The 102,125-nt window shown below is 57.0% G+C and carries 86 protein-coding genes, 2 tRNA genes, 2 pseudogenes and 2 riboswitches (1 of these 92 running past the window's edge); of the genes and pseudogenes, 36 read left to right on the top strand and 54 right to left on the bottom strand.

Annotation, left to right across the window (positions count from 1 at the left end):
- On the top strand, positions 1-2,270 hold a 2,270-nt coding region (locus tag ACTG4M_RS01675; RefSeq protein WP_439121892.1), incomplete at its 5' end, for an ABC transporter permease.
- A 120-nt stretch (positions 2,271-2,390) separates the two neighbouring features.
- Complete coding sequence (locus ACTG4M_RS01670) at positions 2,391-3,263, top strand: inositol monophosphatase family protein (protein WP_439121891.1); 873 nt, start codon at positions 2,391-2,393, stop codon at positions 3,261-3,263.
- 3 nt (positions 3,264-3,266) lie between these two features.
- Here the strand turns inward: ACTG4M_RS01670 and ACTG4M_RS01665 are convergent, their stop codons facing one another.
- The 6 genes from ACTG4M_RS01665 to ACTG4M_RS01640 all read right to left on the bottom strand — a co-directional run bounded on the left by ACTG4M_RS01665 (position 3,267) and on the right by ACTG4M_RS01640 (position 9,440).
- Positions 3,267-3,908, bottom strand: coding sequence for an NAD(P)-dependent oxidoreductase (locus tag ACTG4M_RS01665; protein ID WP_439121890.1), 642 nt, complete (start codon positions 3,906-3,908; stop codon positions 3,267-3,269).
- Positions 3,905-4,087 carry a hypothetical protein gene (locus ACTG4M_RS01660; protein ID WP_439121889.1) on the bottom strand — a complete coding sequence of 61 codons (183 nt, stop codon included), beginning with the start codon at positions 4,085-4,087 and terminating at the stop codon, positions 3,905-3,907. Before ACTG4M_RS01660 ends, ACTG4M_RS01665 begins: the two co-directional genes overlap by 4 nt.
- Before the next feature lie 119 nt (positions 4,088-4,206).
- The gene (gene gcvP / locus ACTG4M_RS01655) at positions 4,207-7,050 is read right to left on the bottom strand and encodes an aminomethyl-transferring glycine dehydrogenase (protein ID WP_439121888.1); all 2,844 of its coding nucleotides are present in this window, start codon (positions 7,048-7,050) and stop codon (positions 4,207-4,209) included.
- A 133-nt stretch (positions 7,051-7,183) separates the two neighbouring features.
- Positions 7,184-7,543 (bottom strand): glycine cleavage system protein GcvH, encoded by a 360-nt coding sequence (gene gcvH / locus ACTG4M_RS01650; RefSeq protein WP_439121887.1) that lies wholly within the window; start codon positions 7,541-7,543, stop codon positions 7,184-7,186.
- 18 nt (positions 7,544-7,561) lie between these two features.
- The gene (gene gcvT / locus ACTG4M_RS01645) at positions 7,562-8,686 is read right to left on the bottom strand and encodes a glycine cleavage system aminomethyltransferase GcvT (protein ID WP_439121886.1); all 1,125 of its coding nucleotides are present in this window, start codon (positions 8,684-8,686) and stop codon (positions 7,562-7,564) included.
- Between the two features lie 88 nt (positions 8,687-8,774).
- A riboswitch (glycine riboswitch) is annotated at positions 8,775-8,841 on the bottom strand.
- A 3-nt stretch (positions 8,842-8,844) separates the two neighbouring features.
- A riboswitch (glycine riboswitch) is annotated at positions 8,845-8,932 on the bottom strand.
- Between the two features lie 37 nt (positions 8,933-8,969).
- Complete coding sequence (locus ACTG4M_RS01640) at positions 8,970-9,440, bottom strand: RrF2 family transcriptional regulator (protein WP_439121885.1); 471 nt, start codon at positions 9,438-9,440, stop codon at positions 8,970-8,972.
- Between the two features lie 92 nt (positions 9,441-9,532).
- Between ACTG4M_RS01640 and ACTG4M_RS01635 the strand changes: the two genes are divergently transcribed.
- Both ACTG4M_RS01635 and ACTG4M_RS01630 read left to right on the top strand, forming a co-directional pair.
- The gene (locus ACTG4M_RS01635) at positions 9,533-10,096 is read left to right on the top strand and encodes a gamma-glutamylcyclotransferase family protein (protein WP_439121884.1); all 564 of its coding nucleotides are present in this window, start codon (positions 9,533-9,535) and stop codon (positions 10,094-10,096) included.
- Positions 10,096-11,343: a DUF2254 domain-containing protein gene (locus tag ACTG4M_RS01630; RefSeq protein ID WP_439121883.1), complete on the top strand. Its 1,248-nt coding sequence runs from the start codon at positions 10,096-10,098 to the stop codon at positions 11,341-11,343. The genes ACTG4M_RS01635 and ACTG4M_RS01630 overlap by 1 nt, the downstream gene beginning before the upstream one ends.
- On the opposite strand, the gene gltX is transcribed toward ACTG4M_RS01630, so the two are convergent.
- Positions 11,340-12,677 (bottom strand): glutamate--tRNA ligase, encoded by a 1,338-nt coding sequence (gltX, locus tag ACTG4M_RS01625; RefSeq protein WP_439121882.1) that lies wholly within the window; start codon positions 12,675-12,677, stop codon positions 11,340-11,342. The two genes, ACTG4M_RS01630 and gltX, sit on opposite strands and share 4 nt — an antisense overlap.
- 168 nt (positions 12,678-12,845) lie before the next feature.
- Between gltX and ACTG4M_RS01620 the strand changes: the two genes are divergently transcribed.
- Positions 12,846-13,772 (top strand): MBL fold metallo-hydrolase, encoded by a 927-nt coding sequence (locus ACTG4M_RS01620; RefSeq protein WP_439121881.1) that lies wholly within the window; start codon positions 12,846-12,848, stop codon positions 13,770-13,772.
- Between the two features lie 42 nt (positions 13,773-13,814).
- Complete coding sequence (locus ACTG4M_RS01615) at positions 13,815-14,207, top strand: metallopeptidase family protein (RefSeq protein ID WP_439121880.1); 393 nt, start codon at positions 13,815-13,817, stop codon at positions 14,205-14,207.
- Between the two features lie 48 nt (positions 14,208-14,255).
- On the opposite strand, the gene ACTG4M_RS01610 is transcribed toward ACTG4M_RS01615, so the two are convergent.
- A complete protein-coding gene (locus ACTG4M_RS01610; RefSeq protein WP_439121879.1) occupies positions 14,256-15,650 on the bottom strand; it encodes an MORN repeat-containing protein in 1,395 nt (464 codons plus the stop codon).
- 155 nt (positions 15,651-15,805) lie between these two features.
- Between ACTG4M_RS01610 and ACTG4M_RS01605 the strand changes: the two genes are divergently transcribed.
- Entirely contained in the window at positions 15,806-17,467 is a 1,662-nt protein-coding gene (locus ACTG4M_RS01605) for an NAD+ synthase (protein ID WP_439121878.1), read from the top strand.
- Between the two features lie 16 nt (positions 17,468-17,483).
- On the opposite strand, the pseudogene hppD reads toward ACTG4M_RS01605, so the two are convergent.
- Positions 17,484-18,579: pseudogene (hppD, locus tag ACTG4M_RS01600) on the bottom strand (4-hydroxyphenylpyruvate dioxygenase).
- Positions 18,580-18,705: 126 nt separating this feature from the next.
- On the opposite strand from hppD, the gene ACTG4M_RS01595 reads away from it, so the two are divergent.
- Positions 18,706-19,173, top strand: a complete 468-nt coding sequence (locus tag ACTG4M_RS01595) for an Lrp/AsnC family transcriptional regulator (RefSeq protein ID WP_439121877.1) — start codon at positions 18,706-18,708, stop codon at positions 19,171-19,173.
- Here the strand turns inward: ACTG4M_RS01595 and ACTG4M_RS01590 are convergent, their stop codons facing one another.
- Both ACTG4M_RS01590 and ACTG4M_RS01585 read right to left on the bottom strand, forming a co-directional pair.
- Positions 19,174-19,992: a trypsin-like serine peptidase gene (locus ACTG4M_RS01590; protein WP_439121876.1), complete on the bottom strand. Its 819-nt coding sequence runs from the start codon at positions 19,990-19,992 to the stop codon at positions 19,174-19,176.
- An 87-nt stretch (positions 19,993-20,079) separates the two neighbouring features.
- Positions 20,080-20,841 carry an NAD kinase gene (locus ACTG4M_RS01585; RefSeq protein WP_439121875.1) on the bottom strand — a complete coding sequence of 254 codons (762 nt, stop codon included), beginning with the start codon at positions 20,839-20,841 and terminating at the stop codon, positions 20,080-20,082.
- A gap of 171 nt (positions 20,842-21,012) precedes the next feature.
- Between ACTG4M_RS01585 and glyA the strand changes: the two genes are divergently transcribed.
- Together glyA and ACTG4M_RS01575 are read left to right on the top strand one after the other, a co-directional pair.
- On the top strand, positions 21,013-22,308 hold the full coding sequence (glyA, locus tag ACTG4M_RS01580) for a serine hydroxymethyltransferase (protein WP_439121874.1): 1,296 nt from the start codon (positions 21,013-21,015) through the stop codon (positions 22,306-22,308).
- 318 nt (positions 22,309-22,626) lie between these two features.
- Positions 22,627-24,189, top strand: coding sequence for a 2-isopropylmalate synthase (locus ACTG4M_RS01575; RefSeq protein ID WP_439121873.1), 1,563 nt, complete (start codon positions 22,627-22,629; stop codon positions 24,187-24,189).
- A 69-nt stretch (positions 24,190-24,258) separates the two neighbouring features.
- On the opposite strand, the gene ACTG4M_RS01570 is transcribed toward ACTG4M_RS01575, so the two are convergent.
- Positions 24,259-26,706 (bottom strand): ligase-associated DNA damage response DEXH box helicase, encoded by a 2,448-nt coding sequence (locus tag ACTG4M_RS01570; RefSeq protein WP_439121872.1) that lies wholly within the window; start codon positions 26,704-26,706, stop codon positions 24,259-24,261.
- Between the two features lie 104 nt (positions 26,707-26,810).
- On the opposite strand from ACTG4M_RS01570, the gene ACTG4M_RS01565 reads away from it, so the two are divergent.
- Positions 26,811-27,998, top strand: a complete 1,188-nt coding sequence (locus ACTG4M_RS01565) for an MFS transporter (protein WP_439121871.1) — start codon at positions 26,811-26,813, stop codon at positions 27,996-27,998.
- Positions 27,999-28,027: 29 nt separating this feature from the next.
- On the opposite strand, the gene ACTG4M_RS01560 is transcribed toward ACTG4M_RS01565, so the two are convergent.
- On the bottom strand, positions 28,028-28,618 hold the full coding sequence (locus ACTG4M_RS01560; protein ID WP_439121870.1) for a riboflavin synthase: 591 nt from the start codon (positions 28,616-28,618) through the stop codon (positions 28,028-28,030).
- A gap of 107 nt (positions 28,619-28,725) precedes the next feature.
- Between ACTG4M_RS01560 and ACTG4M_RS01555 the strand changes: the two genes are divergently transcribed.
- The 3 genes from ACTG4M_RS01555 to ACTG4M_RS01545 all read left to right on the top strand — a co-directional run bounded on the left by ACTG4M_RS01555 (position 28,726) and on the right by ACTG4M_RS01545 (position 33,314).
- Complete coding sequence (locus ACTG4M_RS01555) at positions 28,726-30,033, top strand: capsule biosynthesis protein (protein ID WP_439121869.1); 1,308 nt, start codon at positions 28,726-28,728, stop codon at positions 30,031-30,033.
- Positions 30,034-30,175: 142 nt separating this feature from the next.
- Entirely contained in the window at positions 30,176-31,282 is a 1,107-nt protein-coding gene (locus tag ACTG4M_RS01550; RefSeq protein ID WP_439121896.1) for a polysaccharide biosynthesis/export family protein, read from the top strand.
- Positions 31,283-31,289: 7 nt separating this feature from the next.
- On the top strand, positions 31,290-33,314 hold the full coding sequence (locus ACTG4M_RS01545; protein WP_439121868.1) for a capsular polysaccharide biosynthesis protein: 2,025 nt from the start codon (positions 31,290-31,292) through the stop codon (positions 33,312-33,314).
- Here ACTG4M_RS01545 and ribD read toward each other — a convergent pair.
- From ribD to ACTG4M_RS01525, 4 genes are all read right to left on the bottom strand, one after another.
- Positions 33,290-34,402, bottom strand: a complete 1,113-nt coding sequence (ribD, locus tag ACTG4M_RS01540; RefSeq protein WP_439121867.1) for a bifunctional diaminohydroxyphosphoribosylaminopyrimidine deaminase/5-amino-6-(5-phosphoribosylamino)uracil reductase RibD — start codon at positions 34,400-34,402, stop codon at positions 33,290-33,292. The genes ACTG4M_RS01545 and ribD overlap by 25 nt on opposite strands.
- Positions 34,403-34,411: 9 nt before the next feature.
- Positions 34,412-34,891: a transcriptional regulator NrdR gene (gene nrdR / locus ACTG4M_RS01535; RefSeq protein ID WP_439121866.1), complete on the bottom strand. Its 480-nt coding sequence runs from the start codon at positions 34,889-34,891 to the stop codon at positions 34,412-34,414.
- A gap of 211 nt (positions 34,892-35,102) precedes the next feature.
- On the bottom strand, positions 35,103-35,810 hold the full coding sequence (locus ACTG4M_RS01530) for a DUF1353 domain-containing protein (protein WP_439121865.1): 708 nt from the start codon (positions 35,808-35,810) through the stop codon (positions 35,103-35,105).
- 74 nt (positions 35,811-35,884) lie between these two features.
- Positions 35,885-36,289: a secondary thiamine-phosphate synthase enzyme YjbQ gene (locus ACTG4M_RS01525; RefSeq protein ID WP_439121864.1), complete on the bottom strand. Its 405-nt coding sequence runs from the start codon at positions 36,287-36,289 to the stop codon at positions 35,885-35,887.
- Between the two features lie 96 nt (positions 36,290-36,385).
- Between ACTG4M_RS01525 and yghX the strand changes: the two genes are divergently transcribed.
- The 3 genes from yghX to ACTG4M_RS01510 all read left to right on the top strand — a co-directional run bounded on the left by yghX (position 36,386) and on the right by ACTG4M_RS01510 (position 38,259).
- Complete coding sequence (gene yghX, locus ACTG4M_RS01520; protein ID WP_439121863.1) at positions 36,386-37,291, top strand: YghX family hydrolase; 906 nt, start codon at positions 36,386-36,388, stop codon at positions 37,289-37,291.
- A gap of 84 nt (positions 37,292-37,375) precedes the next feature.
- Positions 37,376-38,050, top strand: a complete 675-nt coding sequence (locus ACTG4M_RS01515; RefSeq protein ID WP_439121862.1) for an SDR family oxidoreductase — start codon at positions 37,376-37,378, stop codon at positions 38,048-38,050.
- Positions 38,051-38,061: 11 nt separating this feature from the next.
- Complete coding sequence (locus ACTG4M_RS01510; protein ID WP_439121861.1) at positions 38,062-38,259, top strand: hypothetical protein; 198 nt, start codon at positions 38,062-38,064, stop codon at positions 38,257-38,259.
- 39 nt (positions 38,260-38,298) lie between these two features.
- On the opposite strand, the gene ACTG4M_RS01505 is transcribed toward ACTG4M_RS01510, so the two are convergent.
- From ACTG4M_RS01505 to ACTG4M_RS01480, 6 genes are all read right to left on the bottom strand, one after another.
- Entirely contained in the window at positions 38,299-38,466 is a 168-nt protein-coding gene (locus tag ACTG4M_RS01505) for a hypothetical protein (protein ID WP_439121860.1), read from the bottom strand.
- A 123-nt stretch (positions 38,467-38,589) separates the two neighbouring features.
- Positions 38,590-38,865 carry an HlyU family transcriptional regulator gene (locus ACTG4M_RS01500; protein WP_439121859.1) on the bottom strand — a complete coding sequence of 92 codons (276 nt, stop codon included), beginning with the start codon at positions 38,863-38,865 and terminating at the stop codon, positions 38,590-38,592.
- A gap of 3 nt (positions 38,866-38,868) precedes the next feature.
- Complete coding sequence (gene rpoD, locus ACTG4M_RS01495; RefSeq protein ID WP_439121858.1) at positions 38,869-40,854, bottom strand: RNA polymerase sigma factor RpoD; 1,986 nt, start codon at positions 40,852-40,854, stop codon at positions 38,869-38,871.
- 112 nt (positions 40,855-40,966) lie between these two features.
- Positions 40,967-42,913, bottom strand: a complete 1,947-nt coding sequence (gene dnaG / locus ACTG4M_RS01490) for a DNA primase (RefSeq protein ID WP_439121857.1) — start codon at positions 42,911-42,913, stop codon at positions 40,967-40,969.
- A gap of 76 nt (positions 42,914-42,989) precedes the next feature.
- Positions 42,990-43,292 carry a hypothetical protein gene (locus tag ACTG4M_RS01485; RefSeq protein ID WP_439121856.1) on the bottom strand — a complete coding sequence of 101 codons (303 nt, stop codon included), beginning with the start codon at positions 43,290-43,292 and terminating at the stop codon, positions 42,990-42,992.
- A 71-nt stretch (positions 43,293-43,363) separates the two neighbouring features.
- Positions 43,364-44,800, bottom strand: coding sequence for a Glu/Leu/Phe/Val family dehydrogenase (locus tag ACTG4M_RS01480; RefSeq protein WP_439121855.1), 1,437 nt, complete (start codon positions 44,798-44,800; stop codon positions 43,364-43,366).
- A gap of 369 nt (positions 44,801-45,169) precedes the next feature.
- Between ACTG4M_RS01480 and ACTG4M_RS01475 the strand changes: the two genes are divergently transcribed.
- Genes ACTG4M_RS01475 through ACTG4M_RS01465 form a run of 3 tightly spaced genes read left to right on the top strand, consistent with a single transcriptional unit; the run spans position 45,170 to position 48,056 of the window.
- On the top strand, positions 45,170-46,768 hold the full coding sequence (locus ACTG4M_RS01475; RefSeq protein WP_439121854.1) for a pilus assembly protein TadG-related protein: 1,599 nt from the start codon (positions 45,170-45,172) through the stop codon (positions 46,766-46,768).
- Complete coding sequence (locus tag ACTG4M_RS01470; protein ID WP_439121853.1) at positions 46,765-47,304, top strand: TadE/TadG family type IV pilus assembly protein; 540 nt, start codon at positions 46,765-46,767, stop codon at positions 47,302-47,304. The genes ACTG4M_RS01475 and ACTG4M_RS01470 overlap by 4 nt, the downstream gene beginning before the upstream one ends.
- Positions 47,304-48,056 carry a TadE/TadG family type IV pilus assembly protein gene (locus tag ACTG4M_RS01465; RefSeq protein ID WP_439121852.1) on the top strand — a complete coding sequence of 251 codons (753 nt, stop codon included), beginning with the start codon at positions 47,304-47,306 and terminating at the stop codon, positions 48,054-48,056. The genes ACTG4M_RS01470 and ACTG4M_RS01465 overlap by 1 nt, the downstream gene beginning before the upstream one ends.
- Before the next feature lie 3 nt (positions 48,057-48,059).
- Here the strand turns inward: ACTG4M_RS01465 and ACTG4M_RS01460 are convergent, their stop codons facing one another.
- From ACTG4M_RS01460 to ACTG4M_RS01430, 7 genes are all read right to left on the bottom strand, one after another.
- Entirely contained in the window at positions 48,060-48,536 is a 477-nt protein-coding gene (locus ACTG4M_RS01460; protein WP_439121851.1) for a hypothetical protein, read from the bottom strand.
- A 46-nt stretch (positions 48,537-48,582) separates the two neighbouring features.
- On the bottom strand, positions 48,583-49,533 hold the full coding sequence (locus ACTG4M_RS01455) for an NAD(P)-dependent oxidoreductase (protein WP_439121850.1): 951 nt from the start codon (positions 49,531-49,533) through the stop codon (positions 48,583-48,585).
- 98 nt (positions 49,534-49,631) lie between these two features.
- The gene (locus ACTG4M_RS01450; protein ID WP_439121849.1) at positions 49,632-51,431 is read right to left on the bottom strand and encodes an ABC transporter transmembrane domain-containing protein; all 1,800 of its coding nucleotides are present in this window, start codon (positions 51,429-51,431) and stop codon (positions 49,632-49,634) included.
- 135 nt (positions 51,432-51,566) lie between these two features.
- Positions 51,567-51,640: transfer RNA gene (locus ACTG4M_RS01445), tRNA-Gly, on the bottom strand.
- A gap of 138 nt (positions 51,641-51,778) precedes the next feature.
- Positions 51,779-52,516: a maleate cis-trans isomerase family protein gene (locus tag ACTG4M_RS01440; RefSeq protein WP_439121848.1), complete on the bottom strand. Its 738-nt coding sequence runs from the start codon at positions 52,514-52,516 to the stop codon at positions 51,779-51,781.
- Entirely contained in the window at positions 52,516-53,676 is a 1,161-nt protein-coding gene (locus ACTG4M_RS01435) for a M24 family metallopeptidase (RefSeq protein WP_439121847.1), read from the bottom strand. Before ACTG4M_RS01435 ends, ACTG4M_RS01440 begins: the two co-directional genes overlap by 1 nt.
- The gene (locus ACTG4M_RS01430) at positions 53,673-54,716 is read right to left on the bottom strand and encodes a pyridoxal-phosphate dependent enzyme (protein WP_439121846.1); all 1,044 of its coding nucleotides are present in this window, start codon (positions 54,714-54,716) and stop codon (positions 53,673-53,675) included. Before ACTG4M_RS01430 ends, ACTG4M_RS01435 begins: the two co-directional genes overlap by 4 nt.
- Positions 54,717-54,853: 137 nt before the next feature.
- Between ACTG4M_RS01430 and ACTG4M_RS01425 the strand changes: the two genes are divergently transcribed.
- Positions 54,854-56,506, top strand: coding sequence for a thiamine pyrophosphate-dependent enzyme (locus tag ACTG4M_RS01425; RefSeq protein ID WP_439121845.1), 1,653 nt, complete (start codon positions 54,854-54,856; stop codon positions 56,504-56,506).
- 8 nt (positions 56,507-56,514) lie between these two features.
- On the opposite strand, the gene ACTG4M_RS01420 is transcribed toward ACTG4M_RS01425, so the two are convergent.
- From ACTG4M_RS01420 to ACTG4M_RS01400, 5 genes are all read right to left on the bottom strand, one after another.
- Complete coding sequence (locus ACTG4M_RS01420; RefSeq protein WP_439121844.1) at positions 56,515-57,726, bottom strand: APC family permease; 1,212 nt, start codon at positions 57,724-57,726, stop codon at positions 56,515-56,517.
- A 115-nt stretch (positions 57,727-57,841) separates the two neighbouring features.
- A complete protein-coding gene (locus ACTG4M_RS01415) occupies positions 57,842-58,432 on the bottom strand; it encodes an ABC-type transport auxiliary lipoprotein family protein (RefSeq protein WP_439121843.1) in 591 nt (196 codons plus the stop codon).
- Between the two features lie 32 nt (positions 58,433-58,464).
- Positions 58,465-60,204: an MlaD family protein gene (locus tag ACTG4M_RS01410; RefSeq protein ID WP_439121842.1), complete on the bottom strand. Its 1,740-nt coding sequence runs from the start codon at positions 60,202-60,204 to the stop codon at positions 58,465-58,467.
- A gap of 1 nt (position 60,205) precedes the next feature.
- A complete protein-coding gene (locus ACTG4M_RS01405) occupies positions 60,206-61,000 on the bottom strand; it encodes an ABC transporter ATP-binding protein (RefSeq protein ID WP_439121841.1) in 795 nt (264 codons plus the stop codon).
- Complete coding sequence (locus ACTG4M_RS01400) at positions 60,997-62,118, bottom strand: ABC transporter permease (RefSeq protein WP_439121840.1); 1,122 nt, start codon at positions 62,116-62,118, stop codon at positions 60,997-60,999. Before ACTG4M_RS01400 ends, ACTG4M_RS01405 begins: the two co-directional genes overlap by 4 nt.
- Positions 62,119-62,444: 326 nt before the next feature.
- Here ACTG4M_RS01400 and ACTG4M_RS01395 point away from each other — a divergent pair, with 326 nt between their 5' ends.
- Together ACTG4M_RS01395 and ACTG4M_RS01390 are read left to right on the top strand one after the other, a co-directional pair.
- Positions 62,445-63,281 (top strand): FAS1-like dehydratase domain-containing protein, encoded by an 837-nt coding sequence (locus ACTG4M_RS01395; RefSeq protein ID WP_439121839.1) that lies wholly within the window; start codon positions 62,445-62,447, stop codon positions 63,279-63,281.
- Positions 63,278-64,516: a CoA transferase gene (locus ACTG4M_RS01390; RefSeq protein ID WP_439121838.1), complete on the top strand. Its 1,239-nt coding sequence runs from the start codon at positions 63,278-63,280 to the stop codon at positions 64,514-64,516. The genes ACTG4M_RS01395 and ACTG4M_RS01390 overlap by 4 nt, the downstream gene beginning before the upstream one ends.
- Positions 64,517-64,525: 9 nt before the next feature.
- Here ACTG4M_RS01390 and ACTG4M_RS01385 read toward each other — a convergent pair whose 3' ends face one another.
- From ACTG4M_RS01385 to ACTG4M_RS01370, 4 genes are all read right to left on the bottom strand, one after another.
- Entirely contained in the window at positions 64,526-65,305 is a 780-nt protein-coding gene (locus tag ACTG4M_RS01385) for an alpha/beta fold hydrolase (protein WP_439121837.1), read from the bottom strand.
- On the bottom strand, positions 65,302-66,843 hold the full coding sequence (locus ACTG4M_RS01380) for an ABC transporter permease subunit (RefSeq protein ID WP_439121836.1): 1,542 nt from the start codon (positions 66,841-66,843) through the stop codon (positions 65,302-65,304). The genes ACTG4M_RS01385 and ACTG4M_RS01380 overlap by 4 nt, the downstream gene beginning before the upstream one ends.
- On the bottom strand, positions 66,840-67,895 hold the full coding sequence (locus ACTG4M_RS01375) for a quaternary amine ABC transporter ATP-binding protein (protein WP_439121835.1): 1,056 nt from the start codon (positions 67,893-67,895) through the stop codon (positions 66,840-66,842). The genes ACTG4M_RS01380 and ACTG4M_RS01375 overlap by 4 nt, the downstream gene beginning before the upstream one ends.
- A gap of 75 nt (positions 67,896-67,970) precedes the next feature.
- Positions 67,971-68,933 carry an ABC transporter substrate-binding protein gene (locus ACTG4M_RS01370; protein WP_439121834.1) on the bottom strand — a complete coding sequence of 321 codons (963 nt, stop codon included), beginning with the start codon at positions 68,931-68,933 and terminating at the stop codon, positions 67,971-67,973.
- 267 nt (positions 68,934-69,200) lie between these two features.
- On the opposite strand from ACTG4M_RS01370, the gene ACTG4M_RS01365 reads away from it, so the two are divergent.
- Positions 69,201-70,085, top strand: a complete 885-nt coding sequence (locus tag ACTG4M_RS01365; protein ID WP_439121833.1) for a LysR family transcriptional regulator — start codon at positions 69,201-69,203, stop codon at positions 70,083-70,085.
- A 132-nt stretch (positions 70,086-70,217) separates the two neighbouring features.
- On the opposite strand, the gene ACTG4M_RS01360 is transcribed toward ACTG4M_RS01365, so the two are convergent.
- The 4 genes from ACTG4M_RS01360 to ACTG4M_RS01345 are packed head-to-tail and all read right to left on the bottom strand — an operon-like array spanning position 70,218 to position 74,701.
- Positions 70,218-71,822: an N-acyl-D-amino-acid deacylase family protein gene (locus ACTG4M_RS01360; RefSeq protein WP_439121832.1), complete on the bottom strand. Its 1,605-nt coding sequence runs from the start codon at positions 71,820-71,822 to the stop codon at positions 70,218-70,220.
- Between the two features lie 4 nt (positions 71,823-71,826).
- Complete coding sequence (locus ACTG4M_RS01355; RefSeq protein WP_439121831.1) at positions 71,827-73,122, bottom strand: TRAP transporter large permease; 1,296 nt, start codon at positions 73,120-73,122, stop codon at positions 71,827-71,829.
- Positions 73,119-73,652, bottom strand: coding sequence for a TRAP transporter small permease (locus tag ACTG4M_RS01350; RefSeq protein WP_439121830.1), 534 nt, complete (start codon positions 73,650-73,652; stop codon positions 73,119-73,121). Before ACTG4M_RS01350 ends, ACTG4M_RS01355 begins: the two co-directional genes overlap by 4 nt.
- Before the next feature lie 56 nt (positions 73,653-73,708).
- Complete coding sequence (locus ACTG4M_RS01345) at positions 73,709-74,701, bottom strand: TRAP transporter substrate-binding protein (protein ID WP_439121829.1); 993 nt, start codon at positions 74,699-74,701, stop codon at positions 73,709-73,711.
- Between the two features lie 205 nt (positions 74,702-74,906).
- Here ACTG4M_RS01345 and ACTG4M_RS01340 point away from each other — a divergent pair, with 205 nt between their 5' ends.
- The 3 genes from ACTG4M_RS01340 (at position 74,907) to ACTG4M_RS01330 (ending at position 78,525) form a co-directional block, all read left to right on the top strand.
- On the top strand, positions 74,907-76,532 hold the full coding sequence (locus ACTG4M_RS01340; protein WP_439121828.1) for an amidohydrolase: 1,626 nt from the start codon (positions 74,907-74,909) through the stop codon (positions 76,530-76,532).
- A complete protein-coding gene (locus ACTG4M_RS01335) occupies positions 76,529-77,413 on the top strand; it encodes a CobW family GTP-binding protein (RefSeq protein ID WP_439121827.1) in 885 nt (294 codons plus the stop codon). The genes ACTG4M_RS01340 and ACTG4M_RS01335 overlap by 4 nt, the downstream gene beginning before the upstream one ends.
- A 194-nt stretch (positions 77,414-77,607) precedes the next feature.
- Entirely contained in the window at positions 77,608-78,525 is a 918-nt protein-coding gene (locus ACTG4M_RS01330) for a DMT family transporter (protein WP_439121826.1), read from the top strand.
- 332 nt (positions 78,526-78,857) lie between these two features.
- Here ACTG4M_RS01330 and ACTG4M_RS01325 read toward each other — a convergent pair whose 3' ends face one another.
- On the bottom strand, positions 78,858-79,658 hold the full coding sequence (locus ACTG4M_RS01325) for a DUF6455 family protein (RefSeq protein WP_439121825.1): 801 nt from the start codon (positions 79,656-79,658) through the stop codon (positions 78,858-78,860).
- Between the two features lie 204 nt (positions 79,659-79,862).
- Positions 79,863-80,012: pseudogene (locus ACTG4M_RS01320) on the bottom strand (IS5/IS1182 family transposase); the annotation flags it as partial.
- Positions 80,013-80,245: 233 nt separating this feature from the next.
- Between ACTG4M_RS01320 and ACTG4M_RS01315 the strand changes: the two are divergent.
- Entirely contained in the window at positions 80,246-82,648 is a 2,403-nt protein-coding gene (locus ACTG4M_RS01315) for a DUF4214 domain-containing protein (protein WP_439121824.1), read from the top strand.
- Positions 82,649-82,893: 245 nt separating this feature from the next.
- Here the strand turns inward: ACTG4M_RS01315 and ACTG4M_RS01310 are convergent, their stop codons facing one another.
- The 6 genes from ACTG4M_RS01310 to ACTG4M_RS01285 form a co-directional block, all read right to left on the bottom strand.
- The gene (locus tag ACTG4M_RS01310; RefSeq protein WP_439121823.1) at positions 82,894-86,733 is read right to left on the bottom strand and encodes a DUF4214 domain-containing protein; all 3,840 of its coding nucleotides are present in this window, start codon (positions 86,731-86,733) and stop codon (positions 82,894-82,896) included.
- Positions 86,734-86,944: 211 nt separating this feature from the next.
- Positions 86,945-88,723 (bottom strand): type I secretion system permease/ATPase, encoded by a 1,779-nt coding sequence (locus ACTG4M_RS01305; protein ID WP_439121822.1) that lies wholly within the window; start codon positions 88,721-88,723, stop codon positions 86,945-86,947.
- 806 nt (positions 88,724-89,529) lie between these two features.
- Positions 89,530-89,606: transfer RNA gene (locus tag ACTG4M_RS01300), tRNA-Arg, on the bottom strand.
- Between the two features lie 79 nt (positions 89,607-89,685).
- On the bottom strand, positions 89,686-91,068 hold the full coding sequence (locus ACTG4M_RS01295; RefSeq protein ID WP_439121821.1) for a sensor histidine kinase: 1,383 nt from the start codon (positions 91,066-91,068) through the stop codon (positions 89,686-89,688).
- A 24-nt stretch (positions 91,069-91,092) separates the two neighbouring features.
- Positions 91,093-92,511 (bottom strand): dihydrolipoyl dehydrogenase family protein, encoded by a 1,419-nt coding sequence (locus tag ACTG4M_RS01290; RefSeq protein WP_439121820.1) that lies wholly within the window; start codon positions 92,509-92,511, stop codon positions 91,093-91,095.
- A gap of 2 nt (positions 92,512-92,513) precedes the next feature.
- On the bottom strand, positions 92,514-93,248 hold the full coding sequence (locus tag ACTG4M_RS01285; RefSeq protein ID WP_439121895.1) for a TVP38/TMEM64 family protein: 735 nt from the start codon (positions 93,246-93,248) through the stop codon (positions 92,514-92,516).
- 509 nt (positions 93,249-93,757) lie between these two features.
- Here ACTG4M_RS01285 and rpmH point away from each other — a divergent pair.
- The 5 genes from rpmH (at position 93,758) to ACTG4M_RS01260 (ending at position 96,336) form a co-directional block, all read left to right on the top strand.
- Entirely contained in the window at positions 93,758-93,892 is a 135-nt protein-coding gene (gene rpmH, locus ACTG4M_RS01280) for a 50S ribosomal protein L34 (RefSeq protein ID WP_072775959.1), read from the top strand.
- Positions 93,893-93,921: 29 nt separating this feature from the next.
- Positions 93,922-94,326, top strand: a complete 405-nt coding sequence (rnpA, locus tag ACTG4M_RS01275; RefSeq protein ID WP_439121819.1) for a ribonuclease P protein component — start codon at positions 93,922-93,924, stop codon at positions 94,324-94,326.
- Complete coding sequence (gene yidD, locus ACTG4M_RS01270; RefSeq protein WP_439121818.1) at positions 94,323-94,541, top strand: membrane protein insertion efficiency factor YidD; 219 nt, start codon at positions 94,323-94,325, stop codon at positions 94,539-94,541. Before rnpA ends, yidD begins: the two co-directional genes overlap by 4 nt.
- Positions 94,542-94,789: 248 nt before the next feature.
- Positions 94,790-95,860, top strand: coding sequence for a M35 family metallo-endopeptidase (locus ACTG4M_RS01265; protein ID WP_439121817.1), 1,071 nt, complete (start codon positions 94,790-94,792; stop codon positions 95,858-95,860).
- Positions 95,861-95,982: 122 nt separating this feature from the next.
- Positions 95,983-96,336 carry a hypothetical protein gene (locus ACTG4M_RS01260; protein WP_439121816.1) on the top strand — a complete coding sequence of 118 codons (354 nt, stop codon included), beginning with the start codon at positions 95,983-95,985 and terminating at the stop codon, positions 96,334-96,336.
- A gap of 69 nt (positions 96,337-96,405) precedes the next feature.
- On the opposite strand, the gene argF is transcribed toward ACTG4M_RS01260, so the two are convergent.
- From argF to truA, 3 genes are all read right to left on the bottom strand, one after another.
- Positions 96,406-97,332 carry an ornithine carbamoyltransferase gene (gene argF / locus ACTG4M_RS01255; RefSeq protein ID WP_439121815.1) on the bottom strand — a complete coding sequence of 309 codons (927 nt, stop codon included), beginning with the start codon at positions 97,330-97,332 and terminating at the stop codon, positions 96,406-96,408.
- Between the two features lie 10 nt (positions 97,333-97,342).
- Positions 97,343-98,524, bottom strand: coding sequence for an aspartate aminotransferase family protein (locus tag ACTG4M_RS01250; RefSeq protein WP_439121814.1), 1,182 nt, complete (start codon positions 98,522-98,524; stop codon positions 97,343-97,345).
- 297 nt (positions 98,525-98,821) lie between these two features.
- Positions 98,822-99,592: a tRNA pseudouridine(38-40) synthase TruA gene (gene truA / locus ACTG4M_RS01245; RefSeq protein WP_439121813.1), complete on the bottom strand. Its 771-nt coding sequence runs from the start codon at positions 99,590-99,592 to the stop codon at positions 98,822-98,824.
- 111 nt (positions 99,593-99,703) lie between these two features.
- Between truA and ACTG4M_RS01240 the strand changes: the two genes are divergently transcribed.
- The 3 genes in view from ACTG4M_RS01240 to ACTG4M_RS01230 are tightly spaced (each overlapping or abutting the next) and all read left to right on the top strand, a layout consistent with a single transcriptional unit that may run on beyond the window.
- Entirely contained in the window at positions 99,704-101,119 is a 1,416-nt protein-coding gene (locus tag ACTG4M_RS01240) for a YcjX family protein (protein ID WP_439121812.1), read from the top strand.
- Positions 101,116-101,556 carry a GNAT family N-acetyltransferase gene (locus tag ACTG4M_RS01235; RefSeq protein ID WP_439121811.1) on the top strand — a complete coding sequence of 147 codons (441 nt, stop codon included), beginning with the start codon at positions 101,116-101,118 and terminating at the stop codon, positions 101,554-101,556. The genes ACTG4M_RS01240 and ACTG4M_RS01235 overlap by 4 nt, the downstream gene beginning before the upstream one ends.
- A protein-coding gene (locus tag ACTG4M_RS01230) for a YcjF family protein (RefSeq protein WP_439121810.1) crosses the window boundary here: on the top strand, positions 101,553-102,125 show its 5' portion. It continues 435 nt past the right edge of the window; the window shows 573 of its 1,008 coding nt (coding positions 1-573); it begins with the start codon at positions 101,553-101,555; the stop codon falls past the right edge of the window. The genes ACTG4M_RS01235 and ACTG4M_RS01230 overlap by 4 nt, the downstream gene beginning before the upstream one ends.

Here is a 102,125-nt window from a genome sequence, read left to right as displayed (position 1 = left end):
AAATCACCGATTTTCGGTCAATGGTCATTCGTGATCCCGAAGGTGATGCAGAACGCGCGCTGACGCAGGTCAAATCGGTCGATGCAGCCTATCCCTTGACGGGCGAAGTTTTGCTTGAACCGGACATGCCGCTTGCTGATGCCCTTGCCGGAACAGACACACAACCCGGTGCCGTTATGGCACCACTGCTCGCTGATCGTTTGGGCCTGACGCCGGGCGATAGTTTCCGTCTTGGAACGCAAGATTTCACCCTCTCTGCGATCCTGATGAAAGAACCCGACAGCTCTGCGTCTGGATTCTCACTTGGACCACGCACGCTGGTCACAACAGACGCGTTGCGTGCGGCCGGGTTGCTGCAACCCGGAACCTTGTACGAAACCGAGTACCGCCTGTTACTTCCGCCGGACAGCAATCTTGATGCCTTGGAAACCGCGACCGAAGCGGCGTTTCCCAGCAGCGGACTGCGCTGGCGCGATTCACGCAATGGCGCACCGGGTGTGGCCCGCTTTGTCGAACGGCTGGGCGCATTCTTAATCCTTGTAGGGCTGTCCGGCCTTGCCGTTGGTGGCATTGGTGTTTCCGCTGCCGTGCGCGCGTATCTGGCCAGTAAGACCAGCGTTATAGCCACGCTGCGCACGCTCGGCGCCACCCGCGCAACGATTTTCCAGACATACTTTCTTCAGATCGGCGCGCTTAGCCTGCTGGGCATCGCCATCGGCCTTGTGCTTGGAGCCCTGGTGCCAATCCTCTTTGGTCCCATGATCAGTGCGTCGCTGCCCGTTCCCGCGATCTTTACGATCCACCCAGCCCCACTGATCGAAGCCGCGCTCTACGGCATACTAACGGCACTCGTGTTCACGCTGTGGCCGCTTGCCCGCACCGAGGATATTCGCCCCGCTATGCTATTTCGTGACGCGCTGGACGGCGGCAAGGTGCTTCCTGCATGGCGCTACGTTATTGCCACGCTGCTCTTGCTCGGTGTGCTGGTCGGCGTTGCGTCCTTCTTCTCCGGCAGCCCCTTCCTGACCCTTTGGACAGCCGGGGGCCTGATCGGCGCCTTGATCGTTCTGGTGCTCGCCGCGATCGCGATCCGTTGGCTGGCCAAGCGCTCGACCAAAGCAACGCGGGGTCATCCAGTTTGGCGTTGGGCACTGGCCGCCATCGGCGGGCCGCGTGATGCGGCAGCACCCGTAGTTTTGTCTTTGGGCCTGGGCTTGTCTGTGCTGGCGGCCGTTGGTCAGATCGATGGCAACCTGCGCACGGCCATTGACCGCGATCTACCCGAGGTGGCGCCGGCATATTTCTTTGTCGATATTCAACCCGATCAGATGCCGCAATACACCGAAATGCTCGAAAACGACCCGGCTGTCGCCCGGATTGACACAGCGCCAATGCTGCGCGGTGTCCTAACCGAAATCAACGGTCGCCCAGCGCGCGAAGTGGCCGGCGATCACTGGGTTGTCACTGGCGATCGGGGTTTGACCTACGCCGCGCAACCAGACGCCAACACGCGCGTCGTTGCCGGTGAATGGTGGGATGCCGATCATGATGGTCCGCCCGAGGTAAGTTTTGCCATAGAAGAGGCCGAGGAAATGGGCCTCAATCTGGGCGATGACCTAACCGTCAACATCCTTGGACGCGACATCAGCGCGACAATCACCAGCTTCCGCGATGTCGACTTTTCGACCGCCGGGATGGGCTTCGTGATGACCCTTACGCCCAATGCCCTCCAAGGCGCGCCGCATACCTTTATTTCAACAGTTTATGCACCTGCCGAAGACGAAGCCCGCATCCTGCGTGAACTCGCCACCGCGTTTCCAAACATCACGGCAATCAGCGTTCGGGACGCCATCGACCGGGTCAGCGTCCTGCTTGAAGGCATCGGTGCTGCCGTCCGCTGGGGGGCTGCTGCTACCTTGCTGACCGGGTTTCTAGTCCTGATCGGCGCTGCTGCGGCTGGCGAAGGCGCCCGCACTTACGAAGCTGCTGTTCTCAAGACCTTGGGCGCAAGCCGTGCGCGTATCTTACAAAGCTTCGCTCTGCGCTCTGCGCTGCTGGGTGCCGGAGCTGGCATCGTCGCACTGGCTGCTGGCATCCTAGGCAGTTGGGCGGTGATGACGTTCATCATGGACACCAGCTTTGCAGTGGTTTGGCCCTCCGCCCTTGGCATTGTCGTCGGTGGCATCATGGCAACGCTTGTGGCTGGGTTGGTTTTTGCATGGAGACCACTGGCTGCGCGACCCGCTCAAGTATTGCGCGCGCGCGAATAAACCACGTCCAATCGACTGGAACACGCACAATCGGCGTCATGAAGGGCAATATACCATCTTGCCCTGACGCCATTCCCTTGGCATGCCCCAGACACCAGCCACAACAAATCGAGTCGCCCGATGTCCGATAGCCTGCCAATGACGATCCCGGCCCCGTTGACCCAATCCCAGCGCACCCAGATCATCAACCTTGTCCGTCGGGCCGCGCGCGCCGAAATCCTGCCACGGTTCCGGACATTGGGTGTCGGCGACATCGACCAGAAATCAGGCCCTATGGATGTCGTCACCGCAGCCGATAAAGAAGCGGAAAAGATGATTGTTCGCGGACTGCTTTCAATGTTTCCCAACGCATTGATGGTGGGCGAAGAAAGCGTGACTGACGAGAAGGTCGCGCAATTGGCTGATGCTGAAATGGGCTTCACGATTGATCCGGTCGATGGCACCTGGAATTTTGCCCACGGGCTGGCGACCTTCGGCGTGATCCTGTCGATGACCCGCTTTGGCGTGCCAGTGTTCGGGCTGATTTATGATCCAATCACCGATGAAGTGTTGATCGCTGACGAAGCAAGCCCGGCTAAAGTGATGGCCCCACGGCGCCCAGCACGGTCGGTATCCGTCACCAAAGGTGGCCCAGTCGAAGACCTGAGCGGCTTTGCTTCCGTCTATAACATCCCAGAGGTGCATCGCGCGGCGATGGCTGGCCTCATGTCACGGTTTCAACGTCTGTATATGCTGCGCTGTGCGGCACATGAATTCCGCATGGTGGCGATGGGTCACGTCGATTTCATGCTGTGCTCCAACCTGACCCCATGGGACCACGCCGCCGGAGCCTTGATTGTGCAACGCGCAGGTGGGCACGTTGCGTGTTTAGACGGGTCGGAATACCGCGCCCAGATGCGCAGTGGGTATCTGCTATGCGCACCGGATGCCGCAACTTGGGGCCGCGTGCGTGATGCGATGTCATTCCTGCTTCAGGATGACACCAAGGAATAACCGCTACCGCGCCAAAACAACATCAGTGCGCACATCCAAATCCTGCTCAACCGCGTCGATCAGATAATGCGCTACACTCGCACGGGCGATCAAACCGTTGCGCCATGTACTCGGCTCACGCAATACGCGATAATCCTCAGTGCGCGGGCCTTTGGTCAAAATGACAGGGCGCACGATGGTCCAGTCCAAGGGGCTTTCAACAATCAAAGCTTCCTGCCGGTCCTTGTCTGCATAAGGCTTGCCCAAAATGGCACGATGTCCGGTCTTCTCGAACCAACTCATGGCCGATTTGCTGCGACCCGCACCAAAACCCGTCACGACGACAAGTCTCGATACTTCGGCTTTCGCCATTTCGTCCAAAAGTACTGCTGTGGTCTCTGAAAACAGCGTTTCCTCTTCCCACAACATCGCCAGCCGCTCTGTGATGCCCAATGCATACACGACAGCCTGAACGCCCTTGAGCGCCTCGGCAATGTCTTCAGCCTTCTTGGCATCTCCGGTAAACGGCTCGACAAGATCCGTTGCGCCGAGGCTGTCCGCTCCGCGAGCAAAGGCCCTTACAGACAAACCCCGCCGCACCGCTTCGTCCAGTGCGCAACGCCCAATCCCTGACGTTGCGCCCATGATCAAGATCGGCGCGCTCAATTCTGCATATCCTCAAAATGCGCCGTATAACGTCGGTGCTGCGCCCGATCATGTTTAAGCGCCAGGTTGCCTCGGTACTCAGCCACAGTGACGACTGGGATGGCTTGTTGTTCGGTGATCAAGGTTTTGGCCCCAAGACCATGGAACCAGCGTTTAAGTCTGCGAGATACATGTTTCATACCCAAGGAACGTAGCGCAGTGCGTTTGGTTGCACAGGGCCAAGTGATTTCATGGATATCCAACTGAAAGCGCGGGCCGAACCAAGACGCCCGGCCCAAACAGTGTCATCGCAATTCGGCTATTCCGCCGCTTCGGCATAGTCCTCCATTGGCGGGCAAGTGCAAACCAGATGCCGGTCGCCATAGGCGTTGTCGACCCGGTTGACCGGTGGCCAGTACTTATCCACCCGGAACGCCCCCGGAGGAAAGCAACCCTGTTCGCGGCTGTACGGCCGATCCCATTCCTTCACGAGGTCCTCCATCGTGTGCGGCGCAAGCTTAAGCGGGTTCATCTCGCGATCCATCGTCCCGTCCTCAACCGCGCGGATCTCGGCCCGGATCGCAAGCATCGCATCACAGAACCGGTCAAGCTCGGCCTTGGTCTCGGATTCGGTCGGCTCCACCATGAGCGTACCCGCTACTGGCCAGCTCATTGTCGGTGCATGGAAGCCAGCATCCATCAGCCGCTTCGCGATGTCTTCAACCGTGACACCGGCCGATTTCTCGAACGGACGCACATCAAGGATACACTCATGCGCGACACGCCCTTGCTCACCGCGGTACAGCACGTCAAACGCCCCTTCGAGCCGCGTCGCAATGTAGTTCGCGTTCAGGATCGCCACGCGCGTCGCTTGCGTCAGACCCTCTCCGCCCATCATCAGGCAATACGCCCATGAGATCGGCAGCAATGACGGCGACCCGAACGGAGCCGCGCTGACCGCGCCCTGACCCGCCAACGGATCACCCGGCAAATGGGGCACCAGATGCGCCTTGACCCCGATCGGCCCCATGCCAGGGCCACCGCCGCCATGCGGAATGCAGAATGTCTTGTGCAGGTTGAGGTGGCTTACATCACCACCCAGATCACCCGGTCGCGATAGCCCCACCATCGCGTTCATGTTCGCTCCGTCGATGTAAACCTGCCCACCATGTTCATGTGTGATGGCGCAGACATCCTTTACCGTGCCTTCGAACACACCATGTGTAGACGGATAGGTGATCATAGTACCAGCAAGGTTCTCGGAATGCTGTTCCGCCTTGGTGCGAAAATCATCCAAGTCAATGGAGCCGTTCTCATCACACTTGACCGGCACGACTTTCCACCCGACCATCTGCGCCGAGGCCGGATTTGTTCCATGCGCGTTGACCGGGATCAGGCAGATGTTCCGATGCCCCTGGCCGTTCGCCCTGTGATAGCCGGCAATCGACAACAGCCCCGCATATTCCCCTTGCGCGCCCGAGTTTGGCTGCATGGAAATTGCATCATACCCGGTAATCGTACACAGCTTCGCGTTTAAGTCGTCAATAAGCGCATGATACCCACGCACCTGATCATCGGGCACGTAGGGGTGAATATCAGCAAACTCACGCCAACTCACCGGCATCATCTCGGCAGCTGAATTGAGCTTCATCGTACAAGAACCCAACGGGATCATCGCCCGGTCCAGCGCCAGATCGCGGTCTGCCAGACGGCGCATGTAACGCATCATCTCGGTCTCGGCACGGTTCATGTGGAACACGTCATGCTGGAGGTATTCAGAACTGCGCAGCAATGCGTCTGGCAAATGGTAATCTGCCGTCAAATCGTCATCCGCCTTCACCAAGCCGAACGCCCGCCACACCGCCTCAATTGTGGCAGGGCGCGATTTCTCGTCCAATGTGATCCCGATCTTTGTTTTGCCCACGGCCCGCAGGTTCAACCCTTCGCGAACTGCTGCCTGCAAGACACCGCGCTGCAACAGCCCCACGTCGACAGTGATTGTGTCAAAATACGCCTCTGGTTCGACCTTAAACCCTGCCTTTTCCAGCCCCTTTGCCATCCGCACAGTCTTGCGATGAATGCGCTGCGCTATCGCACGCAATCCCTTGGGTCCGTGGAACACGGCATAAAACCCGGCCATCACCGCCAAGAGCGCCTGCGCAGTGCACACGTTCGACGTCGCCTTTTCGCGGCGAATGTGCTGTTCGCGGGTTTGGAGTGAAAGGCGGTAGGCCTTGTTGCCGTGACTGTCGATGGAAATGCCGACGATCCGTCCCGGCATTGCGCGCTTATAGGCATCTTTAGTCGCCATATATGCCGCGTGCGGGCCACCATACCCCAAGGGAATGCCAAAGCGCTGCGTCGAACCAACCGCGATATCCGCCCCCATCGCGCCCGGTTCCTTCAGCAAGCAAAGCGCCATCGGATCCGCCGACATCACGGCAATCGCCTTTGCCGCATGTAGCCGCGCGATGTCGTCAGTGAAATCACGCAAGTGCCCGTAGGTGCCCGGATATTGAAAGATCGCGCCAAACACCGCTTCGGGATCCATATCCGCAACATCGCCAACGATCACCTCAATCCCCAAAGGTGCGGCGCGGGTTTTCATCACTGAAATATTCTGCGGGTGGCAGTTCTCATCGACAAAAAATACCTTGGCTTTCGACTTGGCAACACGTTGCGCCATTGTCATCGCCTCGGCGCAAGCGGTCGCCTCGTCAAGCAATGACGCGTTGGCGATCTCAAGCCCGGTCAGGTCACTGACCATGGTCTGGTAATTCAAAAGTGCTTCCAGTCGCCCTTGGCTAATCTCGGGCTGATAGGGCGTATACGCCGTATACCATGCCGGGTTCTCAAAGATATTCCTCTGGATGGCAGGCGGCGTGACCGTGCCGTGGTATCCCATCCCAATGAGAGAGGTCAGGACCTCGTTCTGCGAGGCGGTCTCGCGCATGTGATACAGCAATTCCCGCTCCGACAGCGCCTTGCCAAAATCCAAAGGCGTTTCCTGCCGGATGCTCTCAGGCACGGTTTGTGCGATCAGATCATCAAGCTTTGACACTCCAACCTTCGCCAGCATTTCAGCCATTTCCACAGGGGATGGGCCAATGTGACGCCGGTTGGCAAAATCATATGGCAGATAGTCGATGGCATCATAACCCATGTCGCTCTCCTTGAGTGTCAGAACGGCGCTCCGTCCTCTGCTTCTTCTTTTTCCAAATATGCCCAAACGACCGCAGCCAAACTGCCGTCCGGTCGGGATGATACGAAGGGCGGATCAACCGCCCCTCTCACGATCAGCCGATGTATTTCTTGTAAGCGGCCTCATCCATCATGTCGTCCAGCGCCGACATGTCTTCTATCTTCATCTTGAAGAACCACGCATCGCCTTCAGGGTCTTCGTTGACCTTGCCCGGCTCATCGACCAGCGCTTCGTTCACTTCGGTGAGTTCGCCATCCAGCGGGGCCAGAATGTCAGATGCGGCTTTGACGGATTCGATCACCACGATTTCGTCATCCTTGCTGACGGTCGTGCCTTCGTCAGGCAGTTCGATAAACACCACATCGCCCAACTGCTCAGCCGCGTGTGCTGTGATCCCCACGACCACTTCGTCGCCTTCGACGCGCAGCCATTCATGTTCTTCAGTGAATTTCATAAGGTCCTCTTGGTGTGATTATCGTTTGAAGCCTGCCGCGACGAAGGGCAGCGATGCAACAGTAACAGGGAGCCGTTTACCCCGGACTTCGCCAAAAAGCGTTGTGCCAGTTTTGGACATTGCAGTTTCGACATACCCCATCGCCACCGGCCCGCCGACAGTTGGGCCAAATCCTCCGGATGTGACGGTTCCAATTGGCGCGTCAGCGTCAGCACTTATGAAAAGTAGCGTGCCTTCACGCATTGGCGCACGGCCCTCGGGCAAGAGGCCCACGCGCTTGCGGCTCGCACCCTCTGCCATTTCTCTCAGAATATGGTCGGCACCGGGGAAGCCACCCGCGCGATCGCCTTCGGCGCGGCGCACCTTTTGGATGCCCCAAGTCAGCCCGCCTTCGACAGGCGATGTGGTGGCATCGATGTCATGACCGTAAAGACAAAGCCCCGCCTCAAGCCGAAGCGAATCCCGTGCGCCCAGCCCGATGGCTTCGACATCCTCGTGTGACAGCAATGCCTTGGCGAGGTCTTGAGCCGCGGCCACTGGCACGGATATCTCATATCCGTCCTCACCGGTGTATCCAGACCGTGACACCCAACACTCGGCGCCGGCAATGGGCAAAGTGACCACATCCATAAACCGCATTTCGGCGACCATCGGATGGTGTTCCGCCAACACGGCCTCGGCCTTGGGCCCTTGCAGTGCCAGCAGCGCACGGTTCTCGAGAAGCTTGACCGTCACGCCCGGCTCCAGCGCCGCGCGCATGCGGGCCACGTCGGCGTCTTTGCAAGCAGCATTGACGACGACAAACAGGTGATCGCCACGATTGGCAAACATCAGGTCGTCTTCGATCCCACCGCCATCATTTGTAAAAAAGCCATAGCGCTGACGCCCGTCGCCCAGGCCCAGCACGTCCTGCGGGATTAAACGTTCCAGCCCGCGTTTTGCGATCTCGGGGTCATCCGCACGCAGGATGACCTGTCCCATATGACTGACATCAAACAGTCCTGCTGCGGCCCGGCTATGCTGATGCTCCTTCATCACACCAAGGCTGTATTGCACCGGCATCTCATAGCCCGCGAACGGCACCATCTTGGCACCCAGCGCGACATGCAGATCGTATAGCGGTGTGCGTTTCAATTCGCTCACGCGGCATCCCTTCACGTTCGACCGGATGCATGTGACGCGACAACCGGCATATTCTAAACCGCGCTGTCGCGCGATCGTCCTATGCCCCCTCTGTCCTTTCGCCTGAGATCGTTATCCCTTCGGCGTTCCGGGTCAGGCCCGAAATCTCTCCAGAGTCTATGTCCACGACGGTCCTTCGGCCTGAGAGTTTCCGGGGGCGGTTGCTCCTTCGGCACCGGTCAAGACCGGTTCTCCCATCGTGGATGTGTACAGTGGTAGACCGAATCCCGTTCGGTCTCAAGGGTCAAACCGCGAGGGCTGCCTCGCGCGCAGCACAGGCGCGCTCCGGGTTCAGAATGTCCAGAAGATCGGCATTTGTGCACACCAGTGCATCCAGCGTGATCGGGTCTAGCGATTGATAGAACGCCTCAACCGCGTCGGTCAGGGCGGTGCGAAGACGACACGCCTCGGTCAATGGGCAGGTGTTATCAACATCCGCAAAGCATTCGGCCAATGGCACAGGCGCCTCAAGCACGCGAAACACATCGCCGATATTTATGTCTTCGGCAGGACGCCCCAGAGACAGTCCCCCATTTCGCCCACGCTGCGTATGCAGGAACCCAAGCTGGGCCAGCTGGTTGATCACTTGAGCAAGGTGATTTTCGGACGCATTACAGCGCTGAGCGATTTCCGCCTTAGTCACAAGTCGCCCCGTATTGGCGGCGCAGAACATGAGGACACGCATCGCTATGTTGGTTCGTTTGGTGACACGCAAAGCAGGTATCCTTTTACATCGGTTGGCCAAGCCTACCCATTCGTGCAAAGTTGTCTTTGATATACATCAACCGTTCAAGAGCAGATAGCCTCGTGAAACACCCGCATTTTTTTGGTTACGGATCGCTGGTTAACCGCAACACCCACGATTTCACGCCAATCCACACGTCGCAAATCACTGGCTGGCGGCGTATCTGGCAACGTGCCCCAAACCGGCAAGTCGCGTACCTGTCGGTCATTGCGGACCCGGATGCACTGATTGACGGGGTCATTGCACCAGTCCTCAACGACGATTGGGTGGCGCTGGATGCGCGTGAATTTTCGTATGCGCGGCTGGCGGTAACAGATGCGGTGACTCATGGCGCAACAGATGTGCGGGATATCTCAATCTACGCCATTCCGCCCGGTCAATCTGCCCTGCCGGACACCGAGCACCCGATCCTACTGAGCTATGTAGACGCTGTCTTGCAAGGCTACCTCCACGAATTTGGCGAGGCTGGCGCGCAACATTTCATGCATACCACCGAAGGCTGGTGCACCCCGGTTCGCAATGACCGTGCCGCACCGATATATCCCCGCGCGCAAACTCTAACAGCGTCTGAACGTAGCTTTGTCGATGACATGCTGCTAAGCGTCCGCGCCAAGGTGTTTGCCTGATGCGGGAACGGATCTGGCTTTGGTTCAAACGCTTGTGGCGGCGTCCAGGCTTTAGGATCTCGGCCTTCGGCAGCGTGGCCTTGCTGGTCGCGCTGATTGCGCCGCTGCTGGATCGATCCATTCCGGACGCCCTGGTTGACCGCTTTTCGCGAGAAGCAGTGTTGCCGATCCTGAACATCCTCGCGTCCTCGATGCTGGCGGTCACAACGTTCTCATTGGGTATCATGGTACAAGCGTTTCGCTCTGCTGCCGGGCAAGCCACGCCGCGGGTGTACCGGCTGTTGATGCAGGACATGACTACACTCAACGTGATGTCTGTGTTTGTTGGGGCATTCCTGTTTTCTCTGGCGTCGATCGTGATGTTTCGCGCTGGGTTTTATGGCGATTCCGCTGCGGTAATCGTGTTTGCGATGACAATGGTTTGCATCGTCCTCATCGTCATCGCCATCCTGCGCTGGATTGCACATTTAAGCCAATTGGGTAGTTTGCATCATACGTTGACGATGGTCGAAAAGGCCGCCAAGCCGCCTCTCGACCGGCTGGCCAAAACCCCTAATCTGGGCGCACGCGCGGCCAGCGACGCCCCTCGCGCGCCAAAAGATTCCACGCCGATCCTGTCACCTAAATCGGGCTTTGTGCAATTCATCAGCTTGGCCGAATTGAACGAACAGCTCGACAGCAAAGATGCAACACTTTGGGTTTACACGCCTCCGGGCAGTTGGGTTTTGAAGGACACACCCGTGGCCTATCTCGATGGAGATTGCGATCCAGATACGCTGATCGATAACTTTACATTGGGCGATGAACGCACCGTCGAACAAGACGCGCGCTTTGGGCTTGTGATCTTGTCCGAGGTAGCATCGCGAGCATTGTCGCCAGGGGTCAACGACCCCGGCACGGCGATTGACGTGATCCACCGGATCGAACGGATCTTGTGGGATTTAGGACAAGGCATGTCTGTCGAAGATCGCAACACTGAAACCCAATATGATCGCGTGATTGTGGGCACCGTTTCCGCCAGCGACCTGATGCATGACGGATTTGCCAGCTTAATGCAGGACGGTGGCGGCCGGTTTGATGTCATGGCTCAGATGCTCAAGGCCGCAAATCGTCTCAGCAAAAGCGACTGGTCAGATCTGGCCAAGGCCGCTGAAGAGACCCGCGATACGACACTGGGCTTGATCGAACGCCGGATCGAAGATCCGGATGCGGTCAAAGCCCTGCACCAAAAGGCGAAAGAGACTTAGGCCTTCGCCAGTTTCCGCGCCGGGATCGTCTGCAACAAAGGCAACAGATCTGCCATCTCCGGTCCGCGCTCTTGTCCGGTCAGCGCTTTCCGCAGCGGCATGAACAGCCCTTTGCCTTTGCGACCTGTGGCTTCTTTCACGGCACTGGTCCAGTTGCTCCATGCGTCAGACCCGAGCGGCCCTTCGGGCAGCAGCGCCATTGCTTCGGCGATGAACTCTGCATCCTCGTCCGCAACCGTTGGTTCGGCCCCTTTGGAGCACAAATCCCACCACGCCGCGATATCGTGGCGGGTGGTGATGTTTTCTCGTGCAACGGTCCAGAACGCCTCGGCCTTGTCCTCGGGCACGCCCAAGGCGTTCAGATCAGGTTTTATCGTCGTGTAATCCATGGCGTGCAGTTTGCGCGCGGTCAGAGGGAACAGGTCGTTGAAGTCGAACTTGGTCGGCGCTGACCCAAACTGGTTAAGGTCGAATCCCTCTGCGATCTCATCCAGTGTCATGCGCAATTCCACCGGCTGCGAAGATCCAAGCCGCGCCATCAGGCTTAACAACGCCTCAGGTTCGATCCCTTGCTCGCGCAGATCGCGCAGCGCCAGCGTGCCCAGACGCTTAGACAGCGATTCACCCTGCGGCCCAGTCAAAAGCGAGTGGTGTGCAAAGGACGGCACAGAGCCACCCAGCGCGCGAATGATCTGGATCTGCGTCGCAGTGTTGGTCACATGGTCCGATCCGCGCACGACATGGGTCACACCCATTTCAGTGTCATCTACAACAGATGCCAGCGTGTAAAGGATCTGACCGTCTGCACGGATCAACACAGGGTCACTGACACTGGCTGCATCAATGGAAATATCGCCCAATATACCATCTGGCCATTCGATCCGTTCCTGGTCCAGCTTGAAACGCCAAACGCCGTCGCCTCGCTCGGCGCGCAGGGCCTCCTTTTCGGCATCTGACAACGCCAAAGCGGCACGGTCATAGACCGGCGGCTTGCCCATGTTCAGTTGTTTCTTGCGCTTGAGGTCCAACTCGGTCGGCGTCTCGAACGCCTCATAGAACCGCCCCATCGCGCGCAGTTCCTCGGCAGCGTTGTGGTAGCGATCCAACCGTTCGGATTGCCGTTCAACGCGATCCCATGTCAGACCCAACCATTCCAGATCCCGCTTGATCGCGTCGACGTATTCTTCCTTCGACCGCTCGGGATCGGTGTCGTCGATCCGCAAGATGAATGTGCCACCCGATTTGCGGGCGATCAGATGGTTGAACAAAGCGGTGCGCAGATTGCCAACGTGGATGTAACCGGTGGGCGACGGCGCAAAACGGGTGGTTGTCATGGGATGCATCTCCTGTTGCTGCGCGCTTTCCCATACCGGGATGGTTTTGTCCAGAAAGCCGCGCACCAACCCCGTGCGTCACTGCACAGTCACGAAGGCGTGAAAGATAAAGCTTCCGGTCTTTTTTCCGCTACCTTCTGCCGCAGTCCTAACAGGGGAGAGACCACAATGTCCGATTTTTCAATGTCACGCCGCGCAATGCTTGCCGGTGCCGCTGCGATGCCGATGGCTGCAGGTTTAGGCGCAACCAAGGCAAGCGCTGCCGGCCACATGCAGGGCGCGCAGGTTCCGCGTGTAAACCGGTTTGGTATCGGCGACTTCGAAGTCACAACGATGCTCGTTGGTAGTCGCACAGTCGAAGATCCGCAGGGCATCTTTGGCATGAATGTCGATGCCGACACCTTTGCCGAAGTATCAAACGAGGCGCACATTCCCGTCGATAAGGCGCAGTTCTTCTTCACGCCAACATTGGTGAACACCGGCTCCGAGCTGATCTTGTTCGACACCGGTCTCAATGGTGCCGCCACATCTCAGGCGGTTGAGATGGCAGGCTATTCGGCAGATGCCGTGACCCATGTCGTACTGACCCACATGCATGGTGACCATATTGGTGGCCTGATGACCGACGGGGCAGAAACATTCTCGAACGCCGCCTATATCACCGGCCAAGTGGAGTTCGATCATTGGTCGGCAGCAGGGAACGAAGGCTTCGACAACAATGTCGCGCCATTGGCGGAAAAGATGTCGTTCCTCGGTGATGGTGGCAGCGTCACCTCAGGCATCACCGCGATGGCCGCGTTTGGGCACACGCCGGGTCACATGACTTACATGCTCGACAGCAATGATCAGCAGTTTCTGATCTTTGCCGATCTTGCCAACCACTATGTCTGGTCGCTGGCGCACCCGGATTGGGAAGTGCGGTTTGATATGGACAAGGCCGCCGCCGCAGCGTCGCGCCGCAATGTGCTGGGAATGCTGGCTGCCGACGACGTCCCGTTCATCGGCTATCACATGCCGTTCCCCGGTGTCGGATATGTCGAAACACGCGGTGACGGCTTTCACTACGTCCCGCACAGCTATCAGCTGATGCTCTGATCATCGCTTGACGCGGTCACACGACACGGTGCTGATACGCACATGACCGAACAAGACGATATCGACGACATTACACGCTACGCCGAGGCAGCTCTGAACAGGCTGCCTTTGCAGTTCAGAGAGCTGTGTCAGCACGTTTTGCTTCAGGTCACCGACTGGCCCCCCAATGATGTGTTGGCCGACCTTGAGATAGATGATCCGCTGGAATTGACCGGGCTATATGACGGCATACCGCTGACTGAGAAATCGGCAGGCGACCCATCACCGTTTCCCGATCAGGTTTGGCTTTATGCCGAACCGATCCTCGCTGAGTGGCGCGACCGGAAATCAGTGACGCTTCAAGACTTGGTAACGCATATCGTCGTCCACGAAATCGCACATCACTTTGGCTGGAGCGATCGTGAGATTGCTACGGTAGACCGCTGGTGGGAATAACCGGGGCAAAGTTTGCAAACCCTTGCCCCTAATTTGCAAACCGCGCCTTTATCCGTCCGTCAGCGCACCATTGACCCATTCGCCCGTGGCCTCTTCGCCTGACGCATAGCGCATGGTGCCAGCACCCTGACGTTTGCCGTCAAGGAACATCCCCTCGTAGACATCGCCATTGGCATAGGTTGCAACACCCTCACCGCTGATTTCACCGTTCTGCCATTCGCCTACGTATTTGAAACCGTCAGCCATCGTGATCTCACCCTGACCGCTGCGCTGTCCGTCTGCGAACTGACCGACATAAACAGTCCCATCCGTATAGGTCGCCGTGCCTTGCCCAGCGCGTTTGCCGTCCAGCCATTCGCCTTCGTACTTGTAGCCATCAGGGTATGTCATCACGCCGTAGCCGTGATTGCGGGCGTTCTTGAACTCACCCTCGTAGATCAGCCCATTGGCATAGACTGCACGTCCTTTGCCGTCGATCACCCCGTCGACCCATGCCCCTTCGTAAGTCGAGCCATCGGGATAGGTGATTTTGCCCTCACCGTTTGCCAAATCACCACGGAACTGGCCCTCGTAAACAGACCCGTCCGGATACGTGACCTTGCCGGAGCCTTCGATCTGCCCTGCAACCCATGCGCCCTCGTAGCGATAGCCGTCCGTGCCAATAAACGTACCCTGCCCGTGGCGCAGATCATCTTTGAAGTCGCCCTCGTAGATATCGCCATTGGCATAAAGCACCTTGCCCTGCCCGGCACGACGACCGGCGACAAGTTCGCCTTCGTAGACGTCGCCATTGCTTTGGGTCAGTGTACCGACCCCGTCAATCTGGCCGTCTTTCCACATGCCGTCATAGATCAGGCCGTCGGGCATCGTCAGCTTACCCTGCCCCTCGCGGTCGCCATCGGCCACGCGGCCTTCGTAGATGGACCCATCGGGATAAGTGATAGTGCCGTTGCCTTCCTTGACACCGTTGACCCAATCGCCTTCGTAGACATAGCCGCCGGGGCTTTGCATGGTGCCCCGCCCATGGTGCAGCGCATTGCGGAACGACCCTTCGTAGCGCACGCCATTGGCATAAAGCGCGACGCCCTGACCGGTGATCTTGCCGTCCAGCCACGATCCTTCGTAAGTGGAGCCATCAGCAAAGACGATCTTGCCGATCCCTTCGGGCTTGCCCTTCACAAACTGGCCTTCATACACCGACCCATTTGGAAAGCGCGCAACGCCATCGCCGCGGATTTCGCCATCGACCCATTCGCCGGTATATTCGTATCCGTTTGGCAATCGGTATGTCCCGGTGCCGTGCTGCAATCCGTTCAGGAACGTGCCTTCATAAACACCGCCATCGTCATATTGCTTGGTCTGAACGTCCCCGTCCTGCGCCTGTGCTTCGAAAGCTATGCTTAAGACGGCTGCGCCCAAAATGCCTGTAATGCCCGGTTTCATCTGTCTGCTATCCCACTCATGTCCGTTGCCATGACCCTGTTCCCGAAACCTAAGCGAGCCAGCGAGGTCAGACAACGCCTTATCCGACAAGATGCTTTCCCTCGCGCGGCGTTCTGCTATGTCACCGGCGATATCGGGAAAAGAAGGACCGCCCCATGTCGGACCGGTTTCGCATCACTCTGGCACAGCTGAACCCCATCGTGGGTGACCTTGTAGGCAATGCCGCCAAGGCACGCGCCGCGTGGGAAGAGGGCAAAGCGGCAGGTGCTGACCTTGTGGCGTTGCCCGAGATGTTCATCACTGGTTATCAGGCGCAAGATCTGATCGTGAAACCTGCCTTTGTAGCAGCCGTACAAGACGAACTGGCTTCCTTGGCCGAGGCCTGCGCAGATGGCCCTGCCCTGTCGATTGGCGGGCCGTGTGTTGGAGAAGACCTCAAACTGCACAACAGCTATTTCGTTCTGCAAGGCGGCAAGATCGCGTCTGTGGTGCACAAGTATTTCCTGCCGAATTTCAACGTTTTCGACGAAGTCCGCCTATTCTCGCGCGATATGATGCAGGGACCAGTGGCCATAAATGGCGTGCGCATCGGCATGCCCATTTGCGAGGATGCGTGGTATCCAGATGTGGTCGAGGCGCTTGAGGAAAGCGGCGCTGAGTTCATTCTTGTTCCCAACGGATCACCCTATTTTCGTGACAAGTTCGAGACCCGACTGAACCATATGGTCTCCCGCGTTGTAGAAAGCGGGTTGTCGCTGATTTACCTCAACATGGTCGGCGGTCAGGACGATCAGGTCTTTGACGGCGGGTCTTTTGTGCTGAACCCCGGCGGCATTCCAGCTGTGCAGTTGCCCGCCTTCGACGAAGTTATCAGCCAGGTCGACATGGAACGCACAGATGCGGGCTGGCGCGCAGCCAATGGCGATTTCACCCAGCACCCCGACGCGATGGAACAAGACTACCGCGTTATGGTTACGGCCTTGCGCGATTACATGGTCAAAACCGGTTTCAAGAAGGTGCTTCTGGGTCTCTCGGGCGGCATTGATAGCGCGATCGTCGCCACCATCGCGGTCGATGCGTTGGGCGCTGACAACGTGCGCTGCGTGATGCTTCCATCGGAATACACCTCGCAAGGGTCGCTTGATGATGCCAAGGCAGTGGCGGAAAACCTTGGCTGTCGGTACGATTTTTTACCAATTGGTAAAACCCGCGATGCAGTGACCGAAACGCTCGCTGCATTGTTCGAAGGAACCGAGGAAGGGCTGACCGAGGAAAACGTCCAGTCCCGCATCCGGGGCCTGTTGCTGATGGCGCTTTCGAATAAATTCGGAGAGATGCTTTTGACCACCGGCAACAAGTCCGAAGTCGCGGTGGGATATGCGACGATCTACGGCGACATGGCGGGCGGCTACAATCCGATCAAGGATATGTACAAAACCCGCATCTTCGACTGCTGCCGTTGGCGGAACGCGAACCACCAAAATTGGATGATGGGGCCAGAGGGCGCTGTAATCCCAGAGGCGATCATCACCAAACCGCCTTCGGCCGAATTGCGCGAGGATCAGAAAGACAGCGACTCGCTGCCCGACTATCCGGTGCTGGACGGCATCTTGAACATCCTTGTGGACGAAGATGGCGCTATCGCGGATTGCGTCGCCGCTGGATATGATCGCGACGATGCAAAACGGATCGAGCATCTGCTTTACATCAGTGAATACAAACGCTTTCAGTCTGCGCCAGGCGCCCGCCTGTCAAAGCGCGCGTTTTGGCTGGATCGGCGCTATCCCATCGTGAACCGCTGGCGCGACCCGAGCTAGGGACGCGCCGTGCAAGTCAGCTTGCCTTGAGTACACCGCGTTCGATTTGGTCGGCTTCAATTGATTCGAAAAGCGCTTTGAAGTTACCCTCACCAAACCCATCATCCCCCTTGCGTTGGATGAATTCGAAAAAGATCGGCCCGATCACAGTTTTTGAGAATATCTGAAGCAGGATGCGCGTTTCGCCGCCGCCGACGACACCTTCCCCATCGATCAGGATGCCGTGTTTCTTCATCCGGTCGATTGGCTCATCGTGACCGACGACGCGCTCCTTGCTCAGATCGTAATAGGCGTCCGGCGGTGCGGGCATGAATTTCAAACCACGCGACGCGATCTCGTCCACGGACTCGTAAATGTTCTTTGCGCCAACTGCGATGTGTTGAATGCCTTCGCCCTTGTAACGCTTGAGGTATTCGACGATCTGCCCAGTCTCGCCCCGGTCTTCGTTTATCGGGATTCGGATGCGCCCACAGGGCGAGGTCAAAGCGCGGCTTAACAGGCCAGTGAATTTGCCTTCGATGTCGAAAAAGCGAATTTCCTTGAAGCCAAAAATCTTACCGTAGAAATCGAACCACATGTCCATGTTGCCCTTGTGGACATTGTGCGTCAGGTGGTCGAGGTAGTGGAATCCGACACCTTCGGGATTGGCAGTCGCAACCCAATTGAATTCGGCGTTGTTAAGGGTTCTGGCCATAATACTGGTCGATGAAATAGATCAGCGATCCACCGATGCCGACAATCGCAGGCACATCCATCGCCTTGTCGTTGCCATCATAGGGCGTGGCACCAAGCATGACCGCGCGGTCATAGGCGTGTTTTGCATCGACCACGCGCCAGCCCATCGACGGGGCGCAGGGGCCGTGTTCGTCTACAAAGCGCATGGCGTGACTGCCAGGTTCGTTGTTCAGAACGTATGTGATATCGCCCTGTTGCCACAGCTCGATCTGCTTGGTTTTGTGCTTGGCGGTGCGGGTGTAGCCCATCTTGGTAAACAGTTCGCGCAGCGCATCCGGATCGGGGTGGGCAAACTCGACGAATTCGAACCCATCGGTTCCGGCGGGATTCTCGTTAGAGATCGTGGCTTTTGGTGCATCGTGTGGAAACGGACCCATAATATCCTCCTTGTTTGTCCAAAGGATAAGGTGGAACCGCTGCGGAGTGTGACTGATTACCGGTATACATCGCGCCAAATGTGCGCAAAATTTGCATCACTTAATTAAATCATACATGATTCACGCATGAATACACTGGACCCAAAAGATCTGAAGCTGCTTGCGCGATTGCAAAAGGACGGCCAGACCCCAGCGCAGGAACTGGCTGACCATCTGGGTATGTCCGCCTCTCAGATCAGCCGTCGCCGTCAGAGGCTCGAGTCTGAAGGCTACATCATCGGCACGCCCTGCCGGTTGAACCCCGCGCGGCTGAACCTGAACGTGCAGGCCTTCATCCAGGTCGAGACACGGGCACAGAGCAACGGCACGCACCAGTCGATCAAGCGGCTGGTCTCGACCACACCTGAGATTGTCGCGGCATGGACGCTGACCGGCGAGGCCGATTACATCTTTCGGGTCTATTGCACCGATCTGGCTGCTCTTAATCGGCTGGTGCAGGACGTGCTATTGCCGCACGACTCAATTGGACGGGTGCACAGCCAGATCGTGATGGATCAGGTCAAAGACGACACGGCCCTGCCCCTTCCAAGGTGATCAATCGACTTTCACGAACCGGGCTCCACCGGTTGACGAGCGATGCCCAACCGTTACGCGCTTGGCCCCAGCGCTGACAGGTGCGCGCGCCGCATCGTTACGCATGTCACGCATCATTGCAGAGACTGTTTGCGGCAGTGACATGCCAATCGCTTCTTTGTCGGCACCCGGCGCCGTCGACATCATCGACACCACCGACACGATGCGCAAAAGCCCCTGATCGTTTACGAAGACAGGCGCACCAGAGGATCCGTAGGTCACATCGCAGTCAAAGGTCATCACCCCACCGAGGTAGGTTTCCTTGTGCCGGCAACCGGACTCGCGTTGCAACGATGTGTTGCGACCACGTCCGTAGGACACGAGGATCACTGGCCCAGACGCCATCGCTCGGTCGTGGACTTTGAAAGGTTCCGCCTCAGTGCTGAAGATCGGACTATTGAGCCGCAACAGCGCAAGATCATTGCGGACCTGATCGGTCAAAGAGGCTTCAACAGCGCCAATATAGCCATCGGCCAGAACGATCTTTTCAATCTTGCGGGTGGCGGCTGTAAAATCATGGGTCAAACCCGCATGGAACCGCATTCGCGCGACGGGCAATACGGATTGCTTGCTGGCATCGACAACACAATGCGCAGCCGTCAACACCAGATCGCGCGCAATCAATGTACCAGTGCAGGTGCCGCTTGATGTGTCCAGCCGGCCTACACCCTCCCAACCCAGAACCTCACCGCGATGGTCCAGCCGGTCCCGTTCTTGCGAAGCTGCTACACTTGGGCTCAGCATCAGTGCCGCGAAAAGAAATATCTTAAAGAAGCGCATCCAAACCTGCCCTCTGCCATCAACTGCGAAGGCAGAATAATCGGTCGAAATGGCACAAGATGGGCAGTTTTGCGACGACACCGCGCCTTAGACGAACTGTTCGCGGATCAGCCTTTCCTCGAGCCCGTGCCCCGGATCAAAGAGTACTCGGTGGGCTATGGAGGGCTCGGACCGTATGTCGACCCGCACCACGTCACGCACCGCGCGCGCATCAGCTTCGGCCATCACCGGACGTTTGTCGGGGTCGAGCACTTCAAACGTGACTTCGGCGGTTTTGGGCAAAAGCGCGCCACGCCATCGGCGAGGCCGAAACGCAGCCATAGCGGTCAGCGCCAGAACATCCGACCCAATGGGAAGAATGGGTCCGTGAGCCGAATAGTTGTAGGCAGTGGACCCGGCAGGCGTGGCGACCAGCGCCCCGTCGCAGACCAGTTCGGACATCCGGACCTTTCCATCGACGCTGATCCGAAGACGGGCCGCTTGCGGGCCCGCCCGGAGGAGCGACACTTCGTTGATTGCCAACGCGCGCTGCGTCGTGCCGTCTTTGGTGATGGCGGTCATCGACAGCGGGTTGATCACCTCTTCCTGTGCCTGCTTGAGGCGCGTTTCGAGGTCATGCTCCGAGTATTCGTTCATCAAGAACCCGACAGTGCCACGATTCATACCGTATACGGGCGCGGCCAGATTCTGTGTACGGTGCAACGTCGCCAGCATGAACCCGTCACCGCCCAAAGCCACGATGACATCGGCGCCGTCTTCGTTGTGATCGCCATAACGACGGGACAGACCAGCCTTGGCAGATTGGGCAATCGGCGCTGAACTGGCGGCAAAAGCGATGCGCAATGACATGAGAATTGTGTTCCTATCGGGGTCGTGCCGTTCTGAAACAAGCACAAACACGTGGCCCACACCAGCCATGGCGCAGCTTTGTCGCGTGTGGTCGCTTTCCAACCTTTGCCTTTTGCCACATTTCAGATACGTAGTCGCCAACTCAAAACCCGCTTCCAGGAGGCTCTGCCCATGAACGCCCCGCACCGCGAAACCGGCTTTTTCACCAAGTCGCTGGCTGACAGCGACCCGGACCTGTTTCAGTCGATCACCGACGAGCTGGGTCGCCAGCGCGACGAGATCGAACTCATCGCATCGGAAAACATCGTCAGCCGCGCCGTGATGGAGGCGCAAGGGTCGGTGATGACGAATAAATACGCAGAAGGGTATCCGGGCCGTCGCTATTACGGTGGATGTCAGTTCGTCGACGTGGCAGAAAACCTTGCCATTGAACGTGCGTGCGAACTTTTCGGCTGCGGCTTTGCGAATGTTCAGCCCAACTCTGGTTCTCAGGCGAACCAAGGCGTGTTCACCGCTCTGCTCAAGCCCGGTGACACGATCCTTGGCATGAGTCTTGATGCAGGTGGTCACCTCACCCACGGCGCGGCGCCGAACCAGTCGGGCAAGTGGTTCAACGCCATCCAGTACGGCGTGCGCAAAGAAGACAACCTGCTCGACTACGATCAGGTTCAGGCGCTTGCCACCGAACACCAGCCCAAGTTGATCATTGCCGGTGGTTCAGCCATTCCGCGTCAGATCGACTTTGCGAAGATGCGCGAGATCGCGGACTCCGTCGGCGCCTACCTGCATGTGGATATGGCACACTTTGCTGGTCTGGTGGCGGCAGGCGAGCACCCATCACCATTCCCGCATGCGCATGTTGCGACCACGACAACGCACAAAACGCTGCGTGGGCCCCGTGGAGGGATGATCCTGACGAATGACGAAGCGTTGGCCAAAAAGTTCAACTCGGCCATCTTCCCTGGCATTCAGGGTGGACCGCTGATGCATGTGATCGCGGCCAAGGCCGTCGCCTTTGGCGAAGCGTTGCGTCCGGACTTCAAAACCTATCAACAGAATGTCATCCGCAACGCACAGGCTTTGTCTGACCAGCTGATCAAGGGTGGGTTGGATACGGTGACACACGGCACAGACACGCATGTGGTTCTGGTCGACCTGCGGCCCAAGGGCGTGAAAGGCAACGCGACCGAAAAGGCGCTTGGTCGTGCGCATATCACCTGCAACAAGAACGGTGTGCCGTTTGATCCGGAAAAGCCGATGGTGACATCTGGGATTCGACTTGGCACACCCGCGGGCACAACACGCGGCTTTGATGAAGCCGAATTCCGCCAAATTGCCGATTGGATCATCGAAGTGACTGATGGTCTGGCTGCCAATGGTGAGGATGGAAATTCTGCGGTTGAAGAAAAAGTCCGTACTGAGGTCGCCGAGATGTGCGGTCGTTTCCCGATCTATCCCGACCTCTAGAATTTTATGGGATGGCCCAAGATTCTTCGTACGAAGAATCTCAGAGCCGCCAGTTAAGATTCCGACAACAAAAATGCGCGTCCAAGCACAGGGCGCGCATTTTTTTGTCTGACGGGTTTTCTTTCACAATTTGCTGCGTATAGTCCACCGCATGACACACGTGGCCCATATCGCAGAACTGACGCGCACTCGCGCGCCCCTTGCGCTTGCCACCCGTCTTCTCCTAATCCGCCTCTGAGCGCGGCCCACCCGGCGCGACCGCTCAGAGGATGACCGTTTCGCGCCGACGGATTTGGACAAGACAGAAAGATCAGAACAATGACGACGACAGATAAAGACCGAGTGGTCATCTTTGACACCACCTTGCGCGATGGTGAACAGTCCCCCGGCGCAACCATGACGCATGACGAAAAGCTCGAGATTGCCGAGCTGTTGGATGACATGGGTGTCGATATCATCGAGGCTGGGTTTCCAATCGCCTCAGAAGGTGATTTCCGTGCAGTGAGCGAGATCGCGCAACGCAGCAAGGATGCAGTGATCTGTGGTCTGGCCCGTGCGCAATTGCCGGATATCGACCGCTGCTGGGAGGCGGTTAAGCACGCGCAGAAGCCGCGTATTCACACGTTCATTGGCACGTCGCCCCTGCACCGTGCCATTCCAAACCTCACGATGGACGAAATGGCGGAACGGATCGAACAAACCGTAACCCACGCACGCAACCTGTGTGACAATGTGCAGTGGTCCCCGATGGACGCCACCCGCACCGAATGGGATTACCTTTGCCGCGTGGTCGAGATCGCCATCAAGGCGGGCGCCACAACGATCAACATCCCCGATACTGTTGGCTATACTGCACCCGTTGAGTCCGCCGATCTGATCCGGCGATTGATCGAAACAGTGCCTGGTGCAGACAAGGTGATCTTCGCCACGCATTGCCACAACGATCTTGGGATGGCGACTGCGAACGCTTTGGCCGCTGTCGAAGGCGGGGCGCGTCAGATCGAATGCACGATCAACGGCCTTGGCGAACGCGCGGGCAACACCGCGTTGGAAGAGGTCGTCATGGCGCTCAAGGTGCGTAACGACATCATGCCGTTCCACACCGGGATAGACACCAAGAAGATCATGCACATCTCGCGCCGCGTCGCGACGGTGTCTGGTTTCCCGGTGCAGTTCAACAAAGCAATCGTCGGCAAGAATGCTTTTGCGCACGAGTCGGGCATCCACCAGGACGGCATGCTCAAGAACGCTGAAACCTTCGAAATCATGCGCCCCGAGGACGTGGGTTTGGCGGGTACCTCTTTGCCTTTGGGCAAACACTCGGGCCGTGCCGCGTTGCGCGCAAAGCTGGGGGAATTGGGTGTCGAGGTTGGGGATAACCAGCTCAAGGACATCTTTGTTCGCTTCAAAGACCTGGCAGACCGCAAGAAAGAGGTGTTCGACGACGACATCCTCGCGCTGGTCACGGCGACAACTGAAGGTGACGACGCGCTGCAACTGGTAAACCTCAAGGTGCTTTGTGGCACTGGAGGCCCTGCCGAAGCGACTTTGGAAATGGAAATCAACGGCGAAGACAAATCCGCTGTCAGTGAAGGTGACGGCCCCGTAGATGCCACGTTTAAAGCCATCCGCATGTTGCACCCGAACAAGGCCCGGTTGCAGCTGTACCAGGTACATGCCGTGACCGAGGGCACCGATGCGCAAGCCACTGTGAGCGTGCGATTGGAAGAGGACGGCATGATTTCCACCGGCCAGTCAGCCGATACCGACACGGTTGTGGCGTCGGCCAAGGCGTATGTCCACGCGCTCAACCGACTCATCGTGCGGCGCGGGAAATCAGGCAAAGACGTCAAGGAAATCTCATACCGGGATGTAACTTAACAGGCGTGTGAGACAGACTCCCGGCCTACGTTTCCGCTGCGTGGGCCGGGAGCCTTTCCGTCACCAACCTCAATACGGAACGCGCCATTTCGGTTTGCTGGGCTCCGCCTCGACTTGGGCTAGTCCGCTGGTTTCCATCAAGCGCGCAACCTCTTCTTCCAGCAGCCTCTCGTCGGCCAACCCGCGAACCGGCACGCGACCCGGTTCCAGAAACAGAGGCGCCGCCAAGGGCGTCACCCGATCAAGGCGCAGCAGATCAATGCGGTCGCCAACGCGTTCGGCCATTTCACGGATGCGGCTGAAATCGACCAATCCGCGCATCGCCTCTTCGTGGGTGATTTGCATCAGCAGATGGTCAGGATCGTATTTGAGAAGCGTATCATAGAGAATATCCGACGACATGGTGGCCTGACGCCCAGACTTGCGCTGCCCGCCAAGATTGCGTTCGATCAGACCCGCGATGGTGGCCGACGCGCGGAAGGTGCGTTTCATAACTGCGTTGCCGGCAAGCCAACCTTCGAGGCCAGCTTCGAGCGCGGCCAGATCAAACAGCGGCGCAGGGTCTATGACCGCATCCAAACCCCAGATCAGAACAGCATAATCGGTGGCGACAAAGCCCATCGGGGCGAGCCCTTCCTCTTCCATTCGTTTGGTCAAGAGCAGTCCGAGCGTCTGCATCGCATTGCGCCCGGCAAAGCCATAAGCCACCAGTTGCTCGCGTCCGTCATGCGGGAAGCTTTCGATCAACAGCCGACCAGGTTCGGGCAAGCGGCTGACCCGGCGTTGCATCTGCAACCAGTCACGAGTGTGGCGCGGCAGGGCGGGCCAATCGTCCTGCTGAAACATGCGTACGATGCGATTGGACAGCTGGGTTGAGGTTGCAAATTTGGTACCCATGAAGGTCGCGATCTTGGGCTTGCGGCCTGGGTCTCGTGTGACCTCGACCATTAGCTCGCGCAGCCCTTCGTAGCGTACGATCTGTCCGCCGATCAGGAAGGTGTCGCCACGACTCAGAGTGGCCGCAAAGCCTTCCTCGATTTCGCCCAAAGGTGCGCCGCCCCTGCCCCGCCATTTGACCTTGAGCGTGTCGGTGTCTTGAATGGTGCCGATGTTCTGACGGATGCGCGCGGCAGACCGTGGGTCGCGCAGTTGCCAGCGGCCATCGGGCAATTGCTTGAGCCGTTGCCATTGATCATAGGCGCGCAAGGCGTATCCGCCGGTGGCGCAAAAGTTCAGGCAAGCATCAAAACCCTCGCGGCAGAGTTCCGCATAGGCCCCGGCTGCGGTCATCTCGACATAAAGCGCAGTGGCATCGAACGGGCCGGAACAGGCGGCAATCAGAATATGCTGGCAGAGCACGTCACGGGGGCCGCGTCCGCGCCATTCACCGTCAAGATCGTGGGCTTTAACTGCGTCCAAAGCGGCCACACACTCGACGACCTCGAACCGGTTGGCGGGCACCAAGAGCGCTTTGGACGGGGCATTGTAGCGGTGATTGGCGCGGCCGATCCGTTGCACAAGACGTTTGACGTTCTTGGGCGCACCAATCTGGATCACGAGATCCACATCGCCCCAGTCGATACCAAGGTCCAGCGATCCGGTGCAGACAATCGCCCGCAGGTCACCACGCACCATCGCCGCTTCGACTTTTTCGCGCTGACCGCGATCAAGGCTGCCATGATGTATGCCGATGGGCAAAGCATCTTCGTTGGCGAGCCAAAGATTGTGAAAAAAGAGCTCGGCCTGCGCGCGGGTGTTGTGAAAAATAAGCGTGGTCTTGTGTTTCTTGACCTGCTCCAGCACCGCCGGGATGGCATATTTCGCGCCGCCCCCGGACCAAGGCGGAGCTTCGTCCGTGACTAGCATGGAGATGTCCGGCTCTGGCCCCGGATCGGCCAATAACACTTCGCATGGGTCGGGGTGATGCGCGAGAAGTCGCGCGATGGCAGCCGGATCTTCAACCGTGGCCGACAGGCCCACGCGGCGCAGGTCAGGGCACATGGTTTGCAATCGTGCCAATGCGAGCATCAACTGATCACCGCGTTTGGACTCCGCCAAGGCGTGGATCTCGTCGACCACGACGCGCTGCACCCCTTTGAACATCCGCGGCGCGTCTTCGTAGCTGGTCAGCAAGGCCAGCGATTCTGGCGTTGTCAGCAAGATATGCGGCGGGTCGGCGCGTTGACGTTTCTTGATATGAGCTGACGTGTCTCCAGTGCGATCCTCTACCCGGATGGCCAACCCGGCCTCATTGATCGGCGTGCGCAAGTTGCGTTTGATGTCGGCGGCCAATGCCTTGAGCGGGCTGACATAGAGCGTGTGCACACCGTCACGCGGATGGTCAGCAAGTTCCGCAAGCGTTGGCAAAAACCCAGCCAGCGTCTTACCACCTCCAGTTGGCGCGATCAGCAGAAGGCACGGGTCTGCCGCGCGGTCCAGCATCTGTTGCTGATGCGGGTGGATCGTCCATCCCCGTGTATCGAACCAGGACTGAAGGGCTGTGGGCAAAGCGGTCATGCCCTCTACATATGCCGTGCCGGGACAAAGAAAAACGAACAACCTACATTGCAGGTCAGGCGCGTTTAACAGAATGTCTGCGCAGGTCCGAAAGGGTTGGTTCCATGCGCACGCCTCATCCGCTTTTGTTGACCCTGACCCTTTATCTTGCGGGGTTGGGGGCTGCTGGTCAGTTTGCAAAACTCGCAGTGAGTTTCGTTACCCTGACGCAGGTGTATTCCGGTCAAAGCGAGACTATTCTTGGGCTTGCTGTCAGCCTGATTAGCCTTGTCGGCTTGGTCCTTGGACTTGTGGCTGGAATCGTGGTGTCGCGTATCGGAGCACGTCGCGCTTTGGTTGCGGCACTGGCTTTGGGTGCGGTCATGTCTTTGTGGCAGGCCATGTTGCCGTCGCTTCCCGTATTCATGTTGAGCCGCGTGTTGGAGGGTGCTTCCCACCTTTTGATCGTAGTTGCGGCCCCGACACTGATCGCCGAGGCGACACCGGATCGATATCGCCCTGCAGCTTTGACATTATGGAGCACGTTTTTCGGGGTCGCGTTTGCCCTGACCGCCGTGATCGCGCCATGGGTGATTGCGCAAGGCGGATTGTCGCTTTTGATCGGTGCGCATGGTGTCTGGATGGCCGTGGCTTGCGTTGCGATCCTGTTGGTCTTGCCCCAGTCAATCATCACCACCGTCCCGTCCGGTGTGCAGGTGTCTGTTTGGCACCGTCATATCACAGCCTACGCAACACCCGGCATCGCGACGCCAGCGCTGGCTTGGCTGTGTTATACGCTGACATTTGTATCCGTCCTTACGGCATTGCCGCTGCTCACAGAAGGCGACGCCCCGACATGGTTGACCGCCATCGCGCCGCTGGTATCGATCGCCGTCGCGTTGACCGTCGGGGTTGCGATCCTGTCGCGTCGTCCGGCGCAACCAGTGGTGACGCTGGGCTTTGTTCTGTGTGCGGTTGTTACGATTCTGACCTTGGTGGTCGGGTTCACGACACTCAGCGTGTTGCTCTTGTTTGCTGCGATGGCGCTTGTTCAAAGCGCGGGTTTCGCCGTGGTGCCACAGATCAATGCCGATGCGCCGACACGGGCTTTGGCAAACGGTGCGCTGGCACAGATGGGAAACCTTGGCAATCTTAGCGGCACACCGCTTTTGATTGCGGTTTATCAGGGTGCGCCAGTGTTGGGCCCATTTCTGTTTTTGATCATGGCCTATGGCGTGGGTATTCTGGTCACTTGGCTGATCGGGCGGCGTGCGGTTGCTGCAATGGACGAGCGGCGGGTTTCGGGTGTCTGAAACAGAATGCGTGTTGACGCGTTCTGCGCCTAGCCCTGCATTTCGGCCAGTCGGGCGACGTAGCGCGCGAGCGTATCGATTTCGAGATTGACCTTATCGCCCACCTTGGACACGCCCCAAGTTGTGACCTCTTGCGTGTGCGGAATGATATTTACACCGAACCGAGTGTCTTCGACCTCGTTGACAGTCAGTGATGTACCATCCAAGGCCACCGACCCTTTTGGTGCTATGAAACGGGCCAAGCCGCGCGGAACGTCGAACACATAGCGTACACTGTCGCCTTCGGGGCGCATCTCGACTATTTCGGCAAGACCATCGACATGGCCCGACACGATATGCCCGCCAAGTTCATCCCCAACCTTGAGCGCACGTTCAAGGTTGATCTGTTGTCCCTCGACCCAAGCGCCGATGTTGGTTTTATCCAGGGTTTCCGCGCTGATTTCGACCTCAAACCAGTCGGGACCAAGCTGAACCACGGTTAGGCAGACACCACTGCAGGCAATGGATGCGCCGATTTCAATCCCTTGTGTATCGTACCGGGTGCCGATCCGGGCACGCAAATCTCCGCTGTGATGCAAGCTGCGGATGTCGCCTATGTCGGTTACGATACCGGTGAACATAATGGTGCCCTTATTGTCTCAGTTCACAGGACCGCCTGTGGATTTCTTTTCTCAGACGTCCGTCCCTTGTGATAACATCTGCACATTCCGAGGGATACTGCGCCGACATGACAAACACAACGGGCAAGCAAGAGCCACAGCGGCAGCGCGTTTTCCTGTTTCTGCAAGGGCCGCACGGCCCATTTTTCAGCGAGTTGGCTGACCGGATCAAGGAAACCGGAGCTGATTGCTGGCGCGTCGCGTTCAATGCCGGGGATGTATCTCGGTGGCGCGACGACACGACTTTACTGGCGTTCCGCGACCCAGTGTCGGACTGGCCGCAAAAAGCCAATGAGTGGATCAGCCAAACCAAGGCGACAGATCTCGTGCTGTACGGAGATGTGCGACGGCACCATGCCGAGGCGATTGCCGCTGCCCGCGCTACTGGGTTGACCATCCATGTGTTCGAAGAAGGGTATCTGCGGCCCTACTGGGCCACATACGAACGCGACGGGGCAAACGGCAATTCAAAGCTCATGCACATCACGCTCGACCAGATGGAACAGGCCCTTTCGCGGACTGCAGATGTACCCGCATTGCCACCGGACCGCTGGGGCGATTTGCGTATGCACATGATCCACGGCGCACTTTATCATTGGCATGTGCTGTTCCGAAATCAGTCCTTTCCGAACTATCGACCACATCGCGACCAAACCGTTGCCGAGGAATTCCGGCTTCAGGTTCTGCGATTGCTGCGCCGCCCGCGTCACATGGTTGAGCGCTGGATCACAACACGGCGTATCCGCAAAGGCGGTCGGCCGTACCATGTCGCGCTCCTTCAATTGGAACACGACGCCAGCTTTCAGGCGTTTTCCGACTTTGCATCGCAAACCGATTTTGTGGACCTGGTGATCGACGGATTTGCCAAAGGCGCGCCTGCGCATCATCGACTGGTGTTCAAGGCGCATCCTCTCGAAGATGGGCGCGCACCACTTGAAAGCACCATCCGCACCAGTGCAGCCAAACATGGCGTGTCGGACCGAGTGTATTTCGTGCGTGGCGGTAAGCTGGCCTATCTTCTGCAGGCTGCGCGATCAGCTGTGACTGTAAATTCAACATCGGCGCATCAGGCACTGTGGCGTGGGCTGCCGGTGCGTAGTTTCGGGATCAGCGTATATGACAAGCCAGGACTGGTGTCGCATCAGCCCTTGGATGCGTTCTTTGCCGACCCAATGCCACCTGATCCCGGAGCATATGCGATCTACCGGCAGTTTTTGCTTGAAACCAGCCAAATTCCCGGCGGGTTTTATTCAGCGAAGGGCCGGGCACAGTTGTTCCGACAGGTGGTTGATCGCATGCTGTCGCCCAACGCGCCTTATGATCTGCGGTTGAAGACCCGAGAGACCGAGGCGCAACAGTTGCAGGTTGTTCGCTGAGAACCACCAGTCCTAGTACTGGCCAAACTGACCAGATTCCGGTAGTTTAACAAAAAAATATAAACCGAGGCAGTCTATAACTGGTCGAGGAGACCGAGCAGTGTTCAGTACGAAATTCCGGTGGGCGCATCCCATCGCAGTGATGCTGTCGGCATCCTTACTTGCGTCTTGCGGCCTTCCCGGCGTCGGTCCGACGAAGAACCAAATTTACGCGGGCTCTGTTCAACGCGAGGGTGATGCCTTTGTCGTTGCGATCAATGATCGCGTGACCCGCACCACGGCCGTGGTTCCGGCGCTTGGCTTTTCCGATAAGCTGAAAAACGCGGGCGTTCAAAGCGCGGATATTATCCGACCCGGCGATATCTTGGGTCTGACAATCTGGGAAAACGTGGATGATGGTTTGCTCGCGGGCGAAGCGTCGAACGCGACGGCGCTGGAAAGCGTGCAGGTTGACGGGTCTGGATTTATCTTTGTGCCCTACGCTGGCCGGATCAAGGCGGCTGGCAATACACCCGAGGCAATCCGTAGGATAATCACACAAAAACTGGAAGATCAGACACCTGACCCTCAGGTTGAGGTGCGCCGCACCGCTGGCGATGGCGCGACTGTGTCGATCCTTGGCTCGGCTGGGGCGCAAGGTGTGTACCCGATCACGCGCCCGACCCGAACGCTGGCTTCAATGCTGGCAAGCGCTGGGGGTGTAGGCGAAGCAGCCGAAATCGCACAGATCACCCTGACCCGGGGCAATCACAGTGAAACGATCTGGTTCGAGGATCTTTACGACCATCCAGAGCTAGATATCGCATTGCGCGACGGGGACCGTATTCTGATCGAAGCAGATCAGCGATCCTTCACCGCATTGGGGGCCGCGGGAACACAGACCCGTATGACCTTTGAGACGCAGACCCTGTCGCTTGTCGAAGCGTTAGCACAGCTTGGCGGGTTGGCCCCGACCACTGCTGATCCTACGGGCGTTTTTGTCTTCCGCAATGAACCTGGCGACATTGCCAACGCTGTTCTTGGCCGGAGCGATTTGGTTGGCGCACAGCGGCTGATCTACGTGATGGATTTGACCGAACCCAATGGCCTGTTCATGGCCCGCGATTTCCTGATCCGCGACAGAGACACGATCTATGTCACCGAAGCGCCGATCGTTCAGTGGAACCGTACGATTGCGTCGATCACCGGCACACTGGGCGGTGCGCAAAGCCTAACAAGCGTGGCGACAGGCGGAACCACGACCGAGTAGACGGGTGATGCAACCTAACCCTATCCATCACAGCGCCGGGGAGTTTCCTCCCCGGCGTTTGTGTGTCTACAACACCGGCTTTCTGACGCAGGGGCGGATAAAGCGTATCCTGCAACTGTCAGGCTGGCAGGTCGCGATTGGCCGCCCATCCGGTGACGATTGGGTCGGTGTTTGGGGCGATGCGCCCAGTGCCGAACGGGGGCTTGCGGTTGCTGAAGGTCGGGAGGCGCCAGTTTTGCGCGTAGAGGATGCATTTTTGCGATCCCTGAAGCCCGGTCGTGTCGACAAGGAACCGCCGCTTGGACTGCTGCTGGACCGAACAGGAATACACTTTGATGCGTCGCGCCCATCTGATCTTGAGACGTTGCTGATCGAAGATCCGCTGGACGACACTGCGTTGCTCAATACCGCTCGCGACCTGATGCAGCGGGTCTGCGATGCTCGACTTTCCAAATACAGCGCTTTTGATCCCAAGCTTGACCTTCCCGAACCGGGATACGTTCTGGTCATCGATCAGGTGGAAGGCGACGCATCTGTTCTGGCATCTGTGCCCGGAACGGATATGGCACGCGCCAGGTTCGCTGAAATGCTGTATTACGCGCAGACAGAACATCCTGGTCAGCGCATCCTGATCCGGTCACATCCCGAAACCCTTGCTGGCAAGCGGACTGGGCATTTCAGCACAGAGCAGGCGCAGGGACGAATCTCCTTTGTCGATGGGGACCACGCCCCGATGGACCTGCTTAACGGTGCAATTGCGGTGTACACCCTGTCGTCCCAGATGGGTTTCGAGGCGATCCTTGCAGGCCATAAGCCGAGGGTTTTCGGCACGCCGTTTTACGCCGGCTGGGGACTGACCGAGGACGAACATCAACTGATCCGCCGCCAACGCCAACTGACGCGCGCGCAGCTTTTTGCAGGTGCGATGATCCGCTTTCCCGTCTGGTATGACCCCTATCATGATCGTCTTTGCGATTTGGAGCGTATCGTCGGAACGCTTGAGGCGGCGCAGCGCGCATGGATTGAGGACGGCGACGGGTGGATTGGACGCAACATCCGCCTATGGAAAAGGCCACATATGCAATCGATGTTTGGCAGCCTGAAACCCATGCGGTTCGCCAAAGACGCGCAAAAAGATGGGCAACGCATCATGACTTGGGGACATACCGCGCAGGACGGCGAGTGGTGTGTTGAGGACGGGTTCATTCGATCTCAGGGGCTTGGAGCTGAATTAGTGCCGCCGCTGTCGCTCGTTCTGGATGATACGGGCATCTACTTTGATCCAACACGGCCTTCACGGCTGGAAGCCCTCATTACCAACAGCGGCACCCTGCCCGATCACGTATTGAACCGCGCACGGTCGCTGATGGACAGGATCGTAGCAGAAGGGGTGACAAAATACGCGGCACATGAGGCTGCGCAGGTCGAGCTGCCCTCTGATGGCAGGCCAATCCTGCTCGTGCCCGGCCAAGTCGAGGACGACGCCTCCGTCGTGCTGGGAAGTCCAGAAATCAAAACCAACGCCGCCCTCCTGCAACGTGTGCGGGAAGCCAATGCGGACGCCTATATTATCTACAAACCGCACCCTGACGTCTGTGCGGGATTGCGCCCGGGCTTGATCGAGGACGCGAGCAAATGGGCGGATCGGATTGTGACCGATCTGCCCATGGCGACAGTGCTCGAACATATCGATGCGGTTTGGACCATGACCTCTCTTACCGGGTTCGAGGCGTTATTGCGTGGCGTGCCTGTGACCACATTGGGCTTACCGTTCTACGCAGGATGGGGACTAACCACCGATCTTTGCCTCCCCCCTGACAGGCGCGGTCGGGTGATCAGTCTTGAAGGTTTAGTGCATGCGGCACTGATCGACTATCCACGCTATTTCGATCCGGTGACCGGCACGGCGTGCCCTGTAGAGGTTGTGTTGGATCGACTCAGTTCAGGCCAAATTCCGTCAAAGACGTCGCTACGCCTGTTGGCCAAGGCGCAGGGTGTGCTCGCCAGTTATGCTTGGCTTTGGCGGCGTTGACGGGTCCAGTTTTGGATCACGTCATTACCACTTTGACGAACATCCAACAGCGCGAAGCGGGGTGCGTCTGCCAACTGATCAAGCCCAAGAGCACCTAAGGCGGGACGCCCCTCAGCGCCGATCACGACACCACCCATGTGCAGATTAAGGCGATCCACCAGATCTGCGGAAAACAGGCTCGCCGCCAATTCGCCACCGCCTTCGCAGAACACGCGTGTTAAGCCTTCGTCCCCAAGCGATTGCATCAAGGCGGGGATATCCACCTGCCGACCGTCCAGCGGAACGCGGATCAGCTTAGCCCCGAGTTGCGACCATGCAAGACGCGCATCTTCTGGGGCATCGTCGGCGTGGCACAGCCACAGCGGCGCGATATCAATCATGCGCGCCAGATTGCTTTCCAAAGGAAGGTCGAGCCTGCGCGATACAATGATCCGAACCGGTTGTTGCACCACGTCAAACCCACGAACGGTCAATAAAGGATCATCGGCGCGAGCTGTCCCCGCCCCGACCATGACCGCATCATGCTGCGCCCGCACCTTGTGAACTTGGGATCGCGTTTCAGGTCCGGTTATCCATTGGCTGTCGCCATTTGCCGTTGCGATCCGTCCATCCAGACTGGTGGCAAGTTTAAGCGTCAGAAGCGGCCGGCCCGTGGCCAGACGACAAAAGAACCCGGCATGGTCTTTACTCGCCGCATCAGCCGCAACACCTGTCACCACCTCAACGCCAGCCGCACGTAACGTGTCGAACCCCTGCCCGGACACGCGAGGATCACTATCGGCAAAAGGCGCGACCACACGCGCAATCCCGGCTGCAATCAAAGCATCGGTACAGGGTGGCGTTTGGCCATGATGCGCGCAGGGTTCCAGCGTGACATAGGCGGTCGCACCTTTTGCAGCTGCACCCGCCTGCAACAAAGCTTGGGTTTCCGCATGAGGACGGCCACCTGGTTGAGTCCACCCTTCGCCGACAACGCAGCCATCCCGGACAATCACACAACCGACGGCTGGATTGGGCCATGTGTTGCCCAACCCGCGACGTCCCAGCTCCAACGCCCGGTCCATATGGTGCGCATCATCCGGGCGCATTGGAACGGATCACTCTTCAGATTTGGGTTTGTCTTTCTCAGACGGGCGCAGTTCGCTGACGAATTTGTCGAAATCGTCTGCTTCTTGGAAGTTCTTGTAAACACTCGCAAACCGCACATAAGCCACTGTATCGATCCGGGCGAGCGTTTCCATAACGATTTCGCCAATCTGTTTCGACGCGATATCGGTTTCGCCCATGCTTTCCAACCGGCGCACGATGCCCGAGATCATCTGACCGATACGTTCCGGATCAATCGGGCGTTTCTGCATCGCCATCCGGATCGACCGTTCCAGCTTGTCCCGGTCGAAATCCTCGCGACGACCATTGGTCTTAATCACCACAAGATCGCGCAATTGGACGCGTTCATACGTGGTAAAACGGCCTCCGCAGGCCGGGCAAAAGCGTCTGCGCCGAATGGCAACATGGTCCTCGGCGGGACGGCTGTCTTTTACCTGTGAATCTACATTTCCGCAAAACGGGCAGCGCATTGGCCGTTCCCCTCTTATTCGTCTCTGCCTCAGACTGTGGGTTTGCCCCACTTATCCACAGCCACTATAGGTCAGCCGCGAAGTTTTGGGTAGAGGGGAATTCATGACGCAAGCAGTGGTGGTTCCGCTGCATCAGCTGGGCGTGTTCGCGTCCAAATCCTCTTGGCATTTCTTCGTGAAATCAGTTGGATGCATAGGCCAAGCAGCGCGATTACAAGATGGGCGGTACCGACTCTCCGGCGATCAATGCGGCTTCGCGGGTCTTCATCCAAGTTTCGATCTCGGCTGGCGAGGGGTCATTGGCGGCAATCCAATCAGCGCACCATTCCAGTTCCTGAATAAGATCGTCTGGCGCGACACTGTCCAAGCCTCGTTCCGGATCATCCCAACGCGGTCCACCCAGATACACAGCAGCAAACATGATCTTGGCTTTTTGAGGGGATGTCCCAGCGACAATCAACGCTTCAAAGAACATGCGATGCACATCTTCCCAAGACCGGGTCTGAAAGGTTGGCAGAGCCTCATTTCCAACACCACAAAACGCGTCGTGCATTGCCGCTGCCAAAAGGTATTCACGGCTTTGACGGTCGCCCATAATCGGTTCAAAAATAGTTGGGATCGACGCACCGTCGGTCAGGGTCTGCACAGGCGCTGTCCACATAACTCCGCGCGCATCGATGAAAGTCAGTTCCTTGGACGTCGGAAGAAACGCGTGCTGAAATTTCTCGACGAAAACTGGCGAGCCCGCCATTTCAAGCGGCGCACCGTCAAAGCGGCATCTGTCCTCGCGATCGGCTGTAAACAGGCAGCTGTTCTTAGGTTGTGCCGTTTTGACCGTCAAAATCCCGGGCGCAAAGAAAATCATTACGGCGATTGCGGCTGCACCGACAAAACTAAACAAAATCAATTTGCGCATCATAGCTGGTATCGTGCCACTGAGATCATGGTTGGAACCTAACAGATGTTTGCGCGTCGAAAAGCCTTCGTCGCCTCTTAGCCAAGATGCGCAACGACTTTGCGCGTGTGTGGCGCCTCGCGGTGTTCGAACACGTAAATCCCCTGCCACGTTCCCAGCGCTGGCTCTCCGTTGATTACAGGAATCGAAAGGCTCACCGGGAGCATAGCTGCCTTGATATGCCCTGGCATGTCGTCAGGCCCTTCGTAGGTATGCGTAAGATAAGCCATCGACGGATCGCTCGTCGGTGGCACCAGACGATGAAAGAACTCAGCCAAGTCGATTTGTACTTCGGGATCGGCATTTTCCTGAATTAGCAAGCTGGCCGATGTATGCTGGATAAACAAGGTCAACACGCCATTGCCCTGTGCCCAGCTTTTGACTTGGTCGGTGAACTCATAGAGGCCGGGGCCGTTTGTCTGTATCGGAAAAATCGTCTGCATGATTGAACAATACCCAGTTTACCTCAAAGCGCTAACTTAACTCCATCCATGCCAGGTGATTTACCCTACGAGCATGGGTCCAAAGGGAGCAGTAACATGAATGAGATTACCCCGACAAAACGGATGACAGCCAAAGATTTCGATCAAGAGCTGCTTGAGCTGTATGATTATTACGCTCATGGACAGATCACGAAGCGCGAATTTCTAGATCGCGCGGGCAAATTTACTGTGGGTGGCCTGACCGCAGCGGCGCTGCTCAATATGATGTCGCCAAACTATGCCTTGGCCGAGCAGGTTAGCTTTAACCATCCTGATATCGTGGCTGAATACATCACCTACCCATCGCCCAATGGGCACGGCGAGGTGCGTGGGTATCTGGTCAAACCCGTCGCATTGGAAGGCACAGCACCGGCTGTTGTCGTTATCCACGAGAACCGAGGGCTGAACCCCTACATCGAAGATGTGGCACGCCGCGTGGCCAAGGCGGGCTTTATCGCCTTGGCTCCGGATGGGTTGACAAGTGTTGGCGGCTACCCGGGCAACGATGCCGAGGGACGTGAACTGCAGCGCACCGTGGATGGCGAAAAGTTAATGAACGACTTCTTTGCAGCATACGAATTTCTTGCAGACCACTCCGACACCACAGGCAAGGTCGGCTGTGTCGGGTTCTGCTATGGCGGCGGCGTATGCAACGCAATGGCCGTGGCCTATCCTGAACGGGGCGCATCGGTCCCGTTCTATGGTCGACAAGCCAGCGCGGCAGATGTGCCGAAAATCCGAGCGCCATTGCTGATCCACTATGCCGAGCTGGACGAGCGGATCAACGAAGGCTGGCCCGCCTACGAGGCTGCCCTGCAGGAGCACGACAAAACCTATACGGCGCATATCTATCCCGGTGTGAACCATGGCTTTCATAATGACAGCAAGCCTCGCTATGACGAGGCGGCGGCCGAACTGGCATGGGACCGGACGATTGCGTTCTTCAACGAACATTTGAGTTAATCTCATTTGCCAGCCCGGTGGAACCCGGACTGGCCCCTTTCGCGTTGGTGGCCTGAACACAGACATCAAATCGAAGGACACTTCATGACCCGCAAGACACTTTTCATCACCGGCGCGTCGACTGGCATCGGTGAAGCAACTGCGCGTTCCGCCGTCGAACATGGTTGGAATGTCGGCCTTTTTGCCCGTTCCGAAGACAAACTGGCCAAACTGGCCGATGAATTCGGCGACCACGCGCTTGCCTTGCCCGGCGACGCGACGGATTTGCAGTCACAGACAGACGCGCTCAACAAACTGGCGCAGCATTTTGGATCAGTCGACGCCGCTTATGCCAATGCCGGTACTGGCCTGAGCGCATCTGGCACCGATGCGGGCGATCCGGATGAATGGCACAAAATGATCCACTTGAACATTATGGGCCTTCTCTGGACGACCAAAGCAGCAATGCCGCATCTGAAAGAGTCCAAAGGTCATTTGCTGATGACCGGCTCCGCGGCAGGACGTGTTCACCTCAAGGGGTCAGTCTATGGCGCCACTAAATGGTTCGTACATGGCTATGGCGGGAACGTGGCACAAGAGATGCGCGAGTTTGGCGGCCGCTGTTCCGTAATCGCACCGGGCATGGTGGATACGCCATTCTTTGAAGAGGCCAAGCCAGACAAGCTTAAGCCTTCAGACGTGGCACGATCGGTGATTTTCGCGCTCGAAGCAGATCCACGCGCCAACATTCAGGAAGTGTTCCTGATGCCAACGCAATAAGGAGTCGTAGTATGACGGATGACGCCAATGATCCAACAAAGGGGCCGGGGTCGACCTCGGACCCGAACCAAGCGGATCGCACCGGGTATCCCGGTCACGACAAGTTCAAAGATGTGCCTAAAGTCTCGACTGGTCCGAAACAAACAAACCCGGATCCGAAAACCGGTTCGGGCACAACCAGTGATCCGAACCAAGCTGATCGCACATAAATTGAAAAGGCACGTCCCATACGGGAGTGCCTTTTTGCATTAGAATGCTGCTGACGCGTCTGAGGTAACCAGAGGATCGGTTGTCGGTTGTGACAGGATCGACTTGATAACGTCTCCCGAACTGGGCGCAGCGGTAACGTTGGGATCGGGATAAGCCGCTGCCAATGACGGCAACAACAGGAGAATGGCAGACAAAGTGTGTTTCATGTGAGTGTCCTTTCTAGACAGTCACATGCGCATTCGCTGGCCTATGGAAAAGACGCAGTCGCGCAGACTTACTGTGCAACTTAGTAGCATGACTTTTTTGTGTGCCATACGACGCCATACGTATCACTTGAATATCTGGTCGCCCTGCTGGTCCACCAGCATTTTTGCCTTATCGACCGACGCTTTCGCCGCATCCTCGAATGCCTGAAGCGTGTCGGCGCGCATCATGAAATGCGATTTGACCTCGCCTTCAATTTCTTTCTCTATCCGAGCACCGATCCGCCAAGTCCCGCCGTCTTTGACCGGCTCAGCGTAGATGGTGTAGCCATTATGCATCTCAGACGGCGCTGCGGGCGGTGTTGACCCGCCCCCACCAAAGAGTTTTTTCAGAAACGACATCCCTTACTGATCCAAGAAGGAACGCAACTTACGTGACCGGCTGGGGTGCTTGAGCTTGCGCAGCGCTTTGGCTTCAATCTGACGAATACGCTCGCGCGTCACGCTAAACTGCTGACCGACTTCTTCGAGCGTGTGGTCGGTGTTCATACCAATGCCAAACCGCATCCGCAGTACACGTTCCTCGCGCGGCGTGAGCGACGACAGCACCCGTGTCGTGGTTTCCTTGAGGTTTTCCTGAATGGCGCTGTCCAAAGGAAGCACAGCATTCTTGTCCTCAATGAAATCACCAAGCTGGCTGTCTTCCTCGTCGCCAATCGGTGTCTCAAGCGAAATCGGCTCCTTGGCGATTTTCATCACCTTGCGAACCTTCTCCAAAGGCATTTGAAGCTTTTCGGCCAGTTCTTCGGGTGTCGGTTCGCGGCCAATCTCGTGCAGCATTTGACGACCGGTGCGGACCAGCTTGTTGATCGTTTCGATCATATGGACAGGGATACGGATCGTACGCGCCTGATCCGCGATGGACCGGGTGATCGCCTGACGAATCCACCATGTCGCGTAGGTGCTGAACTTATAACCGCGGCGGTATTCGAACTTATCGACCGCCTTCATCAGGCCAATGTTGCCTTCCTGAATGAGATCAAGGAACTGCAATCCGCGGTTGGTGTATTTCTTGGCAATCGAGATGACGAGCCGCAGGTTGGCTTCGACCATTTCCTTTTTGGCCTGACGCGCCTCTTTCTCGCCCTTCTGAACTTGTGCCACGATCCGGCGGAATTCGCTGATATCCAGACCGACATATTGACCGACCTGCGCCATGTCGGCGCGCAATTCTTCGGCCTTGGGCAGTGAGCGTTCGATGAACATCTGCCATCCGCGACCCGACTTTTCACCCATCTCCTCAAGCCAGTTGGGGTCAAGTTCGCGACCGCGATAGGCATCAATGAATTCACGGCGGTTGATACGGGCCTGATCGGCCAGCTTTACCATCGCACTGTCGATGGACATGATGCGTTTGTTGATACCGTAAAGCTGGTCAATCAGCGCTTCAATCCGGTTGTTGTGAAGGTGCAATTCATTCACCAGAACAACGATTTCCGAGCGCAGCTTCTGATACCGTTCTTCATCGCCTTTGCTGAACGATCCGTCTTCATTCAACGTGGCCGAGATGCGGTTATCCTGCATGCTGGCCAGTTCTTCGTAGTCCTGGGCAATGCGATCCAACGTTTCGAGCACGCGCGGTTTGAGCGCGGCCTCCATCGCGGCGAGCGACATGTTCGCCTGCTCGTCATCGTCATCATCATCATCGCTGCTGATCGGGTTGCCGTCAGCATCCAGTTCCTGCTTTTCTTCAGACGGTTTCTCTGACGAGGCCTCACCACCGGCTGCGACAGCGGTCGAGACATCTTCGTCTTCGCCCATCTGATCGCCAAATGTGGTCTCAAGATCGATCACATCGCGCAGCAGAATGTCTTCGCTCAAAAGTTCTTCGCGCCAGATTGTGATCGCCTGGAAGGTCAGCGGGCTTTCGCAGAGCCCGAGGATCATCGTGTTGCGACCGGCCTCAATCCGTTTGGCAATCGCAATTTCACCTTCACGGCTCAGCAGCTCAACGCTGCCCATCTCGCGTAGGTACATGCGCACCGGATCATCGGTACGATCAAGCTTTTCAGAAGTTCCCGACGACAGGGTGACTTCACCGGGCTTTGCGGTCTGAACAAGGTCAGTTGTGCCCTTGTCCTCGTTCTCTTCGGAATCCTCGTCCTCTTCGGTGACTTGGATGCCCATTTCGGACAACATCGACATCACGTCCTCAATCTGGTCGGAACTGACCTGATCGGGCGGCAGCACTTCATTTAGCTGATCGTAGGTGATGTAGCCGCGTTCCCGAGCTTCGGCGATCATCTTTTTGACCGCAGCTTGGCTCATGTCGAGGCTGACGTCTTCCTCACGGTCTTCGGTCTTAGCGTCGTCGTTATCTTTGGCGGCCATGGATGCTCCTGTCGAGGCGGGGCGATTCGATTGACCCGAATCAATAGCGCGAATTGGTGATTCGCACACCCGTTTACCCTTTTTCGTTTACGCTTTCCTTAGCAAAACACCCTCAGCTCCGGGGTTTCTCGAAGCGAATGGTTTCCATCAAAGCGGCAAATGCGCTGCGTTCTTCACGATTGATCGCGGCCCCGTTCGGGCCAAGATCATATTCAGCCTTGTCTTCGGACTGCGCGCGTTGCGCAGTTTGCTGTGCGGCGGCAGCTTGGCTTAGGCGCCACGTCAGCGTTTCGTCCGCTGAACCATACAGATCTTCGGCAGCCTCAGCAATTTCCGCATCAAGCCCGATCCCCGCCTCCAATTTTGCCAGCTCCTCGGTGATGGTCAAACGGGTCAGGTCACGGTCTCCGGGGTTGCGAATACACGGCGTGATGGCGACATGGCGTGCGCGACACAGCTTTTCAAGGGCTGCCTCACCCAGAGCCGCATCGACGGCCGATTGGATCATTTCGGGTGGATCACCAGCGTGTCGCAAAAGACACGCTTTTAATGCGGCATGATCCGAGTCAACGCAGGACATATCTTCGATCTGGGACTCAAATTCCGAAACCAAGTCGGGCGTCGCGATAAATGCCGCCAGAATAACTGCCTCGCGCAAGCGTATCGCCACATCGTTTCCACCCGCAACCAGCATAGACGCGCGGGTGTTTTCCGAAGGCTTTGACGGCAGCGATCCGTTGAAATTTTGGAACCTGTCCCGCCCTTTTTTGGACGGCGTGCGAAACAGCTCCCAACGCAAGCGTTTGATTTCTTCACCGTAATGGCTGCGCAGGGATGGATCCTGAATGGTACGAATCCGTTCGCGGAGCGTCTTGTCCAAAGCCGCCTTGCGTTCTGGACTGTCGAACACGCGGCCTTCGGTTTCACGCCGCCATAGCAATTGCACCATCGGCTGTGCAGTTTCGATAAGCGCACGCATGGCATCGCGTCCCTCGGACCGGATCAGATCGTCAGGGTCTTTGCCTTCGGGCAAGAGCACAAACCTCAACGATTTCCCGGCTTCGAGTAGCGGAAGCGCTGTGTCGATCACCCGGTACGCCGCCTTGAGACCCGCTTTGTCGCCATCCAAAGCCATGATCGGCTCTTCAGTGATGCGCCAGAGCATTTGTAATTGGCTGTCTGTGACTGCCGTTCCCAACGGAGCAACTGCCGCGTCGAACCCGCCGGTGGCAAGCGCGATCACGTCCATATAGCCTTCGGCAACGATCAGTGGCTGCCCTTTGCCAGCAGCCTCGCGCGCCGGGCCTTGGTTATAGAGCGTACGGCTTTTGTCGAAAAGTGGTGTTTCCGGGCTATTGAGATATTTGGCGTTGTCGTTCGGGTCCATCGCGCGCCCGCCAAAGGCAAGCGCGCGGCCACGTGCATCGCGGATCGGGAACATGATGCGGTTGCGAAACGTGTCATACGGTTTGCCGCCTTTTTGTGAAGGCTTGGCAAGACCTGCTTCGATGATCTGTTCAGGCGCAACCCCCTGCCCTGTGAGATGATCCCAGAGTGTCTGCCACCCCGGAGGAGCAAACCCGATGTTGAAGCGATCCTGCGTCGATTCTTCCAATCCGCGTCGCATCAGGTAATCGCGTGCCTCACCTCCGGCACCACTGCGCAATTGCAGGCGGAAGAAGCGGACCGCTTGTTCCATAACCTCGACCAGTTGCGTGCGATGATCGGCTTTTTCCTGCGCTTTTGGATCGCGCTCCGGCATCTGCATACCAGCTTCAGCAGCCAGAATCTCGATCGCTTCCATAAAGCCGACGTTTTCGGATTCGCGCACAAAAGAAATCGCATCGCCTTTGGCCTGACAGCCGAAGCAATAGTAATATCCTTTGCGATCATCGACATGAAAGCTGGCGGACTTTTCTTGATGAAATGGGCACGGGGCCCACATGTCGCCCTTGGCCTGATTGGACTTGCGGGTGTCCCACAAGACCTTGCGCCCCACCACCTGTGACAGGCTGATGCGGGTGCGCAGTTCGTCCAGAAAATTGGGTGGCAGACTCATCTTTAGAATATCGGGTTTCGATGGCCAAGAGTCCAGTAGCGCCGACGTGAGAAGCTCTGGTGATTTGCGTCAAGCGCTACTGCGACAGGCAGGTCTGATACAGTTTGTTGCTGACCTCGGGTGTCAGTTGTTGTTCAGGCAGCGAATAGATCCAATCGACCAATTGTACGGCCAGCACTTCGTCGTTCTTGGATTTGTTCGGAATGGCACGGATCACACGCCGTTCTGCGCGGCGCACGTTTGTGCCATTCTTGCGTTCGGCCATGATGTTGGTGGCAATCTGACCGATCTTGCGACACTCGGCTTCTTTGTCCTGCGCAGTCGCGGGAACGGCCAGAGTGAACATCAAAGCGATGGTGACAGACGCGATACGGATCATGATTGTCCTCATGGGTTGGGCCGGGGGCCGGTTGCAGCACACCTAACCCAGCCCAAACCGATTGTCATCCGTCAGAGACCCTTAGCACGATAGCTGGCGGCAACCTTTTCGATAGAAGCGATATAGGCTGCTGTCCGCAGGTCATGCACATCGTCACGGGCATGCCACACCTCGCGCATCGACTGGTAGGCAATGCGCATCGTGTCATCGAGACCTGACCGCACCAGTTCCAGTTCGTCCGCGCCACGCAGGTATTTCGACTTGAAATCTGGGGTCATCGACCACTGATCGCCCAAATGATCGCTCAGTCTTTCGAGTTCTTGAACGATCAATTCATGACGCGATTCTTCTTGCCGGCGCTGCATGCGACCAAAGCGGATATGACTCAGGTTTTTGACCCATTCGAAATAGGACACCGTTACACCGCCTGCATTTGCGTACATGTCGGGAATAATGACCGTGCCCTTTTCGCGCAGAATGTCGTCTGCACCGGCAGTGATTGGGCCATTAGCAGCTTCGATGATCAGAGACGCTTTGATCTGTTTGGCGTTAGACAGATTGATAACACCCTCGAGGGCAGCCGGGATGAGGATATCGCAGTCTTCCTCAAGCACGCGGGCCCCTTCGGCGGTATGCGCCGCGTCGGGATATCCGGTTATCCCACCGTGTTTCACGATCCATTCCCGAACCGCATCAACATCAATTCCCTTATCATTAAAGAGCGCCCCATCGCGTTCGATGATCCCGATGATGTGCGATCCGTCTTCGTCTTGAAGAAATTTGGCTGCGTGGTAGCCCACATTGCCCAAACCCTGAACAATCACGCGCTTTCCGTCCAGACTGCCGGTCATCCCTGCCGCCTTGACGTCTTCGGGGTGGCGGAAAAATTCGCGCAGCGCGTATTGAACACCGCGACCGGTCGCTTCAACTCGGCCAGCGATACCGCCGTTATTGATCGGTTTGCCTGTCACACAGGCACGCGCGTTGATGTCGGTGGTGTTCATACGGGCGTATTGATCGGCAATCCACGCCATTTCACGTTCGCTTGTCCCCATATCGGGGGCAGGCACGTTTTGCGCCGGGTTGATCATATCGCGTTTAATCAGTTCATAGGCAAACCTGCGCGTGATCTGCTCCATCTCGTGTTCATCGTATTCGCGTGGATCAATGCGCAGTCCGCCTTTGGAGCCGCCGAATGGCGCTTCAACCAAGGCGCACTTATATGTCATCAGAGCCGCCAACGCTTCGACCTCGTCCTGATGGACAGATGGCGCGAAACGGATTCCGCCTTTGACTGGCTCCATATGTTCCGAGTGAACAGACCGGTAACCGGTAAACGTTTTGATCTGCCCGCGCAGGCGCACGCCAAACCGTACGGTATAGGTTGCATTGCAAACCCTGATCTTTTCCTCGAGACCAGGTGGGAGATCCATCAGCGCCACAGCGCGGTTGAACATTAGGTCGACTGATTCTCTGAATGTCGGTTCATTGGCTGGTATTGTGCTCATGTGTCCCTCCCGAGGTTGCAGGCACTTCGCCCTTGTCTGCGGGTATCGTATGACAAAAGGGTTAAATTGATAACGTATTATCCAAGCCACGTTTTAGGAACGAATGGACGAAATAGGGCTAACTGTTTCACTCGGGGCACCAATGTGGCCTCTTCAGCCCGAATTATCCATGAAAAACAATGTACTCCTTAATTTCTCCATATTTCCGGCCCTAATCCCGCCGCGTTTCGCCTTCACATCTCCCAACATCTAAGTGGGGTGTCAGTCCGTCCTGAAAGGGCGGGAAAGAGGTAACAAATGATCGGATTAAGCAACCTTCTGCCAAGGCTGCCGGTCGAGAAACGGACAAAGTCCAGATTGCGGTCCAGCGTGGCTTCAATACTGAGCCGTTACACTCGGGCGACCGATGGCAACATGACTATAATAGGCATCATGGGCGTGTTCGTCATGATGGTCTACGGTGGACTCGGAATCGATTTGATTCACTCCGAGGTGGAACGCACGAGACTGCAAAACACACTGGATCGTGCCGTACTTGCAGCAGCGGATTTGGAACAGCAAGTCGATCCAACCCTCTTGGTTCAGGATTATCTGGACAAGATGAACTTGGACGATGCGCTGGCCAACGTGGACATCACAGTAGACGCTGGTTTGAACTATCGCACCGTTACCGCCGAGGCCCAACGGATTTTCCCAGCGAATTTCTTGAAAATTCTTGGTTATGATGAGCTTCAGGCAACTGGTCTTGCGGCTGCTGAAGAACGGATTTCGAACATCGAAATCTCGTTGATCCTCGATATTTCGGGCTCAATGGGCCAGAACGATAAAATTGAGAACCTTCGGGATGCGGCGACAGAATTCGTTGAAACTGTTATTAACAATGATGACGCTGGCCTGACGACAATCAGCATCATCCCTTACAACGCGACCGTGAGCCTCGGCCCGACTGTGTCTCAGTACTACACACTGACCGACGAGCACGACATTTCGAACTGCGCCATTTTCCCGGATAGTGCATTCACGTCGCGTGCGGTTTCACCCACCGAAGCGTTGCAGCGTCTAGCGCACTTCGATCCTTATACGCTTGATGAAAACACAACTGTAACGCCCGATTCGTGGTGCCCAGTTGGTACGTATGGTTCGATCATTGCACATAGCTCGGACGAGCAAGAACTGGTCGACCACATCGCAACGCTCAGCGCCGGGGGCAATACTGCCATCGACCTTGGGATGAAATGGGGCGTGGCCCTTCTGGATCCGTCTTCACGTCCTGTTGTGACAGGCCTGATCGGTGAAGGTGCGGTTGTGCCGGCAGCGGCTGGGCGTCCAGCGGCCTATGACGCACCCGATGCTCTCAAGATCGCAGTGGTCATGACGGATGGCATGAACACAACGCAGTTCGACCTGGCCCCCGAATACACCGGCGGCATGTCCGAGATCTGGATTGACGACCGCGGCGATAATGATCCGACAAACGATCGGTTCTCCCACCGTGTTCGCAACCAAAGCGGCACCAATAACGACGTCTACTTCTGGTCTCGCTACGAATATTCCAACTGGAATGATCGTTATGACAATGATCCCGACGGTGACGACGACGCACGCCGGATGACCAATGCTGAAGTCTTTGCACGCTGGGGAACACGGGCCTTTGGCAACAAATTCTTCCGGCGCCCCTACTATGACGGCTGGGTTTCGTACAATCAGTACTACAATGCGTATTACTCGTATGTGCCGATTGTCAGCGGCAGCCAAGCGGATGACCGTTTGTCCAACATCTGTGCCTCGGCACGCGACGCAGACATCACAGTCTTCGCAATCGGGTTTGAAGCGCCTGACGCAGGTCAGGATGCGATGCGCGACTGCGCTTCTTCGCCGGCTCACTACTTCCCGGTTGAAGGACTGGAAATTTCTGATGCGTTCCAGGCGATTGCCCGGACCATTAACCAGCTGAGGTTGACACAATGATGCGGATTAACTCACCAAAATTCCGCAGCTTCCTGCGGGACGAAAGCGGCTCGGTCGTAACGCTCCCTTTCGTTATCTGGCTGCCAGTGTTCCTTGCCGTGATCATCGCGGGTCTGGAAATTGGGGCGCTGTCCCTGCGGCACACGCAACTTGAGCGTGGATTGGACCTCGCTGTGCGCGATGTGCGCCTTGGTACGGGTGAAAACTTGGATCACGACACACTCAAGGGCATGATTTGCGATCAGACATCCGCGTTGTCAGATTGTAATGAAATGCTGCGGCTTGAAATGATCCCGCTTAGCCTGCGCGATTGGGAAGAACCGCCGCGTGCTGCCGACTGCTACGACTCGGCGGAACCGGTGCGCCCGCTTCGTCAGTTCGACCCCGGCCAGCCGAACGAACTGATGCTGCTGCGCGCGTGCTACAAGTACAAGCCGATCACACCTGCAGGTGTCATTGCAGCTGCAATGCCCAAAGATGAGGACGGAAACGTCGCTATCGTGTCCTTCTCAGCCTTCGTACAGGAGCCTTACTAATGACTGCTCGTATCAGAAACAGAGTGTCGCAGTTCCTTCGCGACACCAAGGGCGATGCCTCGCTTGAAGCAATCATCATCCTTCCGGCTCTACTCGTTATCTTTGCGATATCTTGGTTGTATTTTGATGTGATGCGCCAGCAGGCCATCAACCAGAAAGCCAACTACACAATTGGCGATATCATTTCACGCGAGACCGAAATTCTCGACGAAGAATATATCGACAATGCGCGCAACCTTTTGATGCACCTGGCACAAGCACAGGGCGACGACATTGATCTTCGCGTGTCTGTGATCCAGTACAACAAGAGCGGTCAAGGCCAGAGCTTAGGTAACGAGACCTATGACGTTGTGTGGTCTGTCGCACGCGGCGATTGGTCTGCCCTGCAGCAAGGCGATATCTCGACCTATGAAGAGCATTTGCCGATTTTGGCTGTTGGGGACCAAACCATCATCGTAGAAACTCGTGATTGGTATCAACCATTGGTAACCCTCGCGAATGATGGCTTTGACATCTCGACCTACTCGTTCACACGCCCTCGCTTTGCATCGCAAGTGATCTTCGAAGGTGCGAACGATGGTTCTGGCAAGCAATGGCAGAACAACGGTTGGGGCAATGGTGACCAAGACGCCCCGGGCGGATCGCTCTGCAACAACAACGCAGAAAACGCCGACGAAGGGGATGCAAGTGCGGACTGTACTGCAACCACCACGAAGCCAACAAATGGCAAAGGCAAGAAAAAGCAAAGCTGATGCTTATGCCTTACGCCGGGCGATCAAGATGGCGATAATATCAGCCATTGGGCGGGCCTGAGACCCTGGGGTCACCCCGCCCACCGCAACCCGGCGACCAAGACGCCACCACAAACCCGGCTGCCACTCTCGTGGGGCCGGGTTTTTCAATTTGAGTGTGAACCCGTTCGAGGGCTTCATCGCAAACGCGCCGCGGCTGACCGACACAATATCTTCAACGCGCGCCAGCAATGTGCCATCGCTGTCAGTGAGTGCGGTTTCGGTGAGATAAAGCTTCCGTGTCGTCGCGACCTGAAGCTTATGGGCCAGCCATAGCGAAACCAGCCCCATTCCAATTAGGAACACCTGCCACCCAAGACTGGCCGGAGGGCTGACAAAGGCGAGATACAGAACCAGACCACCCAGCATGAGCAACATCGAAATGCCGATGATCCGTCGCGGACCACGCGGGTCTACCTCTGCGATGATCTCGTCTTGCATGGCGTCTCTCCTGTGATGCAAAGACGCCGATACCGCATTCCTTGGATCAAGGCGAGACCGCGCAGAAAACCTCTTGCCCGCGTTGTTCTGGTTCGTCGTCAATCAACTCGGTCGGAAACCCCGGCGCGGTGATCGACAGGCCAGTCGCGTCTTCAAGCCGTTCGATCAAACGGTCGGACTGTGCCCGGTCGCCATACCGCGCCTGCCCATCTTTGATGATCTCGATTACCTTAGGTGACAATTCAAGCGGAACAGCCTTGGCGTCGGCCAGTGATTGGAACAGCCCCACATCCTTGAGCACCAAATCCAATGTAAAATCCACGTCGCGATTACCCGACAGGATCAGCTGGCTTTCGGTTTCGTGCACAAAAGACGTGCCTGACGACGCCTTGATCGCCTCATATGTTGTAGCAAGGTCAATCCCATGCGCAGCCATCGTCGTCAGCGCTTCGCACAGGCTGGCAAGATGCACAGTCGCCAAGTAGTTGGTCATGACCTTTAGCACCGACGCGCTGCCGACATCGCCCGTGTGCAAGACACGGCGTCCCATATAGGTCAACAGCGGCAGAACCGTTTCAAACGTCGGCCGATCGCAGCCCGCAAAGATCGAGATATTGCCAGTCGCAGCGCGATGGCAGCCACCAGAAACAGGACAGTCCGCAGCTTGTCCGCCCAGCGCTTCAACCGCCTTTGCCTGCGTCCGGATAGCATCCGCGTCAGTGGTCGACATCTCAATCCAGATCTTGCCGGGACGGACCTCGGTCAAAAGCTGTTCCAAGACGGCTTGTGATGCGGCAGGGCTGGGCAGGCTAGTGATAACCACGTCACAATCGTGCATGATGCTTTCGGGACTGCTGCCTGCCTTGGCCCCTTGGCCAACCAACAGATCAATGCGTGCGGCCTCCAGATCAAAGACGGTCAGGTCCACCCCATTGCGTGCGAGTGTCCCCGCCAGCTTGGCACCGACAGCCCCCAATCCTACAAATCCAACCTGCATAGCGCTCTCCCTGTTCGACGTTTTGCATCAGGGTGCCGCTGCAGAATGAGACCTGTCATGGTCAAAACCGACACTTATCGGCTGACAAAAGCAAATATCTACTCGGCGGCCATGCCATCGGTGAACTGTAAACGCGCAAGCCGTGCATAAAGCCCGTCCTCAGACACAAGCGCATCGTGGGCGCCCGTGGCCACAATGCGGCCCTGCTCCATCACAATGATCCGGTCTGCCTTTTTCACAGTTGCCAGCCGGTGCGCGACAATGATGGTGGTGCGCCCTTCGGACAGTTCATCAACCGCTCGCTGCACCGCGCGTTCGCTTTCGGCATCAAGCGCGCTGGTCGCCTCATCCAAGAGCAGAACAGGAGCATCGCGCAGAATTGCGCGGGCAATGGCGATACGCTGTTTCTGCCCGCCCGACAGCATCACACCGCGTTCGCCCAGATAGCTGTCATACCCATCTGGCAGCGCCTCAATGAACTCGTGCGCCGCTGCAGCCTGTGCCGCCACCTCTATCTCGGCATCGGTGGCATCGGGTCGGCCAAAACGGATGTTTTCACGCGCCGAGGCCGCAAAGATCACCGGGTCTTGCGGGACAAGTGCAATGTGCTTGCGGAATGCGTCACGGGTCAACCCATCAACGCGCATACCATCCAAACAAATGGCCCCGGAGTCTGGGTCATAAAAGCGCTGGATCAACTGAATGATTGTCGTCTTCCCAGCACCGCTAGGCCCCACAACAGCAACCGTTTCACCCGGCGCAATTCGCAGGTTGATCCCATCCAAAGCTGCGACACCGGGGCGGCTCGGATACGCGAAATGCACGTCTTCAAAAGTGATCTCGCCTTGCACCGGCTCAGGCAGTGTCAGTGGGGTGTCAGGATCATTGACCGTGTCTTCGGCATGCAGCAATTCGACCAAGCGTTCCGTCGCACCTGCTGCCCTTTGCAGTTCGCCAAAGATTTCCGACAGCGCCGCAACTGAACCAGCAACCATGACCGCATAGATCACGAACTGAACCAGCTCACCCGCGCTCATCGTGCCATTTCGCACGTCGGTTGCGCCAATCCAAAGAACACCGACAATCCCCGTGAACACGAGAAAGATCACAATCGCTGTCATCTGAGCGCGCGTCCAAATCCTCCGGCGCGCTGCATCAAAGCTTTTCTCAGTCACATCGCCAAACGCATTGCGCGAGATGGCTTCGTGGGTGAAAGCCTGAACCGTTTGCACCGACGACAGCGCCTCAGACGCATTGCCCGACGATGCCGCGATCCAGTCCTGGTTTTCGCGGCTCAGCTTGCGCATCTTGCGACCCAGAACAAGGATTGGCACGACAACGGCAGGAACGATCAACAGCACCATCCCGGTCAACTTGGCCGACGTGAACAACATAAGGATCATGCCACCGAAGAACAGCAGCACATTGCGCAGCGCGATCGAGATCGAAGAGCCCAGCACGCTAAGGATCAAGGTGGTGTCTGTCGTGATCCGGCTCAGGACTTCTCCGGTCATCACCCGTTCAAAGAACGATGGGCTAAGGCCAATCACACGGCCGAAAACGGCCTTGCGGATATCCGCAACCACGCGTTCACCTAGCCGCGTCACCAGCGCATAGCGCAGCGCTGTGCCAATCGCCAACAATGCAGCGATGCCCAATGCGGCCGAAAAATACAGATCAAGCAGCGCACCGTCGGACGTGTTGAAATTGTCAACGACCCGTCGCACTGCCATTGGTAGGATCAACGACACGCAAGCTGTTGCCGTCAGCGCAAAAATCGCCGCCATCATCAGCAGCCTGTAGGGCGCCACGAAAGGCCACAGCGCCGCAAGTGATCCGATCTTCTTGGACTTTTCCCGTTCTTCGTTCTTTGCCGGTATTGGTGTAGCGTCCGCCATTTGGTTCCCGTTTTTAGCTGGACATGCTTAAACCTTGGCCAGCCCTTAATGGTCAAGCCGAACAGCCCGCAAATGCCGATTTGCCGCGCTAAGGTCGTAGAACTCCGGTTGAATTTACTGGTTTTCAGGAAATTTTGGAGCGGGCGACGGGAATCGAACCCGTATCATCAGCTTGGAAGGCTGAGGTCTTACCATTACACAACGCCCGCTCAACGTGGTCCGACGTATTTCATGCGTGTTCCGAGGTCAAGTATCTCAACCCGCCCGAGCTGCAGATTCCGCACTGTCCACCAGAACAAATGATCTCTGTATAAACCGAGCTTACGCAGACGGCAAAACATGCGCGTTCAGAGTGCGTCAAACAAACGACCGATCCGCGTGCACCGATCCGAAAACCCGCTCAGCGTCCCAAGATGCCAAGCCAATACCTGATTGCTCGACAAAGCCGGGATGCCAAGTTCGGCCTCAATATCGTCGATCACCTCCAGTGCCCGGAGATTGGTGCATGACATGAAGACGGCATCACACGCACCGCTGCGCCCGACATGGATCGCGGCATTGCGAACCGACGCGCTATCGATTCTGACCACACGTTCTTCTGATGGCTCATCAAAACTGCCAAACGAAGAAACAGTTATCCCCGCCGCCTCAAGCCCTTGGATCAGCCGGTCACTGACCGAAGCGACGTAGGGGCTGACCAGACCGATCCGGGTGATTCCAGCCTTTTGGCATGCCGCAATCAATGACGTCAGAGGGTCCGACACATGTGGCGTTGGCACACCAGCCTTGATCAACTCTGCCACCCGCTCGGCTCCGATCGCAGCACTGGCAGATGTGCAGCCGTACCCGACTGCTGTCAGTTCTGCGCCGACTGGCAAAAGGCGCGCTGAGGTGGTCAGACTATCCTCCATCGCACACAAACTTTCGAGGGATACCGTTGCCCCCGATGGGACACGCGACACCAGAAGTTCCACATCCTGCGGCAACAGTTTACGAAAATCCCGCTCTATCGTTTCATCGCTTTGGAGCGTGACAAGCCCAATCTGAATGGGCCGGTGCGCATCAATGGAATACGGAAGTGCCATCAGATCACCCTTATGTCTGCAGATTGCAGGTCGGACAGAAATTCTGCACCATGATCACGGATTACGATGTTTTCTTCGTGCACCAATATTTTGCCGGGGCTGACGGTCACCGAAGGCTCCAGCGTCAGCACCATCCCCGGCTCTAAAACTGTGTGATCTTGGGGAATGATCGACGGCCACTCTGTCAGCTGCATCCCCAATCCGTGTCCCAAACGCCCGGCCTCCATGACATCCCCAGATGGGTTCACCACAGCGTTCATTGCATAAAATAAGTCAGAGATGGTTTTACCCGGCTTGGCGACATCCGCCGCCGCTAGCGTTGCGGCGATCAGTTGGGAGTGCGCACATTGGACGACCGCCGAAGGGGGGCCAACGCTATAGTTGCGGTCGAAATCGCAAAAATAACCGTCCCACATCAGCCCCGTGTCGAGCATGAGTACGTCCCCGTCCTCCAAGGGTGCGTCGGTCGCTGGTGATATCACGTCGGCATACCCGGCCTGTTCCGCTGCGCCCGCAAGGTAAGGCACCCAATCCGCGCCCTCTTCGAGGCACAGCATTTGAAACCGGCGGAACACTTGGGATAAGGACATGCCGGATGCGACACATTCCGGCACACGATTGAAAGCGCCAGTGGCAATCGCTGCCGCGTGACGGATTTTGTCAATCTCACTCTCGGATTTGATCAACCGTAGGCGCCGCGTGATTGCCGCATCGCTGACCAAAGCCCGCGTGAGCAGCGCCGCTTCCAAGCGCCGCAGATCAGCAAACGGCATGCGGACATAGCTTTCCAACTGATCAGCAATTCCGATCTGACCCTCGTCGCCCGCGACCTCGTTCAAGGCATCGACCAATAACCCAATGCCATCGTCGTCATAATCAGGCGCGGCCCAAGTGCGGATATCGGTGACCCAGGTTTGGCTCATCAAATGCGCGCCGATGGATGGGATCACCGCAATCAGGTCGCCAGTTGGCGGGATAATCACAAACCAAGGCCGCGTCGGGCTTTCCCAGAACCGGGTCAGGAACCCCGTGTAGTAGCGGAGCTCGGGCTCTGTCGTCAGCAGCAGCGCGGCCAGATTATGTTTTGCCATCAAAGCTTGAGCCGCTTGGGTCCGGCGTCGAAATTCGTCTTCCGGAAATCCGCGATGCGGGGGTGTCATGACGCCTGCTCGCTCAAGACGACGAGCACGTGCGAGTTTGCAGACAGGCCAAACGCTCCGTGATCATTGTCCGCGGCCAAAAGTCCAGCAATGCCCGCGCCTCCGGATGGCGTGGTGGCAAAGCCGGCATCGCCGCAAACAGTACTGCCAGTCGCGCCCTCTTCCTCGGAAATCAGCATGAAATCATCAGCGTCACGCGCCAGACCTTTCAGGGCGATCAACGACGGTTCTTTGCAATCCAACCGGCCCATTGCCGATTCCGGTCCTTCAGTGACCTGCGGCTCGCCGGCCTTGATCGACGCAAAGATGGCCGGTGCCGCCTCTGGTTCGACAACGACGATACGGGGTGCATCGCCCCAAGCCAATCGTGCGTAGGACGCGCATGCAGTGGCCAAACCACCAACACCCGCTTGTAGGAAAATATGGGTTGGTGGCGATGGCATTTGCGCAACCGCCTCCTGCATCAAAACCAGATATCCTTCCATCAAAGTATGGGGTCGGTCTAGGTATCCGATCCATGAGCTGTCCGACAAAAGCGCCCAAGCCTTGTCCTCTGCCGCTTTTGCAGCACCTGCCATCGCGTCCTCGTAAATCGCACCGTGACGCATGACTTCAGCACCAAACGATCGCAGGCGATCCGCGAACCCTTCTGGCACAGTTTCGGCCAGATACACCACGGCGCGAGCGCCAAAGGCCTGCGCACCGGCGGCTACCGACAATCCATGATTGCCCGCGCTGGCGGTCACATAAGTTTGCCCTTTGGCCACTCCAGCTTCGGCATCACGCGCAATCACATAAGCGGCGCCCAGCGCTTTAAAACTGCCAAGACCCATGCGGTTGCGTTCGTCTTTGACAAAAACCTTCCCAACTCCTGCAACCTGCGCCAAGGCAGGCACCTCCTCCAATGGCGTCACTCCGGCGGCGGGACAGCGTGTCAGCAAGGCAACGGGTCGATCTGCCTCGACACTCGGGAACGGGATGTCGGCAAGCGTTTTGATCACCGCGTCAGCCTGCGCTGCGGTTTTATGCATAATATCCATGTGCCCATACTGGCAGCGCCGTGAGGCGTTCGGCAAGCCAAGTCCGACACAAGCCGTTCCCCAAACGACCCATCTGTTTGCCCTGTCGTTCGAACCGTTCTAGCGTTCGCCTACCCGAACCAAAGGCATCGCAGCAAATGACACGCCCCAACACCACCATTCGCGCCGCTGATCATCTGGTCGATCTGCTGGTCGCCCAAGGCACCAAAGCGGCGTTTGGCGTTCCCGGAGAAAGTTACCTACCCGTACTCGATGCTTTCTATGGTCGCGAAACCGACATAAGATTTGTGACTTGTCGCCAGGAAGGAGGCGCCGCGATGGCTGCCGATGCCTATGGCAAAATGACAGGCCGTCCGGGCATCTGTTTCGCAACGCGCGGCCCCGGTGCCACCAATGCCAGCGCTGGCGTTCATGTCGCCTATCAGGATTCGACCCCGATGATCCTGTTTCTGGGCCAAGTCGCCCGCGACATGGTGGACCGCGAGGCGTTTCAGGAAATCGACTACCGCCGGATGTTTGGGCAAATGGCCAAATGGGTCGCGCAAATCGACGATGCCTCGCGGCTTCAGGAATATGTCAGCCGCGCGTTTCGCACAGCCATGTCAGGACGCCCCGGTCCCGTGGTTCTCGCCCTGCCGGAAGACATGCTTTACGATGAATTTGCGCAGCCCAGCCCGTCAGCACGGATTGAAACACCCCGATATTCGGCCACGACAGAAGCCATGATGGCACTCAAACATCGTATTATCAAAGCCGAGCGGCCGTTAATTATGGCCGGTGGTGGTTCTTGGACCAATACTGGGATCAGTGCATTGCAGACGTTTGCCGAAACCCAGGGACTTCCAGTCTCCGTTTCTCTGCGCTGTCAAAGCCTGATCGACAACCGACATCCCAATTACATCGGCCACTACGGTGTCGGAACCCCGCCCTACCTCAAAGACATCATGGCCGAAACCGATTTGCTGATCGCCATCGGTCCACGGCTGGGAGAAATGACAACGGCCGGATACACGCTCTTGTCGTCACCGGTGCCCGAGCAATCACTGGTTCATGTCTTCCCCGAACCCGAAGAAATTGGCCGTGTCTATCAACCCGAAATCGCAATGGTGTCAGACACAGAGAGCTTTTGTCTTGCCGTTGCATCGTGGGACGCCATTGCACATGACCGGTTTGCCAACCGTACAAAAGACCTGCACGAAACGTACGTTTCATTCAGTGACCCTGCCGCGGTCAAAGATGACCCGCTGGCACCGTACTTTTCCCATTTGGCCAGCACGCTGCCGGAAGATGCGATCCTGTGCAATGGCGCTGGCAATTATGCGGGCTGGCTGCACCGGTTCTACAAATACCGCGCACCGGGTTCACAGCTTGCACCGACATCCGGCTCAATGGGTTACGGCCTGCCCGCTGCGATTGGCGCGGCGATTGTCGAACCCAATCGCGAGGTGTTCGCAATCGCCGGTGATGGGTGTTTCATGATGACCTGTCAGGAAATGGCAACAGCTGTGCATCACGATCTGAACCTGACCGTGATCATCATCGACAACGGCCGCTACGGCACGATCCGTGCACATCAGGAACGCGAATATCCCGACCGGGTCTCTGGCACCGGGCTGACCAACCCAGATTTCTGCGACTTTGCCCGGTCCTTTGGGGCCTACGCTGCCAAAGCCCCAGATTACGACAGCTTTGTCGCTGTGTTGGCCGAAACAAGATCGCGCAAAGGGGTCAAACTGATCGAGGTAGAGGCTGATCCAAACTTCCTATCGCCCGGAAAACGACTGGCCTGAACTTCGCCTCATAGAAAGGCCGTCGCAAACAGCAGTACACTGGTCGCCACACCAAGTACTGGGACAATAAGGGGTACGTGAAAGTGCTTTTCCGAAGCAGCACCGCGCAACTTGATCCGGATCAGCGCGGTGTTCACCAGCACGAACACAAAAAGCACGATCTGCGAGGTTCGCTCGGCCAGCGCATCAATCGGAAAAGTCAGCGCTAGAAGCAAGATCGCAACAACCACAGCCAGCGTTGCAACATCCGGCGTCTTGGTTTTCGGTGACACATGCCCCAGTTGACGTGGCAGATGACCCCGGTCCGCGAGTCCATAAAGCACGCGGGACGCCATGATCATCTGGATCAGAACGCCATTCACCGTGGCGACGATTGCGATGATGCCAAAGCCTTGTTGGATGGTGACGGGGGCATCTGAAAACACCATTGATAATGGGGCGGCAGAGTTCGACAGTGTTACAAGCGGCACCGCAACAAGGACCGCTGTTGTGGTGCCGATATACAGGATCGTGGCCAATATCAGCGTTCCAACAATTGCGCGAGGCATCGTGTGCAGTGGGTCCTTCACCTCTTCGGCAACATTGGCCATATCCTCGAACCCGACAAAGGCAAAGAACGCAAGCAATGACGCCGTCCCGATCCCGGCCCAATGCGCACCAGTTAGCGGAGGAACGATTTCGGCAAGTCCAATTCCTGACGGATCGGCAAAGCCAAATCCCCAGACCATTACAAAAACCAATCCCGACACCTCGATCACCGTGATCACAGCGGCGACCGTTACCGACTGGGTGATCCCCCAAAGCGCAATCAAGCCCATCATACACACAACAGCAACTGTGAGTATGCTCGTCGGCGCACCAGTGAGAACGTGCAGATAAGACGCGGCCCCCAGTGACACCGCTGCCGCAGACACCAAACCCGATAGAGCTACCGCCAACCCGACCAGGGTTGCGAGCTTGCCCGAAGAAAACCCGGCTTCGACATAAGCCGCTTCGCCCGCGCTGACAGGATAGCGGGTTGAAAGCTCGGCATAAGAGAACGCGGTGAAGGCCACGACGATGGCCGCTACGACAAACGACACCGGCGCGTATATCCCGGCCTCGGCAGCGGTCGCCCCAACAAGCACATAGATGCCTGCGCCGACAGTCACTCCCAAACCGTAAAGCGTGAGCAATGGCACGTTCAACGCGCGGCGCAGTTTGTTGTTTTCGGGTGTCATGCCTGCCCTCTTGGTGGGCGTCCCGCGTTGAACACCAAACCTAACACGGCTTATAAATCACATTCTGCGAGCAAGATATGACGTGGGTCAAACCGCCAAGGCGGCGCAGGGGCGTTCAAAGGGTATTTTGAACCCACACGGCGAGGTCTTGGAACACCATGTCCGACGCACCGCTGAAAGCGTCTATCACGGCAAGCGTCTGGGTCGACGTCGATGGCACGCTGGCGGAAAACCGGCGGCTGGCAACGATGCTGGCGTCCCGTTCTCGTACGACACGGACTAACAAAGTGATCTGCACCGTTGCAGTTTCAGTGTCAGGCAACACGTCGGCTTGGAAGTCTACGACTTCGGTCACAAAGGCAAAGTCGCCGCTTACCCCCAAAGGGGTGCGTCCGACATAACGGAGTGCACCGGTTGCCTCGATAGAGCGCAGCATCAGCGTTTGCACCATCACTGGGGTTGGATCGCTCCACCGGACATCAGGCAGATACTGCGCCTGCAGCGCGTTGGGACGGATCATAATCCTGTCGGTCGACAATGCCCCGCTTGTGGTTGGCAGTTCGACAATCACATCGCGCGCCGCTGGTCTGCCGCTGGCCGCAACGATACTGTCGGGCGCACGCAACTCGAACACATCCAAAGGTGTCGCCGCATCGCTGACTGCTGAAATCGCGGCGCAACCGGACAACACGACTAAGCCTGTCATGGCCAAAGCCTTTCGCAGGTGCACCATTGTCATCATCGTCTGAACTCCGGCGTTTCGCGGTCAAGGAAAAACCGCGTTGGGTCGCGCTGTATCTGATCCGTCAAACGATCCAGATTTGCAATCAACGCACGGCTTTCTTGTGCCAGACGAGAATAAAGCGGTAGCGCGGTTGTGGTGAATTCGCGGATCGACGGCGAGGCCGCATTCGTGAGGTTGCGCAATTCTGCGAAGGTGTTAGACGCCGATTGACTGGCCGCTCGGAGGTCTGCTGACATGCTTGGCAGATCAGCTGAAACCTGCGCAATCGCTCCATCAAGGCTGGCCAAGGACGCTTCCAACCCGGCAATGATGCCATCCAGATCTTCATTGATGACACGGTCTGCGCCAGTGAATGCCCGTTCCGCAGCGCCGAGCGCCCGGTCGCCAGTTTCAAGCGCTCCGTTGATGGCGCCGAGGGTTTCATTGGCATTGGCAAAAGACACACGCGCATCTTCCAGCGTCACCCGTGCCGTTTCCAGAACGACTTCTGCGGATTGGCTTGATGCGGTCAGGTTGCCACCCACTTCTGTAGCGACATTCCGAAAGGTTTCCGCTGTCTGTCGAATATCCGCTATGATGACGGGCAAATCGTCATTTGCAATCGTCACGACCGACGCGATGGCCTGGTTGGCATCTGCCACCATAGCACGGGTTTCCGACACCAATGGTGTGCCTTCTTCGCGCACCAAAGTGTCGATTGTCGATGCTGTGTTACCCACGATCGCCGCTGTTCCGTCCAGCCTGGCGATCAGGGCATCGGTCGCTTGCAACGTCGCCTGTGCATCTTCAAGCCGCGCGGTGGCGGTTTCGCCGGTTGTGTTCAGCGTCGCCATCAGCGCCCGCGCATCCGTGCTCAAAGCCGCAATCTCTTGCTGCAACGCCGCGGCTGTTGTCCGCAACTCTTCGGTTGTCCGGCTCAGGTCGGTCGTGACATATGCCTCAGTCATTGCAATCGCCGATTGCGCGGTGCTGAGCGTCTCCGCTCCGGTCTGCAACACGCCTTTGCCTTGCTCGGACAATTCCCCGATTGAGGTGAGCGTGGTGTCGGCGGTTTGAAGGACATCCGTCAAATCACCCGTCAGCGTATTGAGCGTTTCATTGAACAAGTTGATCTGTTCAGCAAAGTCATTGACCGTCGTGCTGATCGACGAAAACCCATCAAGCGTATTGGCGAATTCGGCCGATGCGGTTTCGACGTTTGATATGATGCTGTTGATCCGTTCCCTGTTTTCAGCCCCCAGAAGGTCGCCCACGTCAGTGACAAGAGTAAGGGTCTCCTCGAGAAGCCTCGGCGCATCTTCGGACAGGGTTTGCAAGGTGGACCGCCCTGACGTGATCTCGGGCACTGCAGTTTCTTCGGTTGGCTCCAACAGGACTGCCGATGGGGTGCCAGAGCTGATCCCGACAAAGGAGACGCCGGTCACACCCTGCGCCTCGATCGTTGCGATGCTGTCGGTGCGCACTGGTGTGGCCGCATCCACCTCGACCCGAACAAGGATCGTGCCATCCTGGTTTGGCGACAGTTTCACATCGACCACCTGTCCTACGGGCAAGCCGCTGAACCGGACATCGGACGCGTTTCCAAGACCGGACACAGAAGTGAAACGGATGTCATAATAATCGAACTGACGGTCCAATTCGACCTGCGCGAACCACAGGAAGAACCCAAGGGTGCCCAGCAGCCCCGCGAGGGTGAATGCTCCGATCAGGACAAAATTCGCCTTGGTTTCCAAATCAGTCGCCTTTCCGGGCCGCACTCGTGTCTTCGGATGCGGCAGCACGGGCGCGTGGCCCGTGGAAATACTCGTGCACCCAAGGGTGATCGACGTCCAGCATATCCTTCATAGTGCCAGTCACCAGTACCTTACGCTCTGCCAGTACCGCGATGCGATCACAGGTCGCGTGCAGAGTATCAAGATCATGCGTGACCAAAAACACGGTTAATCCCAACGAATGGCTCAGCCCCCGGATCAACTGGTCAAACGCAGCCGCTCCGATTGGGTCCAGCCCGGCAGTCGGTTCGTCTAGAAATACGATATCAGGATCAAGCGCCAAGGCCCGCGCCAGCCCAGCACGTTTGCGCATACCGCCTGATAGCTCGGACGGGTATTTGTCGCCCGCTAGGCATTGCAGCCCCACCATAGAAATTTTCAGATCGGCCAGTTTACTCCTGATATCCGGGTCCAGACCGTCAATGGCACGCATTGGCACTTCGACGTTTTCGCGCACCGTGAGGGACGAAAAGAGCGCACCATCCTGAAACATCACGCCCCAGCGATTCTCCAACGCCTGTCGTGTATCCTCGTCCGCATTAAGCACATCTGTGCCCAGCACATCGACAGTGCCGGCGGCAGGTTTCTGCAACCCAGCAATGGTGCGCAGCAGAACCGATTTCCCGGTTCCCGACCCCCCGACAACGCCCAGGATCTCTCCCCGATAGACGTCGAGATTGAGGTCATCGTGCACGACCTGCGTGCCGAATTGGTTGCGGATTCCCCGCAGTTTGATGACGATCTCACGCCCAGTCATATGCCGATCCGCGCAAAAAAGATGGAGAACACCGCGTCGGCGACAATCACCGCAAAGATCGCCGTCACAACTGCGTTCGACGTCATACGACCCAAAGATTCTGCGTTGCTTTGAACCTGCATACCCGCGTGACAGCCCACAACGCCAATTATCAGTGCGAAGACCGGCGCTTTGACCAGACCGACAAAGACATGATCCACCGACGTACCTTCGACCAAGCGCGTCATGAACATCGCAGGCGAGATGCCCAAGTCGATCCAAGCCATCAGCCCACCCCCAAAGAGCCCGGCCAAATTGGCAATCAACCCAAGAATGGGCAGCATGACAAACAAGGCCAAAATACGCGGAACGAATAAGATCATCGCCGGATCAAGACCAAGGGTCCGCATCGCATCGATCTCTTCACGCATCTTCATTGACCCAATCGCTGCCGTAAATGCCGACGCGGTGCGCCCAGCCACGATGATGGACGTCAGAAGGATACCCAATTCGCGCAGGATTGAGATGGCGATCAAGTCGACCACAAAAACTTCGGCTCCGAATTGCCTTAGCTGGGTCGATCCCTGGAAGGCTAGAACGATGCCGATCAAGAAAGCCATCAATGCAACGATGGGGACTGCTTTCAATCCAACCTCTTCGCAGTGATGTACCAGCGACGTGAAGCGAAACTCGCTTGGGTGGCGCATTGCACGGGCAAGGCGATGCAGAAAAATTCCAAGATAACCCATCAGCGCGCGGAGGAACATGATACCGGCAAACACGCGGTGGCCCAACTGATCCAGCCAAGCCGTGAAGGACGGTCGGTCATCAGGGTTGGCTTGGGGGGCAGGCATCGCTTGCGTGACACTGTCCAATAGGCTTTCGATTTCAGAACTTGTTCGCGTGAACACCAGCGCAGCATCGCCGCGGTTCTTCAGTTGGATCAACGCCCATGCGCCTGCTGTGTCGAGGCGTGATATGCCGGATAGGTCAATGCTCGTGAGATCAGCTGGGGGGATGGCCCCGAATTCAGCCTGAGCGCGGGTCACGTTGTATATCGTCAACTGTCCAGACAGCCGCAATTCACCCGGTGTATCGCCTTCAATGAGCTCAAGCTCCGCCACTGCACTCTCGGTCATGACACCCCTTTCACATGGGGGGCGTTCTTTTGAAACGTAATCATCGGGAGTGAGTCCATATGCCAAGGCTACTCCTATGCTGCGGCGCGCGAAAGCGGCGATCTTAGCGCCGTTCTGTCTGCGAAACACTGCGAATTAAGCGAGTTTACGCCACGGTTTTACGCCGCACTGCAGGTGCAGAAAGTACGGAAATATCCTTTCCCCTCAAATGCCGCAGATGCAAACAGACTGACTCGGTATACCGTGGTATTCCCATAAGTACTTAAAAACATTTGATTTTTTCAGATTTTTCAGTTATCTCACTCGTAGATGTGGGGAGGAAGATCATGGACATGTTGAACCTTGATGCGTGGACCGGGCGTGTGACCAACGACGCAGGAAGCGTCTCACCCGAGCTTGCGCGGCAGCTCCATGCAACCGTTGGTTTGGGCGCAATGCCAAAACATGGTGATCCCCTTCCGCCGCTGTGGCATTGGTGTGCCTTTCCGATGTCGACACCAAATGACAAGCTTGGAAAAGACGGACATCCGCGTGAAACCAACCTGCTGCCCCCCGTGCGGCTCGACCGCCGTATGTGGGCGGGTGGCGCGCTGAAATTCTTTGGGCCGACCTTGCGTATCGGCGATCCACTCGAGCGACGATCGTCCATCCGCTCCGTCACCGAGAAAGACGGGGCCGCTGGCCCCATGGTCTTTGTCACTGTGGACCATGCGATTTACGGTCCATCTGGCCTTGCCATCGAAGAACGGCAGGACATCGTCTATCTTGAAATACCGGACACCTACACACCGCCCAAGAAAAAGCCTTTGCCGACAGCGCCGGTCGATCAGATCAATACGGCGGAAACGCTGCTGTTCCGCTACTCGGCCGTTACGTTCAATGCGCATCGCATTCATTACGACCTAGCCTACACCCAAGAAGTTGAGAAATATCCCAGCCTTGTCGTGCACGGCCCATTGCAAGCCACCCTGCTGATGCGCGCTGCGATCAAAGAACGTGGCACAACGCCCAAATACTTCGATTTTCGCGGCGTACACCCGATGTTTGCAGGGTCGCCCTGTGACATTGCGTTTGAAGCCGAAGATGCCGTCCTAAGCCTTTGGACTGGTCAGGACGGTCATCAGTGCATGCAAGCCACCGCGATCTGGGCAGACGCACAATGAGCGTGCTCAAGGGAATGCGTGTCGTCGAAGGGTCAGCTTTTGTTGCGGTGCCCTTGGCGGGAATGACACTGGCCCAGATGGGTGCCGAAGTGATCCGATTTGATCGTCTGGGCGGCGGTTTGGATGCAGGGCGTTGGCCGCTCGCGCCAAACGGGCAAAGCTTGTTTTGGGCTGGGATGAACAAGGGCAAGAAATCCATCGCTCTCGATATGAAATCCGCCGAGGGGCGCGAATTGATCACCCGGATCATCACAGCGCCGGGTGATGACGCGGGCCTGTTTCTTACCAATTTGCGGGTACGCGGTTGGATGGATCACGAAACGCTCAAACAGTACCGCGAAGATCTTATTATGGTGACATTGACCGGCGACCGGCACGGCCGCCCGCAGGTCGACTACACCGTCAACCCCGCGCTTGGTATTCCGCATATCACTGGCCCGGTCGGCAGCGAAGACCCTGTCGCCAACGCTCTACCCGCTTGGGATCTCATCGCAGGCAATATGTGCGTCTCAGCCCTTCTTGCCGCCGAACGACACCGTTTGCGGGGTCATGGCGGGCAAGAGGCTGAGATCGCGCTTAAGGATGTTGCAGCAGCGACGTTGGGTCATCTCGGGATGATCGGCGATGTGACTTTGAACTCTGAGGATCGCGGCAAATCCGGAAATGCGCTTTATGGTGCATATGGCCAAGACTTTGTCTGCGCCGATGGTCGACGGGTGATGATCATTGGCCTGACAGATCGCCAATGGCGCGGCATATGCAAGGCGACCGGCACCACCGACGCCATGGCGGCGCTTGAGCAGCGGCTCGGAGTATCTTTGGCCGATGAAGGCAATCGCTGGCAGTTCCGCGATGAGATTACCGAGATCCTTACGCCGTGGTTCGCTCAGCGCCGCGTGCCGGATTTCGAAGCGGCGTTCAATGATTCTGGCCTTACTTGGTCTGAATTCCGCACCGTTCGTGAGGCCGTCGCGCATGACCCGGACCTGAGCACCGAAAACCCCATGTTCAGTGATGTTATGCAACCCGGCATTGGAACCTACCGCACGCCTGCGCACCCTGCCAGCTTTGGCACAACAGACCGCCTTTCTGCGCAGCCAGCGCCGACGCTTGGGCAGCACACCGAAGAAATCCTATCCAACGTGGCCGGGTGTTCGGGCACCGAGATTGCCAAGCTGTTTGATGCGGGTGTGGTACAATCGCCGGAATTTGCCAAACCCCGCAACGCCGCATGAGCTAGCGGGTCATGTTCCCTGAACCGTTCTTTCCAGCAATCCGTTTTGCTGGGCGGTTTGAACTGGGACATCGTCGAAAAAGTCCTTGAGAATACGATTAAAGATCGCAGGCTTTTCCAAATGCGCTGCATGGGCACAATCCGGGATCACCGCTAAACTGGTTTTTCCAATCGACCGCCAAAGCTGTTCAGTCTGACTCCAGGGGTAGGTGCGATCATGATCGCCCCAGATCACCAAAGTTCGCGCCCGGATTGCGCTTAGGTTTGGCACGCCGTCCCATGCCTCCATCGCGTCCAAACCGGCGACAATCGCTTGCAGGCTGCTGCATTCCGCAATGGTTGCGCAGCTTTCAAAAGCTGCAGATGATTCTCTGGTAAGAAACCACGTCGCCGCTATCCTGCGGGCCGTTTTGCGCGGACCATCGGTTTGTGCCCGGCTTTTCGAAATATGAATAGGTTCGAACCGACCGGGAAGAATTCCTGTTGCGCCTGTTCCATACAGGACCAAGCGATCCACGCGCGCCGGGGCACGCGCTATGATTTCCTGCGCAATCATTCCGCCCATCGAATGTCCGAGGAGATGAAAACGGTCAACCTCCTGTGCCGTCAGGAAGTCCAGCACCCAGTTGGCGTAGCCTGCGATGGTGGCCGGCGCAGTCAGCCCTGCGTTTTTGCCAAACCCCGGCAGATCAACGGTGACGACATCCAACGATGGGGCCAAGGCCTTTTTCTGTTCGGTCCATTGCCGGCTTCCGCCCATGAACCCATGCACAAAGACCAAGGGCGTCATTTACGTGCGCCCTGTACGATACGGTCGAGGATCATTGCACAGAAAAGGATCGAGAAACCCGCAAGGATCCCTTGCCCGACATTGGCATATTGCAAGGCCTCCAGAACGTCTTCGCCAAGACCCTTGGCACCAATCAAAGACGCCACCACGACCATTGCCAACGACAACATGATTGTTTGATTGATCCCAGCACGAATGGATGGGCTCGCCAAAGGAAGATCGACTTTGGTCAGCAGATACCATTTGTTTGCCCCAAAGCTGATCGCCGCTTCGCGCACGCTTTCGGGAACGCCGCGGAGGCCCAACACAGTCAGACGTACGACAGGCGTGCCGCCGAAAATCATCGTCACAACCACCGCAGCCGGTTTTCCGACACCAAAGAACGCAATGACCGGAACCATGAAAACAAAGGCTGGCATCGTTTGCATGAAATCCATGATGGGCTGGATGAACGAATAGAATCTTGGCCGCCGTGCCGCAAACATGCCCAAGGGAATGCCGATAGCAATCGACAGGCAGGCCGCAGTTCCCAAGAGCGCAAGTGTGGTCATTGCCGCTTCCCAAAACCCCAGAAGACCCATGTAAGCGAGAAATGCACCCGAATAGATTGCCGTACGTACTCCTGCGGTCAGCCACGTCAGCAGGACGATCAAGCTGGCGATCACAATCCACGGCGTCTGCACCAGAATAACCTCGAGCGCATCCAGCAGGGACCGAATGCCAAAGGTGAGCGCCTCAAAGAAGGTTTCGCTATTGCGAACGCAGAAGGCGATGAACTCTTCGACCCATGCTATGCTGATCAGGCGAATGTCAGGGTCGGTCGGAAACGCACTGAGGAGCGAAAACCGGCCGGGGAAACTATAGTGCAGCATTGCAGTCGAAACGATCAAAACCATGAAAACTGCGCTGAATATGATCTCTGGGACCGGCAGGCCTGAACTAATACTGCGATCCGACATCCATTCTGAAAACCGCGCTTCGAGCGCCCAATTTGCCACTGTGGCCTGTGCCAATTTGGCCAGGACCAAAAGGACCAAACCCGTAAACACAATCCACGGGCCTTGCGCGGCCACGGCCTCTGCCTCGGCTCGGATGCCGCCGATATTGGCTTCGAGAGACTCCACTGTGCGCCGGAACGCATCAACCCGGTCGGAATTGTTTTCGATTGCGGCCGCGAGTTGCTGACGCCGCAAATCAAGTGTGCCTTCGATCGATGCAATCCGCGCCATAGCGTCCGCCGCAAGATCCCCGAACAGGCCGCGTGCAATCTGAACGAAGGCAAGCGCCTCGATGATCAAGAACGGCAGCGCCCAGGACCAAAGCCCGCGTGCGCCAAACCAGATTGGGCCAAATAGGCCAGCCATAAGGTTCAAGGTCGGCGTGAAACGGGCGGATGCGCCGATCTTGTCAAAGTTCTGGATATAGTAATCGGGGCTGGTGCGGACAAAGGTCCGAATGTTCTTGCGGCGCTCTTCGGCATAGGCAAGCGCGGCATCGCTTTCGGTATCTTCAAGGGGATTAATCTCTTGCTTGTTCATGAGACTTCGGTTCCCTCAATCACTGTGCGCAACAGGTCCGCGCGGGTGATGACACCCACGTCCTGCCCGTCCATTTCGACAAGGATTGCGCTGGTGTTATCGATGGCCAGATTTATCAAAGTGCTGAGCGTTTCCTGCGACCCAACGCGCGGCGCATCCGAAGCCAAGGGCCCATGAGTTGCAACATACGCGCCAAGCGGCTGCATGACTGCGTGTGCGTGAACAACCTTGAGCCGCGAAATACCGGCAACGAAATCCGCAACGTAGTCGTCGGCTGGATGCATTACGATGTCTTCTGCGGTGCCAACCTGCACCAACTTTCCGTCACGCATGATGGCAATGCGATCGCCGATACGCACGGCCTCGTCCAAGTCATGGGTGATAAACACCGTCGTTTTTTTGAGTATCTTGCTTAAGCGAATGAACTCGTCTTGCAACTGACGACGGATCAGAGGGTCAAGCGCCGAAAACGGCTCATCCATCAAAAGCACGTCAGGGTTGGCTGCCAACGCCCGCGCAAGTCCAACCCGTTGCTGCATGCCACCCGACAATTCATGTGCAAACTTGGCGCCCCATGCGCCAAGTTCAACGATGTCCAATATTGCAGCGGCTTGCCGCATGCGTTCATTCTTGGCCACCTGCCGAATTTCCAGCGGCATAGCGACGTTATCAAGCACAGATCGATGCGGCATCAGGGCAAAGTTCTGGAACACCATCCCGATCTTGCGGTTGCGGAATGTCTGCAGTTCTTTCGGCCCAAGGGCCATCACATCTGTACCCTCGATTTCGATCTTTCCGGCAGTCGGTTCCAACAGGCGGTTGAAATGACGAACAAGCGTCGACTTTCCACTGCCCGAGAGACCCATGATGCAGAAAATTTCGCCGCGGTTGACCGAAAGGCTGACATCCGCCACGCCGACAACCGCGTTATGCTTGGCCAATACCTCAGCCTTGCTGAGCCCCTCTTCACGGATCGACCGCAAGGCAGCTTCGGGATGCGCGCCGAAGATCTTCCAGACGTCGGAAATTTCGATGACGGTCTCGTGATGCATTTAGGTGCGCCTTGTCTGAGATAAGATTGACTGGTCACCGAGACAAACCCAGTGACCAATGCTTAAAGCCCGCGCTTACAGCCCAAGCCAGCCATCAACGCGGTCGGAATTCGCTTCGACCCATTCAGCTGCAACTTCTGAAGGGTCACGGCCATTGGCGCTGATTTCAAAGGCCAGCGCACTGACATCCGAGGCTTCGAGGCCAAAATTCGCAAAAAATTCAGAAATCGCAGGCGAACGGTCTTCAAGCGAATTGGACCATGCAATCTGCACATCCTTGAGCGCGTCTTTGGTCGCGACCATCGACTTTGTGTACCAATCCGGATCATCCGACGGCTGAACCATGACATACTTTTCCGGATCGAATGTTGGCTCGGTCAACATCTTGACGTCGAACATGAACCAAACCGCGTGCGGCTCATAGCAGTAGAAAGCATATCCTTCGCCCTTGGCAATGCTGTCTTTGATACGAGCAGTTTTGACCGCTTCTTCAGTTCGGACCGGTTCAATGAAATCCAGCAAACCATAATCACGCACTTTGACTTCGTTCACATTGGCTGATGCCCAGCCGGGCGCGCCGATCCACATCTCGCCTTTGCCATTACCGTCACCATCCATCAACGCGGCAACATCCGGGCGACCCAGATCCGCGATATCGGTGATGTTGTTAGCTTCGCCAAAATCCTTGGTTACACAGAATCCCTGATTGCCCTGATACGGGTTTGAGGACAGCGTCACAGTGCCCGCCTCATCAACATATTGCTTGGTAAAGCTTTCCTGATTGGGCAGCCACACATCCGGGTGCACATCAATATCGCCCTTACCTTGATCCATCGCTTGAAAGATCGTGGCGTTGTTGCCGGGTACATATTCGACCTGGCCGCCAATACGCGTTTCAACAACCGTCCCTAGAACATACGCAATTGCCTGTGCGCCAGTCCAAGATGGCACTCCGATTTTTACCTCTTCGGACGCAAATGCCGGCATAGCAAGCGCACTAACGGCAGCGGCCAGCCCAATGGCTTTTAGATTTTTCATTATGATCGTCTCCTCTGTTGGTGGCTGGTCGTTTTTGTCCAGCTCTGCATGTTTTGTGCGCCGAGACCCAAGCCCCGACTCTAGCATGTCTCCGCGCCGACCCTTCCGAAATTGCCCAAGAGCGCCGGATATCGGGAACGCATGCCCATGTTCAAAGCGTAGGAACAGATTTTCGAGGCACTCCAATTCAAACATTTCATCAAACTATTCTTAATTTGCATAGTTTATGGTAACGATGGAAAAACATATTTATTTTCAGAGGCATAAATGGATCTGAACTGGTTGCGTGATTTTGAGTGCTTGGCCCGGGCACAGAATTTCACACGTGCTGCTGATGAAAGAAACATCACTCAGTCCGCATTTAGCCGACGGATCAAGGCTCTGGAAAGCTGGGTTGGCCTACCTTTGGTGAATCGCGCGACGTATCCCGTCCAGCTGACAGAAGCAGGGCAACAATTCTTGCCGATTGCCATCACCGCACTTTCGCAACTGTCCGAAGCCCGTCAAACGCTCCGGGACGCGGATCGCGGTGAACATCGCTTTATTCGCTTTTCCGTGCTGCACACGATATCGGTCAACTACCTGGCCAGCCGGATCGAAACACTTCAGCAAAGTATGAGCGACATTCGCACACGTGTGATCTCGGACTCGCTCGGGACATGTTGCGAACTTCTGGTTGAAGGCGCGGTCGACATTATGCTGTGCTACACCCATAGCGCCGTGTCGCTCACCATCGACGAGACTGCGTTCGACCGCAAAGATCTTCTGACTGACCGATTGATCCCTGTCGCTGCGGCGGAAGCGGCACATGATTTGGATTGGAATCTTGATCATCGCAGCAGCAAAATGATCCCGTATTTGGCTTACGAAAAGACCAGCTTTCTTGGAATGGTTGTCGACCATGCTATTGGACGTAAACACTTTAATGCCGAAACGATCTATGTTGACGGTTTGGTCGAGGCCATCAAACGAAGGCTGATGTCAGGAAGCGGCTTTGCCTGGATGCCTGAAACCGCCATTCAAAGCGAATTGGCAGATGGTACGCTGGTCGCCATCGGAGAAGAACATTGGACAGAGCACCTGACCATCGCCGCTTACGCGAACCCATCGCTCTTTGACCCGACAACCCGCGCAGTATGGGACGTATTGTAGCTCTCGCCAGTATCTCTACTTCAAATCGCCTGTAAAACGTTTGAACTATACTGGTTTTGCCAGAAGCCCCGCCTCATGTAGAGAATGGAACATATTTACAAAGAAAGCAGCCACCCGACGCTTTCGCACCGTTTAAGCAACCCGTTGGAAGTCGCGCAAGACGACACCTGTATTGCTCGAGGTGCGCTTCCCATTGTGCATGGACAGGCAGCCATTGACCAAAACATGCGCAATGCCCGAGGCATAGCGACGGGGGTGACGCGCCGTGGCATTACTGGAAATCGCGGCCGGATCAAACACGCAGATATCGGCGTGATAGCCTCTTTGCAGCTTACCTCTGCTTTTCAAACCCAAACGATCCGCCGGGATTCCGGTGATCTTGGCGATGGCTTGCGATAGGTTTAGTACACCCCTGTCCCGGACATAGTGTTGCAGGAACCGGGCCGCCCAGCCATAACCGCTGAGAGAACCAATATGGTCGCTGAGAATGCCGTCATTGGCGATTGCGACTGTATCGGAGATGACAGCGCATTCTGGCTGCTGAAGGCAAAGATCAATATCCATGTTCAGAAAACTCTTCGAGGACCACATGGTGGCCATCATGTTCTCGCCTTCCTCAAGCAGTATATCGAGCACAGCGTCGTAAGGATCAACGCCGCGCATCCGGCCAATCTCGTCAAAGTTTGCACCGACCAGGTCTTTGTTTTCGGTAGCGTTCAGCAGGATAATGTCCTTCCACTGCCGCGCTTTCACAAGCAGCCACATTGGCTTGGGATTGGCCTTGATCCGTTCCCGATCTTCGGGATTGGCGAGCCGTTTCAGCACATCGTCGATACCACCCGCCTGCGCCCATTTCGGTAGGATCGAGGCCATCAGCGTATGGTTCCAGTCATGTGGAATTACATCGAATGCGATGTCACCATCATGGGTGCGCGCGATGTCAATCATCTCAAGAGTATGCTCCATCGCATGGCCGGGCGCGCCGAATTTCGGTTGGATATGGCTGATCTGTAGCCGCGCGCCTGCCTGTCGCGCAGTGCTCATCGCTTCGGTAAAACCAAGATCATACTCGGTGTCGCGGTTGCGCACATGGGTCGCGTAAAGCCGACCGTATTTCGCCGCGACCTCTACCATCGGGACAAGGTGATCGGGTGCAGCCAGACTACCCGGAAAGTATTCAAGCCCCGAGGAAAAGCCGCCCGCACCTTCCTCCATACACTGATCCACCAACTTGGCCATTTTTGCCACGTCGTCGGGCTCACCCGCGTGCAATTCGCCGCCAAGCACCGCCCGGTGGATGGTGCCATGACCAACGAAGGCCACGACATTCACGCCCAGTTCGGTATCGTCCAGCACATCTAGGTATTCACCAAACCCCAACCATTTGCGGTGCTTGGCCTTTTCGGTGAACCACGGTGACACCCGCCGGATCGCGGCATGTGAACAAACCGGCGCGCAAGAGATGCCGCACTGGCCGATGACTTCGGTGGTCACGCCCTGATGCACCTGACTTTCGGCACGGCCATCCGCGATCAGGGTAAAGTCCGAATGCGTGTGCATATCGATGAACCCCGGCGACACAGCAAGGCCGGACACGTCTATAACCTTGGCACCGTTGTCGGTGTTGATTTCGCCGACCTCGGTGATCATACCATTTTTTATGCCGACATCAGCGATTTTCCCAACCGCGCCGGTGCCATCGAACACCTCGCCACCTTTCAGGATCAGGTCGAACATCAGACTACCTCACGGATGCGGGCCCGTAGACCCAGTTAGGGAGGAACAGTGTTAATTCCGGGAACAGGATCAAGATCACCATCCCGACGATATAGGCCGCAATGAACGGCAGCACTGCGACCGAGATCCGTTCGAGCGAAATTTTCGAGATCCGCGAGGCTATGGTCAGGTTTGCCCCAAGCGGCGGCGTCAGGAAGCCGATCTCGCAAGTGATGACGGTGAAGATGCCGAACAACACCGGGTCGATGCCCAAAGACACAACCAGCGGCAGGAACACAGCGGTGAAAAGCACAATCTGGGCAAGGCTTTCCATAAAGGTGCCGATGAAGATGTAGAAGACCCCGATCAGCATCAGAACAAGGAACGGGCTTGTAGTGATCGACGTGATTCCGGACTGCACGGCGGCGGGCACATCGTAGAACGCGGTCAACTGACCAAAGGCCAGCGTCGGCGTAAGCAGAATCAGGATACCGGTCAGCAGCGCCGTGAACCGAAGCGCCTCTAGCACTTTGCGCACCGTCAGTTCGCGGTAGACAAAAAGGCCAACGAATAGCGCGTAGAACACAGCGACCCCCGCCGCTTCGGTCGGGGTGAAGACACCGCCATAGATACCACCCAAGATCAAAACCGGCGCGCCAATGGACCATTTGCCTTCCCAGGCCGCGCTTAGGAATGGGCCCCAAGTGAACGGATCACCACCCCCACCGTAGCCACGACGGCGCGCGATGAGGTAAGTGGTCATCATCAACAGAGTCGTCACGATGAAGCCGGGGATGATGCCCGCCAGAAACAGTCGCGGTATCGAGGTTTCAGACACCAGCCCGTAGATGATCATCAGGTTCGACGGCGGGATCAGGCTACCCAACGCTCCGGCACTGGCCGTGATAGCTGCCGCGAAAGGCACATCGTATCCCTCTTTTTTCATCGCGGGGACAGTGGCCGATCCGATCGCAGCAGTCGTCGCCGGGCCGGACCCGGACAATGCGCCAAAGAGCATACAGGCAAACACTGTCACCAGCCCCATGGAGCCGCGATAGGCGCCCACAAGTTTGGTTGCGATGCCGATCATTCGGTTTGCCATGCCACCGGTTTCCATCAAGCGACCTGCAAGAACGAACAGCGGGATCGTCAGCAACGGAAACGGCGTCAGACTGTTGTAGCCTGTCTGTGCTAGCAGAGTGTACGGGATGTCGATCAAGAACAGCGCCAAAGCGGTGGTAAGACCCACGGCAGCGAAAAGCGGCACACCGACCAGCGTGAGAACGACAAAGGCGATGGCCAGAAGCGTCAGGTCGTTCAAAACAAATGCTCCTCATCCGGAGCATCGCCATCTTCAATCAGCATGCCGGGCAACCCATGCGCCCCGTCGCGATACCATAGTACATACGTCTGGATCAGCCGTGCCAACATCAGGCCGTAGCCGATCACCAGAATGGTCTGTGGATAAAATTCGTTTATCCCAAGGCTCGGGCTCCGGGACGGGAACTTCCAAAGTACGGTAAGGTATTCCCAACTGACCCGGATCATGATGATACTGAATGCGGCCCAGGCGAGATCTGCGATGAAGATTGTATAGCGGCCAACACTTGTCGGCAGGGCTTGGACTGCGACCAGAATGCGAATGTGAAACCGTTCGCGGACGCACAAAGATGCGCCCATGTAGACTGCCCAGACCATACAGATTGCGGCAGTCTCTTCTGTCCAATGAAGGGCAATTTCGAACACGTAGCGTGCCAGCACCTGCGAGATGACCGCCACTGCGATGATCGAAAGCGCAATACAGCAGAGCGCTTCCTCAAAGTGCTTTTCGAGCCATCGCAGAACGACCATGACGTGCCCCCAGTCTGAATTGGGCGAGAGCCTGTTTCGGCTCCCGCCAGTCGCGATTATTCTGCAGCCGCGTTGATCATATTGACCAGTTCAACAAATTCGTCGCCACGCTCTGCTGCAACAGCCTGCTGCACCTCTTGGGCCGCCGCGATAAAGTCTGCGCGATCCGGATCAGTCCGCGTCATGCCACCCTCGGTCGCAAGCCACTGACGGATTTCTTCCGTCTCGGTCCGGACTTCTTCACTGAACTGATTGCCCGCATCAACGGCAGCACGCATGATCTGTTCACGCTGTTCTTCGCTCAAACGGTCCATAAAGCTGGAGGATGCAAAAAGCGGTGCCATCGACACGAAGTGCTCAAGGATCACCAGATTGGGCATAAACTCATAAAAGCTCATGTCGCGGATAAATGAGGTGCCATTGTCCCCACCATCCACTGTGCCTGTTTGCAAGGCTGTCGGAGTTTCGGACCACGCGAGCGGCACAGGGTTGGCGCCGAATGCCTCGAACGTCTGGAGCATCACCGCGTTGTTCGGCGTGCGAATCTTCAGACCTTCCATATCCGCCATCGTGTTCACCGGTCGGACAGAGTTGTAGAAATCACGATAAAGCGCCGGACCAAAGCTCAGCAGATGCACACCTGTATCGGCCAAAAGCTGCGAGCGGATGAAATCGCCAACTTCGCCATCCACGACGCGAGCGAGGTGATCCGTGTTTTGGAAGATATAGGGCAGCACCGTCACATCCATCAGCGGCCAATGCGGTGAGACGTTGTTGGCAGTGATGAAGAAGCCATCTACTGTGCCCAACTGCATCGCACGGAATCCCTCGTCTTCGGTGGCAACCTGATTGCAACAGCGCAGGCGGACATCGACCGCTCCGTCGGTGTATTGCTCGGCCAGTTCCTCAAAGATCCCGCCGAAGCGACCGTAAAGCGAATCCTCAGGCGCGCCGAAGCCCACGTTCATTGTGATGTCTTGCGCTGAAACCGCGGCGGTCGACATCGTCAGCGCCATCACTGCGCCAAGTGTTTTGGTGTGAAATCTCATGATCAATCTCCTTGTTGTACGTCTGGTTTTTCTGTCAGCTTTGCACGACGATATGGATCTGCCTAGGCTGAATTGCGGAAAGCCGGGTCTTTTCATCACTCTGCCGCTTGCTTTGCCGACGTGGGTTTCGCAGCCACGCGGCGCAAAATCATTTGCGCACGTAGGTTTCTGCAGTACGCCTAAAGCATCAATTGCGAGAGGTCCCATGCCTGACATCACCGTTTTTCAAGCCAAAACGATCCTGACAATGGACCCCACATTGCCCAATGCCACTCATGTCGCGGTGCGCGATGGGCGTATTCTGGCCATTGGGGATGCGACATGCGCCGACCAATGGGGTGAAGTGACCCACGATACGTCACTTTGCGATGCGGTGTTGATGCCGGGCTTTGTCGAGGGCCACGCACACATGATGGCCGGGGCGATTTGGGAGTTTGCCTATACCGGGTATCATGACCGGATCGACCCGGAGGGTCGCCTTTGGACCGGGCTGTCATCGCTTGATGATGTGGTAACGCGCCTCTCTGAGATTGAGAAGACGCTGCCCACCGATGCGCCGCTGATTGGCTGGGGGTTCGATCCAATCTTTCTGCCGGATGACCGCCTTAGCCGAGCGCATCTGGACAAGGTATCGACTACCCGGCCCATCGCGATCCTGTTTTCGAACTTCCACCTGATGTGCGTGAATTCCGCCGCGCTCGATCTCGTAGGTTATTCTGAGGCGACCAACGTTGAAGGTGTCGTCAAAGGCCCCAATGGTGCGCCCACGGGTGAGTTGCAGGAAATGGCAGCGATGTTCCCGATCATGCGGCGTTTGGGCATTGATTTTCGGGCGCTGTCACAAAATGAAAGCGCAATCCGGTCTTACGCACAGGTGGGTACTCGGGCGGGTGTCACCACGGTCACGGACCTGTTTTCGCAGCTTGAGGACGAAGACCTCGAGGTTATGCTATCAGTGACGGGGCAAAACGATTTTCCGCTTCGCATTGTGCCCGCGTTGGCGGCCAGCGGTGATCCGGCAACCCTTGGCACCCGTGCCTTGGGTCTAAAGGCTCGCTCCACCGACAAATTGAGGTTGGGCGCCGTAAAGCTGATGACCGATGGATCAATTCAAGGTTGGACCGCGCGGGTCAAATGGCCGGGGTATGTTGGTAGGCAACCAAACGGCATCTGGAATATGGCGCCAGACCAGATTCATGCGACCTGCGCCGCGCTGCATGCCGCTGGTGTTCAGATGCACATTCACGTCAATGGCGATGAGGCATCCGAAGTTGTGATCGACGCCCTAGCCAACGCGATGCGCCATGCGTCGTGGCCCGACCACGGGCATGTGCTGCAACACGGGCAGATGATGGATGCCGCGCAATTCAAGCGATGTGCCGATCTTGGCATCTCAGTCAATCTTTTTGCCAACCATTTGTGGTATTTCGGGGATCAGCACGTCGCGCTGACCATCGGCACAGATCGCGCGAACCGCATGGATGCTGTGCGCTTTGCACTGGACGCAGGTCTAACGGTTGGTATTCACTCGGATGCACCTGTCACTCCGATGGGCCCGCTTTTCACCGCGTGGTGTGCCGTCAACCGACAGACCATGACCGGCAACGTCTTAGGCGTGACGCAGCGTATATCCGTGCCAGAAGCGCTTTACGCAATCACGATGGGCGCAGCAAAAACTCTCAAACTGGATAGCGAGATTGGCTCAGTTTCTGTTGGGAAGCGTGCGGATTTTGCCATTCTTGCGACGAACCCGCTTGAGCAAGACCCGGCAACGCTGAAAGACATCCACGTTCTTGGCACTGTCTTTGGTGGGCGGAAAACACTGCTATGACACCTTTGCCGATGACTGTGATCTCTGGCTACCTTGGTGCTGGGAAAACGACGTTCATCAATCAGTTACTAGCTGCAAATCACGGACTGAAGCTAATGATCCTCGTCAATGATTTCGGGGCAATCAACATCGACGCTGCACTGCTTGCGTCGAAAGACGAAGACACCATTGCCCTGACCAATGGCTGCGTGTGCTGCACAATGGGATCAGACCTTTTCCTTGCGCTTGGAGATGCGCTGGATCGCAGCCCACGACCCGATCACTTGATCGTCGAGGCCAGCGGCGTTGCCGATCCGGCGCGTATCGCCAACGCCGCGCAGGCGGAACCCGACATGCGCTATGCGGGGATCGTGACCCTGGTCGATGGTCAAGCGTTCGAAAGTTTGGCCAGTGACAATCTGATCGGCCCGCAGGTCCGCGACCAAGTCTCTCGGGCAGACCTTGTCATCATATCCAAACAGGTGTCTGACCAATTGGAAACATGTTTGGTCGAACTAACCGATGCGCCCATTCTGCGAGATCCGAATGTGACCGCGGTGTTAGACCTTGTTCTGTCAGACCCGGTTCCGGTCACGGTGCCCGAACGGGTCGCCAAGCATCCCGACTACACAGCATGGATCAGCGAAGATGTCGTCGGCATTGAAAAGGCTGCGTTGCAGCAGGCGTTGTTGGGTCGCCCAACCGGGCTTTTTCGCGTTAAAGGCTCAGTTGTAGATGGTGCTGGGGCCGTTTGGGGCGTGCAGGTCGTGGGCCAAAACATCGATATCACACCAATCACTGGTTCAAGTTCGCCTGCTTTGGTTGGGATCGGCCCTCGTGCGCGCATTGACTTGGCCGAGGTTGAGACCTGGTGGGCATCGGTAGCCAAGTTCGGCCACTGAGACACTAAACCAGAATTGGCCGTTGGGATTTGAGTTCGAAGCGCTTGCGAACGCGGCCACCGAACGTATTGCGTTTCGGCCGTGGCCAACCATTCTCGCATAGCATGACAGCCCCAAGCAATGTCGCATATAAGGTATCAGCACTTGGGCAGAGTTGGTATTTTGCGCCAAGAGTTGATTTTGATTGGTAGGAAATGACATCTTTTTCGCCCACCTCCTCAGATACGGACGCCCACAAGTATGGCATTCTTTTTGTGTTTCTGGCTGGGGTTCTTTGGTCGACGGTAGGCCTTGGCATTCGCATGATCGAAGATGCTGCCGTGTGGCAAATTCTGCTTTATCGGTCGATCAGCATGTCGCTGTTTCTTTACGTGCTTATTCGAATACGATCCGGCGAAAGCCCCTTTGTTCAAATCCGCCGCATCGGGGTCCCCGCAGTGATCGCGGGGCTAGCACTGGTTGCAGCCTATTCCGGTGGGATCTATGCGATCCAGAATACGTCGGTCGCGAATGCCATGTTACTCTTTGCGACGGCACCGTTCATGGCGGCGGTTCTCGGATGGCTAGTGTTACAAGAACCTGTCCGCGCCGCAACGTGGGTCGCAATCGCGGTCGCGATCGGCGGAATCGGGATTATGGTTGGTGATAAGTCCGGAAGTTTAGCGCTTATGGGAAGCCTTGCAGCTCTTGGTTCGGCGTTCGGATTTGCTGTCTTCACTGTGGCGCTTCGTTGGGGACGAACAGGTGAGATGCTGCCAGCGGTCTTCCTTTCGGGCCTCTTTGCGATCGCCATTACCTTAACGATATGCCTTGGTCTGGGACTGTCCATCGTCCTGAGCCCGAAGGACGGTGGTATCGCGATGGGTATGGGAGTGTTTCAGGTTGGTGCCGGTCTGATTCTCTACACGCTGGGCTCACGCAGCCTGCCCGCAGCAGAGCTTGCCCTGTTGTCTTTGGCGGAAGTCTTGCTCGGTCCACTCTGGGTTTGGCTATTCCTAGGGGAAACAGTGAGTGCCAATACTCTGATCGGGGGCATTGTTCTACTCTCGGCCATCGCTGGAAATGCCCTCTCAGGTAAGCGACGAAAACCTCCGCCCATCACAGCACCATAACCATGGGTCTATTCCGCCCAAACCGGGTCCATAAAAGCTGATCGGATGGTAATTGTGGATGATCGAGGAGCCCACTGTTTGAGGTGCCCCTAGATTTGTAGAAGCTTTGCTTGGCAATTTTGGAACCCAGCGGTAGATCATGCCATGCTGAACCACCGGGGCGCAAAGCACTCGGGTAATCCGCCAAATTTTAAAGGGGTCGAGCCGTAGATTGCACGCGACTGTTTCGGAGAGAAGATTGAACAGCGCATACCGCAGGCCCGCAGCTTGACCTTCAAGTCTCACCTCACACTATCTATGGCCGATAAACGAGTGCCCGAAATCTACCGGCACTATGACAGTCTAGAAGCGACGCAGATGGTAGAAAGTCGTTCAAAAGCTGCAGCGTTGGCGCAACCCGGTGGCGACGTATCGGCGGGTATCTGTGTCTCATCCAACCATGTCTGGCATTGATCGCGCAACGGGCAGAGGCAACACTCCAATACCATATTTGCATATTGGGTTTGCGATAACGTGTCGGTTTCCATGGCAGCTTTAAGGTTCAGGCCCATCGCCCTCGCCACGCTCAGAGTTAACCAAAAGCAAAATTCGGCATTCTGCACGATCGAACCAAGGTTGCGGCCTGCATTTGATTGGCTTGCAGACGTCTGTTCCGTGATCGCAGCAAGGCCTCCGGGATCCGCGTGCTCTAGCAACCATTTCTCACATTTATAGTGCCACTCCCAAGAGCGGCTTTGTTTTTCAAGGCGTACCCAGCTTTCTACCCAAAGGCTTTCGCCCTCTAAGTCGACGTGTGTGTCTATGCCAGTAATTTGTTTTTCAAGAAAATCGCTCGAAATGACGACAGAATCGTCCGAGGTGTCAATCTCGATTTCGCGCCAGAAAGTGGAAGCCAGCTGTTCAATCTTTTTGAAGAAGGCAGAGTTAGTGCAGTATGACGGCACCTCGACCATAGGTATGCCATCGCCTAGCAATTCTTTGCAATTGCACCATTTTGGGCATTGGCAACACGCTTGAGTCGCTTCCCTAAAATCGTCTGCCTTGATCAAACCAACCAAGACTTGTTGTTCGAGATCAACGCCACATCTGGACGCCATGCGCTCCACCAAAGGTTCTCTGTTCGCGTCAGACATTGAACACCAAAGACAAAGTTTACCAACTTTAGATACAATGAAGCATCATTAGCGTATTTGATCCGTGTCAAATTATAAAAACGGCCGGTTTCGATGGCGGGATGACCAGCGCATAGCGAAGAGACGCAGCGTGGCCCTCAAGTTATGCCAATTCCCAGCGTCGCAGGTCCAGAATCTCTAGCAGTTGCACGGGCTCTCAAAAGCTCCATGTTCTTTCGCCGCGTCGCACCGGCGCAAGCTTCTGTGATTTATAAATATTATGGCGCTCAGGACACGTCGATCTTCGCCACGAGACTTGCCATAGCTATCGGGGAAGAGCAGCACTACGCGCTTTATTGGCACATTGGTCAGCAAGAAAGCACTGCTGTTCGATCAGTCTCATTGCAGAACCTGAAGTACACTGGAAATAAGAAATTTGTGGTTCTTCAGCTCAGGCAAGCCCGACTGCCGCGCGTCAAACAGCCTAAGAGCTTTCTCATCAAGGTTTTCGCGCTCCACCAAGCATCGTTCTACAGGATCAGGGTCAAATTCTGTCCTTATTTCCCTGTGATACAGGGGCAGTTCCCTCATGATCAGGACCGAACAGTGTGACAGCGCTTGTCCCATATGGATTTCTCCCCAGCCTTACCGCTGATCTTTTTGGCGGTAACTTCCTCGGGCATCGCGACAGCGTATTGCCGGAGGATGGGTTTGCTACGCTGGCGGAAGATCTCAATATCACCTTCCTGCGCTTTCCCGGAGGATCGGTCACGGAGACCTACTATTCGATTGCTGATCCCGATCTCGAAAGCTTGATCAACCCCGCCACTGGAGAGCCTGTCACGATCACTCCGTTTTCCGATTTCATGGAATTTGCAGCTGATCAGGGTTTGCCAGTCACCATCACCTTGCCCACACGAGAGGCCCTGACGGACAACCGCGATAGCAACGGTGACCGCTTTGCTGCGATCGACGCACCGCTTCTGCGCCAGTTCGTCACCGATGCTATATCGGGGGTTTTTGGTGCAGCGCCGATCGCCGCCTTCGAGATCGGCAACGAATATTGGGGGTCAGGCCGCATGACCGCGGTGGAATATGGCCGCGTATCTTCTGAGATGGCCCACCTCCTGCAGAACATTCTGGACGAGCTTGCCGACCCGTCTGGGCCGCGCCCGTATGTCCATGTGCAGATGGGGACGAATTTCAACTTCTCGTCCCTGGATGAACACTATACCGGCCCCACGGAGGAGATCCTTGCTTCCTTGTCCGAGGACTACGGTCTTGCCTTCACGCAGGAGGTGGTCCGCAACTCAGGTGAAATCGATTGGACCCGCGTCAACAATCAGCTTCTTCTCGGCGCTTACGAAACGGCAGACGAGACCACGGCGGTGGATGGAGTCATCGTTCACCTGTTCTCGCGCGATCCGGCCTTGCCTGGCCAGCGCGATTTTCAGCTGGGGGTCGTGCAGGAGATGTGGGTCGAAAGCGGCCTTTTCGACGACCTCTCGATCTACGTGTCGGAATGGAACCAGTCGGGGTCATCATCGGGGTTCGACCGGAGTGTCGATTACGGGCTCTACCAGGCGCAGGAGATGCTCAACATCCTTGAGGCGTTCAGCTTCTGGGGGGTGGATCGGGCTGCGGTTTGGCCTTTGCTTCAGAACACGCCGAATGCTCTGGCCAAAGGCGCGTCCTATGACGGATTGACCCCGGCCGGCGAAGTCTTCCGGCGCATGTCCGAGTCCTTGCCCGGTCTGTCCCCGATCGACTTCGACCCGGAAGACAGGATCGAGACAGAATTTCAGCTTGGTGATCTCAGCATCCATGGCTTTTACGGCGATGAGCGGCTCGAGATTTTTGTCGGATCGCGGGCCGAAGGTGCGGTTCGGACTGAGATCGACCTGTCTCCCCTGATCCGCGCCGCTGGTCTGCCAGAAGCGGTCCGGCTGGGTGTGCTGCCAGGGCAGGCGCCCGGTAACAATGCTTCGACGGCGGTTTTTACACCGATCCCGCACGGTGATCTACTGACCGGAACCACTTTGAATATGTCCCTGTCGCCGGGCGAGATCCTGCATGTGACCTTTGATGACTATGTTCCGACGCAGGGTTTCCACGATAGCGCCTTGGCGCAAGGGATCGAAACCGGCAGACCACTGGTGCTGGGGACATCCGGCGATGACTGGATCGACTTTGAGGACAAACGCCGCGTCGATGGTGGGGACGGCGTCGACACAGTGGTTCTACCGGGCAATCCCGGCAGCTACACACTTGGCTTTGCCGGGGATACGGTCCGTCTTCAGGACCGCGATGGCCCTGCCGAGACCTATATTACCCTGTATGATGTGGAACGGCTCGTCTTCTCTGAAGTCCTGCCGCAGATCGGATCAGGCCATTTCTCAATCGACAGTTTCGACGGGCTGAGCACTTTGTGCCTTGAGGATATTGCGGCGATCACCGAACTTTACATCGCTTATTTCGACCGTGCCCCGGATGCTTTGGGACTGCATTTCTGGGCGAACGCTTTTTCCGAAGGCATGGGGCTGGCCACAATGGCAGAGGCGTTCTTCGGCCAGCCGGAGCATCCCAGCCTTTACGGTGAAGTGACGGACATCCCATCCTATATCACCGCCGTCTATGAGAACGTCCTGGGACGATCCCCTGATCCCGCTGGGCTGTCCTTCTGGCAGGGGTTTCTAGAGGCGAATTCCCCGGCCCATACCCCGATCTTCGTGCAGGCCATTCTCTCTGGTGCAAAAGCCGCCAGCGGCAGTGCCGAGGATGCCGCCTATCTGTCCGGCAAAACCACGCTAGGCGCTTACTTCGCGGTATCGACCGGGTTGTCCGATCTGGTCGCAGCGCAGGATGTTATGAGGGTCTATGAAGAGACCGAGGGGGATCTAACACAGGCCATCAAGGCGGTGGACCGCGCCTATGCAGACGTGATGTCAAACGATGAGAGCAACTTTCTCATCCAGACGCTGGGTGCGATTGATTGGGGTGAGGTGTTTTGACCAAAGCTTCTTAAGCGAGGTCACACATGTCGAAATGGCCCTTTTCGTATTGGCAGGTCCAGCGCACGCGCAGAACATTGACCTCTTGTTCTGAACGGCGTGTTCCTTTCGTGGACGTTCGATATCCGTCAGACACTCTGGATGCCGGGCGCGATCGCTAAGATCGTGGCGGTACCGTCGACGCAATGTGGACCACATGAAGTCCATCAATGGCTGAAAATGCGCGTTTCTGTGCCGACAACTCGCTACGAAAGACGCATGAATTGGGCATCCTGATCGACCTCGTCAGCGTAGTCATCGCAATCATCTTCCATACTGCCAACAATTCGGATGATGAATTCACCATCTCCATCCGACGGGTCGATCGCATCCGCATAGGCATTTTCGATCTCGGCAACCGCCGTGTCATAGCTTTCGCTCGAACCGTCGAACTGACTCATAACGCTGCGCGCAGTCTCCACGTTCGACATACCGCGGGTAACGCTATAGTGGATGCCAAGCTCCACCTTATTCGCAAAATATTGGGCGTCCTCGATGCTGCCAGTTTCGGCCTTGGCGCCTTCGAGGATTTCCATGATAAAGGTGGCCGGTGTAATGGAATCTTCGTGTTCCAGTGCATTGAGCCAGAACCGGAAACCATCGGAATCTGGAGCACGTCCAAAAACGTTATTGTAGACGGCCGACACGAACCTAGCGAGATTGATGTCCTCGCCGTAAAGCTCTCTGGGTTCCGGCTGATCGAAGAAGTATTCAGCGATCTCGCGCATGCTCATGCCCTGCGCGAGCTTATCTCCCCAGAAGCTCAAGCCTGTGGCATCTGGCGCTCGGTTGAAATAAGCGATGTAGAGTTCGGCAAGGGTATCAATCGCCTCGCTGCCGAGCGATGCCATGCCGCTGAGGTCATCAACAGCAAAGCTGTCTTGCTGAGTCACAGGAGAGCCATCGGCGAATTCAAGCGTAACATCGTCGGAGAAGACCCGGATACCATCCCCGTCGACGCGACGATCCTCCAGAGATATTTTGTCACCTGACGACATGGTGAGCGTATAGTTGCTTTGTTCACCGCTCAGCACAACGACACCGTTGCTTCCGGCATCAGCCAGGCTTTCGGCATCAGTCGGGTTTCCGGCATCAGTCGGGCTTCCGGCATCAGTCGGGCTTTCGACATCAGTCGGGCTTCTGGCATCAGCTGGGCTTCCGGCATCAGTCGGGCTTCCGGCATCAGTCGGGCTTTCGACATCAGTCGGGCTTCTGGCATCAGTCGGGCTTCCGGCATCAGTCGGGCTTCCGGCATCAGCATTCGCATCGCCGTCGCTCATATCGGCATCCATGTTCTCTTCGGGAACAAGGATACGCGACACCTCTGCGTCCATCTGTTGGCTGTAGTTTCGATCAATATCAAAAGTGCGGACGGCATTTGCCGAAAGCCAGTCGACCAGACCGGCATAATTGTCGGCCACTTCCGGATGCAGGCTGTCTGGCAGGTCGAATTCGGTGTCCGGCGGCGTGCCGAACAGGGCGGTGTAATGGATGGTGGCTGCCAGGAAATAAAGCGTCGGGGATCCATGGCCGCTTTCATCGGTAAACAGGTCCTCGGCTCTGAGACCGTCCAGCTGCAGATCCGCGATCAGCTTGGCGACCTGCGGACCGACGCTGATCAAGCGCACCGAGACGTCGGGCCGTTCTTCCCGGATGATCTCGTAAAGCGAAACCCACCAGTCGTGCCAATCGCCGGTCATGTAGTTCATCCAGGCGGTGAAGGCTGTGTGGCTCGGTGGGAAACTGTCGACAAAGAATTCGAGGCTTGGCCAAGTCTCGTAAAGGTTGATGGTGGCATTCGGCGCGCGGCCATCGACCCAGGCGATGATGTCGAGCGCAGCTTGCGCCGGAGTTGTGTCCGGGTCGCTGTAATCGGGCTGAAAAGGGGCCCGGCTTTGGGTGAAGTTCACCTCGGAGATGGTGATCTGGTTGAAATCTGCATCGGCAAAGCTTTGCCCTGCTTCCGGATCCCAAGGGGACTCCACGCCCTCTATCAAGACATGCGGATTGGGGGGCAGATTGTCATGCACACTCAGCATGCCAGTCTGGATGGCCGTGGTGTAAGAGCGTCCGGCTCCGTTGGCCATCAGGTTCACCCAATGCGCAACCGACAGTTCCGGGTCGCCAGTCGCCCAAGCAAATAGAGAATTTCCGAACACGTATTCGCGCACCTCGGTGCCGGTCTCGGGCGACGGGGTCGAGGGTTGGTTCCAGATCGGTGGGTTTTCCGCGTCTGGTGCAACAGGATTGTCCTGATCCGGATCATCGTCGACGGCGACAACTTCGTCCTCCGGCTCATCAGGCTCATCGGGTTCCGAAACGATGGGAGGAGGATCGACAGGCTGGAAGGAAGATGTCCCGTCATAACCATCTTTCATCGATGCCGGTGCGGAGTGGCTGGCTGCAAAGCTTTCAAGTGCCGCGTATTTCGGAGTGCTGTCCTCGAGATGGCGCAAGGCCCCCCAACTGCCCCACTGCGAGGGCCGGGCGACATCGACAAAGGCGTTAAAGAGCGTCCCTCCGACAGCGTCCCAGCCTGCGAGCAATTCGGCATATAGCTGGCCCATGCCATCGGAATAGTTGAGATGGTTGAAGAATTCGGTGAGCTGATTGTTATGCACCCATTCGCCGATGCCCACCACATGGGTGCCGCCTTCATACATCACCAGATCAAGCCCATGCGCACCGGCCACATCCTTGTGATAACGGAAAAGCTCAAAGATGCCTTGTAGGGAATCCTCGCCATTGCCAGTGACCGAACCGTCGCGCAATTCGCGGATGGCCAGTTCCTCGGCTAGATCGAAGCGGTGTTCCGCGACATAGGCGTCGGCCGCCGCACCACTCAATCCACGGCTCACGGCGTCCTGAAGGGCCTGCGCTTCGCTGCGGGCGATCCAGTCCAACACCGCAGGCGCTTTCTCGTCGGTGCCGAGGCTGTTGCCGAAATATCCGGTGACGGCATAGGTGTCGAACGACAAATAGGGTGCTGCATTGGCCAAGCTGAGCGCCTGCCAAGCGGGGGCTTGAAGGGCGGATTCTTCCAGTCCAGGCCATGCGGTATGGGTTGCGATGACCTTGACCAGCTGGTCTTCGGCCCCGGCATAGACACTGTCCAAAACCGACGCCATCCCAGAGGCGCGGGCACCGTATTCCTGCATCCAGCCATCGCCTAGATCCTGCCCGAACCGTTCCGTCGCCGACCGACCGGCATCCTGGGCCTGTTCGAATTGCCAGTTCCAGACCTCATTCGACATCTCATAATGGGCACGCAGTTCGGGATTCAGATTCTCCCGCACGTAATTGGCGAAGTTGCGGATATAGTCATTCGTCGCGCCCCACGGCATGTTGAACCAAGGTTCGGTGCCGGTTGTGTTGGCAAGCTCCACCATCACCTCAACCGGCACGCCTTCAGTATAACTGTAGGTGCCAGGTGTGGGGCGGTCAGACCAGTGCTGGAGTGTTGAATTGTTGGTCTGCTGCCAATCCATGAAGCGCAGGGAATGGGCTTCCCGAATAAGTTCCAGCCAGAGTGGATTGAATATCTCCCCAGCCTCGAAGGCCGGAAGATGCTCCTGTTTGACCACTTCGATATTGCGCAGGTAGTTGCCCGTGTTTTGTGGATCGGTGTCCGAAATCGACACCACCACCATTCCTTCGCCGGTGGGGGTGTAATTGAACCAGATCTCGCCATTCGATTGCGACACGATCTCGGCCCCGTGGACGTCGATCTGACCCGCCCCATCATAGCTCAGACGGTAGGTGCCTGATGTATAGCCCGCCTCCACAGGCATCTCGGTCAAGATGAAGGCTTCCACCCGGTCGACGCCGGCGGGCAGCTGCGTGATCCAGCCCTCGTCATCCAGAACACCCATCCGCTCAAGGTCTTCGGCCCCGTAGGCGCCCCACTGGCTTTCGGTGTGCCCCTGCCAAATCCGGGCTGTCTTGAACACATCAAGGAAGGCTTGCTGCACAGACCAATCCGCGACGCCGTTCAAGCCGTAGGCCAGACCTGCACCTGCGGTCTGCGTACCATAAACAGTAGGCATGATGTGCTCCTCAAGAAGTCGATCCAATTACCGCGAGTACCGCTCACGACACAGTGACACAGGAAACTTGGGCGCACTCCGGGTCGCGCCACCAGAAATCATTACAAATTCAGGTGATAAAAATCTCTCTGAATATTCAAATTATAGCATGTTTTGTGATGTCTTTGGAGTCAAAAACCCACGGATAGCCGCGCCATGCCGATTCAGGAGATCAAGTACGGCGAGGGGCTTTCGTGCGGGAAGAGGGGAGAGGGTTGATATTGGTCTTCGAGTCGACACCTTTTGACAGGTGCGCATGTGCGACCTTCTCTTGCGGATCGGTCTCAACCCTCCGCCCGAAGAAATCGCTTGTGGGTGCGAATTTCTCAACCATGCCGTTCACCAGCATCAGCGTCTTGTCCGAGAGGCTCAGGAGATTGGCTTTGTGGGTGATCAGGATCACCGTCTTCCCCATCGCCTTGACCTCTTGGACACAGGCCGCCAGCGCCTGCTCACCAACGCTGTCCAAATTGGAGGCCGGCTCGTCCAGAACGATCAGGCTCGGGTTTCGGTAGACAGCTCTGGCAGGGCCGATGCGTTGTTTCTCTCCGCCTGACAGGAAGATGCCCCGTTCGCCCACGTCCGTACTATACCCATTGCTTAGCCTCTGGATCATCTCGTGCGCGCCGGCCAGCTTGGCCGCTGCGACGATGTCGGCGTCCTTTGGGTTTTCCTCAAACCGCGAGATGTTCTCAGCGATCGTGCCACCAAAGAGCTTCACGTCCTGCGGCAGGTATCCCATGTAGCGGCCCAGCTGGCGGGGCTGCCAGTGCTGCAATTCGGTGCCGTCGAGGCGCACCGCGCCAGCGACTGGTATGGACGCGCCGACAAGATGGCGGACAAGCGTTGTCTTACCGGATCCGCTTGGCCCGACGATGGTCAGAACTTCGCCGGGGTGCAGCCCAAAACTGACCCCGCGGAGCAGGGGGTCGTGGGCTCCGGGCACGTTGGCGCACAGCCCCTCGACCGAAAGATGCCCCTCGGGCGCGGGTAGTTTCACACGTTCTTCGTCATCGGGCGTGTTGTCGAACAGCAGTTTCAGGCGCTTGTGCGACGTGCGCGCGACCACGAACTGTTTCCACTGGCCAACCGCCTGTTCGACCGGTGATAGGGCCCTGCCCATAATGATCGATGCAGCGATCATCACCCCAGGTGAAATCTCTTGATTGATTGCAAGAAACGCGCCGACGCCAATGATTGCGATCTGTAGGCTCATACGAATGGATTTCGAGGTCGCCATGATCAGCCCGGCGCGGTCGCTGCCAAGAGCTTGGTTAAACAGCATCTTGTCATGTCGTTTCGACCAGCTCGAGGTCAGCGGTTCTTCCATGCCAAGGGCCTGGATAACCTCAGCGTTTTGCATTGTCGCATTGGCGAAAAAGCTGGCACCTTGTGCGGCTTCACCGGCATCGATCAGGGCGCGCCGGGTGATGACTTCATTGGCCAGAGCCAACCCGAAGATAATCGCTGCACCAGAGGTCGCCACCATTCCGAGCCAAGGATGAAAGGCAAAGCAGAGCGCCAGGTAAATCGGCACCCAAGGGGCATCAAAAAACGCGAGGACGCCATGGCCAGTCAAGAATTCACGCACTCGGTCAATGTCGCTGAGGGCGATCTGGGAATGTCCGCCGGGCAGCACGGTTTTCTGTTTCACCACGCGGTGAAAAACCGGGTTTGCAACGATCTCGTCAAATTGTAAGCCGGCGCGTACAAGCAGCTTTGTGCGGATTAGTTCCAGAAGCCCGTAGCTGACGAGCATCGCCAGCGCGATAAGCGTCAGCACGGCAAGTGTCGTTTCGTTCCGGCTTGTAAGCACCCGATCATAGACCTGTAGCATATATAGTGGACCGACGAACATCAGCAGGTTGCCAAAAAAGCTGAACACGATGGTAGCCGCGTAAATGCTTCGAAATTTTTGGTATCCCAATTGAAGAGAGGTTGTTTGGTCCATACGTTGCCGGGTTCCAGTTCAAGGTGGCACTTGTCTGCACCAGACACAAATCTAACCAAGCGCTGGGCCGATCAATTCGGCCCAGCATAGACGCCTACACCAAACGTAGCATGACATGGGATTGCCAGCTTGTTTGCCCATCAGCTTTTACATCGGCAAACAGGTACCGGTATTTTGCACGATGCCCAGCTGAAAGGCTACAGCTTTCCTCGCCATCTTCGCTTATGCGGTTTGGGCGTATCACTGGTTTACGCTCAGCACGGCAGACTTTGAGGCTATGCTCTTAAAGCGAGGCGAACGGTACACCGGGAAACCGTCTGGAATTGGGTCAACCGGTTTGGATGCCATTTCGCCGATTGCATCAAGCGCGACAGGCCATGCGCCACTGAAAAATGGCGTCTAGAGCTACGACGTCGAACTACTCAGATGCAGCAATCCATCTACAGTATCCGCTGCAGCGCGGATCTCATGGGCGTAGGCAGCCGGCGTCCGGAACATCCAGCCGTCGGCAACCTTCGCCACTTCTCACGGGCGCCCCTCAAGATCGACCAGCCGGTGCTTTCTCGCACGCAAGCCGTCTCAAATCCGTTTCTTGGACTGATCCCAACCTCCGAGCAAGATTCGACCTGCTGGAATTGCACAGGCAAAAGGCGGCGCAGGCATAAAGCAGCCCGCAACGGACCTGCTGTGCTGCAGATACGTAGCAATTTCGGGGTGTTCTATTGGCCCATACCGCACGAAAGCACCGTTAGAAGAGCTGAGTACGCGTAAAATATGAGCCTTAAAGTTTTATTGGGAATTAGTCGTGGCGGACCGAGGAGGATTCGAACCCCCGACCCCTTGATTCGTAGTCAAGTACTCTATCCAGCTGAGCTATCGGTCCACGAGGCGTGGGATAGACCCAGCGCCCGAGCGATGCAAGCGCAAATTGGAAGAAAATTCCACGCTTTGTTTTGAACTAACTAGGTAAGCCCTCCCATCGGCAAACGGATACGGAACGCGGTGCCGGATTGGTCCGTTTTGACAAGCGTCAACGAACCGCCATGACCGCGAACAAGCTCTTCTGCGATGGCAAGGCCTAGGCCTGATCCCCCTTTACGCGCTCCGCCTTGGAACGGTTGAAACAGGTGTTCGACAGCTTTCGGCGGCAGGCCCGGCCCCGTGTCGGTGACATCTACACACCAAGCATCGTCGCAAACCGCTGCCGCGACATTAATCTCACCGGGTTCGCCAGTTCCGATGATCGCCTGACGCGCATTCCGCACAAGGTTCGACAGAACACGGTAAAATTGCTCGGGGTCCGCCCGAACCATGAGATTGCCCGGCACATCTTCGCTCAGGCTGAGATCAAACTCTCCGATGGCCAACCGTTCACTATCCAGCACATCCGAGACAAGCTGTGCGAGATTGATCAGCGAAAGCGTCGGCGCGGGCTCTTCTGCTCGGCCAAAGGCCAAGGTGCTTTCGCAAAGCGACACCGCGCGAGTTATCGAATTTACCAACTTGGGCGCCATCCGCATAACAACCGGGTCTTCGCTCATTTCGATCCGATCCGTGAACAACTGGGCGGACGTCAGGATATTGCGCAGATCGTGGCTCACACGGGCCACCGCGCCGCCCAACTGCGCCAACCGTTCCTTTTGTTTCAGCGCTTGTGTCAATTGCGTCTGCAAAGACTGCAACGCCTCTTCTGCCTCGCGCAGTTCGGTGACGCTGGCCGATGGCTGAATGATACGCCGGGCATCTTCCGGAGCTTTGGCATAACTTTGCATATGCCCAACCACGCCTTTGATCGGCTTGACCAGCAACACCCGTACCGCAAGGAAAAGAAGGCTTGCTGTGAAGATCGAAATCACCGCCGACAAGACCAAGATGCGCAGGCCATAATCCAGCATCGCCATGCGCAACTCGCCGGTATCAAGTGTGATCTCAATCAACAATCCACCATCACGGAAAGGGTTGCCGATCACGCGGATCGTCTCGTCTTCGGTGTTGATCAGCCGGGTCATAGCATCACGGATCAACGTCACCGCGGTCGCCTCACGCAGATCGAATGTCTGTGACACCTCGCTTGGCATGGGGGACGATAGCACCAACTGGCGCAGTTCATCGCGCCGCAGAACCACGTTGAACACGCCTGCGTTCAACAGCAGCTCAGCTTCCAATTCAGTGTCGATCATGTCGTCAGCCAAGAGGGCCAAAGATGCGATCTGCGCTCGCTCTAGCCGGTTGAGCAGGAAATCCTCGCGATACCGCGCAATAGACGGCACAAAGATCAACACTTCCGCCAGCATCACGAAGACAGTGGTCAGGATAAGGAAACGGCCGGATAGCGAATTCCTCATGGACGCGCCCTCCGACCGGTCATGTCAAGGCAGCCACTTCTGAACAAATCCAACAACTTTCTTTACGGTGTCACTCTCGAACAATCGCGGAGAGAAATATGCCCCCGCCGCCCGTTTGTTAAGCTCTCCAATGGTTGGATAGGGCGCGACCATATTGGCGATCTGGCCCATCTTCATCTTGTTGGTGATCACAAGTGCCCAAAGGTTGATCAATTCTCCAGCTTGTTCACCCGCGATAGATGCCCCCACGGGGCGACCCTTGACCACCATGACCTTGATCAAACCACGTGTTTTGCGTTCAGCAATGGCGCGGTCATTGTGGCTAAAATGAAAGCGGACGACTTCCAGTTTTGGCCCGTGTTCTTTCTTGGCTTGCGCCTCGGTCAGACCGACCTGCGCCAGTTCAGGCTGTGTGTAGGTGGCCCAAGGGATGTGCCGCGTCGTCGCCTTTGACGGCAGGCCAAACAGCATTGACCGTATGATCACACCCGCATGATACCCCGCTACGTGGGTGAATTGCAGGCCACCGGCCACGTCACCAATCGCATAGACCTTCTTGTTTGTCGTGCGCATCATGTCATCGACCTCGATGCCCGTGCGCGTTGTCTTGATGCTCGCTTTGTCCAGATCAAGACCAGCTGTGTTTGCCTTGCGACCAACCGCAACAAGGATATGCGTGCCTTTGTAGACCTGACCGTCTTCGGTTTCGACCTCGATCGCGCCTTCCTTGCCGCGCACCTCTTTGGCGTTTGACCCTTCGGCAATCTCAAGCCCTTCTTCCCGAAGGCTATCAAGCACGATCTCGGCCATTTCCGGATCATCCTTGCCCAGCGCCTTGGCGCCTTCGATTACAGTAACCTTGGACCCAAGCCGCAAATGCGCCTGTGCCATTTCCATGCCGATGGGCCCACCGCCGATCACCAACAGATGTTCCGGCTGTTCGCGCAATTCCCAAAGTGTTTCATTGGTGATGTACGGTACGCTGTCCAGACCGGGGATTGGCGGCACAAACGGCGAAGAACCCGTTGAGATCACAACCCGGCGCGCGGTGATGCGATAGTCACCCGCCTCCACCTCGGTTGGCGAGACAAAGCGTCCATATTCCCGGATAACCCGCACACCCAGACCTTCGAACCGTTCCTGACTGTCCACTGGTTCAATCTGTCCTATCACATCTGCCACGTGATCTTTCGCCGCCGCATAATCCACTTTCGGTGTGACACTGGCGATTCCGTAGCGGGCGGCGTGGGACATGGCGTAAGCGGTTTTGGCAGAGGCGATCAGTGCTTTCGACGGGACACAGCCATAGTTCAGGCAATCGCCTCCCATTTTGTGCGCTTCAAGCAAGACCACACTGGCCCCCATTTGCACCGCACCCGCAGCAACTGACAGGCCACCGGATCCTGCACCGATGATCAGGACGTCTGTTTTGATCGTTTCCATGATCACAGTCCTTTCTTGCCGCGCACGGCCTTCAACGCGATTGGCAATGCAGCCAGCACACACAGCCCAAGGATCGGTAACAGGATATGCGGCTCAAAAATGATACCTAAGTTCGGCGTCTCACCGCGGGCAAAAACCTCACCCAGCCCGGCACCGACCGACGTATAGACGACGCCACCTGGAATAATGCCCAGGAAGGTCGAAACAAAGAACCGGTAAAGCGGCACGCCGACAAGCGCAGGCACCAGATTGGCGACAAAGAAAGGCACCGCCGGAACCAACCGGATCAGGAACAGCATCGACCATTGGTTCTCGTCGATCCCATCCTTGATCTTGCGCACAGCCCCATCACTGGCATCCATCTTGGACGAAAGACGCTCGCCCAGGCCATATCGCGCCGCAAGGAAGATCACCGTCGCACCAACCGTGGCAGCCAGCACGTTGAAAAGGGCACCGGGAAAGACCCCAAAGAGAAACCCGCCCGTCAACGTAGCAATGGTCGCACCAGGCAGAGAGAACCCGACAATAACGACATAGGCCAACATAAATGCTCCTGCCGTCAGCAAATAATTTGCATCCCGAAACGCCTCCAAGGCTTCGCGATTGGCCGCCAATGTTTCAAAGCTGAGATAATCGCGCAGGGTAAACGCGCCGATCAGCGCAACTGCGCCAATTGCAATCAGAGGCGCATAGCGCTTCCAGGCAGGTGTATCTTGGGTGTCAGTCATATCTGTCATGTCATATAGGCCCAAGCGGGCCACCTCTTGAAGTGTTGCGTGTGTGCTGTCCAAAACATGACCCCTGAAGCGCCTCAGCAACACCCGCCTCACGCCCGCTTGATCCACAACGCCGCTTTGCGTGAGAATCCGAAACCTTCTGCCCCGAATTGAAACAATCGCGCGCCCTAATACGCGCCAATATTGCAATCTGTGTCACCGCCACACGCCACCGTGTGCGATTATTTCAGAAAATGCCGCAAAGTCGTCGCTTCACCGCGCAACTCACCTCTGGCATACAAATATCGTGTGTGGTGCCCCCCAAAGGCGACGGGGGAACACCCCAATCGGTCCGGCATCGGGCCGTATTCGATGCATCATCGCATCGTCCGTTTGACCCAGTCTCGAAATTCCCAAAATTCCGGGTCGCAGCGTTTGACAACGCAAAGCCACCTGCCTATAGCACGGGCTTCGAACAACCCCGGCGGACGAATCCGCGCCCCCGGATCGACAAGACGGAGTAGGACGCGATGAAACGCACCTTTCAACCCTCGAACCTCGTACGCAAGCGGCGTCACGGCTTCCGGTCGCGCATGGCCACCAAAGCTGGCCGCAAGATCCTGAACGCGCGCCGCGCCCGTGGCCGCAAGTCGCTGAGCGCGTAAGCGTCCCGCGACCAAGCAGGTAGACTGACATGACACCGCCGGAGGCCTCCTTGGACACAAGGGGAACAACGCCTCCGGCGGTGTTGTCATGTTCAACGGTCACTGTCCTTCGTCACCGCGCTGATTTTCTTCGCGCGGCTCGGGCCCTTCGGCGTGGCACTGATGGCATGTTGGTTCAGGCCCGGGACCGCAAGGATGACGACCCAACAATCCGCGTCGGCTACACCTGCTCCAAGAAAATCGGCAATGCAGTCGCACGCAACCGCGCCAAGCGCCGCCTGCGCGCTGTGGTCGCTGACGTGCTTTTGCAGGGCGCAAAACCTGGCTGGGATTACGTGTTGGTCGGACGGCCCGGCGTGACCATCGACCGCGACTTCACCGCGCTCAAAGGCGATCTGACCTACGCCTTGCGCAAAATCCACGCACAGACATGACCCCCCTCGCCTGGACCCTTGCCCTACCGATCAAAGCTTATCGCCTGATCTTTAGCCCATGGGTCGGTCACAACTGCAGATATCATCCCACCTGTTCCGCATACGCGCTAGAGGCGTTGCAGAAACACGGCGGCATCAAAGGCAGCTGGCTCGCCGCCAAACGCATAGCCCGCTGCCAACCTTGGGGCGGATCGGGAATCGACAACGTGCCCTGAGCGCGTCTTGTTCGAAGGCGACCGGTCCAACAAAATACTTGCGCGACGTCCCATTTGGACGCACCCTGACGCTAAGTCAATTTATTGTGCTAAACCGCACCTGACGAGATGGAGCGAAGCGGGTTAAGTGTACCATTATGATTAGTGGTTGTGAGTTCTGACCAGTTTTTTGGTCGCGCTCTTCCTTCTGGCGAAAAAGTATCCGCTCTGACTGTCAGGCTATGTACTTGCATTAAAGGAACCCAATTATGCCGTCGAAATTCACCGATGAATACGATCGAGTTAAAGCGAACCTAGCGATCTCCAGCAACACTGACAAGCTGAGCGGAGAAGAGCAGAAACTGATCGACGATCTGATCCTACTGATGGAAACGTCTGGCCCGGCCGCCGGTCATGCCGCAGCCCTCGACACACTGCGCGAACAGTGCAAGCGCGGTCTTTTCAAACGGATTTTCGGACTGGACAAGGACCGCGAGGCCAACGGAATTCTCGACCTCTCCGGCACCGGTGCGACCAAGAACAAGAAAGCCGCCGCTCTTAAGACTCTTAGGCATCTCCACCTCTTGTCGAGATTTGGCGGACATGACGCTTGGGCACTATCCCTGCCGAAATCCTATCGTAACTGGGCGACAGGCGAATTTGAACATGCCAATGAAGCATCACTCTCGACCAAGCTCAAGGACATCAACGAGTACCACTCAAAAAGCGACCTGAAGAACCTTCAACACGCTTCCCAGAAGGCCCTTGCCTGGTCTCAGAAAGCGAATGTTGTCTGCCATTCTGTTGGTGCCAATACGATTGGACGAAAACTGATTCAGCGGTGGTTCGCGGACGAAGATCACCAGTCTGACGCAGATATCTCAGCGCTTGCGTTGCGCCTATCCACTGGATTCCAGAAAATTTCTCGCGCCTGTAACAGCGGACGCATGGTTCTCACAGACGACCCGACCGTCCGGGGCGATGGAAATTGGGAAAACAGCGAAGCCTTTGCCTACCGTCTTGGCGGTCAGCGCTTGAACGTCATCTATATCGAAAAGGCGTTTTTCGGCAAAGGCAACACGCTGGAAGGGTCCAAGAACTGGGCCCGCATCCTAATACACGAACTGACCCATTCGCAGCTTAACACCGACGATGTGACCGTGCCCGGCGATGCACATCCGCGCTATTCTTGGCATCCGCAGGGCATCAAGCCGCGCAAGGCCAGTTTTCACACTGAATACGCGATGAACAATGCGGACAGCTGGGCGTTCTTTGCCGTCGATGCGGCCGGGATGTTGACAAACTCCGAACGCAATGTCGCGCTCAATCCTAAGCCATGATATCGCGGCCAGCCTCTTTCGCCGCGGGTATTTTGCTGATCGTGACCACAGTCGCGGTCGCCCTTTGGGCGGGCAGCGCACCTGACCCGCAGAGTCCCTCGTCTGACAAGGAAACCAACAAAATGAGCCAACACCTGCCCGGTTCTGGAGCCAGCCATGTTCCTCCACCCGCTGTCGATGCCCTTGTATCGAATGGTATACGATACGAACCGGCTGTGTCCGGCCTCCCTCTGGACGCAAAAGATGTCACCGGATGGATGCGGGCCACGAACATCGCGTCGGGCGAGGTTATCTGGCTTGCCCAAGTCTATACACATCCCGATCCGGTAGACCCTTTTCTTCCCGGTGGCGGGCGCAACATGATCCCGATGAAGCGCATCGCTCTGTCCGGCAATATGATCGAGGTCGAAGACTTACGCGGGCGTACATTCCTCGTCGATCCCGCAACCGGCACGTCAACGCCTGCGGGCGGCTGAGGCCGACCAACGCAGATAATCTGCGTGTCAGAAAAACCAAGGAGCCGCAGTGTCCGCTCTTACCCCGGTCTATACCCCAAGGCAGTAGCGCATGATTGCCTTCTGTGCGTGAAGACGATTCTCCGCCTCGTCAAAGATCACGGATTGCGGACCGTCCATTACCTCTGAGGTCACTTCTTCCCCACGATGCGCGGGCAGACAATGCATAAACAAGGCGTCCGGTTTTGCGTGGCCCATTAATGCCTCGTTCACCTGAAAAGACCGAAGCATATTGTGACGCCGTTCCTTGGCAGACTGCGCATCATGCATGCTGACCCAAGTATCAGCCACAACCAGATCAGCGCCCTCGACTGCTTTGAATGGGTCACGCTCAATGGTGACGGACACCCCTGCATTCCGCGCAAGCCCAACAAATTCCATTTCAGGATCAAGCTGCACAGGTCCGGTAAAGGTGAAATCAAACCCGAACTGTGCCGCCGCATGCAGGAAGGATGCACAAACGTTGTTTCCGTCGCCGCACCATACGACTTTCTTGCCTTTGATCGGCCCGCGATGCTCTTCATAGGTCATCACATCGGCCATGATCTGGCAGGGATGCGTGCGGTCGGTCAGCCCATTGATCACGGGAACCGAAGCATATTCTGCCATCTCTTCAAGCACCGCTTCATCGAACGTCCGGATCATAATGAGGTCCACATAGCGGCTCATCACGCGTGCGGTGTCAGCAATGGTTTCACCGTGGCCCAATTGCATATCAGACCCGGACAACACCATCGTTTGTCCACCCATCTGACGAACGCCGACATCAAAAGACACCCTTGTCCGCGTCGACGGCTTTTCAAAGATCAAAGCAACCATTCGCCCAGCCAGCGGCTGCGTGTCATCGGGCGCCCCTTTTGGGCGGCCGTTGCGCTGGTCTTTCATGGCCATGGCCTGATCGATCACCTGCCGCAGATCACCTGCATCGGTTTTGTGAATATCCAGAAAATGTTTCATGTTCATGTCCTCAGCTCATCGCCTCGCGGACCGCGTCCGCTGCGAAATCAAGCCGGTTCACGGCCTCTGAAATCTCGTCTTCACTGATGTTGAGCGGTGGCAAAAGACGCACAACATTGTCGGCGGCGGGCACTGTGATCACACCACATTCATAGCCTGCTTTGACCACATCAATCGGCGCGACTTTACATTTGACGCCTAGCATCAAACCTGTTCCCCGTACACTTTCAAAGACATCCGGGTGTGCCGCGATCAACCCTTCCAGCTTTTGCCGCAAGAATCCCGCGCGGGAATTGACCGCCGCAAGGAAGTCCGGGTCCGTGACAATGTCCATCACTGCACAGCCCACGGCGCAGGCCAACGGGTTGCCCCCGTAAGTCGAACCATGTGTGCCAGCCGTCATGCCTGACGCCGCCTCTTCGGTCGCCAGAACTGCGCCCAACGGAAATCCACCTCCAATGCCCTTGGCCACCATCATGATGTCTGGCGTCACCCCGGCCCATTCATGTGCAAACAGCCGCCCGGTGCGCGCCACACCGCACTGAACTTCGTCAAGAATCAATAGGATGCCTTTTTCATCGCAAAGCGCACGTAGCCCCTTAAGGCACTGATCCGGCAAAGGCCGAATACCGCCCTCACCCTGAACCGGCTCAATTAGGATCGCCCCGACTGTGTCATCAATCGCGCCATGCAGCGCGTCGTGATCACCCCAACCCACATGCTTAAAGCCCGGCAGGATTGGCCCAAAACCCTTGGTCATTTTCTCGGAGCCAGCCGCAGCAATTCCGGCCGAGGACCGACCATGGAACGAGCCGTCAAAAGCAATGATCGTTGTCTTTTCTGGATGGCCTTTCTCGTACCAATACTTACGCGCCATCTTCACCGCCAATTCGCAGGACTCGGTCCCTGAATTGGTAAAAAACACCGTGTCGGCAAAGCTCGTCGCGACCAGTTTGTCGGCCAATGCCTGCTGCTGAGGAATCTCATAGAGGTTCGACACATGCCAAAGGTTCTGCGCCTGTGTTGTCAAAGCCTGCACCAGTGCCGGGTGTGCATGGCCCAGCGCGTTCACTGCGATGCCTGCCCCCAAATCTAGAAAGCGTCGCCCATCCGCCTCGATCAGCCAAGTGCCTTCGCCTTTCACAAAATGAAGCGGCGCGCGGGAATAAGTCGGCAAGACAGAGGGGATCATAGGAAACCTCATTTTTAGAAGCCCAAGCCGTGCCAAGCGGCGCGGGCCAAGTCAACGGAAAGGATGGTGAATTCAGACAAATGACGGATCGCCCACAATCAGGGGCGGCTGGGCAAGATCAGATGTCTCGTCGGATATCATTCAATTTTGTCATGTTACGGCTCATCAGACAAAACGGCCTGCAAAACAAGCCTTATTCTTCTCCGTTTCAAAAAATCTGGGTGCCTTCGGCAGCGCCCCAGACAGATTTTTTGAAAATCTGCACCTCGGTGATACGCCCCGCACGGCGCGATGCAGTCAGGTGTAGAAGGGATCATCGAGATACCCAACACTCATCAGGTAAAGCCCTTGCGGCGGGCTAACCGGGCCACATGCAGCGCGATCCCGCGCCTCCAAGGCATGCTTTATGTCCACAGGTTCCCACGCACCTGACCCGACCCGCTCAAGCGTCCCGACAAAACTACGCACCTGATTGTGCAGAAATGACCGCGCGCGCAGACGGAACTGAAACTCGCTGCCCCAATCCGTCTCAATCTGCGTGATATCCAATGCATCCAGTGTTTTGACGGGTGACGCCGCTTGACACATGGTCGACCGGAACGTCGTAAAGTCATGCAGACCGATTAGGTGTTGGGCCGCCTCCTGCATCCGCTCCAACACCAATTCTTGCTTGACCTGCCACACCTGCCCGGCTTCCAACGTCAACGGCGCTCGGCGTGACACAAGCCTGAATAAATACCGCCGCTCCAGGGCCGAAAACCGCGCGTGCCAGTCGTCAGCAACCGCTGCCGCATCCACAATTGCCACGGGCAAGGGCTTGAGATGATAGTTCAAAGCCTCTGACAATCGAAACGGCGACCAATCCCTGGCCAGATCGCAGTGGCAGACCTGACCGCGCGAGTGCACTCCTGCATCCGTTCGCCCTGCCGCCGCAATCGTATGGGCACCAGGCTGTAGTTGGGCCAAGGCGGCCTCGATCGCGCCCTGCACTGACGGCTGATCGGCTTGCCTTTGCCAGCCAGCGAAAGGCGCGCCATCGTATTCGACTCTAAGGGCATATCTGGGCATGCGCACCGCTTAGCCTGACGATTTGCGCCAAACAATCCCCCTTACGCTGCACTGGTATCCCCGGCCACTCGCCTCTATCTCTGACAGCAACGCAATGAAAAGAGGCCGCCCTTGGTCATTTCCACCATCGCCGATACCCTAACCCGCGGCATCGAAAACGTCACCGATACGGTATCGGGCACGTTCTTTGAGCCTGTGATCCGGCTTGGTGTGACTGGACTAGCGCGGTCGGGAAAGACCGTTTTCATCACGTCACTGGTCGCGAACCTGATGGATCGTGGGCGTATGCCGGGCGTTTTGGCGCAAAGCGAAGGGCGTATCCTTTCGGCCTATCTACAGCCACAGCCGGACGACACGTTACCGCGCTTTGACTACGAATCCCATCTGGGCGACCTGACAGCGCGTGACCCTCACTGGCCTGACAGCACGCGCACCATCAGCGAATTGCGCCTGTCCCTTAAGGTGCGCCCATCGGGGCTTTTATCGGGTCTTCAAGGACCACGGACCATACATCTCGACATTGTGGATTATCCCGGTGAGTGGTTGCTTGATCTGGGTTTGCTGGAAAAAACCTACAGCCAATGGTCTGAAGAAACCCTTAAGCGCATCGCAAACCGTGACACAGCTCAGGATTACCTGGCACAGGCGCGCACCGAGGATGCCACCGCACCACTTGATGAACCACGCGCGCAAAGCCTCGCCGCCAGCTTCACCGCCTATCTGAAAGCCGCGCGACAGGCCGGGTTCTCCGACTGTACGCCAGGCCGTTTCCTTCTGCCCGGCGACTTGGCCGGTAGCCCCGTGCTGACCTTCGCGCCCTTGCCAGCAACCCACGACGCGCCGCGAAAATCACTCGCCCGCGAGATGGAACGCCGGTTCGAGGCCTACAAAAGCCAAGTTGTAAAACCGTTTTTCCGGGATCATTTTGCCAAGATCGACCGTCAAGTCGTTTTGGTCGACGCTTTGGGCGCAATCCATGCAGGCCCCCAAGCAGTTGAGGACATGCGGCAAGCGATGGCTGATATCCTCGGCGCTTTCCGCCCGGGGCAGAACGCCTTTCTCAGTCAGCTATTGCTTGGCAAACGGGTGGAAAAAATCCTCTTTGCCGCCACCAAGGCCGATCACCTACACCACACCCAGCACGCCCGCCTGACCGCGATCATGGAGGCGCTGACCCGCGATGCCCGTGATCGCGCGCAATTCGCAGGGGCCAAGACCAGCGCCATGTCTATTGCATCCTTGCGCGCCACGGTCGAAGAAATGCGCGCGCATCAGGGGAGCGAACTTGGCTGCGTGCGCGGAACACTGTTGGACAGTGGCAAACAGGCTGCATTCTACCCCGGCGAACTGCCGCAGGACCCGACGCACCTTCTTGGTCCAGCGCGCGACGGGGCCGAGAAATGGCTCGACCAAGACTATCAGATCATGCGTTTTGCCCCTGCCAAACTCAGCCTAAAACCCGGTGAAGGCCCGCCCCATATCCGTCTCGACCGCGCGGCACAGTTCCTGATCGGGGATCGCCTATGACGGTGCTACGTCCTGCACATCCCCTGGATGCAGGTCGCGTCGGTGCGATCCTTTCGGCATGGATCGATGAAACCCCGTGGATGCCGCGCGTTCACACCCGTGCCGAAGACATCGCTCATGCCGCAATGATGGTGGATCGGGGATGGGTCACCGTGTCAGAAACCACTGAGGTCATAGGGTTTCTCGCACGCGAGGGCGACGATATTCACGCGCTCTACATCTCTCCTGCCGTCCGCGGTCACGGAGTAGGCTCAAGACTCCTCACTGACGCAAAGCTGCACGAAGACCACCTGACGCTTTGGACCTTTCAGGCCAACACCCGCGCGCAGGTCTTTTACGAACGTCACGGTTTTACCGAGGTCGAACGCACCGACGGTGCAGGAAACGACGAAGGTCTGCCCGACATCCGCTATCATTGGCAAAGGACACCCTCATGACCAAAGCCAAAGGCCCGGTCCTGTTCGATCTTGATGACGATGCCCCCGCGCCAACCCCGGCCGAGGCGCCGCCCGTACCCGAAATGCTGGAACCAGCTCCCACTGGGCAAGCGATGACCACTGCGGCGGCCCTCGCCGCACGCCCCGTATCACGGTTGGCGCGTTGGTTCTGGTCGCTACTGTTGCTGCTCATCACCACGGTCGCATCGGTTGCTGCGTGGAACTTCCTGACCAATCTGGTGACACAAAACGTCTATCTCGGCTACGCGGTCGCAGCACTGTTCGGGCTGTTCTTGCTGGTCGTTCTGCTGATCGTGATCAAAGAACTGTCGGCCTTTGCCCGGCTTGGCCGCATCGACCGCATCCAGCATGACGCGGATGCAGCGCTTGCGAGCGAAGACCTGACCGCTGCCCGAAGTGTTATCAAAGACCTTACTGGCCTCTATGCATCGCGCGACGACACCAAATGGGGTCGTGAAAAGCTGAAGGACCGCGAGGCCGATATGTTCGACGCCTCCGCCCTGATCGCATTGGCGGATCACGAACTCCTCGGACCTCTGGATCAAGCC

Source organism: Marivita sp., assembly GCF_965656765.1.
Lineage (GTDB): Bacteria > Pseudomonadota > Alphaproteobacteria > Rhodobacterales > Rhodobacteraceae > Marivita.
This window is presented reverse-complemented; position numbering and strand designations above follow the sequence as displayed.

Excerpts from the sequence above, each read along its gene's own strand:
- yghX (WP_439121863.1), top strand. The coding sequence starts at position 36,386 with ATGAATGAGATTACCCCGACAAAACGGATGACAGCCAAAGATTTCGAT.
- ACTG4M_RS01455 (WP_439121850.1), bottom strand. The coding sequence starts at position 49,533 with ATGCAGGTTGGATTTGTAGGATTGGGGGCTGTCGGTGCCAAGCTGGCG.
- ACTG4M_RS01585 (WP_439121875.1), bottom strand. The coding sequence starts at position 20,841 with ATGTCATTGCGCATCGCTTTTGCCGCCAGTTCAGCGCCGATTGCCCAA.
- ACTG4M_RS01500 (WP_439121859.1), bottom strand. The coding sequence starts at position 38,865 with ATGTCGTTTCTGAAAAAACTCTTTGGTGGGGGCGGGTCAACACCGCCC.
- gcvH (WP_439121887.1), bottom strand. The coding sequence starts at position 7,543 with ATGAAATTCACTGAAGAACATGAATGGCTGCGCGTCGAAGGCGACGAA.
- rpmH (WP_072775959.1), top strand. The coding sequence starts at position 93,758 with ATGAAACGCACCTTTCAACCCTCGAACCTCGTACGCAAGCGGCGTCAC.
- glyA (WP_439121874.1), top strand. The coding sequence starts at position 21,013 with ATGAACGCCCCGCACCGCGAAACCGGCTTTTTCACCAAGTCGCTGGCT.
- ACTG4M_RS01595 (WP_439121877.1), top strand. The coding sequence starts at position 18,706 with ATGAATACACTGGACCCAAAAGATCTGAAGCTGCTTGCGCGATTGCAA.
- ACTG4M_RS01260 (WP_439121816.1), top strand. The coding sequence starts at position 95,983 with ATGAGCCAACACCTGCCCGGTTCTGGAGCCAGCCATGTTCCTCCACCC.
- gltX (WP_439121882.1), bottom strand. The coding sequence starts at position 12,677 with ATGACAACCACCCGTTTTGCGCCGTCGCCCACCGGTTACATCCACGTT.
- ACTG4M_RS01435 (WP_439121847.1), bottom strand. The coding sequence starts at position 53,676 with ATGACACCCCCGCATCGCGGATTTCCGGAAGACGAATTTCGACGCCGG.
- ACTG4M_RS01235 (WP_439121811.1), top strand. The coding sequence starts at position 101,116 with ATGACGGTGCTACGTCCTGCACATCCCCTGGATGCAGGTCGCGTCGGT.
- ACTG4M_RS01420 (WP_439121844.1), bottom strand. The coding sequence starts at position 57,726 with ATGACACCCGAAAACAACAAACTGCGCCGCGCGTTGAACGTGCCATTG.
- ACTG4M_RS01530 (WP_439121865.1), bottom strand. The coding sequence starts at position 35,810 with ATGATGCGCAAATTGATTTTGTTTAGTTTTGTCGGTGCAGCCGCAATC.
- ACTG4M_RS01555 (WP_439121869.1), top strand. The coding sequence starts at position 28,726 with ATGACAAACACAACGGGCAAGCAAGAGCCACAGCGGCAGCGCGTTTTC.
- ACTG4M_RS01340 (WP_439121828.1), top strand. The coding sequence starts at position 74,907 with ATGCCTGACATCACCGTTTTTCAAGCCAAAACGATCCTGACAATGGAC.
- ACTG4M_RS01360 (WP_439121832.1), bottom strand. The coding sequence starts at position 71,822 with ATGTTCGACCTGATCCTGAAAGGTGGCGAGGTGTTCGATGGCACCGGC.
- argF (WP_439121815.1), bottom strand. The coding sequence starts at position 97,332 with ATGAAACATTTTCTGGATATTCACAAAACCGATGCAGGTGATCTGCGG.
- yidD (WP_439121818.1), top strand. The coding sequence starts at position 94,323 with ATGACCCCCCTCGCCTGGACCCTTGCCCTACCGATCAAAGCTTATCGC.
- ACTG4M_RS01295 (WP_439121821.1), bottom strand. The coding sequence starts at position 91,068 with ATGAGGAATTCGCTATCCGGCCGTTTCCTTATCCTGACCACTGTCTTC.
- ACTG4M_RS01430 (WP_439121846.1), bottom strand. The coding sequence starts at position 54,716 with ATGGATATTATGCATAAAACCGCAGCGCAGGCTGACGCGGTGATCAAA.
- ACTG4M_RS01450 (WP_439121849.1), bottom strand. The coding sequence starts at position 51,431 with ATGGCGGACGCTACACCAATACCGGCAAAGAACGAAGAACGGGAAAAG.
- ACTG4M_RS01575 (WP_439121873.1), top strand. The coding sequence starts at position 22,627 with ATGACGACGACAGATAAAGACCGAGTGGTCATCTTTGACACCACCTTG.
- ACTG4M_RS01290 (WP_439121820.1), bottom strand. The coding sequence starts at position 92,511 with ATGGAAACGATCAAAACAGACGTCCTGATCATCGGTGCAGGATCCGGT.
- ACTG4M_RS01630 (WP_439121883.1), top strand. The coding sequence starts at position 10,096 with ATGCGGGAACGGATCTGGCTTTGGTTCAAACGCTTGTGGCGGCGTCCA.
- ACTG4M_RS01380 (WP_439121836.1), bottom strand. The coding sequence starts at position 66,843 with ATGAACAAGCAAGAGATTAATCCCCTTGAAGATACCGAAAGCGATGCC.
- ACTG4M_RS01515 (WP_439121862.1), top strand. The coding sequence starts at position 37,376 with ATGACCCGCAAGACACTTTTCATCACCGGCGCGTCGACTGGCATCGGT.
- ACTG4M_RS01250 (WP_439121814.1), bottom strand. The coding sequence starts at position 98,524 with ATGATCCCCTCTGTCTTGCCGACTTATTCCCGCGCGCCGCTTCATTTT.
- ACTG4M_RS01565 (WP_439121871.1), top strand. The coding sequence starts at position 26,811 with ATGCGCACGCCTCATCCGCTTTTGTTGACCCTGACCCTTTATCTTGCG.
- ACTG4M_RS01395 (WP_439121839.1), top strand. The coding sequence starts at position 62,445 with ATGGACATGTTGAACCTTGATGCGTGGACCGGGCGTGTGACCAACGAC.
- ACTG4M_RS01605 (WP_439121878.1), top strand. The coding sequence starts at position 15,806 with ATGTCGGACCGGTTTCGCATCACTCTGGCACAGCTGAACCCCATCGTG.
- ACTG4M_RS01525 (WP_439121864.1), bottom strand. The coding sequence starts at position 36,289 with ATGCAGACGATTTTTCCGATACAGACAAACGGCCCCGGCCTCTATGAG.
- ACTG4M_RS01485 (WP_439121856.1), bottom strand. The coding sequence starts at position 43,292 with ATGATCCGTATCGCGTCTGTCACCATCGCTTTGATGTTCACTCTGGCC.
- ACTG4M_RS01660 (WP_439121889.1), bottom strand. The coding sequence starts at position 4,087 with ATGAAACATGTATCTCGCAGACTTAAACGCTGGTTCCATGGTCTTGGG.
- ribD (WP_439121867.1), bottom strand. The coding sequence starts at position 34,402 with ATGCGCCCGGATGATGCGCACCATATGGACCGGGCGTTGGAGCTGGGA.
- ACTG4M_RS01405 (WP_439121841.1), bottom strand. The coding sequence starts at position 61,000 with ATGACTGGGCGTGAGATCGTCATCAAACTGCGGGGAATCCGCAACCAA.
- ACTG4M_RS01620 (WP_439121881.1), top strand. The coding sequence starts at position 12,846 with ATGTCCGATTTTTCAATGTCACGCCGCGCAATGCTTGCCGGTGCCGCT.
- ACTG4M_RS01385 (WP_439121837.1), bottom strand. The coding sequence starts at position 65,305 with ATGACGCCCTTGGTCTTTGTGCATGGGTTCATGGGCGGAAGCCGGCAA.
- rnpA (WP_439121819.1), top strand. The coding sequence starts at position 93,922 with ATGACACCGCCGGAGGCCTCCTTGGACACAAGGGGAACAACGCCTCCG.
- ACTG4M_RS01330 (WP_439121826.1), top strand. The coding sequence starts at position 77,608 with ATGACATCTTTTTCGCCCACCTCCTCAGATACGGACGCCCACAAGTAT.
- ACTG4M_RS01310 (WP_439121823.1), bottom strand. The coding sequence starts at position 86,733 with ATGCCTACTGTTTATGGTACGCAGACCGCAGGTGCAGGTCTGGCCTAC.
- ACTG4M_RS01480 (WP_439121855.1), bottom strand. The coding sequence starts at position 44,800 with ATGAGCACAATACCAGCCAATGAACCGACATTCAGAGAATCAGTCGAC.
- ACTG4M_RS01510 (WP_439121861.1), top strand. The coding sequence starts at position 38,062 with ATGACGGATGACGCCAATGATCCAACAAAGGGGCCGGGGTCGACCTCG.
- ACTG4M_RS01350 (WP_439121830.1), bottom strand. The coding sequence starts at position 73,652 with ATGGTCGTTCTGCGATGGCTCGAAAAGCACTTTGAGGAAGCGCTCTGC.
- nrdR (WP_439121866.1), bottom strand. The coding sequence starts at position 34,891 with ATGCGCTGCCCGTTTTGCGGAAATGTAGATTCACAGGTAAAAGACAGC.
- ACTG4M_RS01325 (WP_439121825.1), bottom strand. The coding sequence starts at position 79,658 with ATGTCTGACGCGAACAGAGAACCTTTGGTGGAGCGCATGGCGTCCAGA.
- ACTG4M_RS01590 (WP_439121876.1), bottom strand. The coding sequence starts at position 19,992 with ATGCGCTTCTTTAAGATATTTCTTTTCGCGGCACTGATGCTGAGCCCA.
- ACTG4M_RS01265 (WP_439121817.1), top strand. The coding sequence starts at position 94,790 with ATGCCGTCGAAATTCACCGATGAATACGATCGAGTTAAAGCGAACCTA.
- ACTG4M_RS01400 (WP_439121840.1), bottom strand. The coding sequence starts at position 62,118 with ATGACCGAGAGTGCAGTGGCGGAGCTTGAGCTCATTGAAGGCGATACA.
- ACTG4M_RS01460 (WP_439121851.1), bottom strand. The coding sequence starts at position 48,536 with ATGCAAGACGAGATCATCGCAGAGGTAGACCCGCGTGGTCCGCGACGG.
- ACTG4M_RS01390 (WP_439121838.1), top strand. The coding sequence starts at position 63,278 with ATGAGCGTGCTCAAGGGAATGCGTGTCGTCGAAGGGTCAGCTTTTGTT.
- ACTG4M_RS01465 (WP_439121852.1), top strand. The coding sequence starts at position 47,304 with ATGACTGCTCGTATCAGAAACAGAGTGTCGCAGTTCCTTCGCGACACC.
- ACTG4M_RS01615 (WP_439121880.1), top strand. The coding sequence starts at position 13,815 with ATGACCGAACAAGACGATATCGACGACATTACACGCTACGCCGAGGCA.
- truA (WP_439121813.1), bottom strand. The coding sequence starts at position 99,592 with ATGCCCAGATATGCCCTTAGAGTCGAATACGATGGCGCGCCTTTCGCT.
- ACTG4M_RS01550 (WP_439121896.1), top strand. The coding sequence starts at position 30,176 with ATGCTGTCGGCATCCTTACTTGCGTCTTGCGGCCTTCCCGGCGTCGGT.
- ACTG4M_RS01305 (WP_439121822.1), bottom strand. The coding sequence starts at position 88,723 with ATGGACCAAACAACCTCTCTTCAATTGGGATACCAAAAATTTCGAAGC.
- ACTG4M_RS01370 (WP_439121834.1), bottom strand. The coding sequence starts at position 68,933 with ATGAAAAATCTAAAAGCCATTGGGCTGGCCGCTGCCGTTAGTGCGCTT.
- ACTG4M_RS01415 (WP_439121843.1), bottom strand. The coding sequence starts at position 58,432 with ATGACAGGCTTAGTCGTGTTGTCCGGTTGCGCCGCGATTTCAGCAGTC.
- ACTG4M_RS01365 (WP_439121833.1), top strand. The coding sequence starts at position 69,201 with ATGGATCTGAACTGGTTGCGTGATTTTGAGTGCTTGGCCCGGGCACAG.
- ACTG4M_RS01470 (WP_439121853.1), top strand. The coding sequence starts at position 46,765 with ATGATGCGGATTAACTCACCAAAATTCCGCAGCTTCCTGCGGGACGAA.
- ACTG4M_RS01375 (WP_439121835.1), bottom strand. The coding sequence starts at position 67,895 with ATGCATCACGAGACCGTCATCGAAATTTCCGACGTCTGGAAGATCTTC.
- ACTG4M_RS01440 (WP_439121848.1), bottom strand. The coding sequence starts at position 52,516 with ATGGCACTTCCGTATTCCATTGATGCGCACCGGCCCATTCAGATTGGG.
- dnaG (WP_439121857.1), bottom strand. The coding sequence starts at position 42,913 with ATGAGTCTGCCACCCAATTTTCTGGACGAACTGCGCACCCGCATCAGC.
- ACTG4M_RS01425 (WP_439121845.1), top strand. The coding sequence starts at position 54,854 with ATGACACGCCCCAACACCACCATTCGCGCCGCTGATCATCTGGTCGAT.
- ACTG4M_RS01285 (WP_439121895.1), bottom strand. The coding sequence starts at position 93,248 with ATGACAGATATGACTGACACCCAAGATACACCTGCCTGGAAGCGCTAT.
- ACTG4M_RS01570 (WP_439121872.1), bottom strand. The coding sequence starts at position 26,706 with ATGACCGCTTTGCCCACAGCCCTTCAGTCCTGGTTCGATACACGGGGA.
- rpoD (WP_439121858.1), bottom strand. The coding sequence starts at position 40,854 with ATGGCCGCCAAAGATAACGACGACGCTAAGACCGAAGACCGTGAGGAA.
- ACTG4M_RS01345 (WP_439121829.1), bottom strand. The coding sequence starts at position 74,701 with ATGAGATTTCACACCAAAACACTTGGCGCAGTGATGGCGCTGACGATG.
- gcvP (WP_439121888.1), bottom strand. The coding sequence starts at position 7,050 with ATGGGTTATGATGCCATCGACTATCTGCCATATGATTTTGCCAACCGG.
- ACTG4M_RS01335 (WP_439121827.1), top strand. The coding sequence starts at position 76,529 with ATGACACCTTTGCCGATGACTGTGATCTCTGGCTACCTTGGTGCTGGG.
- ACTG4M_RS01505 (WP_439121860.1), bottom strand. The coding sequence starts at position 38,466 with ATGAAACACACTTTGTCTGCCATTCTCCTGTTGTTGCCGTCATTGGCA.
- ACTG4M_RS01610 (WP_439121879.1), bottom strand. The coding sequence starts at position 15,650 with ATGAAACCGGGCATTACAGGCATTTTGGGCGCAGCCGTCTTAAGCATA.
- ACTG4M_RS01560 (WP_439121870.1), bottom strand. The coding sequence starts at position 28,618 with ATGTTCACCGGTATCGTAACCGACATAGGCGACATCCGCAGCTTGCAT.
- ACTG4M_RS01545 (WP_439121868.1), top strand. The coding sequence starts at position 31,290 with ATGCAACCTAACCCTATCCATCACAGCGCCGGGGAGTTTCCTCCCCGG.
- ACTG4M_RS01670 (WP_439121891.1), top strand. The coding sequence starts at position 2,391 with ATGTCCGATAGCCTGCCAATGACGATCCCGGCCCCGTTGACCCAATCC.